Annotated in this window: 103 protein-coding genes (1 of these 103 only partly in view); 58 read left to right on the top strand and 45 right to left on the bottom strand. The window is 66.2% G+C overall.

What is annotated here, in order from left to right; translation table 11 throughout:
• Together ACSFCA_RS00515 and ACSFCA_RS00510 are read right to left on the bottom strand one after the other, a co-directional pair.
• Window positions 1-540, bottom strand: the start of a protein-coding gene (locus ACSFCA_RS00515; RefSeq protein WP_435458280.1) for a serine hydrolase domain-containing protein. The gene continues 990 nt to the left of window position 1, outside the view; only the first 540 of its 1,530 coding nucleotides appear in the window; the start codon lies at window positions 538-540; the stop codon falls past the left edge of the window.
• Window positions 541-674: 134 nt separating this feature from the next.
• A complete protein-coding gene (locus tag ACSFCA_RS00510) occupies window positions 675-1,601 on the bottom strand; it encodes a LysR substrate-binding domain-containing protein (RefSeq protein WP_435458279.1) in 927 nt (308 codons plus the stop codon).
• 108 nt (window positions 1,602-1,709) lie between these two features.
• On the opposite strand from ACSFCA_RS00510, the gene ACSFCA_RS00505 reads away from it, so the two are divergent.
• Both ACSFCA_RS00505 and ACSFCA_RS00500 read left to right on the top strand, forming a co-directional pair.
• Window positions 1,710-2,411 carry an FMN-dependent NADH-azoreductase gene (locus tag ACSFCA_RS00505; RefSeq protein ID WP_435458278.1) on the top strand — a complete coding sequence of 234 codons (702 nt, stop codon included), beginning with the start codon at window positions 1,710-1,712 and terminating at the stop codon, window positions 2,409-2,411.
• A 29-nt stretch (window positions 2,412-2,440) separates the two neighbouring features.
• Window positions 2,441-2,848, top strand: a complete 408-nt coding sequence (locus ACSFCA_RS00500) for a PaaI family thioesterase (RefSeq protein WP_258354608.1) — start codon at window positions 2,441-2,443, stop codon at window positions 2,846-2,848.
• Window positions 2,849-2,852: 4 nt separating this feature from the next.
• Here ACSFCA_RS00500 and ubiG read toward each other — a convergent pair whose 3' ends face one another.
• Together ubiG and ACSFCA_RS00490 are read right to left on the bottom strand one after the other, a co-directional pair.
• Entirely contained in the window at window positions 2,853-3,560 is a 708-nt protein-coding gene (gene ubiG, locus ACSFCA_RS00495) for a bifunctional 2-polyprenyl-6-hydroxyphenol methylase/3-demethylubiquinol 3-O-methyltransferase UbiG (protein ID WP_435458277.1), read from the bottom strand.
• Between the two features lie 16 nt (window positions 3,561-3,576).
• Window positions 3,577-3,993, bottom strand: a complete 417-nt coding sequence (locus ACSFCA_RS00490) for a thiol-disulfide oxidoreductase DCC family protein (protein WP_435458276.1) — start codon at window positions 3,991-3,993, stop codon at window positions 3,577-3,579.
• Window positions 3,994-4,057: 64 nt separating this feature from the next.
• Here ACSFCA_RS00490 and ACSFCA_RS00485 point away from each other — a divergent pair, with 64 nt between their 5' ends.
• Together ACSFCA_RS00485 and ACSFCA_RS00480 are read left to right on the top strand one after the other, a co-directional pair.
• Window positions 4,058-4,384: a metalloregulator ArsR/SmtB family transcription factor gene (locus ACSFCA_RS00485; RefSeq protein WP_435458275.1), complete on the top strand. Its 327-nt coding sequence runs from the start codon at window positions 4,058-4,060 to the stop codon at window positions 4,382-4,384.
• Between the two features lie 182 nt (window positions 4,385-4,566).
• Window positions 4,567-7,344: a sensor domain-containing diguanylate cyclase gene (locus tag ACSFCA_RS00480; protein ID WP_435458274.1), complete on the top strand. Its 2,778-nt coding sequence runs from the start codon at window positions 4,567-4,569 to the stop codon at window positions 7,342-7,344.
• 16 nt (window positions 7,345-7,360) lie between these two features.
• Here ACSFCA_RS00480 and ACSFCA_RS00475 read toward each other — a convergent pair whose 3' ends face one another.
• Entirely contained in the window at window positions 7,361-7,882 is a 522-nt protein-coding gene (locus ACSFCA_RS00475) for a GNAT family N-acetyltransferase (protein WP_435458273.1), read from the bottom strand.
• A 37-nt stretch (window positions 7,883-7,919) separates the two neighbouring features.
• Window positions 7,920-9,110 carry an MFS transporter gene (locus ACSFCA_RS00470; protein ID WP_258354614.1) on the bottom strand — a complete coding sequence of 397 codons (1,191 nt, stop codon included), beginning with the start codon at window positions 9,108-9,110 and terminating at the stop codon, window positions 7,920-7,922.
• A 94-nt stretch (window positions 9,111-9,204) separates the two neighbouring features.
• Here ACSFCA_RS00470 and ACSFCA_RS00465 point away from each other — a divergent pair, with 94 nt between their 5' ends.
• Window positions 9,205-10,167 (top strand): LysR family transcriptional regulator, encoded by a 963-nt coding sequence (locus ACSFCA_RS00465; protein ID WP_093056862.1) that lies wholly within the window; start codon window positions 9,205-9,207, stop codon window positions 10,165-10,167.
• On the opposite strand, the gene ACSFCA_RS00460 is transcribed toward ACSFCA_RS00465, so the two are convergent.
• From ACSFCA_RS00460 to ACSFCA_RS00450, 3 genes are read right to left on the bottom strand one after another with little or no spacing between them, the layout of a single operon-like run.
• Entirely contained in the window at window positions 10,116-10,886 is a 771-nt protein-coding gene (locus ACSFCA_RS00460) for a fumarylacetoacetate hydrolase family protein (protein ID WP_435458272.1), read from the bottom strand. The genes ACSFCA_RS00465 and ACSFCA_RS00460 overlap by 52 nt on opposite strands.
• 55 nt (window positions 10,887-10,941) lie before the next feature.
• Window positions 10,942-11,919 (bottom strand): Bug family tripartite tricarboxylate transporter substrate binding protein, encoded by a 978-nt coding sequence (locus ACSFCA_RS00455; protein WP_093056860.1) that lies wholly within the window; start codon window positions 11,917-11,919, stop codon window positions 10,942-10,944.
• Window positions 11,920-11,979: 60 nt separating this feature from the next.
• The gene (locus ACSFCA_RS00450; RefSeq protein ID WP_435458271.1) at window positions 11,980-13,221 is read right to left on the bottom strand and encodes a pyridoxal-phosphate-dependent aminotransferase family protein; all 1,242 of its coding nucleotides are present in this window, start codon (window positions 13,219-13,221) and stop codon (window positions 11,980-11,982) included.
• Window positions 13,222-13,342: 121 nt separating this feature from the next.
• Between ACSFCA_RS00450 and ACSFCA_RS00445 the strand changes: the two genes are divergently transcribed.
• The 5 genes from ACSFCA_RS00445 to ACSFCA_RS00425 all read left to right on the top strand — a co-directional run bounded on the left by ACSFCA_RS00445 (window position 13,343) and on the right by ACSFCA_RS00425 (window position 21,279).
• Entirely contained in the window at window positions 13,343-14,035 is a 693-nt protein-coding gene (locus ACSFCA_RS00445) for a GntR family transcriptional regulator (RefSeq protein WP_435458270.1), read from the top strand.
• A 34-nt stretch (window positions 14,036-14,069) separates the two neighbouring features.
• Complete coding sequence (locus ACSFCA_RS00440) at window positions 14,070-17,147, top strand: FAD-binding and (Fe-S)-binding domain-containing protein (RefSeq protein WP_435458269.1); 3,078 nt, start codon at window positions 14,070-14,072, stop codon at window positions 17,145-17,147.
• 59 nt (window positions 17,148-17,206) lie between these two features.
• A complete protein-coding gene (locus ACSFCA_RS00435) occupies window positions 17,207-18,436 on the top strand; it encodes a YbfB/YjiJ family MFS transporter (RefSeq protein ID WP_435458268.1) in 1,230 nt (409 codons plus the stop codon).
• Window positions 18,433-18,969: a methylated-DNA--[protein]-cysteine S-methyltransferase gene (locus ACSFCA_RS00430; RefSeq protein WP_435458267.1), complete on the top strand. Its 537-nt coding sequence runs from the start codon at window positions 18,433-18,435 to the stop codon at window positions 18,967-18,969. The genes ACSFCA_RS00435 and ACSFCA_RS00430 overlap by 4 nt, the downstream gene beginning before the upstream one ends.
• A gap of 84 nt (window positions 18,970-19,053) precedes the next feature.
• Window positions 19,054-21,279 (top strand): DNA/RNA non-specific endonuclease, encoded by a 2,226-nt coding sequence (locus ACSFCA_RS00425; RefSeq protein WP_435458266.1) that lies wholly within the window; start codon window positions 19,054-19,056, stop codon window positions 21,277-21,279.
• 19 nt (window positions 21,280-21,298) lie between these two features.
• Here the strand turns inward: ACSFCA_RS00425 and ACSFCA_RS00420 are convergent, their stop codons facing one another.
• Complete coding sequence (locus tag ACSFCA_RS00420; protein WP_435458265.1) at window positions 21,299-22,534, bottom strand: MFS transporter; 1,236 nt, start codon at window positions 22,532-22,534, stop codon at window positions 21,299-21,301.
• 57 nt (window positions 22,535-22,591) lie between these two features.
• The gene (locus ACSFCA_RS00415) at window positions 22,592-23,530 is read right to left on the bottom strand and encodes a LysR family transcriptional regulator (protein WP_435458264.1); all 939 of its coding nucleotides are present in this window, start codon (window positions 23,528-23,530) and stop codon (window positions 22,592-22,594) included.
• A gap of 112 nt (window positions 23,531-23,642) precedes the next feature.
• Between ACSFCA_RS00415 and ACSFCA_RS00410 the strand changes: the two genes are divergently transcribed.
• The gene (locus ACSFCA_RS00410) at window positions 23,643-24,500 is read left to right on the top strand and encodes an NmrA family NAD(P)-binding protein (protein ID WP_435458263.1); all 858 of its coding nucleotides are present in this window, start codon (window positions 23,643-23,645) and stop codon (window positions 24,498-24,500) included.
• Window positions 24,501-24,504: 4 nt separating this feature from the next.
• On the opposite strand, the gene ACSFCA_RS00405 is transcribed toward ACSFCA_RS00410, so the two are convergent.
• Window positions 24,505-25,392, bottom strand: coding sequence for a LysR substrate-binding domain-containing protein (locus ACSFCA_RS00405; protein WP_435458650.1), 888 nt, complete (start codon window positions 25,390-25,392; stop codon window positions 24,505-24,507).
• Window positions 25,393-25,470: 78 nt separating this feature from the next.
• Here ACSFCA_RS00405 and ACSFCA_RS00400 point away from each other — a divergent pair, with 78 nt between their 5' ends.
• Both ACSFCA_RS00400 and ACSFCA_RS00395 read left to right on the top strand, forming a co-directional pair.
• Window positions 25,471-26,640, top strand: a complete 1,170-nt coding sequence (locus ACSFCA_RS00400) for an MFS transporter (RefSeq protein ID WP_435458262.1) — start codon at window positions 25,471-25,473, stop codon at window positions 26,638-26,640.
• A 32-nt stretch (window positions 26,641-26,672) separates the two neighbouring features.
• Window positions 26,673-27,296, top strand: coding sequence for a pyridoxamine 5'-phosphate oxidase family protein (locus ACSFCA_RS00395; RefSeq protein WP_435458261.1), 624 nt, complete (start codon window positions 26,673-26,675; stop codon window positions 27,294-27,296).
• A gap of 76 nt (window positions 27,297-27,372) precedes the next feature.
• Here the strand turns inward: ACSFCA_RS00395 and ACSFCA_RS00390 are convergent, their stop codons facing one another.
• The 3 genes from ACSFCA_RS00390 to ACSFCA_RS00380 form a co-directional block, all read right to left on the bottom strand.
• On the bottom strand, window positions 27,373-27,534 hold the full coding sequence (locus ACSFCA_RS00390) for an HHHH-motif protein (RefSeq protein WP_165403270.1): 162 nt from the start codon (window positions 27,532-27,534) through the stop codon (window positions 27,373-27,375).
• A gap of 159 nt (window positions 27,535-27,693) precedes the next feature.
• The gene (locus tag ACSFCA_RS00385) at window positions 27,694-28,989 is read right to left on the bottom strand and encodes an MFS transporter (RefSeq protein ID WP_258354627.1); all 1,296 of its coding nucleotides are present in this window, start codon (window positions 28,987-28,989) and stop codon (window positions 27,694-27,696) included.
• A 75-nt stretch (window positions 28,990-29,064) separates the two neighbouring features.
• Window positions 29,065-30,927, bottom strand: coding sequence for a M48 family metallopeptidase (locus ACSFCA_RS00380; protein WP_435458260.1), 1,863 nt, complete (start codon window positions 30,925-30,927; stop codon window positions 29,065-29,067).
• A 197-nt stretch (window positions 30,928-31,124) separates the two neighbouring features.
• On the opposite strand from ACSFCA_RS00380, the gene ACSFCA_RS00375 reads away from it, so the two are divergent.
• The 11 genes from ACSFCA_RS00375 to ACSFCA_RS00325 all read left to right on the top strand — a co-directional run bounded on the left by ACSFCA_RS00375 (window position 31,125) and on the right by ACSFCA_RS00325 (window position 43,275).
• On the top strand, window positions 31,125-31,922 hold the full coding sequence (locus tag ACSFCA_RS00375) for an SDR family NAD(P)-dependent oxidoreductase (RefSeq protein WP_435458259.1): 798 nt from the start codon (window positions 31,125-31,127) through the stop codon (window positions 31,920-31,922).
• Window positions 31,923-31,935: 13 nt separating this feature from the next.
• Entirely contained in the window at window positions 31,936-32,796 is an 861-nt protein-coding gene (locus ACSFCA_RS00370; protein WP_435458258.1) for a CmcJ/NvfI family oxidoreductase, read from the top strand.
• A 128-nt stretch (window positions 32,797-32,924) separates the two neighbouring features.
• Window positions 32,925-34,148, top strand: coding sequence for a multidrug effflux MFS transporter (locus ACSFCA_RS00365; RefSeq protein WP_258354631.1), 1,224 nt, complete (start codon window positions 32,925-32,927; stop codon window positions 34,146-34,148).
• Complete coding sequence (locus ACSFCA_RS00360; protein ID WP_435458257.1) at window positions 34,148-35,608, top strand: MFS transporter; 1,461 nt, start codon at window positions 34,148-34,150, stop codon at window positions 35,606-35,608. The genes ACSFCA_RS00365 and ACSFCA_RS00360 overlap by 1 nt, the downstream gene beginning before the upstream one ends.
• Before the next feature lie 20 nt (window positions 35,609-35,628).
• On the top strand, window positions 35,629-36,273 hold the full coding sequence (locus tag ACSFCA_RS00355; RefSeq protein WP_258354633.1) for a paraquat-inducible protein A: 645 nt from the start codon (window positions 35,629-35,631) through the stop codon (window positions 36,271-36,273).
• Window positions 36,270-36,992 (top strand): paraquat-inducible protein A, encoded by a 723-nt coding sequence (locus ACSFCA_RS00350; protein WP_435458256.1) that lies wholly within the window; start codon window positions 36,270-36,272, stop codon window positions 36,990-36,992. The genes ACSFCA_RS00355 and ACSFCA_RS00350 overlap by 4 nt, the downstream gene beginning before the upstream one ends.
• Window positions 36,989-38,638, top strand: a complete 1,650-nt coding sequence (locus ACSFCA_RS00345) for a PqiB family protein (protein WP_435458255.1) — start codon at window positions 36,989-36,991, stop codon at window positions 38,636-38,638. The genes ACSFCA_RS00350 and ACSFCA_RS00345 overlap by 4 nt, the downstream gene beginning before the upstream one ends.
• Window positions 38,635-39,267: a PqiC family protein gene (locus ACSFCA_RS00340; RefSeq protein WP_435458254.1), complete on the top strand. Its 633-nt coding sequence runs from the start codon at window positions 38,635-38,637 to the stop codon at window positions 39,265-39,267. The genes ACSFCA_RS00345 and ACSFCA_RS00340 overlap by 4 nt, the downstream gene beginning before the upstream one ends.
• Before the next feature lie 65 nt (window positions 39,268-39,332).
• Window positions 39,333-40,937: an MFS transporter gene (locus tag ACSFCA_RS00335; protein WP_435458253.1), complete on the top strand. Its 1,605-nt coding sequence runs from the start codon at window positions 39,333-39,335 to the stop codon at window positions 40,935-40,937.
• A gap of 12 nt (window positions 40,938-40,949) precedes the next feature.
• Window positions 40,950-42,434, top strand: coding sequence for a flavin-containing monooxygenase (locus ACSFCA_RS00330; RefSeq protein WP_435458252.1), 1,485 nt, complete (start codon window positions 40,950-40,952; stop codon window positions 42,432-42,434).
• Between the two features lie 91 nt (window positions 42,435-42,525).
• Complete coding sequence (locus ACSFCA_RS00325; RefSeq protein ID WP_435458251.1) at window positions 42,526-43,275, top strand: hypothetical protein; 750 nt, start codon at window positions 42,526-42,528, stop codon at window positions 43,273-43,275.
• 33 nt (window positions 43,276-43,308) lie between these two features.
• On the opposite strand, the gene ACSFCA_RS00320 is transcribed toward ACSFCA_RS00325, so the two are convergent.
• Window positions 43,309-43,830: an HD domain-containing protein gene (locus ACSFCA_RS00320; RefSeq protein ID WP_435458250.1), complete on the bottom strand. Its 522-nt coding sequence runs from the start codon at window positions 43,828-43,830 to the stop codon at window positions 43,309-43,311.
• 176 nt (window positions 43,831-44,006) lie between these two features.
• Between ACSFCA_RS00320 and ACSFCA_RS00315 the strand changes: the two genes are divergently transcribed.
• The 5 genes from ACSFCA_RS00315 to ACSFCA_RS00295 are packed head-to-tail and all read left to right on the top strand — an operon-like array spanning window position 44,007 to window position 49,914.
• Entirely contained in the window at window positions 44,007-45,041 is a 1,035-nt protein-coding gene (locus ACSFCA_RS00315; protein WP_258354641.1) for a TRAP transporter substrate-binding protein, read from the top strand.
• A gap of 15 nt (window positions 45,042-45,056) precedes the next feature.
• Entirely contained in the window at window positions 45,057-46,928 is a 1,872-nt protein-coding gene (locus tag ACSFCA_RS00310; RefSeq protein WP_435458249.1) for a TRAP transporter large permease, read from the top strand.
• A 45-nt stretch (window positions 46,929-46,973) separates the two neighbouring features.
• Window positions 46,974-48,023 (top strand): LacI family DNA-binding transcriptional regulator, encoded by a 1,050-nt coding sequence (locus ACSFCA_RS00305; RefSeq protein ID WP_435458248.1) that lies wholly within the window; start codon window positions 46,974-46,976, stop codon window positions 48,021-48,023.
• Between the two features lie 33 nt (window positions 48,024-48,056).
• The gene (locus ACSFCA_RS00300; protein ID WP_435458247.1) at window positions 48,057-49,058 is read left to right on the top strand and encodes an NAD(P)-dependent oxidoreductase; all 1,002 of its coding nucleotides are present in this window, start codon (window positions 48,057-48,059) and stop codon (window positions 49,056-49,058) included.
• A 34-nt stretch (window positions 49,059-49,092) separates the two neighbouring features.
• Window positions 49,093-49,914: an amidohydrolase family protein gene (locus tag ACSFCA_RS00295; RefSeq protein WP_435458246.1), complete on the top strand. Its 822-nt coding sequence runs from the start codon at window positions 49,093-49,095 to the stop codon at window positions 49,912-49,914.
• Here ACSFCA_RS00295 and soxR read toward each other — a convergent pair.
• Window positions 49,911-50,384 carry a redox-sensitive transcriptional activator SoxR gene (gene soxR / locus ACSFCA_RS00290; RefSeq protein ID WP_435458245.1) on the bottom strand — a complete coding sequence of 158 codons (474 nt, stop codon included), beginning with the start codon at window positions 50,382-50,384 and terminating at the stop codon, window positions 49,911-49,913. The genes ACSFCA_RS00295 and soxR overlap by 4 nt on opposite strands.
• Window positions 50,385-50,483: 99 nt before the next feature.
• Here soxR and ACSFCA_RS00285 point away from each other — a divergent pair, with 99 nt between their 5' ends.
• The 5 genes from ACSFCA_RS00285 to ACSFCA_RS00265 all read left to right on the top strand — a co-directional run bounded on the left by ACSFCA_RS00285 (window position 50,484) and on the right by ACSFCA_RS00265 (window position 55,673).
• Entirely contained in the window at window positions 50,484-50,822 is a 339-nt protein-coding gene (locus ACSFCA_RS00285; protein ID WP_435458244.1) for an antibiotic biosynthesis monooxygenase, read from the top strand.
• Window positions 50,823-50,967: 145 nt separating this feature from the next.
• The gene (locus ACSFCA_RS00280) at window positions 50,968-51,477 is read left to right on the top strand and encodes a sigma-70 family RNA polymerase sigma factor (protein ID WP_435458243.1); all 510 of its coding nucleotides are present in this window, start codon (window positions 50,968-50,970) and stop codon (window positions 51,475-51,477) included.
• Window positions 51,478-51,561: 84 nt separating this feature from the next.
• Window positions 51,562-52,578, top strand: coding sequence for a FecR family protein (locus ACSFCA_RS00275; RefSeq protein WP_435458242.1), 1,017 nt, complete (start codon window positions 51,562-51,564; stop codon window positions 52,576-52,578).
• Between the two features lie 101 nt (window positions 52,579-52,679).
• Window positions 52,680-55,085 carry a TonB-dependent siderophore receptor gene (locus tag ACSFCA_RS00270; RefSeq protein WP_435458241.1) on the top strand — a complete coding sequence of 802 codons (2,406 nt, stop codon included), beginning with the start codon at window positions 52,680-52,682 and terminating at the stop codon, window positions 55,083-55,085.
• A gap of 111 nt (window positions 55,086-55,196) precedes the next feature.
• Window positions 55,197-55,673, top strand: a complete 477-nt coding sequence (locus ACSFCA_RS00265) for a VOC family protein (RefSeq protein ID WP_093056827.1) — start codon at window positions 55,197-55,199, stop codon at window positions 55,671-55,673.
• A gap of 30 nt (window positions 55,674-55,703) precedes the next feature.
• Here ACSFCA_RS00265 and ACSFCA_RS00260 read toward each other — a convergent pair whose 3' ends face one another.
• The 7 genes from ACSFCA_RS00260 to ACSFCA_RS00230 form a co-directional block, all read right to left on the bottom strand.
• Complete coding sequence (locus tag ACSFCA_RS00260; RefSeq protein WP_258354646.1) at window positions 55,704-57,131, bottom strand: MATE family efflux transporter; 1,428 nt, start codon at window positions 57,129-57,131, stop codon at window positions 55,704-55,706.
• Window positions 57,128-57,697 (bottom strand): DUF2239 family protein, encoded by a 570-nt coding sequence (locus ACSFCA_RS00255; protein WP_093056825.1) that lies wholly within the window; start codon window positions 57,695-57,697, stop codon window positions 57,128-57,130. Before ACSFCA_RS00255 ends, ACSFCA_RS00260 begins: the two co-directional genes overlap by 4 nt.
• Window positions 57,698-57,801: 104 nt before the next feature.
• On the bottom strand, window positions 57,802-58,164 hold the full coding sequence (locus tag ACSFCA_RS00250; RefSeq protein WP_258354648.1) for a GIY-YIG nuclease family protein: 363 nt from the start codon (window positions 58,162-58,164) through the stop codon (window positions 57,802-57,804).
• Window positions 58,165-58,225: 61 nt separating this feature from the next.
• Window positions 58,226-58,741: a hypothetical protein gene (locus tag ACSFCA_RS00245; RefSeq protein ID WP_258354649.1), complete on the bottom strand. Its 516-nt coding sequence runs from the start codon at window positions 58,739-58,741 to the stop codon at window positions 58,226-58,228.
• A 61-nt stretch (window positions 58,742-58,802) separates the two neighbouring features.
• Complete coding sequence (locus tag ACSFCA_RS00240) at window positions 58,803-59,132, bottom strand: hypothetical protein (protein WP_093056822.1); 330 nt, start codon at window positions 59,130-59,132, stop codon at window positions 58,803-58,805.
• Between the two features lie 16 nt (window positions 59,133-59,148).
• Window positions 59,149-59,970, bottom strand: coding sequence for a hypothetical protein (locus ACSFCA_RS00235; protein ID WP_258354650.1), 822 nt, complete (start codon window positions 59,968-59,970; stop codon window positions 59,149-59,151).
• A 77-nt stretch (window positions 59,971-60,047) separates the two neighbouring features.
• Window positions 60,048-60,737, bottom strand: coding sequence for a hypothetical protein (locus ACSFCA_RS00230; RefSeq protein ID WP_258354651.1), 690 nt, complete (start codon window positions 60,735-60,737; stop codon window positions 60,048-60,050).
• A gap of 381 nt (window positions 60,738-61,118) precedes the next feature.
• Here ACSFCA_RS00230 and ACSFCA_RS00225 point away from each other — a divergent pair, with 381 nt between their 5' ends.
• From ACSFCA_RS00225 to ACSFCA_RS00210, 4 genes are all read left to right on the top strand, one after another.
• Window positions 61,119-61,913 carry a LuxR C-terminal-related transcriptional regulator gene (locus tag ACSFCA_RS00225; RefSeq protein ID WP_258354652.1) on the top strand — a complete coding sequence of 265 codons (795 nt, stop codon included), beginning with the start codon at window positions 61,119-61,121 and terminating at the stop codon, window positions 61,911-61,913.
• An 8-nt stretch (window positions 61,914-61,921) separates the two neighbouring features.
• Entirely contained in the window at window positions 61,922-62,896 is a 975-nt protein-coding gene (locus ACSFCA_RS00220; protein WP_435458240.1) for a sensor histidine kinase, read from the top strand.
• Between the two features lie 80 nt (window positions 62,897-62,976).
• Window positions 62,977-65,352 (top strand): Tex family protein, encoded by a 2,376-nt coding sequence (locus ACSFCA_RS00215; RefSeq protein ID WP_435458239.1) that lies wholly within the window; start codon window positions 62,977-62,979, stop codon window positions 65,350-65,352.
• 40 nt (window positions 65,353-65,392) lie between these two features.
• Window positions 65,393-66,466: a patatin-like phospholipase domain-containing protein gene (locus ACSFCA_RS00210; protein WP_435458649.1), complete on the top strand. Its 1,074-nt coding sequence runs from the start codon at window positions 65,393-65,395 to the stop codon at window positions 66,464-66,466.
• Here the strand turns inward: ACSFCA_RS00210 and ACSFCA_RS00205 are convergent.
• The 5 genes from ACSFCA_RS00205 to ACSFCA_RS00185 are packed head-to-tail and all read right to left on the bottom strand — an operon-like array spanning window position 66,430 to window position 72,934.
• The gene (locus ACSFCA_RS00205; protein ID WP_435458238.1) at window positions 66,430-66,780 is read right to left on the bottom strand and encodes a hypothetical protein; all 351 of its coding nucleotides are present in this window, start codon (window positions 66,778-66,780) and stop codon (window positions 66,430-66,432) included. The genes ACSFCA_RS00210 and ACSFCA_RS00205 overlap by 37 nt on opposite strands.
• A gap of 14 nt (window positions 66,781-66,794) precedes the next feature.
• Window positions 66,795-67,166: a RidA family protein gene (locus ACSFCA_RS00200; RefSeq protein WP_258354656.1), complete on the bottom strand. Its 372-nt coding sequence runs from the start codon at window positions 67,164-67,166 to the stop codon at window positions 66,795-66,797.
• The gene (locus ACSFCA_RS00195) at window positions 67,163-68,671 is read right to left on the bottom strand and encodes an efflux transporter outer membrane subunit (RefSeq protein WP_435458237.1); all 1,509 of its coding nucleotides are present in this window, start codon (window positions 68,669-68,671) and stop codon (window positions 67,163-67,165) included. The genes ACSFCA_RS00200 and ACSFCA_RS00195 overlap by 4 nt, the downstream gene beginning before the upstream one ends.
• 20 nt (window positions 68,672-68,691) lie before the next feature.
• Window positions 68,692-71,787 (bottom strand): efflux RND transporter permease subunit, encoded by a 3,096-nt coding sequence (locus tag ACSFCA_RS00190; RefSeq protein WP_435458236.1) that lies wholly within the window; start codon window positions 71,785-71,787, stop codon window positions 68,692-68,694.
• Window positions 71,780-72,934, bottom strand: a complete 1,155-nt coding sequence (locus ACSFCA_RS00185; RefSeq protein WP_435458235.1) for an efflux RND transporter periplasmic adaptor subunit — start codon at window positions 72,932-72,934, stop codon at window positions 71,780-71,782. The genes ACSFCA_RS00190 and ACSFCA_RS00185 overlap by 8 nt, the downstream gene beginning before the upstream one ends.
• A gap of 208 nt (window positions 72,935-73,142) precedes the next feature.
• Here ACSFCA_RS00185 and ACSFCA_RS00180 point away from each other — a divergent pair, with 208 nt between their 5' ends.
• Window positions 73,143-73,847, top strand: coding sequence for a response regulator transcription factor (locus ACSFCA_RS00180; RefSeq protein WP_258354660.1), 705 nt, complete (start codon window positions 73,143-73,145; stop codon window positions 73,845-73,847).
• Window positions 73,840-75,252 (top strand): sensor histidine kinase, encoded by a 1,413-nt coding sequence (locus ACSFCA_RS00175; protein WP_435458234.1) that lies wholly within the window; start codon window positions 73,840-73,842, stop codon window positions 75,250-75,252. The genes ACSFCA_RS00180 and ACSFCA_RS00175 overlap by 8 nt, the downstream gene beginning before the upstream one ends.
• A gap of 22 nt (window positions 75,253-75,274) precedes the next feature.
• Here the strand turns inward: ACSFCA_RS00175 and ACSFCA_RS00170 are convergent, their stop codons facing one another.
• From ACSFCA_RS00170 to ACSFCA_RS00160, 3 genes are read right to left on the bottom strand one after another with little or no spacing between them, the layout of a single operon-like run.
• On the bottom strand, window positions 75,275-76,858 hold the full coding sequence (locus tag ACSFCA_RS00170) for a J domain-containing protein (RefSeq protein WP_435458233.1): 1,584 nt from the start codon (window positions 76,856-76,858) through the stop codon (window positions 75,275-75,277).
• Window positions 76,855-78,156, bottom strand: a complete 1,302-nt coding sequence (locus ACSFCA_RS00165) for an energy transducer TonB (RefSeq protein ID WP_435458232.1) — start codon at window positions 78,154-78,156, stop codon at window positions 76,855-76,857. The genes ACSFCA_RS00170 and ACSFCA_RS00165 overlap by 4 nt, the downstream gene beginning before the upstream one ends.
• Window positions 78,157-78,180: 24 nt before the next feature.
• On the bottom strand, window positions 78,181-79,893 hold the full coding sequence (locus ACSFCA_RS00160) for an Hsp70 family protein (protein ID WP_258354664.1): 1,713 nt from the start codon (window positions 79,891-79,893) through the stop codon (window positions 78,181-78,183).
• A gap of 169 nt (window positions 79,894-80,062) precedes the next feature.
• Between ACSFCA_RS00160 and ACSFCA_RS00155 the strand changes: the two genes are divergently transcribed.
• Window positions 80,063-80,743, top strand: a complete 681-nt coding sequence (locus tag ACSFCA_RS00155; protein ID WP_435458231.1) for a site-2 protease family protein — start codon at window positions 80,063-80,065, stop codon at window positions 80,741-80,743.
• Window positions 80,744-80,830: 87 nt separating this feature from the next.
• Window positions 80,831-81,811, top strand: a complete 981-nt coding sequence (locus ACSFCA_RS00150; RefSeq protein ID WP_435458230.1) for a tripartite tricarboxylate transporter substrate binding protein — start codon at window positions 80,831-80,833, stop codon at window positions 81,809-81,811.
• A gap of 9 nt (window positions 81,812-81,820) precedes the next feature.
• Here ACSFCA_RS00150 and ACSFCA_RS00145 read toward each other — a convergent pair whose 3' ends face one another.
• The 7 genes from ACSFCA_RS00145 to ACSFCA_RS00115 form a co-directional block, all read right to left on the bottom strand.
• Complete coding sequence (locus tag ACSFCA_RS00145) at window positions 81,821-82,207, bottom strand: DUF4150 domain-containing protein (protein ID WP_093056806.1); 387 nt, start codon at window positions 82,205-82,207, stop codon at window positions 81,821-81,823.
• A 26-nt stretch (window positions 82,208-82,233) separates the two neighbouring features.
• Window positions 82,234-82,902, bottom strand: a complete 669-nt coding sequence (locus ACSFCA_RS00140) for a DUF3540 domain-containing protein (protein WP_435458229.1) — start codon at window positions 82,900-82,902, stop codon at window positions 82,234-82,236.
• The gene (locus ACSFCA_RS00135) at window positions 82,899-83,900 is read right to left on the bottom strand and encodes a pentapeptide repeat-containing protein (protein ID WP_435458228.1); all 1,002 of its coding nucleotides are present in this window, start codon (window positions 83,898-83,900) and stop codon (window positions 82,899-82,901) included. Before ACSFCA_RS00135 ends, ACSFCA_RS00140 begins: the two co-directional genes overlap by 4 nt.
• A gap of 80 nt (window positions 83,901-83,980) precedes the next feature.
• Window positions 83,981-86,644, bottom strand: coding sequence for a DUF2169 family type VI secretion system accessory protein (locus ACSFCA_RS00130; protein ID WP_435458227.1), 2,664 nt, complete (start codon window positions 86,642-86,644; stop codon window positions 83,981-83,983).
• 22 nt (window positions 86,645-86,666) lie between these two features.
• Window positions 86,667-87,056, bottom strand: coding sequence for a hypothetical protein (locus ACSFCA_RS00125; RefSeq protein ID WP_258354670.1), 390 nt, complete (start codon window positions 87,054-87,056; stop codon window positions 86,667-86,669).
• A gap of 5 nt (window positions 87,057-87,061) precedes the next feature.
• Window positions 87,062-89,398, bottom strand: coding sequence for a type VI secretion system Vgr family protein (locus ACSFCA_RS00120; RefSeq protein ID WP_435458226.1), 2,337 nt, complete (start codon window positions 89,396-89,398; stop codon window positions 87,062-87,064).
• A gap of 139 nt (window positions 89,399-89,537) precedes the next feature.
• On the bottom strand, window positions 89,538-90,674 hold the full coding sequence (locus ACSFCA_RS00115; RefSeq protein ID WP_258354672.1) for an iron-containing alcohol dehydrogenase: 1,137 nt from the start codon (window positions 90,672-90,674) through the stop codon (window positions 89,538-89,540).
• A gap of 133 nt (window positions 90,675-90,807) precedes the next feature.
• On the opposite strand from ACSFCA_RS00115, the gene ACSFCA_RS00110 reads away from it, so the two are divergent.
• Genes ACSFCA_RS00110 through ACSFCA_RS00095 form a run of 4 tightly spaced genes read left to right on the top strand, consistent with a single transcriptional unit; the run spans window position 90,808 to window position 96,796 of the window.
• Entirely contained in the window at window positions 90,808-91,722 is a 915-nt protein-coding gene (locus ACSFCA_RS00110) for an alpha/beta hydrolase (RefSeq protein ID WP_435458225.1), read from the top strand.
• A complete protein-coding gene (locus ACSFCA_RS00105; protein WP_435458224.1) occupies window positions 91,719-93,098 on the top strand; it encodes an SWIM zinc finger family protein in 1,380 nt (459 codons plus the stop codon). The genes ACSFCA_RS00110 and ACSFCA_RS00105 overlap by 4 nt, the downstream gene beginning before the upstream one ends.
• A complete protein-coding gene (locus ACSFCA_RS00100) occupies window positions 93,095-95,872 on the top strand; it encodes a DUF6493 family protein (protein ID WP_435458223.1) in 2,778 nt (925 codons plus the stop codon). The genes ACSFCA_RS00105 and ACSFCA_RS00100 overlap by 4 nt, the downstream gene beginning before the upstream one ends.
• Before the next feature lie 45 nt (window positions 95,873-95,917).
• The gene (locus ACSFCA_RS00095; RefSeq protein ID WP_435458222.1) at window positions 95,918-96,796 is read left to right on the top strand and encodes a YbgC/FadM family acyl-CoA thioesterase; all 879 of its coding nucleotides are present in this window, start codon (window positions 95,918-95,920) and stop codon (window positions 96,794-96,796) included.
• A gap of 2 nt (window positions 96,797-96,798) precedes the next feature.
• Here ACSFCA_RS00095 and ACSFCA_RS00090 read toward each other — a convergent pair whose 3' ends face one another.
• Together ACSFCA_RS00090 and ygfZ are read right to left on the bottom strand one after the other, a co-directional pair.
• Window positions 96,799-97,725: a hypothetical protein gene (locus ACSFCA_RS00090; RefSeq protein WP_435458221.1), complete on the bottom strand. Its 927-nt coding sequence runs from the start codon at window positions 97,723-97,725 to the stop codon at window positions 96,799-96,801.
• Between the two features lie 149 nt (window positions 97,726-97,874).
• Window positions 97,875-98,801 (bottom strand): CAF17-like 4Fe-4S cluster assembly/insertion protein YgfZ, encoded by a 927-nt coding sequence (gene ygfZ / locus ACSFCA_RS00085; protein ID WP_258354676.1) that lies wholly within the window; start codon window positions 98,799-98,801, stop codon window positions 97,875-97,877.
• Between the two features lie 125 nt (window positions 98,802-98,926).
• Between ygfZ and mltG the strand changes: the two genes are divergently transcribed.
• The 7 genes from mltG (at window position 98,927) to ACSFCA_RS00050 (ending at window position 103,755) form a co-directional block, all read left to right on the top strand.
• Complete coding sequence (gene mltG / locus ACSFCA_RS00080; RefSeq protein ID WP_435458220.1) at window positions 98,927-99,952, top strand: endolytic transglycosylase MltG; 1,026 nt, start codon at window positions 98,927-98,929, stop codon at window positions 99,950-99,952.
• Window positions 99,949-100,605, top strand: a complete 657-nt coding sequence (gene tmk, locus ACSFCA_RS00075; protein WP_258354678.1) for a dTMP kinase — start codon at window positions 99,949-99,951, stop codon at window positions 100,603-100,605. The genes mltG and tmk overlap by 4 nt, the downstream gene beginning before the upstream one ends.
• The gene (locus tag ACSFCA_RS00070) at window positions 100,602-101,615 is read left to right on the top strand and encodes a DNA polymerase III subunit delta' (protein ID WP_093056793.1); all 1,014 of its coding nucleotides are present in this window, start codon (window positions 100,602-100,604) and stop codon (window positions 101,613-101,615) included. The genes tmk and ACSFCA_RS00070 overlap by 4 nt, the downstream gene beginning before the upstream one ends.
• Complete coding sequence (locus ACSFCA_RS00065; protein ID WP_093056792.1) at window positions 101,612-101,989, top strand: PilZ domain-containing protein; 378 nt, start codon at window positions 101,612-101,614, stop codon at window positions 101,987-101,989. Before ACSFCA_RS00070 ends, ACSFCA_RS00065 begins: the two co-directional genes overlap by 4 nt.
• 73 nt (window positions 101,990-102,062) lie before the next feature.
• Complete coding sequence (locus ACSFCA_RS00060) at window positions 102,063-102,869, top strand: TatD family hydrolase (RefSeq protein ID WP_258354679.1); 807 nt, start codon at window positions 102,063-102,065, stop codon at window positions 102,867-102,869.
• On the top strand, window positions 102,866-103,546 hold the full coding sequence (locus ACSFCA_RS00055; RefSeq protein ID WP_435458219.1) for an ankyrin repeat domain-containing protein: 681 nt from the start codon (window positions 102,866-102,868) through the stop codon (window positions 103,544-103,546). Before ACSFCA_RS00060 ends, ACSFCA_RS00055 begins: the two co-directional genes overlap by 4 nt.
• Window positions 103,540-103,755, top strand: coding sequence for a DUF4124 domain-containing protein (locus tag ACSFCA_RS00050; protein ID WP_435458218.1), 216 nt, complete (start codon window positions 103,540-103,542; stop codon window positions 103,753-103,755). Before ACSFCA_RS00055 ends, ACSFCA_RS00050 begins: the two co-directional genes overlap by 7 nt.
• 208 nt (window positions 103,756-103,963) lie before the next feature.
• On the opposite strand, the gene ACSFCA_RS00045 is transcribed toward ACSFCA_RS00050, so the two are convergent.
• Together ACSFCA_RS00045 and ACSFCA_RS00040 are read right to left on the bottom strand one after the other, a co-directional pair.
• Window positions 103,964-104,353, bottom strand: coding sequence for a DUF2513 domain-containing protein (locus tag ACSFCA_RS00045; protein ID WP_435458217.1), 390 nt, complete (start codon window positions 104,351-104,353; stop codon window positions 103,964-103,966).
• 32 nt (window positions 104,354-104,385) lie between these two features.
• The gene (locus ACSFCA_RS00040; protein WP_435458216.1) at window positions 104,386-104,640 is read right to left on the bottom strand and encodes an antitoxin VbhA family protein; all 255 of its coding nucleotides are present in this window, start codon (window positions 104,638-104,640) and stop codon (window positions 104,386-104,388) included.
• A 148-nt stretch (window positions 104,641-104,788) separates the two neighbouring features.
• Between ACSFCA_RS00040 and ACSFCA_RS00035 the strand changes: the two genes are divergently transcribed.
• The gene (locus tag ACSFCA_RS00035; RefSeq protein ID WP_435458215.1) at window positions 104,789-105,034 is read left to right on the top strand and encodes a helix-turn-helix domain-containing protein; all 246 of its coding nucleotides are present in this window, start codon (window positions 104,789-104,791) and stop codon (window positions 105,032-105,034) included.
• Between the two features lie 187 nt (window positions 105,035-105,221).
• Here ACSFCA_RS00035 and ACSFCA_RS00030 read toward each other — a convergent pair whose 3' ends face one another.
• A complete protein-coding gene (locus ACSFCA_RS00030) occupies window positions 105,222-106,175 on the bottom strand; it encodes a DUF2971 domain-containing protein (RefSeq protein WP_435458214.1) in 954 nt (317 codons plus the stop codon).
• Window positions 106,176-106,468: 293 nt separating this feature from the next.
• Entirely contained in the window at window positions 106,469-110,236 is a 3,768-nt protein-coding gene (locus ACSFCA_RS00025; RefSeq protein ID WP_435458213.1) for a hypothetical protein, read from the bottom strand.
• Between the two features lie 280 nt (window positions 110,237-110,516).
• Between ACSFCA_RS00025 and ACSFCA_RS00020 the strand changes: the two genes are divergently transcribed.
• The 4 genes from ACSFCA_RS00020 to ACSFCA_RS00005 all read left to right on the top strand — a co-directional run.
• Window positions 110,517-110,840 carry an ArsR/SmtB family transcription factor gene (locus ACSFCA_RS00020; RefSeq protein ID WP_435458648.1) on the top strand — a complete coding sequence of 108 codons (324 nt, stop codon included), beginning with the start codon at window positions 110,517-110,519 and terminating at the stop codon, window positions 110,838-110,840.
• Window positions 110,841-110,851: 11 nt separating this feature from the next.
• Window positions 110,852-111,331, top strand: coding sequence for an ArsI/CadI family heavy metal resistance metalloenzyme (locus ACSFCA_RS00015; RefSeq protein WP_435458212.1), 480 nt, complete (start codon window positions 110,852-110,854; stop codon window positions 111,329-111,331).
• 10 nt (window positions 111,332-111,341) lie between these two features.
• Entirely contained in the window at window positions 111,342-111,845 is a 504-nt protein-coding gene (gene arsN2 / locus ACSFCA_RS00010) for an arsenic resistance N-acetyltransferase ArsN2 (RefSeq protein ID WP_435458211.1), read from the top strand.
• Window positions 111,838-111,978: arsenate reductase/protein-tyrosine-phosphatase family protein (locus ACSFCA_RS00005; RefSeq protein ID WP_475541946.1), on the top strand; the 141-nt coding region annotated here is incomplete at its 3' end. The genes arsN2 and ACSFCA_RS00005, both read left to right, overlap by 8 nt.

The raw sequence follows: 111,978 nt of genomic DNA, 5'->3' as shown, positions 1-111,978 counted from the left end.
GATGCCGGGCGCGGGGCCGGCGGGCATCACGTCGCCCATGGGCCATGCCTGTGTCGAGGGATCGGGGAGTGCGCTCGTCACCGCCACCGGCGTGAAGAACACGTCGTCCCTGTCAGGTGGAAGCGTGATGCAGCCCTGCGAGCCGTAGTAGCGCGCCACCAGTGTCGGACCGTTCGGGATGGCGATGCGGATTTCCTTCTTGACGCGGTCGACCACCGGCTTGCCCACTTTCTTGCGCTGGTCGTAAGGGCCGGTGAAGTAGCCGACGCTCTCGGCGGCGACGTCGGGGTCAAGGCCGGTGATGAACGCGGCGGAGCACATCGTCTTGGCGTAGCCCGAGGTGTTGTGTTCCAGGGGATCGCCGGGCGGCGGGACGTAGGGCGTGTTGAGTTCGTAGCTTCTGGCGCGGGCGATGAGGGCTTCGCGTGCCGGCAGCTCTGGGGTGCTTGTGGTCGGTGTGGTTCCGCCCGCGGCGGGGAGTATGCCGATGCCCCCGCCTCCACCACCTCCACCGCCGCCTCCACATGAAGTCAAAGCCACTACAAGAAGCGCGCCTGTTGCAATGGCAAGAGGGACGCGGGCAAACCTCGTCATGAACTCTCCTCACTTTATTGTTGGTGCCGGAGTCTCCATGAGAAACGTAACGACCTGCAAGCCTGGCGTTCAGCTTTTTCTCAGCCTGTGGTGGCCTGCGACGCGATCCACTCCCACACGGCGCGGATGGCCGGCTCGTTCTCCCTCCCGTTCGCAACCGAAAGAAAGTAGCTGCCGGTTTCGAGCGCGGGCCCGAAGGGCTGCACCAGCGCGCCGCTGCGAAGCTCTTCAGCCGACAGCGTGAGGCTCAGCAACGCCACGCCATGGCCGGCGAGGGCGGCCAGCATCGCGTGCGTCTCGTCGGAAAACGACAGGCCCGAGGCTTTCATCGCGCGCCCCCTCGGCGGTGCGATGCCGGCTTCGCGAAACCAGCGCGGCCACACGGCGGGTGCGAGCGCCTGTGGCTGCCAGTCGCAGTGGATCAGTTGGTGCCTCGGCAGGTCTGCTGCGCGCTTCAAGCCCAGCATCGGGCTGCACAGCGGCGCATAGCGCTCGGGCATCAGCTCGCGCGACACCAGCCCCGGCCAGTTGCCGCGGCCCGAGCGCACCGCGATGTCGGCATCGCCGCGCGCCAGATCGACCACGGTATCGCTCGCATGCAGCCGCAGCTCCACCCCGGGGCTGGCCTTGCGGAACGCCTCCATGCGCGGCAGCACCCAGCGCGCGGCGAACGCGGTGTTGGTGGTGAGAGTGACGGCCTGCGATGCGGCGGGGCGGCGCAGCTTGTCGACGCCGGCTTCGAGCATGTCGAAGCCCATGCGCAGGTCGTCGAACAGTCGCTGGCCCGCGGGCGTCAGCGCGAGCTGCCGCGTGAGCCGGCGAAACAGCGGCTGGCCCAGCGTGTCTTCGAGCGCACGCACCTGGTGGCTGATGGCCGATGGCGTAACCGAGAGTTCGAGCGCCGCGCGCTGAAAGCTCAGGTGTGCGGCCGCGGCCTCGAAAGCGCGCAGCGACAGCAGCGGAGGCAGCCGGCGGGGAGGGCGAATAGATGAGCCAATCTCGTTCATAGGCGGAGAAATCGTCGTTTGTGATGGCAGGACTGCATCCGTAGATTCAAGGTCTGCGCGCCATTCTGGCAGCGCGGAACGAAAGACATCCATTCATCCATCAAAACCATGACCATGAACCTTCTTCACATCGACGCCAGCGCCCGTCCGGGCCGTTCCGATACCGATCTGCACGGCTCGCACACGCGCCGCCTCTCCGCGCGTTTTGTCGAGCGCTGGCGCAAGGCGCGCTCCGACGACCGCATCGACTACCTCGACGTGGGCCGGCAGCCGCCCGCGCACGTCGACGGCCGCTGGATCCATGCGGCCTTCACACCACCGGCCGCGCGCGAGCCGTGGATGGCCGAAACGCTTGCCGAGAGCGACCGGCTGGTCGACCAGCTCATTGCAGCCGACGTCGTCGTGATCGGCCTGCCCATGTACAACTTCAGCGTGCCCGCGCAGTTCAAGGCCTGGATCGACAACATCGTGCGCGTGGGCCGCACCTTCGGCTTCGACCGTTCGCGCGGTGCGGTGCCGTACTGGCCGCTGTTGGCGGACGCGGGCAAGCGCGTGGTGCTGCTCGGCGCGCGCGGCGACCACGGCTACGACGCCGGCGGGCGCATCGCGCATCTCAACCACACCGAGGGCAGCGTGCGTTCGGTGCTCGGCTACATCGGTATCACCGATGTGTTCGAGACTGCGGTGGAGTCCGATGAGTTCGGCGGCGAGCAGCTCGCGCAGTCGATGCGGCGTGCGGAGCAGCGCGTGGACGAGCTCGTCGATGTGTTGACAGCTACTGACACCACGCTGTCAGCAGCGGCGGCATAGGATTTTTCGCTCTACTTCTGGAGCAAAAAATGACGACCGACCCTTTGCCAGAGCGCCTTCCCCGCCCGCCCACCGCCGAGCTCTTCGGCCAGCGCGTGCTCGGATTCGACAAGGAAAAGGGAACGATCCGCTTGAGCTTCGTGGCCACCGATGCATTCCTCAACCCTGCGGGCGCGGTGCAGGGCGGCATCCTCGTCGCGATGCTCGACGACACGATGGGGCCGGCGTTGTGGGTCATGAATGGCGAAGAGACTTACTCCGTCACCATCGACCTCAGCGTGTCTTTTCTGGCGGCCGCGAAGCCCGGCCTGCTGTATGGCGAAGGCAGGGTCGTGCAGCGCGGCAAGACCATCGCTTTTCTCGAGGCGCAACTGAGCGACCCGGACGGCCGCATCGTGGCGCGCTCCACGGCCAGCGCGCGCGTGGTGAAGGCCTGATGGCTCAATCCTTCTTCTGCATGGCAAGCAGGTAGCCCACGCGCAGCGAACGGTGTAGCCTGAAGTTGCGGGTGAACAGGTTGTAGCCCAGGCCGCGCTGGTCCCGCAGCACGAGGCCGGCGCTGGCGGCCGCGCTCTTGAGTTCGTCCGGGCGGATGAGCTTGCGGTAGTCGTGCGTGCGGCGCGGCAGGATGCGCAGCACCTGCTCCGCGCCGAAGATCGCGATCAGCCATGCCCACGGCGTGCGGTTGATGGTGGAGAAAAAGACCCAGCCTCCGGGCTTCGCCATGCGGGCGCAGGCGTCGATTACGGCCACTGGCGAAGGCACGTGTTCGAGCATCTCCATGCAGGTGACGACGTCGAACTTCGCCTCGTTGCCGATGGCCAGGTCTTCGGCGGAAATGGCCTGGTAGGTCACGTTCGCCGCGCTGCTGCGTGCATGAAGTGTTGCGACCTTCAGCGGCTTGTCGGCCAGGTCGATGCCGAGTACGTCTGCGCCGCGGTGCGCCATCGATTCGGCCAGGATGCCGCCGCCGCAACCGACGTCGAGCACCTTGCGGCCGTTCAGCGGGCTGAGCTTGTCGATCCAGTCCAGCCGCAGCGGATTGATCTCGTGCAGGGGGCGGAATTCAGACTGCGGGTCCCACCAGCGGTCGGCCAGGGCCTGGAATCTGGCCAGTTCGGCGGGGTCGAAGTTGGATGCTGCGCTCATGGTTCTTCTCCTTGGTTTACCAATGACCCCGCGACCGGTTCCAGCGGTAGAGCTGGTGCGCGAAGAGGTTGTAGAGCCAGGCGCCGAGCGTTCGCAGCCCGGGCCACTGAAGCGGCCTTGCCAGCCAGCGCCATCGCGGAGCAAGGGCCAGCACGCCGGCGATGGCGTCGGCACCGATGCGCGTGGCGCCCGAGGTGTCGACGAGGTGCAAGCGTTCGCGCACGTCCTCCAGCTGCAGGCCCAGCGGTTCGAGTACTTCGGGCCGGGTGTGCACGTCGATCCACTCGACGCTTGCGTCCGGTGTTTTCTCGCGCATGGCGCAAACGCCGGCATCACAGACGGGACAGGCACTGTTGTAGTAGACAACCGTGCGCGGGGGGGGGGGCGGTGGGTGCTTGCATGTCGTCGGCTCCTGTTCGGGCCATTCTGCCATCTATTTAGCTAAATGGCTAAATAACTAATTAGAGAATTGCCTACTCGCGAGCTAAACTGAACCAATGGAAAAAGTTTTCGAAGCGCTTGCCTCCACGCCGCGGCGCAAGATTCTGGCGTACCTGTCGGAGACCGAACTGTCGGCCGGCGACATTGCCTCGCGCTTCGATATGACCAAGCCTTCGCTTTCCAAGCACCTGAAGATCCTCGAAGGCGCGGGGCTGGTAAAGGCTGAGAAGCGCGGCCAGTTCGTGTTCTACAGCCTGCAGCGAGAGAGCCTGGCCAACACGCTGACCGGCTTCGTACAGGCGGTCTGCCCGGTGTCGAAGGCGCTGAAGAAAGAAAGCCGCGCCCTAGCCAGCAAGCGCTCGGCGGATTCCTCGGGCTCCTGACGCCAGCGCCCCTCGCTGTTTCCTTCCTGGAAGGCGAAAAGTACTGCAAAGGAATTCATTTTTCTGCCGCGCCACGCGGTTCACCGGAGCCTGTGTCCCGGAGTCTTTCTCCGCGCGCGGAACGCACCGATACTCTGCCCGGAAACTCCCCGCCGGCAACGTACCGGCTCCGAACAAGTTCAATGACTCCAACAGGCTTCTCGAAAATCCGCTTCGGTTTGCACACGCGCCTGAGCCTCGGCGTGGCAGCAGTGGTTCTGCTGACCACTTTCGCCATCGCCACCTTCGCCCTGCACCTGGTCAAGAGCAACATGCGCGCCTCGATCGCGACCGAGGAGGTCGCCCGCGTGGGTGCCATCGCGGATGCGATCGACCAGAAATTCGGCAGCCGCCGGATCCTGCTGCAAACCTTTGGCGGCAGCGTGGAAGCGCAGGACCTCCAGGGCGCTGCGCTACAGGCCTTTCTTGAGAAGCACGGCTCGCTGCGCAAGGCTTTCGACAACGTTGCGTTCCTCGACACGGACGGCAACCTGGTAGCCAACCTGAACGGCGTGCAGGCAATCGGCAAGGTGAACGTGAAGGACCGCCCCTACTTCCAGCAGACGGTCGCTTCCAAGGCCGGCCTCGTGTCCGAGCCCTACCGCAATCGCCTCAACGGACTGGCGCAGGTAGCCATTACCGAGCCGGTGCTCGACAACACGGGGCAGGTGAGGTTCGTGATCTCCGGCGCCATCAACCTGAAGGACCGGAACATCCTGGGCGCGCTCGGCGATGTCAGGTTCGGCAAGACCGGCTATCTGTTCGTGATGACCGTGGACGGCATCGTCGTCGACCATCCGCAGACTTCGCGCATCCTGAACCAGGTCCAGGCGGATGGCCGCGGCAATGCCGAGATCCTGCGCGCGATGGCCGGTTTCCAGGGCTCGAGCGAGGGCATCAACGATGCCGGCGTGCCCGCCCTCTATGCCTTCGACCGCACCGAGCAGACCAACTGGATCGTCGGCGCCATGTATCCGCGCAGCGAGGCCTTCGCGAGCATCGACGCCATCGAGCGCGGTGCATTGTTCGGGGCGATGGTGCTCGCGCTGTTCGCGGGCGCGCTGGCCCTGGGCGTGGCGCGCCGGCAGCTGAAGCCGCTGTCGGAGCTGCATCGGCACATGCAGTCCACGAAGGAGGCACCCGCAGCCGCCGCCGAGCCGCGCAGCAGTTACGCCCCCGACGAGATCGGCGATCTCGCGCGCACCTTCGACGAGCTGATGGCGCAGCGGCGCGCCATCGAGCTCAGCCTCGCGCGCAGCGAGGCGCAGGTGCGCACCATTGCCGACAACATCCCGGCGATGGTTTCTCATGTAGACGCATCGCTGCGCTACACCTTCGTCAACGCGCACGTGCGGGCCCTGCACAACAACGCAGCGCTGGTGGGGCGCCTGATGCCCGAGGTGCGCGGCGCCGCGGACTTTGCGCTCGTGGAGCCGCACTTCATGCGCGCGCTGGCCGGCGAGACGGTGATCCTCGAAAAATCGGGCGACCCGGCCCTGGGCATCGGCAACCGCACCTTCAAGGCTCACTACATTCCCGACGTCGATGCCGACGGCGTGGTGTGCGGCGTGTTCTCGATGACCTTCGACATCACCGAAGAAGTGAACATCCGCCGGGCCCTGACCGAGCAGGAAAAGCTGCTGCGCGACGTGACCGACAGCATTCCGGCGCTGGTCGGCTATTTCGACCGCGAGCAGAACTGCCTGTTCGCCAACATCCGGGCGCGGCAGATGGCGGGCCTGAGCGAAGGCGCGCCGCTGCAGGGCACGACCATGCGTTCTGCCCTCGGCAGGGCGGTGTACGCGCAGCACAAGCCCTACCTTCCCGTGCTGTTCTCCGGCAAGAAAGTGCGCTTTCCGGTGCGTGCACCCATCCACGGCAGGGAGGGGTACTTCCAGGTCAACCTGATACCTGACAAGAACCTGCGCGGCGAGGTCGTGGGCTTCTACCTGATGTCCTTCAACATCACGGCGCTGAAGGAAGCGGAGCTGCGCCAGGCCGAGAGCGAGCTGCGCCTGCGCGCCATCACCGACAACATGCCGGCGCTGATCACCTACATCGACCGCGAGGAGAAGATCACCTTCGCCAACGCCACCAGCCGCGAATGGCTCGGGCTCGATCCGGTCCAGGTGCTGGGGCGCCACGTGCAGGAGGTGTCGGGCCGAGATGTGTACCTGTCGCGCCAGCCGATGCTCGCCCGGGCGCTGTCCGGCGAGCGGGTGGAGTTCGAAACCAGCACTCAACGCGCGGGGTTCGACCGCATCACGCAGGTGATCTATGTGCCCGACGTGCGCGCCGATGGGGCGACGCACGGCATCTTCTCGCTGGCGCTCGACATCACGGCGCTGAAGGTGGTGGAGCACAAGCTCATCGAACTGGCGCGGCTCGACACGCTCACCGGCTTGCCCAACCGGCTGGCTTTCAACGAGTACCTGCCTGAAGCGGTGCTGCGTGGGCAGCTCACCGGCCATGCAATGGCGCTGATGTTCCTCGACATCGACCACTTCAAGGCCATCAACGACACGATGGGCCACGCGGTGGGCGATGCGGTGCTGGCGGAATACGCACGGCGCTTGCTGGGCTGCGTGCGCGGCACCGACATGGTGGCCCGGCTGGCCGGTGACGAGTTCGTGCTGGTGCTTGAGGGCCTGAATGCGCCGGGCACCGTGGCCACCGTGGCGGCCAAGGTGGTGGAAAGCATCCGGATGCCGTCTTTCGTGGTGGACGGGCAGCGCATCGAGGCGACGACCAGCATCGGCATCGCGTACCACCGCGCGGCCGATTCCTCCGTTACCGCCGAAGAACTGCTGGCGCGGGCCGATGTCGCGCTCTACAACGCCAAGGCGGCGGGGCGCAACCGGTTCGAGTTCTTCATGCCGATGGAAGAGGCGCGCAGCGATTCGCCTACGCGGCAGCACTGATGATTCCGGCGGCCGCTCATGGTCGGCCCAGCACGTGGTTCTCGTGGCGGCCTTCGCCCAGTGCGAACCAGGTCGTGCCCTTTCTGGCGAATCCGTGCTTCTCGTAGAAGCGGCACGCCCGCTGGTTCCGGACGTTGACCGTCAGCCATAGGGCGTCGCTGCCCGTCCGGTCGTGGACCGTGGCGCCTGCCTTGTCGAGCAATGCGGAGCCCACGCCCGAGCGGGTGAACGGCTCCTGCACGTAGAGCGTGCAGAGTTCGGTGCTGGCTGGGGGAGCGAGGGCCTGCCGCGCACCGAAGCGCAGGCGCGCATAGCCGACGAGATGGGCATCGGCCTCGGCGACGATCAAGGCGGTGTCTGCGTCGTTCGTCCACGCGATGAACGCGGCCGGCGTGAACTGGTCAAGCACATAGCGCGCGAGCAGGTCGTTCACGCCATCGGTCGCGTAGGTGGTGAGCCAGACCTGGATCGACAACGCTGCCAGCGCAGGAGCGTCGGCGGCGATGGCGGGGCGGGTGATGAGGGGAGCGTTGCGCATGCGGGATTCTGCAATCCCTTCACCGCCCCGGAGAGGATCAGACCCGCGCCGAAGCGCAATCCCCCAGCTCGTTGCGTGGTTCGCGCCGGTCGAGCGATCGGCTCCACAGCGCGATGGCCAGGCCCACCAGCGTGAGCAGCGCCGCCACCCAGCCCAGCGCGCGCAGCCCCGGGCCGTGGTCGATCACCACGCCGCCAACCCAGGCGCCGAGCGCGTTGCCAAGGTTGAAGGCTGCGATGTTCAGGCTCGACGCGAGGTTCTGACCCGCGCCCGAGGCCTTCTCCAGCACCCGCAGCTGCATCGGCGCTACGGTGGCGAACGAGGCCACGCCGAGCAGGCCGACGAACACCACCGCGGTGAACGGCGTGCCGATGGTGAACTGCATCGCGCCGAGTACCACCGCCAGCGTCACCAGCGTGCCAAGCACGGCTGCCATCGGCGCACGGTCGGCCAGCTTGCCGCCGAGGATGTTGCCGACCGCAAGGCCGCCGCCGAACACCAGCAGGATCGGCGACACAGCCGACTCCGAAAGCCCGGTGACCTGCGTGAGCAGCGGCTGGATATACGTGAACACCACGAACACGCCGGCAAAGCCGAGCACCGTCATCGCCAGGCCAAGCAGCACCTGCGGGCGCGCCAGCACGGCGAGCTCTTCGCGCAGCGGCGCAGGCTTTGCCTCGCCCTTGACGCGCGGCACGAACACCGCGAGCACCGTGAAGGCCAGCACGCCGATCAGCGTGACGGCCCAGAAGGCCGAGCGCCAGCCGAACTGCAGGCCCAGCCACGCGCCGGCCGGCACGCCGAGCAGCGTGGCGGCGGTCAGGCCGGTGAACATGATCGCGATGGCCGAGGCGCGGCGTTCGGGTGCCACCAGGCCGGTGGCCACCACCGAGCCGACGCCGAAGAAAGTGCCGTGCGCCAGCGAGGTGATGACGCGCGCGGCCATCAGCATTTCGTAGTTGGGCGCTACGGCGCAGGCGAGATTGCCGAGCGTGAAGATCGCCATGAGCGCCAGCAGCACGGTCTTGCGCGGCAGCTTGCGGGTGGCAATGGTGAGCACCGGCGCGCCGACCGCGACCCCGAGCGCGTAGCCCGAGATCAGCAGGCCGGCGGCCGTGATGGAGACATGAAGATCCGTCGATACCTGCAACAGCAGGCCCATGATGACGAACTCGGTGGTGCCTATACCGAAGGCACCGGCGGTGAGGGCGAGTAGAGCGATTGGCATGATGCCCTGTACTGTGCGGACGAAAGCCTTCGATGACTAGAATGCCGCTGGTACACATACTTGTGATTTGAAGTCACAAATTGGAGAAGCAGCCATGCCGCGCATCGACGTCAACCGCTCCGGCGAGATGGAAGCCTTCGTGCAGGTGGTCGAGTCAGGCGGCTTCTCGGCGGCGGCGCGCCTGCTGGGCATGACGCCCTCGGCCGTGAGCAAGCTGGTGGCGCGGCTCGAACTGCGCCTGGGCATCCAGCTGGTGCACCGCTCCACGCGCAAGCTGCAGCTCACGCCCGAAGGTACGGAGTTCTACGAACGCAGTCTGCGCGTGCTGGCCGACATGGACGAGGCCGAGCGCTGCGCCGCGGCCGGCGCGGCGCCACGTGGGCGGGTGAGCATCAACGCCAGCGTCTCGTTCGGCCACCACAAGCTGGTGCCTCTGGTGCCGCGCCTGCTCGAACTGCATCCGCAGATCACGCTCGACATTGCGCTGACCGACCGCATCGTCGACCTGATGGACGAACGCGCCGACATCGCGATTCGCTGGGGCCAGCTGCCGTCGTCCGACCTCGTGGCGCGGCGGCTTGGCGAAACCAGCCAGGCTATCGTCGCCGCGCCGGACTACCTTGCGAAATACGGCACGCCGCGCACTCCGCAGGAACTGGAGGCACACAACCGTCTTGGCTGGAGTTACCGGCGCAATTCGCCCGACTGGCCGCTGCGTGTCGATGGCCGCATGGTGTGGCTGCCCGTGGCCGGCCCGGTGCGCGCGGGCGATGGTGAAACGCTGCGCCAGCTGGCTATTGCGGGGGCGGGTGTGGCGCGGCTGTCGCTGTATCACATACAGCACGACATCGACGCTGGCCGGCTGGTACCTCTGCTCGATGAATTCAATGCCGGCGAGATCGAGCCGATTCACGCGGTGTACATCGGCAAGGCCGGCACGCTGCCCGCGCGGGTGCGGGCGGTGCTCGACTTTCTGGTGGCTTGCTCGGGCGTGGGGGGCGGGCGCTACACGCTCAAGCGGACAGCGCCGATGCCGGGGAATTCCGCCGTCACCTGATCGCCGCGCCGGCAGGGCAGGATGCCGACCCACGAACCGGTGGTGACCACCGTGCCGGCGGGCACGGTCTGCCCGTGGCGCGTGAGGTGACGCAGCCAGATCGGCAGTAGCCAGGTGGGGTCGGCCAGCGGATGAGTGCCTTCGCGCACCACCGTCTCGGTGTCGCCGACCTTGGCTTCGCAATGCTGCGAGGCCCAGTCGACGGCGGCATAGGGCTTCCACTCGCCGAGCACGAGAGCACCATGCACTTGCGAATCGGCGAGGCGGAGCAGGGCGGGTGTCGAGGCGAGGTCTTGCCAACGCGTGTCGACTACCTCGACGGAGACGGTCATGGCATCGACGAGCGACACGGCGTTCGCGTGATCGAGCTTCGCCGCCTGCGCGGGTGTCACGTCCTGGCCGAGACGCAAGGCGATTTCGGCCTCGATGCCGGGCGTGTTGAACACGAGGTCGCTGAAGTTTGCGGGGCTTTGCCGCACACCGGAAGGCGGCAGCGGCGCATGCGTGAGCGTCGCGCTGCGGGAGCCGCCACCGGATTTCCAGGTGCCCGGTACTGGGCGACCGTCGAACCAGCCGAGTGCGGCCGCGACGGCGTCCTGCACTTCATAGGCTTGCGTGTCGGTTTCGAGCGTGCCGAGCCAGGGCGTGGCGTCGAGGGTGCGGTTGCCGCGGCGTGCGGCAACGAGTGCGTCGGTGAGGGCGGTCTGGGATGGGGTCATTTGCTGGATCTTCTCAGTTTCTGCCGGGGGCATTCGCGTCCCCAACAACGCATGTTCAGCTCTCAACGTGAACGTTGCCGTCCTTAACAACCTTCGCCCACTTCGCAATCTCCGTACTGATGAACTGCCTGAACTTGTCCTGCGAACCACCGCCGTCTTCCGCGCCATAGGTGTCCATTCGCTCCTGCACATCAGGCATCGCCAGCACCGTGTTCACGTCGCGATTCACCTTCTGAGCAATGGAAGCGGGCAGCTTGCCCGGCCCGGCGAGTCCGTACCACGTGGTCGCCTCGAAGCCGGCAAAGCCCTGCTCCTGCATCGTCGGCACGTTCGGATGGCCTTTGGCTCGCTTGGTGCGCGTCTGCGCCACGGCGATGACGCGGCCGTTCTTCACGTGCGGCGTGGCGGCCGTCATGGTCTCGAAGCTGTACTGGATCTGTCCGCCCATCAGGTCCGCCAATAGCGGGCCGCTGCCCTTGTAGGGCACGTGCAGCGCATCGACGCCGCCCTGCAGCTTGAACATCTCCAGCGCCAGGTGCTGCGCCGAGCCCGCGCCGGCCGAGCCGAAGCTGATGGTGCCGGGAGCGGCCTTGCAGGCGGACACGATGTCTTTCACCGTCAGCGCCTTCTGCCCCGGGTTGGCGATCAACAGGTTGGGCGTGACGCCCACCAGTACGATCGGCACGAAGTCGCGCTCCACGTTGTAGCGCAGCTTGGGCTGCAGGCTGGGTGCGAGCGCGTGGCTGTTGATGTGGGCCATCAGCAGCGTGCTGCCGTCGCTCGGCTGCTGCGCCACGTAGTCGGCCGCGAGCACACCGGCCACGCCGCCCTTGTTCTCGACGATGACCTGCTGGCCCCACATGATGGTGAGCTTCTGCGCGACCACGCGGGCCAGCGCATCGGTGCCGCCGCCCGGCGGAAAGCCGACCACGATGCGCACCGGCCCCGAAGGCCATTCCTGCGCGAAGAGCCGGGGCACGCCCAGTGTGGCGGCCGCGGCGCCCGCGGCCTGGATCAACGAACGTCTCTGCATCTTCTTGGTCTCCGTCGTGGGTGGGAATGGTCCGATGCGCGCCGGGGCGGCCCCGCGTGCCTATGCGGCTTTTTGCAGCGCGGCCGGTGCCGTGTGGTTCGCGAAATGGCCCATCGCCGCGTGCACGCCACTGCCGGCCAGCTTGATGCCCGAGAGCTTCATGCCCATCTCGACGCCAGCGACCATCGCTACCAGCGTCAGGTCGTTGCTGTCGCCCAGATGGCCCATACGGAACATGCGGCCCTTGAGCTTGCCCAGGCCGGTGCCCAGCGAAAGATCGAAGCGCTGGTGGATCAGGCGGCGCAGCGCGTCGGCATCGATGCCTTCGGGCGTGATCACGCCGGTGAGTACGGGCGAGTACACAGCCGGGTCGGCGCACTGGATCGGCAGGCCCCACGCATTGACGGCCGCGCGCACGCCGGCGGCCCAACGCTGGTGGCGCGCGAACACGTTGTCGAGCCCTTCGCCGAGGATCATGTCCAGCGATTCAGAAAGGCCGTAGAGCAGGTTGGTGTTGGGCGTGTAGGGCCAGTAGCCGTCCTTGTTCATCTCGACGATCTCGTCCCAGGCCCAGAAGGCGCGCGGCAGCTTCGCGCTCTTTGCGGCCTCGAGCGCTCGCGGCGAAAGCGCGTTGAAGCTGATGCCCGGCGGCAGCATCAGGCCCTTCTGCGAGCCACTGATGGTCACGTCCACGCCCCATTCGTCATGACGGAAATCGGCGCTGGCCAGGCCCGAGATGCTGTCGACCATCAGCAGGGCGGGGTGGCCTGCAGCGTCGATGGCCTTGCGCACCGAGGCGATGTCGGAGGTGACGCCGGTGGAGGTCTCGTTGTGCACCACGCACACGGCCTTGATCTTCTTTTCGGTGTCCTTGCGCAGGCGCGCCTCGATGAGCTCGGCCTGCACACCGCGGCGCCAGCTGGGCGCGTTGGGCAGCTGCGCGTCGGTGCCCGACCACGAGAGGAACTCGGTCGAGAGGCCCAGGCGCGTGGCCATCTTCTGCCACAGCGAGGCGAAGTGGCCGGTCTCGTACATGAGCACGTGGTCGCCGGGGCTCAGCGTGTTGGCGAGCGCGGCCTCCCAGGCGCCAGTGCCCGAGGCGGGGTAGATAGCGACCGGGTGCTTCGTCTTGAACACCTGCTTGATGCCGCCGAGCACCTTCAGGCCCAGCGTGCCGAACTCGGGCCCGCGGTGGTCGATGGTGGGCAGGCTCATGGCCCGCAGGATGCGGTCGGGCACCGGGCTGGGGCCGGGGATCTGGAGGAAGTGGCGGCCGGTGGGATGGATGTCGAGTTGCAGCATGGACTGTCCTTTCGCATTCAGTTTTGCATTCAAAATGCTTTTTTGTTTGATGGTTTACCCTTATTCGCTTGGGTTGTGAGCCTTCTTTTTTGCATTCAAAATGCAATCAAGAGGCAAAGCCATGACAGCCGACATCATCGAAATCTCCAGACTCTCCCTGCACGACCAGGTGGCCGCGCGCCTGCGCACCATGCTGGTCGAAGGGCTCATCGCCCCCGGCGCCAAGCTCAATGAGCGCGAGCTGTGCTTGCAACTGCGCGTGTCGCGCACGCCGCTGCGCGAGGCCATCAAGCTGCTCGCGGCCGAAGGGCTGGTCGACCTGTTGCCCAACCGAGGCGCGGTGGCGGTGAAGCTCACCGAGGCCGACGTGCTCGACACCTTCGAGGTGCTGGCGATGCTCGAAGGCATGTCGGGCGAGCTGGCCGCCAAGCGCATCACCGACGAAGAGCTGGCCGAAGTGCGCGCGCTGCACTACGAAATGCTGGCCTGCTTCTCGCGGCGCGATCTCTCGGGCTACTACCGCCTGAATGCGCGCATCCACACCGCCATCAACGAGGCGGCGGCGAACCCGGTGCTGTCGAACACCTATCGCTCCATCAACGCCCGCGTGCAGTCGCTGCGCTTTCGCACCAACCAGAACGAGACGAAGTGGAAGCACGCCGTCGAAGAGCACGAACAGATGATCGATGCGCTGGTCAAACGCGACGCTGCGGCCATGCGCAAGGTGCTCGTGGCGCACGTGCTGCGCAAGCGCGACACCGTGCTGGAGCTGCTGCGCGCCGGCGAAATCTATCCCTCGGCCAAGTCGAGCTGAGCTTCCCGACCTGCCAAAAGAAAAACACCCCACCATGCGCATCGATCCCGCCAGCCACATGCAGCCAGCCGGAACCGTTCTTCCGCCCAACGACACCTGCGAGCTGCTCGCGCGCCGCCTTCGCTCCGACACACAGGGCGAGGTGCTGTTCGACGACGGTTCGCGCGGGCGCTACGCCACCGATGCGTCGATCTACCAGATCACGCCCGTCGGCGCCTTCGTGCCGACGAACGAGAGCGACATCGCAACCGCCATCGACATCGCCCGCGACCTGAAGGTGCCGGTGCTCGCGCGCGGCGGCGGCACCAGCCAGTGCGGGCAGACGACCGGCGCGGCGCTGGTGATCGACAACAGCAAGCACTTTCGCCGCGTGCTCGACGTGAACGTGGAAGAGGGCACGGCCACGGTCGAGCCCGGCCTCGTGCTCGACCATCTGAACGCGCAACTCAAGCCGCATGGCCTCTGGTATCCGGTGGACGTGTCGACCAGCGCGCAGGCCACGCTGGGCGGCATGGCGGGCAACAACTCCTGCGGCTCGCGCTCCATCGCCTACGGCAACATGGTGCACAACGTGCTGGGTGCGAGTGCATGGTTGTCGAGTGGCGAACTGGTGGAGTTCGGAACGGTCGGCACGATGGGCGTGCGCGCGGCCGGCATCGCGCAGTTCTTGCGTGGGCTGGCGCGCCAGCACCGCGAGCAGATCGCCGAGCACTGGCCCAAGGTGATGCGCCGCGTGGCGGGCTACAACCTCGACATCTTCGACAACCAGAGCGAGCGCCCGTACACGGCAGACGGCAGCGTGAACCTCGCGCACCTGCTGATCGGCTCTGAAGGCACGCTGGCCTACACGAAGAGCCTGAAGCTCAAGCTCGCGCCGCTGCCGCGCGCCAAGGTGCTGGGCATCGTCAACTTCCCGACCTTCCATGCCGCGATGGATGCGGCGCAGCACATCGTGAAGCTGGGGCCGACGGCGGTGGAGCTGGTCGACCGCACGATGATCGAGCTGAGCCTTGCCAACCCGGCCTTCAAGCCGACGGTCGAGACTGCGTTGATCGGCAAGCCGGCGGCCATCCTGCTGGTGGAGTTTTCCGGTTCCGACAAGGCCGCGCTGTTGCCGCAGCTCAAGCAGCTCGTCGAACTGATGGGCGACCTGGGCCTGCCCGGCAGCGTGGTCGAGATGCCCGACGACGCTCGGCAGAAGAACCTGTGGGAAGTGCGCAAGGCCGGCCTCAACATCATGATGAGCCTGAAGGGCGACGGTAAACCCGTGAGCTTCATCGAAGACTGCGCCGTGCCGCTCGAACATCTGGCCGAATACACCGACGCGCTGACCGAAGTGTTCGCCAGGCATGGCAGCCGCGGCACCTGGTACGCGCATGCCTCGGTCGGTACGCTGCACGTGCGGCCGATTCTCGACATGCGCGCGGATGGCGCCGCCAAGATGCGCTCCATTGCCGAAGAGGCGGGCGCGCTGGTGCGCAAGTACAAGGGCGCGTTCAGCGGAGAGCACGGCGACGGCCTGTGCCGCGGCGAGTGGATCGAATGGCAGTTCGGCCCGGCCATCAACGAGGCATTCCGCTCCATCAAGCGCAAGCTCGACCCGATCGGCCTGTTCAACCCCGGCAAGATCATCGACCCGCCGCGCATGGACGATGGCGCGCTGTTCCGCTTCGCGCCGCCGACCGCGCCCAAGCCCTACCGCCGCATCGAGCTCAAGCCCGTGCTCGACTGGTCGGGTTGGAACGTCAACGCCGACCCGGTCACCGAAGTGACGACCGCGCCCGGCACCGGCGGCGACAGCACCGGCGGCCTCGCCAAGGCCGTGGAGATGTGCAACAACAACGGCCACTGCAGAAAGTTCGATGCCGGCACCATGTGCCCCAGCTACCGCGTGACGCGTGACGAGCAGCATCTGACACGCGGCCGCGCCAATACGCTGCGCCTGGCGCTGTCGGGCCAGTTGGGTCCCGACGCCTTCACCAGCGAGGCCATGCACGACACCATGGACCTGTGCGTCGGCTGCAAGGGCTGCAAGCGCGATTGCCCCACCGGCGTGGACATGGCGAAGATGAAGGTCGAGTTTCTCGACCACTACAAGAAGCGCCACGGCCACACGCTGAAAGACAGGCTCGTGGCGAACCTGCCCGACTACGCCCACAAGGCCAGCCGTATGCCGTGGCTGCTGAACCTGCGCAACAGCGTGCCCGGCGCCGCATGGCTCGGCGAGAAGCTGCTGGGCTTTTCAGCCAAGCGCTCGCTGCCCGAATGGCGCAGCGACACCTTCTGGCGCGGCAAGGCCAACGAGCCCGGCCCGTTCGTCGAGCGCGACGTGGTGCTGTCGATTGCGCGGCGCGGCGGCAAGGCGGCAGTGCTGTTCGTCGACACCTTCAACGGCACCTTCGAGAGCGAGAACGCCTTTGCGGCAGCGCGCGTGCTGCAGGCTGCGGGCTATGTGCTGCATACGGTCGAGAAGCGCGGCGGGCACCACTGCTGCGGACGCACCTTCCTGGCGAGCGGCATGGTCGACGAGGCCAAGAAGAAGGCCGAGGCGCTGATCGACGCGCTGGTACCGCTGGCGCGGGCCGGCGTACCCATCGTCGGGCTGGAACCCTCGTGCCTGCTCACGCTGCGCGACGAAACGCTGGTGATGGGCTTCGGCGAAAAGGCCGAGATGGTGGCGAAGCACGCGCTGCTGTTCGAGGAGTTCATCGCGCGAGAGATCAAGCTGGGCCGCTTCGAGCTGGCGCTGAAGCCGGCCGCGGCACCGATCCTGCTGCACGGACACTGCCACCAGAAGGCCTTCGGCGCGGTGAGCCCGGTGATGGAAGTGCTGAAGCTCATTCCCGGCGCGCAGCCCGAACTCATCGAAAGCTCGTGCTGCGGCATGGCCGGCAGCTTCGGCTACGAGGCCAGCCATTTCGAGGTGTCGATGAAGATGGCCGAAGCCAGCCTGCTGCCGGCCATCCGCGCGAAGCCCGGCGCCATCGTGGTGGCCGACGGCACCAGTTGCCGCCACCAGATCGAGGATGGTGCGCAGCGCGAAGCGGTGCATGTGGCGGTGCTGCTGGAGCGGCATCTGCTGCACGCCGACCCGATGCCTGACGCGGGTTGACCGGGCGGGCGCGGGCAGGGCGGCGGCGCCTGCCGCAAAATGGCCAGCCGCCCGCACCCATGTCGACAACGCTCACTTCTTCTGCCGCCCCTGCGCAGCCCACGCTGCGCCTTGCATTCGCGCTGTCGATGGGCGCGGCGGTTTCGCTCGGCATCACCCGCTTTGCATATGCGCTGCTGCTGCCGCCCATGCGTGCGGACCTGGGCTGGAGCTATGCGCTGGCCGGCGGCATGAACACGGCCAACGCAGTCGGCTACCTGGTCGGTGCGCTGATCACGCCGATGCTGATGCGGCGCTTCGGCACGACGCGGCTGCTGGTGGTCGGCGCGGTGCTGGCCAGTGTGTTCATGGCGGGCAGCGGCTTTGTGACCGATGCGCCGGCCTTGCTGCTGCAGCGCCTGCTGGCCGGGGTGGCCAGCGCATGGGTGTTCGTGGCGGGCGGGTTGCTCGCAGCGCGACTCGGCGAGGCGGGGTCTTCGCGCGGCGGACTGCTGCTCGGCATCTACTACGGCGGCACCGGCTTCGGCATCCTGCTGTCCGCGCTGCTCGTGCCGCAGGTGTTGCGTGCAGCATCGGGCGTGCCGCACGGATGGGCCTGGGCGTGGTGGGCGCTGGCGTTGGCGAGTGCAGCGGCCACCTGCCTGCTGGCGTGGGCTGGCCGCGCGATACCTGACAGGCCGGCGCCAACGGCAGCTGCCGCTTCGACGGACCCTGCGCCGCCGGTCGCACTGCATCGCTTCGGCTGGGCCCTCGCGGGCTATGCCTTGTTCGGCATGGGCTACATCGGCTACATGACTTTCGTGATCGCGCTGCTGCGCGAGCAGGGCGCGAGCGCTTCTTTCGTCACGCTGTTCTATTCCTTGCTGGGCATTGCCTGCGTGGCGTCGTCGCAGCTGTGGGCCGGGTTGCTCGACCGCTACCGCGGCGGGCAGCCACAGGCGCTGCTGAACGGGCTGCTCGGAGTGGCCACGCTGCTGCCGGTGCTGAGCGCGTCGGCGCCGGTGGCGCTGGTTTCAGGCGTGCTGTTCGGCGGGGTGTTCCTGTCGGTGGTGGCTTCGACCACTGCGCTGGTGCGCCACAACCTGCCGCCTTCGCGCTGGGCCCAGGGCATCAGCATGTTCACCATCATTTTTGCGCTGGGGCAGATCGTCGGGCCGACTGTCACCGGCTGGATTTCCGACGGCCCCGGTGGGCTTGCGCGCGGGCTGGTGGCTTCGGCGATGGCCCTCTGGCTCGGCGCTGTGCTGGCGTCGCGCCAGCATTCGCTGGCACAGGAGACTTCGTCATGACGGGCTTTGCCTTGTTCGAAACTTCCATTGGCATGTGCGCCCTGGCATGGGGACCGCGCGGATTGGTAGGCGTGCAACTGCCCGCCGACAATGGCGAGGCGGCCACTCGGGCGCGCATGAAGCAACGCTTTCCAGACCTGAGCGAAAGCCCGCCGAGCGAGGCGGCGCAACGTGCCATCACCGCTATCCAGGGCCTGCTGCAGGGCGTGCGCGACGACCTGAGCCACATCGAACTCGACATGCGCGACGTGTCGGAGTTTCACCAGCGCATCTATGCGATCGCCCGGCGCATCCCGCCAGGACTGACGCGCACCTACGGCGAGATCGCCGAAGAACTGGGCGACAAGAGCCTGTCGCGCGCCGTGGGCCAAGCCATGGGCCACAACCCGTTCGCGCCCGTGGTGCCGTGCCACCGCGTGCTGGCCGCGGGCAACAAGCCAGGCGGCTTCTCGGCCGGCGGCGGCGCGCTGACCAAGCTGCGCATGCTCGACATCGAAGACGCGCGGCCCAACGGAATGGCGTCGCTTTTCTAGTACGTACGGCATCCCTCGAATGGGGGATGTAGAAGCGCCAGCAAACACGCACAGTTGCAACCCTCACGGGACGAGGGGGCGCACGTGCAACTTTGGCTTGAGCAAATCGAGAAGGCGCGGGAGCGAAGCGAAGGCATCGACCTGCGATCTCTTGCCGACTATGCGAGAGACAAGACCCCGCGCGAACTGAGCACGCCGAAGCAGCTCGATGACCGCAGGAGCTTCTTGCGTGAAAGCCTGGGCGACGAAGAGAAGTCTGCCGTCGCGTATGAGCGCATCATCTCCGGCAGCGAGATACAGGACGTCAACTACCTGGCACGCGGCGCGCGAGCCGCAAAGGCGGTCAGCCGCATCCTGATCAGGGACACGGCAGGGCGGCTCGTGGCCTATGGCACCGGATTCCTGATAGCGCCGAACGTGCTCATCACGAACAACCACGTTCTGCCATCCATCGAGTCCTGTCGCCGCTCGGAAGCCCAGTTCGAATTCGAACTCGACATCGACGGCGCCGCACTCAACCCCACCACTTACAGCCTTCAGGCGCAGGAACTCTTCTTCACTTCGAAGGACCTCGACTTCACCGTCGTGGCTGTCACCTCCAGCTCGACAGTGGGAGATGGGCAGCTCGAACACTATGGGTTCCTGCCGCTCGTAGGCGCCACCGGCAAGGCATCGGACGGTGAGTGGCTCACCATCATCCAGCACCCCAACGGCGACCGCAAACAGGTGTGCGTGCGCGAGAACAAGCTTCTCAAACGCACGGACGACGTGCTCTGGTACTCGACCGACACGCTCGGGGGATCTTCAGGCTCCCCCGTTTTCAGCAACGACTGGTATGTCGTCGCGCTCCACCACAGCGGCGTACCGGAAGAAAGAGACGGCCGTACGCAAACCATCTCAGGCCGCGACTACGACCCCGCAAAAGACGGCGAGCAGGACATCAAGTGGATTGCCAACGAGGGCATCCGTATTTCCCGCATCGTCGAAACGCTTCATGCAGCCCTGCCCGCGCATTCATTGCTCCAGCCAGTCTTCGGTGCCACGCCGGAGAACTCGCGGCTGATGCTTCCTTCCGTTGACCTGCTGCAGTCAACGGCGACCCATGCTGCCGGGAGCTTGCCGCTTCCCGGTCCGCTCATTCAACAAACCTCAACCCGGAAGACGACCATGAACGACATGCAATCTGGTGGAAGAAGGACCCTCACGGTGACGCTCGGCATCGAATCGGATGGAAGCGTCTCCGTCCTCCGATCCGGTCCCGCCGCCCGTGAGTCGCAAAGCGTTTTCGAAGAAGCCGCACGTGCCAAGGCGAAGAAACCAGCCCCCGCCATCGACGTGCCCTTCAATGCGAAGTACGACGATCGCAAAGGCTTCGAAGCCGGGTTCCTCGCGCCGGGCAAGCCCGAGATGTCGGTGCATCTGCCGCTGCTTGGCAAGGCTCTTGCGAAGGAGACGGTAGAACTGGTCGACGGCCCCCCGGGCGAGAACGTGCTGAACTATCACGGCTACAGCCTCGTGATGCACAAGGCGAGGCGGCTGGCGCTCTACTCGGCAGCCAACGTCGACTTCAGCGGCCGGTTCGAGCTGGCCCGGCCGGCGGACGTGTGGAGGCAGGATCCACGGATTCCCGCAAGCGCACAGCTGACCAACTTCTACTACGAGAACAACCAGTTCGACCGGGGCCATCTGACGCGCCGCGAGGACATGGAATACGGAGCAACCCGGCTGGCCGCGCTCACCACTGCGGCAGATACCTGCCATTGGAGCAACTGCACGCCACAGCATTCCAAGTTCAATCAGAACAAGGAGCTCTGGCAGGGCATCGAACGCCACATCTTCGAGGACGCGATCAAGCTCGACAAGTTCAGGGCGCAGGTCATCACGGGCCCCATCCTCGAAGAAAGCGACCCGGTCTGGGACAAGTACCCGAAGATCCAGTACCCGGTTCGCTTCTGGAAAGTCGTCGCGGCGATCACGGCAAGCGGCAAGCTGTTTGCCACGGCCTACATCCTCGATCAGTCCGGCGTGATCGAAGAATTTGGCATCGAGGCTGCACGCGAGATTCCTTTCGATGCCTACAAGACCTTCCAGGTCCAGATCAATGAAGTCGAGCGGCTCACCGGACTCAGCTTCACGGGCGGTCCGGTCAAGAGGGTGTTCTCGCTTTCCACTGTCGATCCGCTCGCCAAGAAGCCTGTAAGGAAGCCCACCAGAGTTCGTGCGCAGGAGTCCGCTCTGGTTGACGCACCGGATGGCTGGCTGCCGCTCGACTCTCTGGAGTCGATGGTGCTTCCCGACCTTCAGGAGTAGACGAAGCTTCAGCGGCGGCTCAGATGGCCGGCACCGGCAACCGGTGCAGCCCCGCGATGCGCGACGCGAAGATGATCGCGGCCTGCAAAACGAACCCGGCCAGCGCCAGCAGCAGGCACGCCGGCTCACCCCAGGCCGCACCGACCAGGCCGCCGAGTGCCGCGCCGATGGGCCGTGCTCCCGCATTGATCGTGAGGAACACGGCCGACACCCGGCCCAGCATGGTCGAAGCCGTCACGCTCTGACGCAGCGTGGTCGAGGTGATGACCCAGACCATCGGCCCCGCGCCGAACAGGAAGAACGAGAGCGCGGCCAACGCGGCGGTCGGCACCAGGAGCGTGGCTGCCATCGTCGCCGCTGCCACAACCGCGACCGCGGGGCCGACCTGAATCGCGCGGCCGAATGGCAAGCGCGCCACAACGCGTGGCGTGAGCAGCGCACCAACGACCATGCCCGCGCCGTACATCGCCAGCGTGAAGCCGACCGCCTGCGCGCCCAGGCCGAGCACTCGCACCGCATAGGGCACGTACCCGGCCTGCAGCACGAACCACGAGATGTTGAAGACGGCGCCGGTCATCAGCATCGGGCGCAGCATGTCGTGTTGCCAGACGAAGCGCGCGCCGTCGCGCACTTCGAGCAGCGGATGCCTCCCGGAGGCGGGTGCGCGCGGTGCTTCGGTCAAGCGCAGCAGCAGGCCCACGGCCGCCACCGACAGCACTGCTGCCAGCACGAACGCAGCAGGAGCGCCGGCCCATGCCACCAGTGCACCCGCGAGCGCGGGGCCGGCGGTGAACGCAGCGCTGCGCGCCAGTTCGAGCCGCCCGTTGGCCAGTGCCAGTGCCTCGCGTGGCACGAGCGCCGGCACCAGCGCGGGCGCTGCAACGCTGAAGCCAACGGTGCCGACAGCACCCAGGAAACCGAGCACAGCCAGCCAGCCGATGCTGAGCTTCGACGCGAACAGCATCGCCAGCAGCACCAGCAGCGAGACTGCTCGCAGCCCCTCGGCCCACACCATCAAACGCCGCCGCGACATGCGATCCGCGAGCAGGCCCATGGGCATCGAGACCAGCAGGAAGGGCAGCGTCTGCACTGCCGCGAGAAAACCGATTTCGCCCGGCCCTGCGCCGAGTGCCAGCACGGCGACCAGCGGCACGGCCGCAAGGCTCAGTTGTTCGGCGGACTGCGCGGCGAGGTTGGACCACGCGAGGTTCAGGAAGGAACGGGGGAGCGGTGTTGTGAGTGTTGTATGGGGCATGCCCTCATCGTGCGATCGGAGGACCCATGTCGCTGGCCGTTTCCGGACGCGCGAGCATCAGCGCCGAGGCTTCGGCTTCGATGCAGGCGAAGGCGCGGGCGAGACGACCTCCATCACGAAATCGATGAACGCGCGCACCTTCGCAGCCGGCAGGTGGCGCGACGGATAGAGCGCATAGAGCGGAAGCCGCTCATCGGGCCAATCAGGAAACAGATCGACAAGCTCGCCGCCGTCGAGTTGCTGTTGAATGCCCACGGCCTTGATCTGCGCCACGCAGATACCGGCGAGGACCGTCTCCAGCACGGTGCCCGGGTCGGTAAGCAGCAGGCGTCCGGTGGCTGGCACCTTCACGAGCTTGCGTCCGCGCTGGAACTCCCACGAATAGGGCTGCCCCGTGGCCGGGTTGCGCACCTGCAGACAGGCATGGCCGACGAGATCTGCCGGCTTGGCAGGGTGGCCGTGCCGCGCCAGGTAGGCCGGCGTGGCCACTGTGACTACGCGCGAGTCCATCAGCTTGCGGGCCACCAGCGACGACGACGGCGGCTCGCCGAAGCGCACGGCGATGTCGAAGCCCTCGGCCACCAGGTCGCCGAGCTGGTCGCGCGCGATCAGCTCCAACGTGAGCTCGGGGTACAGCGCAAGAAAGCGCGGCAGGTGCCGTGCCAGCAGCAGGCGCGAGGTGAAGGCATCGGTGTTGACGCGCAGGCGCCCGCGCACCGCGCCGGATGCGCCTGAAGCGATGGTCACTGCGTCCTCGATGCCGAGCACCAGCGGATTGATGTTGGCGTAGAGCAGCCGGCCCTCGTCGGTGAGGTTCAGCGAGCGGGTCGTGCGGTCGAACAGCCGCACGCCGATGCGCCCCTCGAGCCGGGCGATGGCGCGGCTCACACCGGAGGGCGTGAGGCCGAGTGCGTTGGCGGCGCTGGCGAAGCTGCCGCCTTCGACCACGGCGGCCAGCACGCTGACGTTGGAGAGAAGGCGTCCGTCGAGAGTCATTTTCTTATTCGTGATCAGTTGTCATGAATGATATGCCTTGAGGTCGCTTTACTCAAAGATGAAGCGTTTCTACGATTCGCTCCATCGCAATCAAGTGAAGAAAGAAAGTCTCATGTACGCAATCACCGGAATCACGGGCCAGGTCGGCGGCGCTGTCGCGCGCGCCTTGCTGGCCCAGGGCAAACCCGTTCGCGCGGTCGTTCGTGACGAAGCGAAGGGCCGTGCCTGGGCCGAGCTCGGCTGCGAGGTCGCCATCGCCGCAATGGATGATGCCGCGGCGCTGTCGCGCGCCTTCGCGGGCACGGCCGGCGTCTTCGTGCTGCCGCCGCCGAACTTCGATCCCGAGCCAGGGTTTCCCGAAGCCAGGGCCGAGAACGCCGCGGTGCGCCAGGCGCTCGACACCGCCCGGCCGCCGCGCGTGGTGTGCCTGTCGACCGTCGGCGCGCAGGCCGCGCAGCCCAATCTGCTGAGCCAGCGCACGCTGATGGAAGAAGCGCTGCGCACGCTGCCGTTCCCGGTCACCTTCCTGCGGCCCGCATGGTTCCTGGAAAACCTGCGCTGGGACATTGCTCAGGCCCGCGAGCAGGGTGTGCTGTCGAGCTACCTGCAGCCGCTGGAGCGGGCCGTGCCGATGGTGGCCACGGCGGATGTGGGCAGCGTTGCCGCCGAACTCCTGCTGCAGGACGGCGAGGCGCCGCGCATCGTCGAGCTCGAAGGCCCCGAGCGGCTGACGCAGCACGCAATTGCAGCGGCGCTCTCGCAGGTGCTGGGCCGCCCGGTGCACGCGGAGGTGGTGCCGCGCGAGATCTGGGGTGCCATCTTCCGCGCGCAGGGCATGCGCGACCCGGTGCCGCGCATCCAGATGCTCGACGGCTTCAACGAAGGATGGATTCGCTTCGAGGGAACCGATGCGAGCGTGCGCAAGGGCAAGGTGGGCGTGGCGGAGGTGATCCGCTCGCTGATCGGCTGATCGGCTAGGCGCCCCCGGCCTGCATCTCCTCGAACCACTCGGCCACGTACGCCGCCTCTGGTGTGGCGTCGGGCGCCAGGCCGTAGTAGTAGCGCTCCAGCGTCATGCGCAACGCGGGCAGCGGCGATTGCAGGCGGCCTGAAGCCAGGTCGTGCGACACCAGCGAGGTCGGCGCCAGTGCAACGCCCAGTCCGTCGACCGCGGCCTGGAGCACGAAATGCAGGTGGTCGAACTGCAGTCGACCCGCCGGACGGGTGCGCGGCGCACCGACCTGCTTCTTCCAGTCGTCCCAGTCGTCCTTGCGCGTCTTGGCCGACAGCAGCACGTGCGAGGCGAGTGCGCGCAGATCGGGCAACGGATGCGCCTCGAACAACGCTGGCGCGCCGACCACCAGTACCTCATCTTCGAGAAAGGGCTGCACTTCGATTGAAGGCGGCCAGCCGTCGAGCCCGCGGCGCACAGCGATGTCGAAACTGTCGATGGCCTGCTCGGGCATGACGGTGCTGGTGACGACCTGCGGCTCGATGTCGGGGTAGCGTTCGACGAAGGAGGGCAGGCGCGGAATGAGCCAGCGAACCGCGAAAGAAGGGCGCACGTTGATCCGCACCGCGCGGGCCGGCCCCTGCAACTGCAGCGAGCGCGCCGCTGCGCCGATCTGCGCGAGCGCCGGCTCAACCTCCGCGAAGAACTGCTGCCCCTCGGCGGTCAGCGCGACCTGGCGGATGCGCCGCTCGAACAGTGCGACGCCAAGGAACTCTTCCAGGCTCTTGATCTGCCGGCTCACGGCGCTGTGCGTGACGTGCAGTTCGAGCGCCGCGCGCGTGAAGCTGAGATGGCGAGCCGCCGCGGCAAAGGCGCGCACGGCGTTGAGGGGAGGCTCTCGAAGCGGCATGCGTGCAATTTTCTCACGCATGGCGGGCGTTTATGTCGTTTGTCGGCGCGGCATGTGGCGGCGCACCATCAGGGCTCGATGTCACGCACCCAACCCGCTCCCAACCCCACCCCCACCGACCTGAATTCCCGCCATGCGGCGATGGCGCTCGGTCTTTCGCTGCCGGCCGACGTCGTGCTCTATCTGCTGTTGCCGATGTACGCCGGCCAGTTCGGCGTGACGCTGGCCGAGGCTGGCATGCTGCTCGCGGCCAACCGACTGGTGCGCATCGCCGGCTATGGATTCGTTGCGCGCTTCTATGCCCGCAACGGCGACCGGCTGACCTGCACCATCGCCGTCCTGGCAGCGGCAGTGTGCGGGCTGGGCTATGCCACGCTCTCGGGCTTCTGGGCGCTGCTGCCGCTGCGGCTGATGTGGGGCCTGTGCTTTGCGGCGCTGAATTTGTCGACCCAGGCGCTGGCCACGGCCGACCCGTTGGGCGCGGCTCGGCGCAACGGGCGTTCGCGGGCGTTCATCGCGGTGGGGCCTGTGCTGGCGCTGCCGCTGGGGGCGCTGCTGGCGCACTGGACCGGGCCGCGCACGATCTTCGGCATCCTTGCGGTGTTCTCGCTGCTTGCGTGGTTCGTTGCGCGGCGGCTGCCGATGGCGCCGCACCCTGTGGCTAAGCCGAAGCGGCGCTTCAGCCGGCCCAACAGCCTGGACAGCTGGTCGTTCATGGAAGGGTTGACGCTCGACGGGCTCTTCATCATCGGCCTCTCGTACCTCGGCAAGGACCTGCTGCCGGGCGGCGCGGTGATCGTGGCCGGCGTGCTGATGGCGCTGCGCTACCTTGCGGAGATTCTGCTGAGCCCGGTCGGCGGCCACATGGCTGAGCGCTTCGGCGCCGAGCGTTTGCTGGTGAGTCTGTCGCTCGTCACGGCCATCGCGCTTGTCGGCTTCGGCCTTGGCTGGCTATGGAGCTGCGCGGCGCTGATCGTGGTGCTGCGTGCCCTGCAATTGCCCCTGCTGCCGCCCATCGTGGCCCGGCGTACGCCCGGCCCGGAGCGTGTGCAGGCGCTGGCCGCGCGTTCGGTGTGGCGCGACATCGGCGCAGGCACGGGCCCCCTGATCGCAGGCCTGCTGTTGCCGGTTGCGTCACCGCCGTGGATCTACGGCGTGGCCGCGACGCTCCTTGCGCTGGCGGCGCTGGCCTGCGGCTGGAACAGCGCATCGCTGCCTGAAGCCGATACTGCGCGCACGGCAGGTTGAACCATCACATTCTTCAATCAGAAACCATCGCCATGACCACGACACCGCACGCCATCGACACCGTGACGAAGCTCGAAGCACTGTTCGGCCAGGCCGGCGAGGCCTCGCTCAAGAAAGAGGTTGCGTACCTGCACCCGGCCTACCAAGCGCTGATTGCCGCGTCACCCTTTGCCGTGCTTGCCACCACCGGCCCCGGCGGCCTCGACGCCTCGCCGCGTGGCGACCCGCCGGGCTTTGTCGCGGTGCAGGACGAGAAGACGCTGCTCATGCCCGAGCGCCGCGGCAACAACCGCATCGACAGCCTGCGCAACATCGTGGCCGACCCGCGCGTGGCGCTGCTGTTCCTCATTCCCGGGGTGGGCGAGACGCTGCGGGTGAACGGCAGGGCGCACATCACGGTCGAGCCGGCGCTGCTCGAACGCCTGGCAATGGACGGCAAGCCGCCGCAATGCGTGATCCGGATCACCGTCGATACGGTGTTCTTCCAGTGCGCCCGGGCGATCCAGCGGTCGAAGCTGTGGGCGCCGGTGCCGGCGGATACGAAGCGCGAAGTGCCGACGCCGGGGGCGATACTTTCGGCGCTGACCGCGTCGGAGTTCGATGGGGAAACGTATGACCGGGAGCTGCCGGCGAGGCAGCGGGCGACGCTGTATTGACTTGAAAACCTGTTTCGGTCGCCCATGAAAAAAGCCCGCATCAGCGGGCTTTCTCAAGCGGTTTGCACCGAGGGAATCAACGCACCCAGTGGCAAACACGGTGGTGATGACGCGCGTCCCACTTGCACACCTTGTGCTTCTTGGGATGGTACGGCGCGGCCGAGGCGATGCTCGGTGCCAGCATGGCAAGGCCGGCGAACGCGAGGATGCTGGAGAGGATGAGCTGCTTGGTCTTCATGGGGTTCTTTCTAAGCAAAGACATCGATCAAAGGGATGCGTCGTTCAACGGGCGCCCTTGCAGAACGCCCTGGAGTCACATTTAGATGACATTTGGTAGCGGTTGTGGCGTGAAAAATTGCACGGGGCACAGGGCCAGGGGCGTTAGGGCTAACCCGCATCAGGTCCGCCCAGGCGCAGCCTGCTCGGTGCGCGAGTCGTGCCCGATGATCAGCACCAGTCCGAATGCCACCGCCGACAGCAGCGCCAGGAAGATCACGGCGTAGATGTCATTGCCCATCCGGTCCTTCAGCGCGCCGAAGATCGTCGGGCCGATGTAGCCGCCCAGGTTGCCGATGGAGTTGATCCACGCAATACCTGCCGCGGCCGCGGTGCCGCTCAGGATGGCGGTGGGCAGGGTCCAGAAGGTGGGCAGTGCGCTGAAGATGCCGAAGGCGGCCAGCGTCACGGCGGCCATCTTCGGAATGGGCGCGCTGGTCTGGGCGGCCAGCACCAGGCCGACGAAGATGCAGGCCAGCGGAATCAGCAGGAACCACTTGCGCTCCTTGCGCGCATCAGAGGCCCGCGTCCAGAACAGCATCGCGATGGCGCCCACCAGGTACGGGAAGGCGTTGATGAAGCCGATCTCCACGTTGCTCAGCCCGCCGAAGCCCTTGATGATCTGCGGCAGGAAGAAGCTCAGGCCGTACAGCGGCACGGTGATGCCCATGTAGACAAAGCCCAGCCCGATCACGCGCGGGTTCAGCAGCGACTGCTTCCACGAGATCTTGTTGATCGACTCGCGGTTGCGGCGCTCCGAGTCGAGCGTCTGCTCCAGCCAGCTGCGCTCTTCGGTAGTGAGCCACTTGGCGTCCTTCGGGCCGTCGGGCAGGTACATCAGCACGAAGAAGGTCAGGATCAGCGAGGGAATCGCCTCGAGGATGAACAGCCACTGCCAGCCGTGCATGCCGCCGACGCCGTCCATGTTGAGGATGTAGCCAGAGATCGGCGAGCCGATCACGGTCGAGATCGGAATGGCGAACATGAACCAGCCCACGATGCGCGCGCGGTACGCAGCCGGAAACCACAGCGTGATGTAGAAGATCACGCCCGGGAAGAACCCGGCCTCGGCAATGCCCAAGAGGAACCGCACTATGTTGAAGCTGGTCGAGCCGCCCACCCAGGCCTGGGCTGCCGAGAGGATGCCCCAGCTGAACATGATGCGGGCGATCCAGCGGCGCGCGCCGAAGCGCTCCAGCGCCATGTTGCTCGGCACTTCGAACAGGAAGTAGGCAAGAAAGAAGATGCCGGCCGCGCTGCCGAACACGGCGGCAGTGAAGCCCAGGTCCTTGGACATGGCCGCGCCGGCAAAGCCGAGGTTCACGCGGTCGAGGTAGGCGATGAAGTAGCTGATCATCAGCAGCGGCAGTAGCCGCCAGCTGATCTTGGAGATGGTTCTTTGTTCGACGGGGTTCACGGTTGGTTGTCTCCGGTGTTGGATGGTTTTATGGAGCTTGTCGGGAAGGGGAAGGGCGGGCGTTGCCGCCGGGTGTCATGACTGCTGTTGTTGCCGTTGTTGTTGCGCCCTCATGATCTGGTGCCGTTGCCAGTGGCGTCCGGCGATGGCCTTGAAAGTCTCTTTCTGCTTGCGGAAGCCCGCGAGCTTTATCTTGGTTGTGCGCGCGCCCAGCAAGCCCTTGTCGTGATGGGTGACGACGAGGATGTCGCCGAAGGCGTTGTCCTGGTAGGTCAGGCCCTTGACTTCGTCCCACGAAATCGTCGAGCCGCCATCGGCAGTACGGTGCAGGCCGGTGTAAGTCACGTCGATGCGGTCACCGTTCTTCAGCGTGAAGCTGACAGGCGGAAAGTGGCGCAGCACCACCGCGCGCTCTTCCTCGGTCGCGGGCTCGTAGCGGTAGGCCAGGCTCAGCTCGTGGTTCTGCACGAAGCGCTGCTCGTACTCGCTCCACAGGCGCTGCTCGATGGCGGGGGCGGTTTCGATGTCGTCGGCCCACGAGGCCTCTGGCGCGGTCGCGACGATGGCGCCGTAGGCTGCTTCGGGCACGTGATGGCCGACGTTGCGCATGCGCTCCAGCAGCGGCGGATGGCTGTCGTAGGGGTGCGGCACGTCAGCGGTCTTCATCGCCTCGATGAACGCGTCCGAGCTTGCATAGGGTGGCAGGCCGTCCGCGACGAAACGGGCGATGCCCAGCGCGCCGTCATGCTCGCGGTTCTGCGCGAACAGCTTGCGCTCGACGTCGTTGCGGTAGCTCGCGTAGGCCGAGATCTTGATGAGCGACTGCACGATGGCATGCGGCGCCGTGAGGCCGGCGGCCACGCGGTCGGCCTTGTATTCGCGCTCGCGGCTGTCGCGCGCCAGGGCGAACGAGAAGATCATGCGGTACAGCCGCAGCAGGTAGTGCGCCACGATGGTGAGGCCGCCGCTGCGCATCTTCCAGGTGTATTGGTCGAACTGCAGCAGCTTGGGGCCGAGCGCCGCGCTGCTGCGGGTGTCGCCGCCGCCCAGGTGGGCCAGTTCGTGCGCGAGCACGGCATCAGCTTCGGTCTGGTCGAGCACGCGCAGCAGCGGAAGGCTGACGAACAACGTGCGGCCTTGAAAGGTGCGGCCCTTGACCTCGCACGGCGCCTCGGTCACGAAGAAGTTGGTGTCGATGCCGGCCACGATCTGGTCGGGGGGCGTGGTCTTCACGCGACCAGCCAGCTGCCGGATGCGCTCCCAAAGGCGCGGTGCGTCGGCCTGTGAGATCAGCTCGCCCTCGATCTCGTTGCCCCAGGGCAGCTTCTTGAACAGCGTGTAGATCGCATAGAACACCGCCGCGCCGGCCGCGATGCCCGCCAGCGCGATCAGCTTGACGTAGTAGCTCTGCCAGAAGTACGCGGTGAGCCAGAACGACAGCCACACCAGCATCGCGCTTTGCAGGACGACCTCGACCGCGCTCGACACCGTCATGAGCCGCCAGCCGGCGACGAAGCTGGCATAGCGCAGGCCTCTATTGGCAAAGGCCAGCGCGCCCAGCACCAGTGCTGCCGCGAGCAGCGCGGCGCCGAGCACGATGGTCCAGATGGCGGCGCGGTCGGCCCAGTGGAACTGCCACTGCATCGAATAGGGGCTGCACACCTTGTCGTGGAAATTCTTGTCTTCCGGCGCTGTGGCGTCGCAGGCCTTGGAGAGTGGATGGCTGCGGTAGAACTCGGTGGCTTCGGTCTTGTCCGCGGCCGACAGGCGGGCATCGCCGGCGATGCGCTTTTCTATGGCCTGCAGGAATTCCGCATCCTGCGAACGCAATGCGTATTCAGTGAAGACCAGCGTTGCCGCCGGAATGGCGAACAGCGACACGAGCGTGAGAAGAAACACGCGCAAGAGATCGGCATGGATCGTGCGTGCGAGGGCCATGGGTGCTGCTCCTGGATAGCGATTGCTGTGAGTTGTTGTAGACGGTCCGGGAAGGCGATAGGGTAGCGGGCGCGGCGCGTGCAGTGAAGCCCGGTGCAACGTCAAGCAGCGCCGCGCACCGACCTGCCGCCGAATAAGGTTATCCCTTTTGCATCGTTCCGAGGCCCGGGGTGCAGGTATAGCCTTCGTGCTCATTCATGACTGTCACCTCCGTCACTCCATCTCCGTCGTCGTCTGGTTCAGGGCCGTCGCCCGTTGCATGGATCGCCGGTGTCGGCGCCAGCGCGGGCTTGGGTGCGGCACTTGCGCGGCGTTTCGCGGCCGAAGGTTTCATCGTTGCGCTGACCGGCCGAACGCAGGCCCAGCTCGATGCGGTGGCCGGTGAAATCGTTGCGGCCGGCGGCCGGGCCCATGCCTTCACGGGCGACGTGGCGAGCGAGGCCGAGATGCACGGCATCGCGCAGAAGGCGAGGGCGCTGGGCCCGCTCACCGTGGCCATCTTCAATGCCGCGAGCGGAGTGCGTGCGCCGACGCTGGAGCTGTCGGTCGACCAGTTCACGCAGGCCTGGCGCACCAGCGCGCTGGGCGGGTTCATCTTCGGGCACGAGGCGCTGCGCGGGCTGCTGGCCAATTCCTTCGAGGCGGCTGGAGCACACGCACGCGGCACCTTGCTGTTCACCGGCGCCACCGCGGCGCTGCGCGGCAAACCGCCGTTCGCGGCCTTCGCCGCAGCCAAGGCTGCGTTGCGTTCTTTGAGCCAGAGCCTGGCGCGCGAATTCGGCCCGCAGGGCATTCACGTGGCGCATGTGGTGATCGATGGCGGCATCGACGGCGAGCGCCTGCGCAACAACGCGCCGCAGCGCGTGGAACAAGCCGGCGACGACGGCCTGTTGCAGCTCGAAGCCATCGCCGAAAGTTACTGGCAGCTGCATGTGCAGCACCGCAGCGCATGGACGCAGGAACTCGACCTGCGGCCGTTCAAGGAACCGTTTTGAGGAGTCACGCCACATGAGCGTCGGATCGAATGGACAGATGCTTGCCGCCACGCTGCCCTCGGTGGAGGCAGAGCTCAACTACCTGAAGGCGGGCCAGGGCCGGCCCGTGAGCTACACCTTCGAGCCGCCGCCCGGCACGCCCTGGGTAACGGGCGAACTGGAGCCGCGCCGCGTGACGATTCGCGACGGCCGCCCGCTGGTGGCGCTGAACGAGCTGACGCTCGACCGCAGCGGCTTCACGCAGATTTCGCATCGCAGCGTGCTCGCCGACTTCTCGCAGGACGCCACGATCCGCGACATCTACTACCGCGAAGCCGAGGCCCTGTTGCGCGACGTGACGGGCGCCGAGAAGATCGTGGTGTTCGACCACACGCTGCGCGACAGCGCACAAGGCTCGCGCCGCACGGCCGAGTTGCGCGAGCCGGTGCGCCGCGTGCACAACGACCAGACTTTCGTCTCCGCGCCGCGCCGGGTGCATGCCCATCTGCCGGCCGAAGAGGCCGAGGAGCGCCTGAAGCACCGCTTCGCGATCATCAACCTGTGGCGCCCGCTGGCTACCGTGGAGCGCCTGCCGCTCGCGCTGTGCGATGCGCGTTCCATCTCGCCCAATGACTTGGTGCCCAGCGATCTGGTCTACCCCGACAAGGTGGGCGAGACCTATTCGTTCACCTGGAATCCGGAGCACCGCTGGTACTGGTTCCCGCGGATGCGACCCGACGAGGCCCTGCTGCTGAAGATCTACGACTCGCGCGAAGACGGTGTGGCGCGTTACACCGCGCACACCGCGTTCGAAGACCCGACCGGTTCGCGCGAGGCACCGCCACGGCGCAGCATCGAGCTGCGCGCGCTGGTGTTCTGGCCGGCTGGCAAATAAGTTGAAACTGTTCTTCCGAACAAAGTTCTACAACCTCTTGCCCACCCGATTCTTTGCCCTGAATTAGCACCACCCGGGCGCTGACCCCACGCCTGCACCGATCGCCGCCCTTGGCGACAATCGGTTCAATGCGTTCTTCCCCTTTCTTCAAGATGGCCCTGCTGCTGGGCCTGCTCTCGGCCATCGGGCCTTTCGCCATCGACATGTACCTGCCGGCGCTGCCGGCCATCGGACAGAGCCTGCACGCCGACATTGGCGCGGTGCAGATGAGCCTCACGGCGTTCTTCCTGTCGCTCGGCGCGGGCCAGTTGTTGTACGGCCCGATCTCCGACATGGTGGGCCGCAAGCCGCCGCTGTATGCGGGGCTGCTGCTGTTCGCGCTCGCCAGCGTGGGCTGCGCGATGGCGACCGACATCCAGACGCTGATCGTGCTGCGCTTCGTCCAGGGCCTGGGCGCCGCGGCCGGCATGGCGATTCCGCGCGCCGTGGTGCGCGACCTGCACACCGGCACCGATGCCGCGCGGCTGATGTCGCTGCTGATGCTGGTGTTCAGCGTGTCGCCGATCCTTGCGCCGCTTGCGGGCAGTGCTGTGATCGCGGTGGCTGGCTGGCGCGGCGTGTTCTGGGCCGTGACCATCGCGGCCGTGGCGGGCCTGGCGATGATGGTCAAGCTGCTCGATGAAACGCGCCCGGCCTCGGAGCGCGTCGAAAGCAGCCTCGGCAGCGCGCTGTCGGCCTACTGGCTGCTGCTGCGCGACAAGCATTACCTCGGGCTGGTGTTCATCGGCAGCTTCGCGATGGCGGGCTTCTTCACCTACCTGGCGAATTCGTCGTTCGTGATGATCGACCACTACGGCCTGTCGCCCGCGCTCTACAGCGTGGCCTTCGGCGTGAACGCTGCGGCCTTCATTGCGGCCTCGCAGTTCACCGGCTCGCTGGGCGAGCGCTACGGGCTGGTCAACCTCGTCAAGTTCGGCGTGGTGTGCTGCGGCGTGGCAATGGTCGCGATGTTCGTCTACTTCGCGATGGGCGGCGACAACATCTGGGTGCTCATCGTCCTGTACTTCATCGCCTCGGGCTTCATGGGCCTGGTGATTCCGACCACAGGTGTGCTCGCGCTCGAGATGCACGGCGCCATCGCCGGCACGGCCTCGGCGCTGCTGGGCACGCTGCAGATGCTGACGGGCGCACTGGCAATGGCGGTGGTGGGCCTCTTCACCGACGGCCGGCCGCTGCCGATGGTGGCTGGCATGGCCGGCGGTGCACTCATCGCGCTGGTGCTGACCTGGCTCACGCTGGGCGGCGTGCGCTCCGAGCCCACTGAAAAGACAGGAAGGGCGCAGCAAGCCTGATGAACACGGTACACGCTGGCGCCGGGCTCCCGGTGACCGAAGACAACAACACAGTCCACAAACCCATCGACGGGCTGGCCCAGCCGGAGCGCGGCTGGGCGATGCTGGTCATCATCCTCGGGCTGATCGTGGCGGTGCTCGACGGCACCATCGTCAACCTGGCGCTGCCGGGCATCGCCCGTGAGCTGCAGGCCAGCCCGTCGCAGGCGATCTGGGTGGTCAATGCGTACCAGATCGCCACGCTGGTGATGCTGCTGCCGCTGGCTTCGCTGGGCGATCTCGTGGGCTACCGGCGCGTGTACCTGGTGGGGATGGCGGTGTTCACGCTGTCGTCGCTGGCAGCCACCTTTGCCAATTCGCTCGGCACACTGATCGCGGCGCGCGCCTTCCAGGGGCTGGGTGCCGCCGGCATCATGAGCGTGAACGCGGCACTGGTGCGGCTGACGTATCCGTCGGCGCAACTGGGCAAGGGCATGGCCATCAACTCGCTGGTGGTCGCGACTTCTTCGGTAGCCGGGCCTTCGGTTGCAGCGGCCATCCTGTCGGTGGCCTCGTGGCCTTGGCTCTTTGCCATCAACGTGCCGCTGGGCCTTGTCACCTTCGCGCTGGGCATGAAGGCGCTGCCGTTCAATCGCGTGGCGCCGGCGGCAGGCCTGCGCTTCTCGCCGATCGACGTGGCGCTCAACGTGCTGATGTTCTCGCTGGTGTTCCTGGGTGTCGACCGGCTCGGCGTGCGCGAAGGATCGGTGCAGGGCGCCACGGGTTCGCACGCTTCGGCGTGGGGCATCCTGCTGGCGGGTGTGGTCGTCGGCTTCATCTATCTGCAACGCCAGCGCAAGCAGGCGGTGCCGCTGTTTCCCATCGACCTGCTGCGCATTCCGGTGTTCGCACTGTCGATGGGCACTTCGGTCGCCGCGTTCTGCGCGCAGATGCTGGCCTACATCGCGCTGCCGTTCCTGTTGCTCGACGTGTATGGGCGCAGCCACATCGAGGCCGGGCTGCTGATCACGGCGTGGCCGCTGGCCATCGTGGTGATGGCGCCCATCGCCGGCCGGCTGATCGGCCGCTACCCCGACGGGCTGCTGGGCGGCATTGGACTGGGCCTGCTGGCAACGGGGCTGGCGCTGCTGGCGGCGCTGCCGGCAAACCCGGGCGATGCCGACATCGCCTGGCGCATGGCGCTGTGCGGGCTGGGCTTCGGGCTGTTCCAGTCGCCCAACAACCACACCATCGTGACTTCGCCGCCGGCGCACCGCAGCGGTGCGGCCAGCGGCATGCTCGGCACGGCGCGGCTGACCGGGCAGACGCTGGGGGCGGTGGTGCTGGCGGGCGTCTTCAGCGTCTGGAGCCCGCACGGAGGCCACGGCCCCGTGGTGGCGCTGGTGCTGGCGGCCAGCTGTGCCGCGGTGGCGGCGGTTTTCAGCACGCTGCGGCTCAAGACGACAAGTCCTGGCGGCTGAATGAGTTAGGGTACTCACCTATGAAGGAAGTACCTGACACCGTGGTCTGCCCGGGGTGCGATGCGGTCTACAGCCGTGCGCCCCTGCATCCGCGCGACGTGGCGCACTGTCCGCGCTGCGGCACAGAGCTCGGCCGGCACCCCGGCCAGCAGGAGCGCCGCATCCTTCCGCTGACGGTGGCCTGCCTGATCATGTTCGCCATCGCGAACCTGTTTCCCATCGTCGAGATCGAGCTCCAGGGCCTGCGCAGCCAGACCACGCTGGCCGGTGCGGTGGTGGCGCTTGGCGCCGAGGGCATGTCGCTGGTGGCGCTGCTGGTGCTGGCCACGACCATTCTTTTTCCCTTTCTGCAGCTGTGCATCCTGGCTTACCTGCTGATTCCGCTGAGCCGCGAGCACCGGCCCGTGGGTTTCGCGCTGCTGGTGCGGGCCATGCAGTCGCTGCGGCCCTGGGGAATGATCGAAGTGTTCCTGCTCGGGGTGCTGGTGGCCATCGTCAAGCTGTCGAGCATGGCGAGCGTGGTGCCGGGGCCGGCGCTGTGGGCCTTCATGGCGCTGACGGTCATGCTGACGGCGGTGCTGTCGTTCAACCCGGGCGCGTTCTGGGAAATGACTTTCCGCCCGAAGGGCGAACCCAAGGCTGAAGAAGACGGGGCGTCGGCATGAAGCTGCCTGCCTTCCTCGAGCGGCACGAACACCACGACGAAGACGCGCCGGTTCTCACCGCCGCCTCGCTAGGCCTCATGGCCTGCCCGCATTGCGCCGCCGTCTGGAAAGACGCCGAGGAGGGCGACGCCTGCGGCCGCTGCGGCACGCACCTGCACACGCGCAAGCGGCAGAGCCTGAACCGCACATGGGCCTTCCTGATAGCGGCCTGCATGATGTATATACCGGCCAACCTGCTGCCGGTGATGATCACGCGCACGCTGTTCGGCGCGCAGTACGACACCATCCTGAGCGGGGTGATCTATTTCTGGGTGTCGGGCGCCTACGGGCTGGCGGCCATCGTCTTCATTGCGAGCTTCCTGGTGCCGCTGTTCAAGCTGGCGGTGCTTTTTTTGCTCGTGGTGCTGGCGCAGCGCGGCAGCACCTGGCGCCGGCGGGAGCGGGCCAAGCTGTATCACATCATCGAAGTGATCGGCCGCTGGTCGATGCTCGACGTGTTCGTTGTGTCGCTGCTGACCGGGCTGGTGCAGATCCAGGGCTTCGCGGTCATCACCGCGGGCGTGGGCATCGCGGCCTTCGGGTCGGTGGTGGTGCTGACCATGCTGGCCTCGCTGAGCTTCGACCCGAAGCTCACGTGGGACAGCAAGGAGGCGCAGGCCACCCTGCAGGAGAACGAAGTTGCGCAGGGACATGAAAACAGGGACGAGAAACCAGCATGAGTGAAGAAGACCAACCCCAGGACAAACCGGCGCCGTCTGCCCAGCCCCCGCTGCCAAAGCCGCGCGTGGTGCGCCGGCGCGAATGGTTGCCCTCGCTGATCTGGCTGATTCCCATCGTGGCCGCGCTGGTCGGCGTCACGCTGGTGGCCCGCATCCTGCTGGAGCGCGGCCCCGAAGTGGTGCTGACCTTCAAGACCGCCGAGGGCCTGGAGGCCGGCAAGACCGCCGTCAAGTACAAGGACGTGCAGATCGGTCTCGTCACTCACCTGCGGCTGGCGCGCGACCGCTCGCACGTGCGCGTGCTGGTGCAGTTCAACAAGGAGGCAGAGAGCTTCACCGCCTCGGACTCGCGCTTCTGGGTGGTTCGGCCACGGCTCGACACCTCGGGCATCTCGGGCCTCAACACCTTGCTGTCGGGCGCCTACATCGGCGCCGACGCGGGCGTGTCGAAGGACACCGCGGGCGAGTTCACCGGGCTCGAGACCCCGCCCATCGTCACGCGCGACGACTCGGGCAAGCAGTTTCTGCTGCGCGCCAACGACGTGGGCTCGCTCGACGTTGGCTCGCCGGTGTACTTCCGGCGCGTCAAGGTCGGGCAGGTGGCCGCCTACGAACTCGACGGCGACGGGCGCGGCGTGACCATGCGCGTCTTCGTCAACTCGCCCTACGACAAGTTCGTGGGCATGAACACGCGCTTCTGGCAGGCCAGCGGCATTGACGCGCAGCTGAGCGCCAGCGGCTTCACGCTGCGCACGCAGTCGCTGGCAACCATCCTGCTCGGCGGCATCGCGTTCCAGGCGCCCGACGACGCGATGGGCCCGGTCGCCAAGGAGAACGCCGCCTTCACGCTGGCGCAGGACGAAGCCGCCGCCATGAAGGAGCCCGATGGGCCTTCGCAAACCCTGCTGATGTACTTCAACCAGTCGCTGCGCGGGCTTACGCCGGGTGCTCCGGTGGACTTCCGCGGCGTGGTGATCGGCGAGGTCAAGTCGATCGGCGTGGAGTTCGACCGCGCCGAGCGCGAGTTCCGCATGCCGGTGCTGGTGCAGGTCTACCCTGATCGCTTGCGCCGCCGCGCCGGCGAGAGCGGCGTTGAATCTCGCGCTACCCAGCAGGAGCGGCTGCGCTTCCTGACCGAGAAGGGCTTGCGCGCCCAGTTGCGCAGCGGCAACCTGCTGACCGGCCAGGTTTACGTGGCGCTCGACTTCTTCCCGAAGGCGCCGCCAGCAAAGATCGACCTGAGCAAGAACCCGATCGAGCTGCCCACCGTGGCCAACAGCCTCGACGAGATCCAGTCGCAGGTGCAGGAGATCGCGACCAAGCTCAACAAGGTGCCGTACGAGCAGATCGCGGGCGACCTGCGCACCACGCTCGCCACGCTCAACAAGACGCTGACGGCCACCGAGCAGACGGTGACCCGCATCAACAACGACGTCACGCCCGAGCTGGCCGCGGCCATGAAGGACGTGCGCAAGACCGTGAACAGTGCCGAGCGCACGCTGGCCGACGATTCGCCGCTGCAGCAGGACATGCGCCAGACGCTGCAGGAGCTGACGCGCGCCGCTGGCTCTGTGCGCGTGTTGACCGATTACCTCGAACGCCACCCCGAGTCGCTGCTGCGCGGCAAACCGGACGACAAGAAATGAAGAAGAACCACCACCTCGCATTCGTGGCGGCGGCAGCGCTGGCCGTGCTTGCAGCAGGCTGCGCAAGCAAGCCCGACAACTACTACACGCTGGCGAGCCCGGTGGCCGCCGCCGAAGCCGCGCCTTCAACGCTCGGCAGTGCCGCGCCGCTCTACATCGAACTCGCGCCCGTGGCCGTGCCTGAGCGCTTCGCGCGGCCGCAGATGGTGGTGCGCCAGCCCAACGGCAGCGTGCAGGTCGAGGTGCTGGAACAGCACCGCTGGGCCGCGTCGTTCGAGAACGAACTGCGCGATGCGCTGGCCAGCGGCATCGCCGGGCGGCTCGGCGCGCTCGACGTGACCAAGGGCGGCCGGCAGAGCTCGCAGCCAGTGTGGCGCATCGCGGTGCAGCTGCAGCAGTTCGACGCGGTCGACGGCGGGCGTGTCGATGCGAGCTTCAACTGGACGCTGCGGCGCTCGGACCAGGCGCGCACGGTGGTGTGCCAGCTGAACCTCGGCGAGGCCGTGGGCAGCGGAATGGACGCGGTGGCGCAAGGGGCGCAGCGCGTGACCTCGGCGGCTGCCGCGGCGATGGCGCGCAGCGTGAGTGCGGCGCGTGCGAATCCGTCGGCGACCGCCTGCGTGACCTGATTCTTTCTCCCCGCCTCGGAGAAGAAAAAAGAGGCAAGACCGGAATCCCATAAGAAGGAGACCCCATGGCTCAGATCGGCAAGGCTCCATGCGACCACACGCTGATCCTGCATGGCGCCCGTGCGGAAGAGGGGGCCTGTCCCGAAGCCTCCAAGCCATGGGTGCTGGCCGCGGCCGTCGTGGGTTCGAGCATGGCTTTCATCGACGGCACGGTGGTCAACGTGGCGCTGCCGGCCATCCAGGCCGACCTGCTCGCCACGGCCTTCCAGGCGCAATGGGTGGTCGAGTCTTATGCCTTGCTGCTGGCGGCGCTGCTGCTGGTGGGTGGCGCGCTCGGCGATCACTATGGACGGCGGCGCATCTTCGCGATCGGCGTCGGCATCTTCGCCTTGTCGTCCGTAGCCTGCGGGCTCGCGGCCAATGTGCAACAGCTCATTGCCGCGCGCGCGGTGCAGGGCGTCGGCGGTGCGCTGCTGGTGCCGGGCAGCCTCGCGCTCATCAGCGCGGCCTTTCCCGAGAAAGAGCGCGGCAAGGCCATCGGCACGTGGTCGGGCTTCAGCGGCATCACTGCGGCCGTGGGGCCGGTGCTGGGCGGCTTCCTGGTCGATCACTTCTCGTGGACCTGGGCTTTTCTCATCAACGTGCCGATGGCGCTGCTGGTGCTGTGGATCGTCTGGCGCCACGTACCCGAGAGCCGAGGTGCATCGGCCAGCGGCGGGCTCGACGTGTGGGGCGCGCTGCTGGCGACGGCCGGGCTTGGCGGCATCGTCTATGCCTTCATCGAGGCGCCGACGCAAGGTTGGGGTTCGCCGGCCGTGCTCGCGGCGCTGGTCATCGGCGTGCTGGGCAGCGTGGGCTTCATCGCAGTCGAGCGCAAGGTGCGCACACCGATGCTGCCGCTGGGGCTGCTGCGCATCGGCAACTTCAGCGGGGCCAATCTGCTGACGCTGCTGCTCTATGCGGCGCTGGGCGGCGGACTGTATTTCTTTCCGCTCAACCTGATCCAGGTGCAGGGCTACTCGGCCACGGTGGCGGGCGCGGCGCTGCTGCCGTTCATCTTCATCATGTTCGCGCTCTCGGGCTGGGCCGGGCAACTGGTCGACCGTTTCGGGCCGCGCATGCCGCTGGTCATCGGGCCGTCGATTGCGGCGGTGGGCTTTGCGCTGTTCGCGCTACCGGGCGTGGGGGCGAGTTACTGGAGCGGCTTTCTGCCGGCCGCGGTGGTGCTGGGCTTCGGCATGACGGTGACGGTGGCGCCGCTGACGACCACGGTCATGAATGCGGTTGGGCCCGACCTGGCGGGCGTGGCCTCGGGCGTGAACAACGCCGTGTCGCGCGCGGCGGCGGTGTTGGCGATTGCCGTGTTCGGCGCGATCATGGCCTGGGCCTTCGACGCGGCGTTGGCGAACAACCTGCGCGAGATGGGCGCCTCGGCGCAGGTGTCGGCTTTTCTAGAAGGCGAGCGCAGCAAGCTGGCCGGCGCGGCGCTGCCGCCGGGCGTGGATGCCGCCACGGCGGTGGCCGTCAAGCGGGCCGTGGCCGAATCCTTCGTCGCGGGCTTTCGCTGGGTGATGCTGCTGAGCGCCGGGCTGGCCGTGCTGAGTGCGGCGAGCGCGTGGCTGATGATCCGGGGCACTCCCGCCGCAGGAGGGCCCGACAGCAAGAGCTAAGGAGACAAGTCGATGCAGGAAGAAGTGCGACAGCAGGTGCAGCACGTCGATGTCCTGATCGTCGGCGCCGGCCTCTCGGGCATTGGCGCCGGCTACCACCTGCAGGCGAACTGCCCGGGTCGCAGCTACGCGATTCTCGAAGGGCGCGAGCGCAGCGGCGGCACGTGGGACCTGTTCCGCTATCCGGGCGTGCGTTCGGATTCCGACATGTACACGCTGGGCTATTCGTTCCGGCCGTGGACGAACGCGAAGTCGATTGCCGATGGGCCCACGATCCTGAACTACCTGCGCGAGACGGCGGCGCAGCATGGCATCGACCGAAAGATCCGCTTCAACCATCGCGTGGTGCACGCTTCTTGGTCGACGCCCGATGCGTGCTGGAGCGTTGATGTCGAGCATGGCCCCGAGCGTCTTCCGCTGCGCATGCGCTGCAGCTTTCTCTTCTTGTGCAGCGGCTACTACAGTTACGAAGCCGGCTACACGCCCGAGTTTGCGGGCATCGGCGACTACACGGGCCGCGTCGTCCATCCGCAGCACTGGCCCGAAGACCTCGACTGCAGCGGCAAGCGGGTGGTTGTGATCGGCAGCGGCGCGACCGCGATGACGCTGGTGCCGGCCTTGGCAAAGATGGCCGCGCATGTCGTACTGCTGCAGCGCTCGCCCACCTACGTTGTCGCGCGGCCGGCGCAAGACCCCATCGCGCACGGGCTGCGGCGCTTTCTACCGGACAAGCTGGCCTATGGCCTCACGCGCTGGAAGAACGTGCTGCTGGCCATGTACTTCTTCCGCCTCGCGCGGCGCAAGCCGGACCGCGCGAAGCGGATGATTCTTGGCGGCGTGCGGCAGGCTCTCGGCCCCGACTACGACATCGCCACGCACTTCACGCCGCGCTACAACCCGTGGGACCAGCGCATCTGCCTCGTGCCCGACGGCGACCTGTTCGCGGCCCTCAACGCAGGGTGTGCCTCGATGGTCACGGACCAGATCGACACCTTCACGCCGGGCGGCATCCGGCTGAAGTCGGGCGCTGAGTTGGAGGCCGACGTGGTCGTCACCGCCACCGGCCTCGAACTGCAGGTGCTCGGCGGCGTGCAGCTCGACGTGGACGGCCGCCGCGTGGACCCGGCCGCGACCTTCAACTACAAGGGAATGATGTTCAGCGACATGCCCAACCTGGCCTCGTCGTTCGGCTACACGAACGCCTCGTGGACGCTCAAGAGCGACCTGACCTGCGCGTATGTCTGCCGGGTGCTCAATCACATGGAGAGGCACGGCTGGACCCAATGTACGCCGCGCAACTCCGACCCCACGCTGGCGCCCGAACCCTGGCTCGATTTCTCGTCGGGCTATGTGCAGCGCGCGGTGGGCAGGTTTCCGAAGCAGGGTTCGCGCGCACCGTGGCGGGTGTATCAGAACTACGCGCGCGACCTTGTCAGCCTGCGCTTCGGGGCGGTGGACGATGGGGTGATGGAGTTCTCGAACCCTCGCCGCGCCTAGACGATTGCGTGCGCAAGCAATCCTCTTTCCAGGGGATGCGGCGGAAAGACCTGCTTCCTAGAATGAAGCACACCAAGGAGAGGGAACCGTCATGAAGCAACGAACCGGATGGGTCATGGTGCTGGCGTGCGGCATCGGCGTCTTTGCATCGGGCGCGGCAGCAGCGCAGGCGGAGTATGCGATTCGCTGGGATCCATCTCAGGGCGGCCCCAAGACCGCGGCAGAGGCACTCGCTCGGTTGGCGCCGGGCGACAACGACATCGAAACGGACCTCTTCAGGGTGCGCTACGCCAGCGAGGTGAAGGCGCCCACGGGCGTTGTCGGTGCAAGGGCCATCCTTCGCGAGCGGGAGCGCACGAGCAAGGCGCGCCACGAGCTGACTTACAAGCTGCGCAGCAACTCGCCGCTGCCTTCGGCTCCCAGCTTTGCAGGCGCCCAGTGCCCGGTGGGTCCGCTGGTCGGTCCGAAGGACGAGACGAAAGACGAAGTCGATGTGTCGTTCACCAGCGCGGCAGATCCGGTGCGCGTGTTTTCGCGCAGTTGCACCGTGCAATCGACGAGCGCGCCGCCGCCGGTTCCCCAAGCGCTGCAAGCCCGCTTCGCGGCTTGCGAAAGCACGACGACACGACTCGAGCTCAAGAAGAGGGGGAATCTCAGGGTCGAGGAATGGCGCCTGCCGGGAGGGCGCGTTGCCATCGAGGCCTCGCGCACGGACCCCGACACCCCGAAGGCGCTGAAAGCGTTCCGCCGAGAGGTGGTCGAGCCCTTGACCACTGGGAGCAATGCCATCCGGCCGCTGTCGCGCAGCAAGACGGACCTGGGCAGCGATTGCGGCGCCTGATGAGCGCGCCGCGCGAGCCTGGTGCGAACCCGGCTAGGGCGCGTGCACGGGCGAGAGCAGGCTGTCGAGCTCCGTCCACAGCGGATCGCATTGCCCAGCCCTGAACGCGGCGGCCCTGAAGGTCGGGTGCTCGCCTTGGTACGTGTCCCAGAGCGTGCGATGCCCGTCCGCCACGCATGCCCGCACATTGGCCAGCCGGTCGGCGGCCTTCACCACCAGCGCAAGTTCTTCGTCGCCCGTCACCTTCGCCAGCGCCGCATAGGTCTTGGCCTTGCGCTCCTTGCGGTTGGCGCCGGGCGCGTCGGTCAGCAGCGCGACGCAGGCGGCCACCAGTTCGCCGAAGCGTGATCGCACGTCGGCCACCGTGGCCTCGGTGTCCTCGACCACGTCGTGCAGGTAGCCGATGACGCGTGCCTTGTCGCCGTAAGGCCGGAGCAGGGCGACCACGGCGTCCAGGTGGTGCACGTACGGATGAGGGCCGTATCTCTGCTCGCCATGCATTTCGACGGCATAGGCGCGGGCGGCGTCGGGTGTCGATGAAGTGATGGTGGTCATGCGGCGTCCTGTGGTTTTTCCATTCTGCCTTTTGCTTTGCAGCGCGCGGTCTTTACCTCGTTTACGAAGGAAAACACCTATCGGAAGAGCGTTGCCGGCATTCTTGTGTATCGATACAGTAAATCGTTCCACCAAAAACGGGCGCACGACCCGACAACCCTCCAGGAGACAAGAAAATGACCTCGCTTTCACGCCGCCGGTTCGTCCAGTCATCGTCCGCCTTGTCGCTTGCTGCGGCGACGGCGGGTTTCTCGCAGCACGCCTTCGCACAGGAAAAAACCGTGGCGCTACGGCTGTCGTCTTCCCACGTGGCCGACCTCAATTCCTCGCACTTCGCGTGGGTGCAGCTGATGCAGGCCAACCTGAAGAAGGCGGTGGGCGAGCAGATCCGCATCGACTACTTTCCGAACAACCAGCTCGGCAAGGAAAGCGACGTGGTGCAGCAGGTGAAGGTGGGCTCCATCGACATGATGCTCACGGGCTCTTCGATCTGGGCCACGGTAACGCCGCAGCTGGGCATGCTCGACCTGGGCTACCTGTTCGACAGCTACGAGCACGTGGCGCGTGCGGTGGAGGCGGGCGTGGGGCCGAAGCTCAACGACATGCTGGTGAAGAGCACGGGCTGCCAGATCATCACCTGGGGAGCGCATTACGGCGCGCGCAACGTCTACACCAAGCAGCCGGTGAAGGGGCTGGCCGACATCAAGAACGTGAAGCTGCGGGTGCTGCCCACGCCAGCCTTCATCGAGACTTTCAAGATCATGGGCGCGATCCCCACGCCGATTTCCTTCGGCGAGCTCTACATGGCGGCGCAAACCGGCGTGGTCGACGGCTTCGAGCACGACGCGGGCACGGTGCTGGCCAACAAGCTCAACGAGGTGGTCAAGCACTGCTGGATGACCGAGCACCTGTTCAGCCCGATGGTCTGCGTGGCCGGCAAGCGCGCGATGGACCGCGTGCCAGCCGCGTTGCGCCCGGCCTTCCTGAAGGCCGCGGCCGACTCCACGCTGCAGCAGCGCCAGATTGGCAACGAGCGCACGCAGCAGGTGATGGAAGAGCTGAAAAAGCTCGGCATCACCTTCACGCCCATGGCAAAGAACGAGCGCGACCAGGTCCGCAAGGAAATGGAAACGAAGCTCTGGGCCGGCTTCGCCAAGCAGTACCCGGAGACGGGGCCGCTGTTTGCCGCCATCAACGGCGCTCGGGCCTGAAGCTCCATGTCGAGCATGTCGCTTCCGTTGCAACCCGCGCTTGGCTTCGATGCCAGCCACGCCGCAGGCCGCTGGCTCGCCTGGCTGATGCGCATGACCGAGTACGTGGCCGGCGTGGTGCTGGCCATCGACGTGGTGGTCGTCTTCGTCTCGGTCATCTTCCGGTACTTTCTGCACGACCCCTTCGACTGGGCGGAGGAGGTGGCGCGCGCGCTGATGGTGATCCAGGTGTTCTTTGGCGCGGCCACAGTGCTGGCGCGCAGCCAGCACGTGGGCGTGGACCTGTTCCGCGGCATGCTGCCGGTGCGCTGGCAGCCGGCGCTGATCCAGCTCGGCAGCTGGATCATCGTGGGCGTGTCGGCGAGCCTCTTCGCCTCGTCGTGCGAGCTGCTGCTCGATTCGTACAACATGACGACTTCCATCGGCCTGCCGCAGTGGATCTACGTGTACCCGGTGGCTATCGGCAGCCTTTTCATGACGCTGTTCGGGCTGGCCAATGCGGTGAACGGGCCTTCGCGCGTGGTGTGGTCCACGCTGGGCGTGGGGCTGGCGCTGACGGCGGCGGTGGTGGGCTGGAACACGCTGATGAGCGAGCATGCGATTCCACCCTGGGCGCTGCTCGTGGCGGGCTTTCTCGGCGGCATGGCGCTGGGCATGCCCATTGCCTTTGTGCTTGCGCTGTCGTCGCTGGTGTTCTTCATGGCCGATCCGTCGCTGCCCATGCTGGTGTATTCGCAGCAGGTGATGGCGGGCACCGACCACTACGTGCTGCTGGCCATTCCGTTCTTCGTGCTGGCGGGCCTGCTGATGGAGGCCAACGGCATGTCGTCGCGGCTCATCGAACTGCTGCTGCGCATGTTCGGGCGGCTGCGCGGCGGGCTGGGGCTCATCACCATCACGGCCACGGCCTTCTTCTCGGGCGTGTCGGGCTCCAAGCTGGCCGACATCGCGGCGGTGGGCGGCATCATCATGCCGGCCGTGCGCAAGACCCGGCAGGACCCGAACGAGACCGCCGGCCTGCTGGCCTGCACCGCGGTGATGGCCGAGACCATTCCGCCCTGCATCAACATGATCATCATGGGCTTCGTGGCCAACATCTCGATCGCCGGGCTGTTCATGGCGGGGCTGGTGCCGGCGGTGGTGATGGCGGTGTCGCTGGCTGCGGTGACCATCTACGTGGGCACGAAGATCAACCCCGACGAGGCCTTCGACGTGCGCACGCCCATGTTTCGCCTGCTGGGCGGCGCGCTGGTGGCACTGGTGATGGTGGCGATGATCGGCAAGGGCGTGACCTCGGGCATCGCCACCTCGACCGAGGTGTCTTCGTTCGCGGTGGTCTATGCGCTGGTGGTGGGCTGGCTGGCCTTTCGCGAGCTCACGGTGAAATCGGTGGCGCGGCTGTTCGTGCGCTCGGCGTCGATGGCGGGCGGCATTCTCTTCATCGTGGCGGCGGCGTCGAGCCTGTCGTTCGCGCTCACGATCCAGCAGATTCCGCAGTACCTGTCGGAGTTCATGATCGGCTTTGCGCATTCCTACGGCAGCACGATGTTCGTGATGTTGTCGGTGCTCATCATGATCGTGTTCGGCGCCATTCTCGAGGGCGCGCCGGCGCTCATCATCTTCGGGCCGCTGCTCACGCCCATTGCCTCGCAGCTGGGCGTGAACCCATTGCACTTCGGCACGGTGATGGTCATTGCCATGGGCTTCGGGCTGTTCGCGCCGCCGGTCGGGCTGGGCCTGTTCGCCACCTGCGCGATCACCGGCACGCAGGTGAAGGACGTGGCGCGGCCGATGATGAAATACCTGGCCGTCTTGTTCGTTACCCTCGTGGTGCTGGTGTTGGTGCCGGCCTTCTCCACGTGGCTGCCGCTGCGCATGGGGATGTGAACGGACCGCGACAAGACAAAGACCAGAGACAACAGGAAGGATGCCGTGAGCAGAATCAGCGATGTCGCCCAGCGGGCGGGGGTGTCGACCAGCACCGTGTCGAACGTGTTGAACGGGCGCAGCGACCGCATGGCCAAGGAGACGCTGGCGCGCGTCGAGACCGCCATCCGCGAGCTCAAGTACCGGCCCAACACCTCGGCGCGGCAACTCAAGACGGGGTACACGCCGCTGATCGGGCTGCTGGTGCCGTCGATGGCCAACCCGATGTACGGCTTCATCGCCCGCGAGGTGGAAACGCTGGCGCAGGAGCGCTACGGCTTTCGCATCATGATCGGCAACACCTACCGCGACGCCGCCAAGGAAGCGCATTTCTTCGAGGACCTGATGGCGCATGGCGTGCGCGGCGTGATCATCATCTCGTCGCTGGTCGACGAGCAGCACGTGGAAGCGGCCGCCGAGCGCGGGCTGGTGGTGGTCAGCTACGACCGGCGCGCCACGCCCGCTGCATCGGGTGGGGCCTCGGTGATCGACCACGTGACGGTCGACAGCTTCGAGTCGTCGCGCATCGCCACGCAGCACCTGATCGAGCAGGGGCACCGCCGGCTGGCCTTCGTCACCCCGTCGGGCCGCACCATGAGCCGCAGCGAGAAGATCAATGGCTTCCTGGCAGCTGCGAAGAGCGCGGGCCTCGAGGGCAGCGCGCAGGTCATCGAGGGCATGCCGGTCGACGAATACGGAGATTCGATGATGAGCGAGCTGGGTCGCATGCAGGCTGGGCTCATCGCGAAGTCGAAGGATCGCCCGACCGGCGTGATCGGCGTGAACGACCTGCTGGCCTTCGGCCTGATGGCGGGTTTTCGCGATGCGGGCCTGGCGGTGCCGCAGGACGTGTCGGTCATCGGCATCGACAACGTGTTTCTCTCGACGCTGATGCACCCCGCGATGACCTCGGTGCGCGTGCCGGTGCCCGAGATGGCGCAGGTGATGGTCGAGCGGGTGATGAGCCGGCTGTCGGACCCGTCGATCTCGACGCAGGAGTTCGTTTTCGCGCCCACGCTGGTGGCGCGCGAATCGGTGGCGCCGCCGCGCGGCTAGTTCTTTTCTTTCCCTGAGCAGAAGTCTTTTTTCATGACCACGGTTTTCGTCAGCCATCCGCAAAGCAAGCTCGCTCACTACTTCGGCGACCGCGCCACGGCCGCCTTGCGGGCCATCGCGCAGGTGCGCTTCAACCCCACGGACACCGGTCTCTCGTCGCGCGAACTGGCCGAACTGGCGCGGGACTGCGACGCCATCATTTCCTATCGCCAGACGGTGGGCGACGAGGCGCTGTTCGCCGCGCTGCCGCAGCTCAAGGCCTTCGTGCGCTGCGCCATCGACATCCGCAACATCGACGTGGCTTCGGCCAGCCGGCACGGCGTGCTGGTGACGCAGGCGAGCGCGGGGTTCATCCCCTCGGTGTCGGAGTGGATCGTGGGCGTGATGATCGACCTGGGTCGGCACATCAGCGCCTCGGCCGAGGGCTATCACGCAGTCCGGCCCGTGGTGCCGGCGATGGGGCGCGAGTTGCGCGGCAGCACGCTGGGCGTGATCGGCTACGGGCAGATCAGCCGTTACCTGTGCGATGTCGCGCTGGCGTTGGGCATGCGCATCGTTGTGCACGATCCGTACACCGCGACAGGCAGGGCCGAGTTCGCGCAGGTGGAGCTCGACGCGCTGCTGGCGCAGTCGGACTTCGTGGTCTGCCTCGCGGCGGCCACCGAGGCGACCGAAAACATGATGAATGCCACGACCTTCGCCGCGATGCAGCCGCACGCCTTCTTCATCAATGCATCGCGCGGCAATCTGGTGGATGAAGACGCGCTGCTTGCCGCGCTCGATGCCGGCACGATCGCGGGATGCGCTGTGGACGTGGGCCGCGCGCCCGACCAGATGCCGTCGACGCGCGTGGCGACTCACCCGCGTGTGATTGCCACGCCGCATATCGGTGGACTCACGCCGGCGGCCGTCGAGCACCAGGCGATGGAAACCGTGTCGCAGCTGGCCGAAATCTTCCAGGGCAGGGCGCCAAAGGGCGCAGTGAACGCGGCCGAGGCTTATCGCTGGCAGCAGGCCTTTGGTGCGCGCGCCTGAACGTCCGACTCACACATCCCGCAAAGAGAGCCCCATGGAACCGACCCGGAATGCGCGCTACGCCGACGCATGCGACTGCCACGTCCACATCTACGAAGACCGCTTCCCGCTGATTCCGAACGTCGCATGGGTGCCGCCCCATTCGCCCGTGTCGGCTTACCGCGAACAGGTGCAGCAGCTGTTGGGCATCGACCGCGCCGTGGTCGTGCAGCCCACGGGCTACGGCTTCGACAACAGTTGCACGCTCGATGCGCTGGCCCAGTTCGGCAATGCAGCGCGCGGCATTGCGCTGGTAGCGCCCGACGTGGCCGATGCCGAGATCGCGCGCCTGCACGCAGGCGGCATGCGCGGCGTGCGCTACATGATGATCGGCGGCGTGCTGAGCTGGGCGTCGCTCGAACCGATGGCCGCACGGCTGGCCAATGCCGACTGGATGGTCAACCTGCAGCTTGACGGCCGCACGATGCCCGAGCACGAAGCAGTGCTCAAGCGCCTGCCGTGCCGGCTGGTGCTGGACCACAACGGCAAGTTCCTGGAGCCGGTGGCGCCGGACCATCCGTCGTTCCAGTCGCTGCTGCGCGTGCTCGATTCGGGGCGCGTGTGGATCAAGCTTTCGGCGCCCTACGAGACCTCGAAGACCGGCGCGCCCGGCTACGACGACGTGAGCCTGCTGGCCCGCACGCTGGCCGAGAAGTTTCCCGAGCGCTGCCTCTGGGCCAGCAACTGGCCGCACCCGGGGCGCAACCCCAGGCCCGAAAGCGCGCCGCTGTACGACCTGCTGTTTTCCTGGGCAACCAGCGACGACACGCGGCGGCGCATTCTGGTGGACAACCCGGCGGCGCTCTACGGTTTCTAGGCGCTGCGCCTCACCAGCAAGCGTTGCGGCCCTTGGCCCTCGGCGCCCAGCCGGTCCAGCGGATTGCGCAGCTTGCACCGGTCGATCGACAGGCAGCCGCAGCCGATGCAGTCGTCGAGCGTGTCGCGCAGTTTCTGCAGCTGCGCCATGCGCTCATCCAGCTCGGCGCGCCACGAGGCCGACAGGCGGGCCCAGTCTTCGCGGCTGGGCGCGGCGGACGCGGGGAGGGTAGCCAGCGCCCTGCCAATGTCGGCAAGCGAAATGCCTACCCTTTGCGCTACCCGCACGAAGGCCACGCGCCGCAGCACCGTGCGCGGATAGCGCCGCTGGTTGCCCGCAGTACGGGTGCTGTCGATCAGGCCCTGCGCCTCGTAGAAATGCAGGGTGGACACCGTGACGCCGCTGCGGCGCGCGACCTCGCCGACGGTGAGCGTGGGGGAGATGCCGGCCTTTTGCAGTGCGTCGTTCATGTGGAGAAAAACCTCTTGACCTCAACTTTACTTGAGGTTTGAGAATAACTTTCAGCGCGCAGGTCCTGTGCGCATTTTTCTCACCAAGGAACCCGCTTCATGCCGAACGATGCCATCGCCCTCCAATCCGGTCCCGTATTTCGCATCGACAAGTTTGTCGTGCCCGCCGAAGCTCGCCACGAGTTCATCGCCCAGATGCAGCGCATCCAGCAGACGCTGCGCACCTGGCCGGGCTGCCAGCGCACCTACGTGCTGGACCAGACCGGCGGCAGCGGCGAGTTCAACGTGGTGACGCTGGTCGAGTGGGCAAGCGAGCAGGCCGTGGCCTCGGCCGCCGAATTCGTGAAGAGGAAGTTCGCCGAGGAAGGCTTCGATCCGGTCGCGTTCACGAAGAATGCGGGCGTGCGCTCCGACCAGGGCTTCTACCGCATCGCCTGACGCCTTTTGCGCCCTTTGGCTGGGCAGCCGGGAAGCCGCAGATAATCGCCGCTTCCCGTTTTCTGATCGCATCAGGTAAGCCACGCCGTGTCGAAGCCAACCTGCTCCTGGACTTCGACCTCCCTTTTCCGGCTGTGGTGCGCCTGTGTTCGAACGCTATTACCGCGAGCTGCTGAGCTTTCTTTCCCGCAAGGTGTCCGACCGCGCCACCGCGGCCGACCTGGCGCAGGAGAGTTACGCGCGGGTGTACGAGGCGCAGCGCACGGGCAGCGTGGTGCGCGATCCGCGTGCGCTGCTCTACCGCACGGCCCGCAACCTGGTGACCGATCACCACCGCCGCACCAGCGTGCGCGCGGGCGGCGACACGGCGGCGCCGGACGAAGAGCCGGTCGAACTCGACGACTGCATCGGACCGGAAACCTTCGAGCCCGACACCATCCTGTCTTCCGGCCAGGGCCTGGCGGCCATGGTCGAGACCATCGACCGGCTACCCCCGCGCTGCAGGGAGGCCTTCGTGCTCTACAAGTTCGACGGCCTCTCGTATGCCGAAGTGGCCGAGCGCATGGGCATTTCGGTGCGCACAGTCGAGATGCAATTGCGCATCGCGATGGAGGCGTGCTGGGCGTGCCTGGAGCGCACCAGTGGCCATGAATAAGAAGAGAGAACGCGCGGCAAGCACCACGACTACGGGGTTTGGCCCCGCTCGCGCGTCTACATCCATAGGAACGCTCGCCGAGCCATGACCCAACCACTGCCAACGCCAGAAGACGCAACGCGCCTGCGACAGGACGTGCTGGAATGGTTCGTCCGCCGCAATCATGAGGAATGGCGCGCGTCGGACGAGCGCGAGTTCCAGGCCTGGCTCGACGCAGACGCGCGGCATGGTGAGGCCTACCGCCAATGGGAATCGCGCTGGCAGGCCTTCGACGCGATATCGCCGGAGACGGTCGCGGCCTGGCGCAGCGGCTTCGAGGGCAACCGGTCGGCCCCTACGCGTCGCGGTTTCCTGCGGCCGGCTTTCGCGCTGGCCGCCACGGGCATGGCGGTCGGCGCCGGTTACCTCGGGTGGAGCCACATCCAGGCCCAACCCGTGTTCGAGCAGGCCTTTGCCACACGGCGCGGGCAGCAGCTCGAAGCGCCTTTGCCCGACGGCTCCCGGCTGCGGCTGGACACCGCGACCCGGCTGGAGGTACGCCTTTTCCGCGACCGCCGCGAGGTGACGCTGATCGACGGGCAGGCGGTCTTCGCGGTGCAGTCCGATGCGAGCCGCCCCTTCGATGTGCTGGCCGGGCCGCTGCAGGTGCGGGTGGTCGGCACGCGCTTCGCGGTGCGACACACGCCCGGCATGCAGGGCGCCGATGGGGCGAGGGTGTCGGTGGAAGAGGGCAAGGTGCGAGTCACGCGCAGGCCACCGGGCGCGCAGGGCGGCGAGCTCTTTCTCACCGCGGGCCAGCAGGTGGAGAGCGACGCACGGGGCGTGCTGTCGGCCGTGGCGGTCGTTCCGAGTGAAGGCATCGCGCCGTGGCGGGAGCATCGCCTGAGCTTTGTCGACACACCGCTGTCGCGCGCGCTGGCCGAACTGGAGCGCTACGGCAGCACCGGCCTGGTGGTGAACGAGCCGGCCGTGGCGGCGCTACGCCTGAGCGGCACCTTCGATCCGCGGGACGCGCGCACGCTGCGGCGCGCCCTGGCGAGTGCCTTGCCCGTGCGCCTGAAAGAGACCGGCCCGGTCGCGGAAATCCTGCCTGCCCCCTAGAAGAAAGAGAAAGATTTTTTTGCCGGCACTACGGTAATTCCGGCGGTTCGTGCGTCAGCCCAGATAGGAACCATTTGTATTCACTACCTGGAAGATTTCGGATGACGAACCGCTTGAAGATGACGCCGGCGCCGCTGGCCCTGGCCATTGCGCTCGCACTGGCGCACTCGCCGCTGCTGGCCCAGACACAGGGGGCGCCGCAGCAGATCAGCATCGCGGCGCAGCCTTTGGCCGAGGCGCTGAACGACTGGGCGCGGCAGACCCGCATCCAACTGGTCGTGCAGCAGAGCCTGGTGGCCGGCAAGACTGCGCCCGCCGTCGCGGGCAGCCTGACGCCGCGGCAGGCGCTAGACCGGCTGCTGGCCGGCAGCGGCCTGGCGGTGACGATGGAAGGCAACGCCGCGGTGATCAAGACCGCGCCCGCGTCGAGTTCTTCCACGCTGCCGGCGGTGACGGTGGTGGCTGACAGCGAAGAGAGCGCCACAAGCCGCGTGCAAGGCTACGTGGCCAAGCGCAGTGCCACCGGCACGAAGACCGACACGCCGATCATCGAGACGCCGCAGTCGATCTCGGTGGTAACGGCCGACCGCATCGAGGCCATCGGCGCCACCAACCTGAAGGACGCGCTGGGCTACACGCCGGGCGTGTCGACCACCACCTACGGCGCCGACTCGCGCTATGACTGGATCTCGCTGCGCGGCTTCGACGCCTATTCGCCGGGCTTCTACCTCGACGGCCTGCCGTTGCGCAACAACAGCACCTGGGGCGTGTGGCGCACCGAAAACTATGGCGCCGAGCGCATCGAACTGCTGCGCGGTCCTTCGTCGGTGCTGTACGGCATGAGCGGCCCCGGCGGGGTGGTGAATGTGGTCAGCAAGCGCCCGACGGCGGAGCCCGTGCGCGAGTTGCAACTGCAGGTCGGCGACCACGCGCGCCGCCAGGTCGCGGGCGATTTTTCGGGCGCGCTGGACGCCGACGGCAAGGTGCTCTACCGCATCACCGGTTTGCTGCGCGACGCCCAACTGCCGGCGGCGAAAGAGGCCGACGACCGCACCTACATCGCGCCGTCGCTCACATGGAAGCCGTCGAGCGACACTACGCTGACCTTGCTGTCTCAGTTCAGCCGGACGCGCAGCGGTGTCTACACCCGTGCGCGGCCACAGATCGGCTCGCTCGACCCGACCGCGATCGGCACCTACATTCCCTCGAAGCTCTTCGTGGGCGAGCCCGGCTTCGACCGCTTCAACCAGGACCAGGAGATGGTCGGCTACCAGTTCGAGCACCGTATCAACGACACCTGGACGGTGCGGCAGAACGCGCGCTACGCGCACCAGAAGCTCGACTACAAGGGCACGCAGCTGTCCGGCTTTAGCACGCTGAACCCTGATGTCCCGACCGACCCGGCCAACTTTCAGCTGATGTCGCGCAGCGTGTTCGGCAGCAGCGAGAACATCGGCGCGGTGGCGCTCGACAACCAGGCGCAGGCTGACTTCCGAGTGGGCGAGACGCAGCACAAGGTGCTGGTCGGGCTGGACTACCAGCGCACCCGCATCGACCAGGTCACCTTCAGCGGCGGCAGCGCCTCGCCGCTGAACATCTACGCGCCGGTGTACGGCGGGCCGATCGAATTGCCAGCCCCGTACTTCAACGGCATCACCCGGCTCACGCAAACCGGCGTCTACCTGCAGGACCAGATCAAGTGGGGCGACCGCTGGACGCTGACGCTGGGCGGGCGCTACGACCGCGCCGACAGCACCGTGGACAGCCGCATCGACGGCTCGCGCCAGCGCATCCGCGACCACAAGTTCACCAGCCGGGCTGGCCTGGTCTACCTGCATCCGAGCGGCTGGGCGCCGTACGTGAGCTATTCGGAGTCGTTCGCGCCGACCGCCACCATCGACCCCGTGTCGGGCGACCCGTTCAAGCCGGAAAGCGGCAAGCAGGTTGAGGCGGGCGTGCGCTACCAGCCGGTGGGCAGCAAGGCGATGTACAGCGCGGCAGTCTTCGATCTGCGGCGCAAGAACTACATCAGCTACGACGGCAATTTCATGCCCAAGCAGACGGGCGAGATCTCGGTGCGCGGCCTGGAGCTCGAAGCCACGGCCGAGATCGCATCGCGCATGAACCTCACGGCCTCGTACAGCTACACGCCCAGGGCCATCGTCACGGCCAGCAGCAACCCGAGCGAGATCGGCAAGCAGGCCACGGCCGTGCCGCGCCACCGGCTGTCGGTGTGGGCGGACTACCGCTTCGCCAACGGCGTGAAGGTCGGGCTGGGTGCGCGCTACACCGGCTCGAACTACGGCGACGGCGAAGCCACTTGGCCGAGCAAGGTGCCCGCGTCCACGGTGTTCGACGCCATGGTCGGCTACGACATCGACCGCTGGAGCCTGGCGCTGAACCTGCGCAACCTCACCAACAAGACCTACATCGCCAACTGTGGTTATGGCAATTGCTATTACGGCTATCCGCGTACGGCGGTGGCGACGGCTACCTACCGCTGGTAGGTGCGCGGCGCATGGGGACTTCCTGCTGACGGGCGCTGCGCCGATTGACAAGGGCCGTCTGCCGCTTTGATACTGAACCCTCCGGTTCATCATTCAAGCAAAGGAGATCCCATGCAGAAGATCGTTCCCTGCCTCTGGTTCGACGGCAACGGCGAAGACGCGTTGAAGTTCTACACTTCCATCTTCCCGAACTCACGCGTGACCGACAAACTGCTCTGGGGCGACGTCAACCCAGCCAAGAAGGGCTCGCTGCTCACCGCGACCTTCGAGCTCGAAGGGCAGGAGTTCATGGTGCTCAACGGCGGGCCTCAGTACAAGTTCAACCCGGCCATCTCGATGTTCGTGAAGTGCGAGACGCAGGCCGAGGTCGACAACTACTGGGACAAGCTGCTCGAAGGTGGCGGCGAGCCGGTGCAGTGCGGCTGGCTCACCGACCGCTACGGCGTGTCGTGGCAGATTGCGCCCACGGCCATGATCCGCATGTTCCAGGACAAGGACCCGGCCAAGGCCGCCCGCGCGATGGAGGCGATGATGAAGATGGTCAAGCTCGATCTCGCCGCGGCGCAGAAGGCCTTCGACGGGGAGTGATCCGCCGTCGCCCCGGCCAAGGTGTGGCGGCTACACCAGCCGGTGGATTGCCTTCTTGCGCCACACCAGCTGGTAGTACGCGGTCTGCAGCAGCAGCATCGCGCCGAAGGTCACGGGGTAGGCGATCCAGATCCCGTCGAGCCCGATGCGGTGGCTCATGACCCAGGCCACCGGCACTTCCACGCCGAGGATGCAGACGATGGAAATCAGCGTGGGCACCAGCACCGAGCCGCTGGCCCGCATGATCCCCGACAGCGCAGCGGCCATGCCGAAGATCACCAGGCTCCACAGCATGATGTGCAGCAGCGTCTGGGCAATCTCGATGACTGGCGCGCTGGTGATGAAAAAGCCCATCAGCGGCCGCGAGAACAGGTAGCCCAGCAGCACCAGCCCGCCGGTCAGCACCAGGTTCATCAGCAGCGCCGTCTTCGCGATTGCGCCGAGCCGGTTGGCGCGACCCGCACCGATGGCCTGCGCGCCGAGGATCGACGCGGTGATGGCAATGGAGATTGCAGGGAACTGCACGTACGCCACCACCTGGTTCACCGCGCCGTAGGCCGCCGTGGCTTTCGAGCCGTAGCCGTTGACCATCGAGAGCAGCACCACTTCGGCCAGCGCCACGACGATCATCTGCACGCCCGTGGGCACGCCGATGCGCAGCACGGCCTTCAGCAATTGCGGCTGGATGCGCAGGTTGCGCATGAACGCCGCGTCAGGCGCGAGCGGACTCTTTTTCTGGCGCAGCCGAAAGCCGAGCCAGGTGGTCGCCACGATGAAAGACAGCACCGACGCCCATGCGCCGCTCGCCACGCCGAGTTGCGGCAGGCCGCCCCAGCCGCGAATGAGCGCGGGCGTGACCACCAGCCCGATGAGCGTTGAGATCACCAGCGTGAGCAGCGGTGTGACGGTGTCGCCCACGCCGCGCAGCATTGCGGTGGCCAGCAGGAACACGAACACGCCAGGCATCGCGATCAGCATGATGCGGGCGTAGCGCGTGGAGTCGGCCAGCACGTCGGGCGGCGTACCCAGCGCGGCCAGCATCGGCGTGGTGAACGCGCCGCCGAACACCGCGATCACCAGGCCCATCAGCACGCCGACGGTGAGCGTGGTGCCGGCCACGGCCTTGGCCTTGGCAACATCGCGCGCGCCCCATGCCTGCCCGATCAGCACCGAAGCGCCGGCGCCCAGGCCGATGATGAAGGCGATGAAGAAGAACATCACGGGAAAGAAGCTCGACACGGCGGCCAGTGCGCCCACGCCGAGCATCTGCCCCACATACACGTTGTTGAGCGTGCCGGAGAGCGATTGAAGGATGTTGCTGAGCAACATCGGCGCCAGGAAGAAAAGAAAGACCTTCCAAAGCGGACGCGGTGCGTTGACTGGCGCCACTGGCACGCCTTGCAGGCCGCTGGGGTCGGCGCCGCTGCCGGCGCCGGTTGTCTCGGGTGTTGTTCTCATTGGGGAGGCCAGCCTGCGGCCGACAGTTTCTGCAAATGGGCGCGCACGTCGGCGGGCCAGGGCTCGATCAGGTTGCCGAAGCGTTGCTCCTCGCCGGCGAACAGTGCGCGGGTGGCTTCCTCGAAGCCGGGCAGGTTGCCCGCGATGGCGGTCATGAAGCGGTAGGTGGCCTCGTGCGCGGCGCGCACGGTGTCGCGCTCGGCGTTCACGCGGCGGGCGTCGTCGACCAGCTTGCGCAGCGCGACCGAGGCGCCGCCGGGCTGGCGTCCGAGCCAGTCCCAGTGGCGCGGCAGCAGCGTGACTTCGCGTGCGACCACGCCGAGCTTGGGCCGGCCGACGCCGCGCGGGGCGTCGTCGCGGTGCTCTGCTTCGTGATCGCGCAATTCTGGCAGCAACTCGCGCAGATCGAGGTCGAGTTGCGTGCCGGTCTGGTCGTCGAAAACAAGGTACGGCCCGGGGTCGTCGCGGCGGCGCAGCTGGTCGAGCACTTCGGCCTTGCTGCCCTGTGCGATGCGCTGGAAGCCGAAGAACACGGTCAGGGTGGTGGGTGGGGTGTCAGATGACATTCGGGTGTTTTGTTCCTGGGGGTGCCAAGCGAAACGAGGTGCGTAATCTACTCGCTGATGCGCTCCGGCGTGCGGCATCTCGCCGCCGTACGTTGCGTGGGCGCTCATGGTGTGTTGTAGCCGTTCGGGCCGAAGCATTGAAGCTCTTCTTGCCAGAGCGGCAGGAGCTTGTCGAGTTCGGCCTTGCGATCGAAATCGGGGTCTTCGCGCTCCTTGATCCGGTCGATCACTTCGAAGGTGAAATGGCCGGCGCCGTGGGCGTTCCAGTCCTGCTGGAGCGCCTTGTTCCGATGAGCGGGCATGTTCAGCTCGAAGCGCGCGCGGTTCATCGCGCCTTCGACGTCGAGGCTGCCCGCCACGTAGACGCGACCGCTCAGCGTGTTTCTGATGACGAAGACGCCGGCCGGGCGCGGGGTTTCCTTGTAATGGCGGGTGAGGGCGCGCCGGGTTTCTTCAGAGAGGTTCATGCATCAAATATTACCCGGGTTAAATTAAAATAACAATATACCCGGGTAAAAATGAGCAAAATCAACCTTCCCTGAACCGCCGCCAGCCCCGCGAAATGCGCCGGTTCAGCGCCCGCACCACGCGCCACGGACGGCTCTGGCGAACGATGGTAAGCACGTGGTCCTTCCAGGCCTTCCATCGCGGATACCAGCGGGCGAACCATGGAATGCGCATCAGCGGCCCTTCGACCAGTTGGAAGATCCGCGCGACGATGGCCGTGCCCGCCAGCTTGGCCAGCACGAGCACGGTGAGGCCCGTGGCTGCATGGCCGCGGCTGAAGAGAAAGAGAGCCAGCACCTTCACCGGAAGCAGCAGCAACACGGGCACGAAGAAGGCCAGCACTGCGCCCCAGGGCGGCAGCCGGCGCAGCCGTTCTTCGAGCGCGGCCCAGAAGGGAAGGCGGGACAGCCGCGCCGCCAGCGCGGCCAGTGGCTCCCAGCCCCACTCCTCGAAGAGCAGCAGGGGAACGATGAGCGCGGTGCCAACGGCGCGGAGCAGGGCACGCAAGACGCGCAGGACGCGCGCGAGGAATGTCATCCGCGAAGGGTAAGGCAACGCGGGCCCGCGGCCGTCCGGCGCGCGGGCCAACGCCGCCTGTTTACTTCTTCTCCGGCACGAAGAAGAGGTATTCGCCGCGTCCCATCTCCGGAGTGATCTCGTAGCCGGAGCACAGGTCGCTGGCGCACTGCAGGATGATCACGCGCGGCCAGATCGTCGCGGCCGTCGGAAAGCCCGGCAGGTACTGCGGCACGTGCCACACGCCCAGGGTGCCGACCGGTTCGGCGTTTTCGGTGCCCCGTGCGTTCTGCAAGCCGCTGCCCATGTTCATCCGCTCGATGCGCAGCACCGGAGGCGAGGGCGCGGCCGCCGCAGCCGCGACTGTCGCCGTGCAGCAGGCCGCCAGCCAGAGGATTACGGTCCTGGTCATGTCAGGCTCCACGCGGTCATTGCCGGACTGCCATCGATGCGGACGCAACGTCGCCGGCCGGCCGTGCCGCGCGAATGGCCGCCGCTTCGCCCGGGTCCATTGCCGTCACCGTGGCGCTGGCAACGGGCATCGACACCGCTGCCGGAGGCTCGTCCTGGGCCGTGGCCACCGGCTGCGCGGCGGGTGCGACCTCGGCGACGGGTGCTGGCGGCGCCGCCGCCGGTACCACTGCGACGGGGGCCGCTGGCGCAGCCGCAGCCACCGGGCGCGGCGGTGCCGCAGGTGCACCGATTGCCGACGCCTGCGGCCCGTAGGCGGTCACGCGTTCGTCCGCAGTCATCGACTGCGGGCATTTCGTGCCCGTCATCTCCAGCGCCGCCAGGGCCGCCGGGTCCATGCAGTCCATGGCGAGCGAGGCTGCCTTCATGCCCTTGTTCCAGAGCTCGCGGCTCATCTTCAGGCGCTTGCAGTGCTCGTCCGTCCAGGTGGTGCCGAAGCTGAGTCCGACGCCCGGTCCGTTCGCGCTGGCGCTCGTGCTGCCCATGCAGGTGTCGTTGCTCGTCGTCAGGTTGGGGCCGTTGACCGATGGCACGTTCTTGATCGTGTAGCTGCCCCGGTAGTCGACGGTGCTCGTCGTGGCGCCCGTGTTGTTGACGTTCTGGTTCAGCGTCGCCCGGGTGTCCGCGGGGGTGTTGGTGTTGAAGTTCACGGCCTGGGTGTTGCCCTGGGCCGAGGTGGTGGCTGAACTCGATGACTGGTTGTTGGCACCGCCCGCCGTGGTCTGCGCCATGGCGCCCGCGGACAAGCCCAGCAAGGTCAGGACAATAAGTTTTTTCATGTTCTCAACTCCTTTGGAAGCCGGGGAGGGGCTAGCCCCTCCCCATTTCTGAGTGCAACAACCTGTGCGAGAAGGGCTCAGGGAGCCGATGCAGTTGCGCCGGAGCCAGCCAGGCCGCCGGTGCCGCCACCGTTGCTGAAGCCGGCGGCATTGCCGAAGCTGAGGTTGGTCACGCCGAAGGAGCCGCCGGTCGAGCCAGCCGTTGCCGAGGTGGTCGTGCCGTTGACGAAGCCGTTGATGGCGCCCGACGAGGCATTGAAACTCGACGTCGTGCCGGAGGTGCGCGTTACCACAGCCAGGCCACCGCCAGGACCCGCGGCCGTTGCGGCCGTGTTGTTGGTCGTGGAGCCAGCGGTTCCGCCTGCGCTGCCGCTCACGGAGTTGGGGCCGCCCGCGCTGTAGTTGGCATTGGCGGTCGCGCCTGCATTGGCCGAGGCATTGGCAGCGCCCGCTGCGGCGCCATTGCCTGTCGTTGCAGCCACGCTGGTCACGCGGCCTTGCGTGGTCGCCGAGCCACCTGCCGTTGCGCCACCGATGCGCAGACCCGGAAAGCTGACCGCGCCGCCTGCAGCGTTGGCGTTGGCCGACGAGCTGGAGTTGGCTGCGTTGTAGCTCAGGGCACTGCCCGTGCCCGAGCTGGCGGCCACAGATCCGGCGGAACTGGAAGAGCCGGTCGTCGTACTGGTGGCGGCGAGGGCCGTGGTGCTGGTTGCCGAGGCAACGCTTCCAACCAGAACCACTGCGATCGCGATGAGTGTCTTCTTCATGATGCTTCCTCGAAAGTTGTTGAAACGAACCCGATTGCCGGATCAATCCGGCCATCAGCTAACGGTCAGCGGCACTGCTTGAAATGCTTCCGTCACGACCGAGGTGCAGTTTCTGCGTCGAGGAACCGGGGAAAAATGCCCAGTGCTGGGTAGAGCAAGGCTATGGCGAAAGGTGTGTTTTGCACCATTTCGGGGGGCCGCGGGGAGGGACCCCTCGATGCGGCGGCCGAGGGAAAAACTACAACTTTCGATGGACATTGTTGACTAGTCGAAACAAAATGCAACCAAAGTAATCAAAAAAACTGAAACTCAAAATCTGAGTAGAAATGAATTAACTTTTGGTCACGAACAAGATGTGCTATTTGTCACAAAGGGGCTGGAATGGAAAGCGATCTCGACATTTCATTGACAGATGTGGGCAGCGGGGGTAGGCAATACGCCAATCCCGGCCAGTTCGGCGGGCTTCTCTCGCCGTCCGCCGACACTCTCCCGTGGCCTGATTTCCTAACCGGGCAACAGACCAAACCCGTGCGCGTCCTGCTGGTGGACGACGACCCCTTCGTGCGTCGCGTCATCGCCCAGGAATTGCTGGGCGACCTGCGCATTCAACTCGAAGGGCAAGCCGGCACGCTGCGCGAAGGCCGACGATTGCTGCTGCAGCATGAGTTCGACGTGCTCATGGTCGACATCCGTCTGGGCGACGGCAGCGGATTCGAGCTCATCGAAGAGGCCAAGCGGCATCGCAGCGCGGCGGAAATCATCGTCATCTCGGCGCTCGAGGACGAACCCCAGGTGCTGCATGCCTTCGAACTCGGCGCTTCCGGCTACCTGGTCAAGAACGCGTGGTTCCAGAGCTATGCCCAGGCCGTGCTGCAGGTGGTGAACGGTGGGGCCGCCATCACCCCGCGGCTGGCGCGCCGGCTGCTCGTGCACCTCGATCACAAGCGCTCCAACGTCAATCCGGTGCGTCCGCCGGACACAAAGGCGACGTTATCCGCGCGGGAGCGCGAAGTGTTACGACTTGTAGCAACGGGCTACGTTACCGAGGAAATCGCGCTGCAGCTCACCATCAGCGCTCAGACGGTTAACGCGCACGTCAAGAACATCTACCGCAAGCTGCACGCCCACACCCGCGCGCAGGCCGTGAGCTTTGCCTCCCACCGGGGGCTGCTGTAGCCCATGCCATGCTGGCGCCGCAGGTCTTTTCTTTACCGCACTTCCTGGAAGACCAGTTCGTGTGGCTGTCGATCGGCTCGTGGTGCGTGCTGTTGACGTGGCTGCGCTCGCGCGTCTCGCGCCGGCGGCTCCTGATGTGGGCCGGCCTGGTGGGGGCGCTGCACCTGACGCCCGTGACCGCGCAGGTCATCCGGGCCACTTCGGCCATCGGCGTGACGGCGGATGACATGCCGTTCGCCTTCTGGGCGCTGCAAGCGCTGAACGTGGCGGTGCTTGCCGCGCTCCTCGCCAGCGTCTGTTTTCTGGTCTTCCGGCGCCGCGCCGCAGACCATCGGCCGTCGCAGGCGGTGGTCGCCGAGCGACGGCGCATTGCCAACGACCTGCACGACGGCGTGGGCTCCCGGCTGGTGGCGCTGCTGGCCAGCCAGGACCCCCGGTCTGCCGGGCCCGGTAGCCTGTCGATGGCCCTGCAGGACTGCCTGCTCGAACTCCAGATGACGGTGGACGACCTTGACGACCAGACGTCCGCCAGCGTCGTCGAGCGACTGGCCCACGTGCGCTACCGGCTGCAGCCCGCGTTCGACCGGCTCGGCATCGCGCTCGAATGGCACATCGCCAGCGAGGCCAACACCCGCTGGGTGCCGCCGGAAACCGCGATGCAGATCTGCCGGGTGGCGCAGGAAGCCATGTCCAATGCGCTGCGGCATGCGCAGGCGACCCGTGTCGAACTGCGCTTCGGCCTTCGCGACCGGGGATTGCTGATGCTGGAGGTGCGCGACGACGGCCGCGGACTGGGTTCGCGAAGCGTGTCTTCCTCCGATACGGGCAAGGGCCTGCGCAGCATGCGCTCCCGGGCCGACGCCATAGGCGGCGAGCTGACAATCGAAAATGCCGCGCCGCGCGGGCTGAGCGTGCTACTGGTGGTTCCGAGCCAAGCGCAGGCGCCGACCGGCACCCGGGCCGAAGCGGAAAGCATGCTGTAACACGCCCGCCGGGCCGCCCGGACGGACGCCGTCCGCGCCTATGGCAAACTCCCGCGCTTTGCCAGGGACGCGCTCAAGACATGCAGAAAATCATTCGCCAGCTCGCCGCCGAAATCAAGGTCGGCGAGAACCAGGTGAAGGCCGCCGTCGAACTGCTCGACGGAGGCGCCACGGTTCCATTCATCGCCCGCTACCGCAAGGAAGCCACCGACGGCCTCGACGACACCCAGCTGCGTGAACTGGAAGCGCGTCTTTCCTACCTGCGCGAACTCGAAGACCGCCGCGTGGCGGTGCTCAAGGCCATCGACGAGCAAGGCAAACTGACCCCCGAGCTGCGCGCCGCAATCGAATTCGCGCCGACCAAGCAGGAACTCGAAGACTTGTACCTGCCGTTCAAGCAAAAGCGCCGCACCAAGGGCCAGATTGCCCGCGAATTCGGCATCGAACCGCTGGCCGACAAGCTGCTGGCCGACCCCACGCTGGACCCGGCCGTTGAAGCCAAGGCCTTCCTGCAGCCCGCCACCACGCTGGACGACGGCAAGCCGGGCCCCGATTTCTCCACCGTGCCGCTCGTGCTCGATGGTGTGCGCGACATTCTTTCCGAGCGCTGGGCCGAAGACGCCGCCTTGGTGCAGGGCCTGCGCGAATGGCTCTGGGCTGAGGGCCTGCTCAAGTCCAGCCTGATGGCCGGCAAGGACGAGAACAACGCCGACGTTTCCAAGTTCCGCGACTACTTCGAGTACGACGAACCCATCGGCCGCGTGCCCTCGCACCGTGCGCTGGCCGTGTTCCGCGGCCGCGCGCTCGACATCCTCGACGCCAAGCTGGTGCTGCCCGTGGAGCCCGAACCGGGCAAGCCCAGCATCGCCGAAGGCCGCATCGCGCTGCACCTGGGCTGGAGCCATGCGGCTCGCCCGTCGGACGACCTGATCCGCAAGTGCGTGGCCTGGACCTGGCGCGTCAAGCTGGCGCTATCGACCGAGCGCGACCTGTTCACCCGCCTGCGCGAAGATGCCGAGAAGGTCGCCATCAAGGTGTTTGCTGACAATCTGCGCGACCTGCTGCTGGCGGCGCCCGCCGGCCCGCGCGTCGTGATGGGCCTGGACCCGGGCATCCGCACCGGCGTGAAGGTGGCCGTGGTCGACTCCACCGGCAAGCTGGTCGAAACCGCCACCGTGTTCCCCCACGAGCCGCGCAAGGACTGGGAGGGCTCGCTGCACACGCTGGGCAAGCTGTGCGCCAAGCACGGCGTGAACCTCATCGCCATCGGCAACGGCACCGCCAGCCGCGAAACCGACAAGCTGGCCGCCGACCTCATCAAGCTGCTGGCCAAGATGGCCGCCCAAGCCGGCGCGCCCGAAGTGAAGGTCGACAAGGTCGTCGTCAGCGAAGCCGGCGCCTCCGTGTACTCGGCCAGCGAATTCGCCTCGCAGGAAATGCCCGACGTGGACGTGAGCCTGCGCGGCGCTGCCTCCATCGCGCGCCGCCTGCAAGACCCGTTGGCCGAACTCGTGAAGATCGACCCCAAGAGCATCGGCGTGGGCCAGTACCAGCACGACGTGAACCAGAGCGAACTGGCGCGCACCCTGCAGGCCGTGGTCGAAGACTGCGTGAACTCGGTGGGCGTCGATCTGAATACCGCGAGCGTTCCGCTGCTCAGCCGCGTCTCGGGCCTGTCCGCCAGCGTGGCCAAGGCGGTGGTGCGCTGGCGCGAAGCCAACGGCGCGTTTTCCACCCGCAAGCAGCTGCTTGACGTGACTGGCTTCGGCCCCAAGGCCTTTGAGCAGAGCGCGGGCTTCCTGCGCATCCGCGACGGCGCCGACCCGCTGGACATCACCGGCGTGCACCCCGAAACCTATCCGCTGGTCGAGCAGATCATCGTGAAGACCGGCAAGCCCATCGCCGAGCTGATGGGGCGCGCCGACATGCTCAAGACGCTGAAGCCCGAGCTGTTCGCCAACGAGAAGTTCGGCGTCATCACGGTCAAGGACATCCTGGGCGAACTCGAAAAACCTGGCCGCGACCCGCGCCCCGACTTCAAGGTGGCGCGCTTCAACGACGGCGTGGACGACATCAAGGACCTGGTCGAGGGCATGATCCTCGAGGGCACCGTGAGCAACGTGGCCCAGTTCGGCGCCTTCGTCGACCTCGGCGTGCACCAGGACGGCCTGGTCCACGTGAGCCAGCTGAGCCACAAGTTCGTCAACGACGCGCGAGAAGTCGTCAAGACCGGCGACATCGTCAAGGTCAAGGTGATGGAAGTGGACGTGGCACGCAAGCGCATCGGCCTGTCGATGAAGCTCGATGCGGCGCCCGCGCGCCGCGACGGTCCGCGCGACAACCGCTTCGAAGGAGCGGGGCGTGGCCAGCAGCAACAAGGCCGGCGCGACAACTCGCCGCAGCCGGCGGGGCAGATGGCGAGTGCGTTTGCCAAGCTGCAGGGGTTGCGCAAGTAGCAAGCGGCGATGCACGTTTCTTGCTGACGCGTCCGGCATGATGAAAGCCCTGCGCATCTACGCCGGCCCCGCGGCCCGCAAGCACATCGAACAACACGGCCTGCGCCCGCAGGACGTGCGCACCATCCCCGGCGCGGCCGGCGGGCCCAAAGGCCTGATCCTCGGTGCGCTCGATCGCTTCATCTTCGGTCGCTGGCTCACGCAGTCGAGCCAGCAGGTGCATCTGGTGGGCGCGTCCATCGGCGCATGGCGGCTGTCGACGGCCTGCCTGGCCGACCCCGATGCCGCCTTCGCGCGCTTCGAGCACGACTACGTGCACCAGCAGTTCGAAGTGCCGCCGGGGCAGAAGCGGCTCAGTCCGAGCCAACTGAGCGAGCGTTTTGCAGAAAGCCTCGAATCCTTCTACGGCGGGCGCATCGGCGAGGTGCTGAGCCATCCGCGCTATCGGCTGCATGTGGTGACATCGCGCGGGCGCCACATCCTCGGGCGCGAGGGCAGGGCGCGCACGCCGGTCGGCTACCTGGGCGCCTTTGCCACCAACAGCCTGCACCGCAAGAGCCTGGGCGCGTGGCTGGAGCGCTGCGTGTTTTCCACGCCCGGCGCGGCCTTGCCCTTCGGCACGCGCGACTTTCGCACGCGCCAGCATGCGCTGAGCGAGGCCAACTTCAACATGGTGCTGCAGGCCTCGTGCTCCATCCCGTTCCTGCTGGCGGCGGTGCACGACATTCCGGGCGCACCGCGTGGCGCCTACTGGGACGGCGGTATCACCGACTACCACCTGCACCTCGACTACCAGCCGGCCGACGAGGGCATCGTGCTGTACCCGCATTTCCAGCAGGCGGTGGTGCCGGGCTGGCTCGACAAGGGCCTGCGCTGGCGCCACAAGGCCAGCGGCTTCCTCGACCGCATGGTGGTGCTCGCGCCCGACCCCGAATGGGTGCGGTCGCTGCCCAACGGCAAGCTGCCCGACCGCAAGGACTTCATCCACTTCGCCAACGACGCGCAGGCGCGCATCTCAGCCTGGGGCCGGGCTACGCGCGAGGCGCAGCGGCTGTCGGACGAATTCGAAGGCTGGCTTCAGCGCGACGGCGTGCCCGAGACGCTGCCCCTCTGACCTAGAAGCGCCAGCGGCGCGGCGCAGTCGAGGATGTTCACTTCCACCTCATCGCCGACCTTGAGCGAGGCGCCAGCGGGCCAGCGCCCTGTGCCGATCGAGCGCGTGTGCACGCCGCCGTTGCGATAGCGCACGATGGCGTAGGGCGCCGCTGCGTCGTCCTCGACGCCGCAATCATGGTCGGCCGCCTTGGCCAGATCGCCCGCGCGGCCGACGCTGACGACCTGCGCGGCCCGCCAGCCGGCCGAGTGATCGAACGAGTGCGCATCGAAGGCGGTGCAGCCGCCGAGCGTCAACGCCCATAAGGCGATCATGCGACGCACACCTTTCATGGCACTGGCCCGACCGCCGCCGTGGCCTGGATCTCGACGCGGTATTCGGAGTCGATCAGCTTCGCCCCAACCGTGGCGCGTGCCGGCGTGTGGCCGGCGGGCACCCATTCGTCCCACACCGAGTTCATCGCGGCGTAGTCGCCCACGGTGCGCAGGTAGATCGTCACGCTGACCAGGTCTTTCTTCGTCGCGCCCTGCGTGGCGAGCATCTCGTCGATGTGATGCAGGATCTCGCGCATCTGCCCGGTGATGTCGAGCGACGGGTTCTCGGCCACCTGGCCGGAGAGATAGAGCAGGCGCGCGGCACCCAGGTCGACGGTCACCATCTCGCTGAAGCGGGGGCCCATCTCGTGGCGGATGATGTTCATGGCGATGCGGGGGAATGGGAAGAAGACGAGGCAGCTAACTGCGCCGGTGGAGCAGCAGTATTCCACCAGCCGCCGCCGAGCGCCTGGAAGAGGGCCGCCGCGTCGGTCAGCCGCAGCGCGCGGGCCTGCACGAGGTTGAGCAGAGCCTGCTGCTGGGCCTGCTGCGCAATGCGCAGCGACAGTGCGCTGGCATCGCCAAGCCTCACCTGCGCCCGCGTACGCGCCAGGCTCTGCGAGGCCGTGCGCTCGGCCTTCAGGGCCGCCTGCAGCGTGCGAGTGTCGGCATCGATGGCTTCGAGCGTGTTGGCCACGTCCTGGAAGGCGGCGAGCACCGTCGCGCGGTACTGCGCGGCCGCCTGGTCGAACGAGGCCCGTGCCGCGGCTTCGCGGTGCTTCAGCGCGCCGCCGTCGAAGATTGGCTGGGTCACGCTGGCGGCCACGGTCCAGAACAGCGATGACGACTTGAACAGCTCCGACAGCGTATAGGCCGACGAACCGTACGAGTTCACGCCCAGCATCACGTTCGGCAGCCGCGCGGCGACTGCCACGCCGATGGCGGCGCTGGCAGCCTGCAACTGCGCCTCGGCCGCGCGCACGTCGGGACGGTGCTCGACCAGGCTGGATGGCAATGTCAGCGGCAACTCCCCCGGCAGTTGCAACGCATCGAGATCGAAATGCGCCGCCACACCTTCGCTCGGGTAGCGGCCTGCCAGCGTGGCCAGCAGGTTGCGCTGCTGCGCAAGCTGCTTGTCGAGCGGCGGCAGCGTGGCCTCGGTGGCGGCCAGCGATGCTTCCTGCGCATCGACATCGGCCAGCGCTACCTGGCCCAGCGCCTGCTGCTTGCGATAGGCCTGAAGCACTTCTCTCTGTCCCGAGACGATTTCCAGCGTGGCGCTTTGCTGCGCGCGCAGCGAGGCCTCGGTGATCGCTGCGGCCACCACGTTGCTGCTCAGAGTGAGCTTCGCGGCCAGACTCTGGAAGCGCTGCAGCTCGGTCTGCGCCTGCGAGCCCTCGACCTGCCGGCGCGTGGCACCAAACACGTCCGGCGTGTACGACACCGTTACCTGCGCCGTGTGCAGCGTGTAGAGGTTCGCATTCGACGACACCGGGCTCGCGACCGCGCTGGCAACACGCTGACGCGTGGGCGAGTAGCCAAGCGCCACGCTGGGCCAGAACGCGGCGCGGTCGGCGGCTTCGTTCTCCTGCGCCGTGCGCAGGGCGGCATCTGCGGCCTCGATGGTCGGGTTGCCCGCCAGGCTCTGCGTTACCAGCGCATTCAGCGGCTCGGAACGAAAGGCCTGCCACCACTGCGCCGGCACGTCGAGCTCAGGCGACAGGCGTGCCAATGGCACGCCTTCGGCCTCTGTGCTGCTGGGCGGAGAGGCCGTGTACTGCGCGGGCAGGTTCAGCGGTGGCCGCACATAGTCTGGCCCGACCGCGCAGCCACCCAGCAGCAGCACGATGCCGGCCGCCACGGGCGCCGCAAGGCTTGTTGTCTTCTTCATGTGTTGTGTCTCCAGCCTTCCTAACGGTCGCGGCGCGAGCGCGTGCCCCAGCCCTTGCGTTCGAACACGCGCTCCATCGCGAAATACAGCGTCGGCAGGATGAACAGCGTGAGCAGCGTCGACACCACCAGCCCGCCGACCACCACCGTCGCCAGCCCGCGCTGCACGTCGGTGCCCACGCCGGTGGCCAGCGCTGCCGGCAGCATGCCGACCGATGCCACCGTGGCCGTCATCAGCACCGGGCGTAGCCGCTCGGCAGCGCCTTCGAGCACCGAGGCCTGCAGGGCAAGCCCTTCGCCGCGCACGCGCCGGAAGTTCGCGACCATGATGATCCCGTTCTGTATGGACACGCCGAACAGCGCGATGAAGCCCACGGCAGTGGCCACGTTGAGCGTTTCGCCCGCCACGTGCACCGCGATCAGCCCGCCCAACGTGGCCATGGGCACCACACCGAGGATGAGCGCCACCTGCCGGATCTTGCCGAACTGGAAGAACAGCAGCACCGCCATGATGCAGACCACGATGGCCAGCGACACGCCCAGGCGGGCCTGCGCGCGCTGCTGGTTCTCGAACTGGCCGGCCCATTGCAGCCTGAACTTGGTCGGGTCGAACTTCACTTCCTTCGCGATGCGCGCCCGCGCTTCATCGAGGTACGAGGCCAGGTCGCGGTCGCGGTTGTCCACGCGCACGGTGATCTGGCGTTCGTTCATCTCGTGCGAGATCGTGCTTTCGCCGGTCTGCAGCCGGATGTCGGCCACCTGCGACAGCGGCACCTTCGCGCCGCTGGAGCTGTTCAGCAGCAGCGCGCCGATGGCTTCGGTGTTGCCCTTGGCGCTCTTGGGCATCTTCACTGCCACGTTGTAGGTGCGGTTCTCCGCGTACACCGTGATCACCGGCGCGCCGCCGATGCCGGTCTGGATCAGGCTGGCAACGTCGTTCGCGTTGACGCCGAAGCGCGCAGCCGCCTCGCGGTTCAGCTCGATCACCACCTGCGGAATCGGCGGCTCCTGGAACAGCGAGGCCGAGGCCGTGCCGCGCACCGTTTCCAGCAGATCGACGATCTGGTTGCCGATGCGCCGGCTTTCCTTCAGGTCGTCGCCGTAGATGCGCAGCACCAGCGGACTGTGCGCGCCGCCCACCGAATCGTTCACGCCGTCGATGATCGGCTGGCTGATGCCCACGTCGAAGCCCGGCATGCGTGCGAAGCGCTCGGTCAGCGTGCGCACGAAGGCCGCCTTGTTCACTCCGGCCGGCCATTCGCTGTAGGGCTTGAGGCCCACGGGCACTTCCATGTGCGAAGGCGTCCACGGATCGGTGCCGTCGTCGTTGCGGCCCAGCTGCGTCACCACGTACGACACCTCCGGGTATTCGAGCAGCACGTGCCGCAGTTCGGTGGCCATCTCGCTGGCCTTGTCGAGCGACAGGCCAGAAGGCAGCTGCACCTGCAGCCACAGCGCGCCTTCGTCGATGTCGGGCAAGAACTCGCGCCCGGCCGTGGCGCCCAGCACCAGCACCGCTGCCAGCGCCAGCGCGCTCAGGCCGTAGGCGATGGCGGGCACGTCGAGCAGCTTTGCCAGCACGCGGCGGTATGCGCGCGTGAGCCACTCCAGCGGCTTGTTGACGAAGGGCTTGCTCGGCTTGCGCAGCGCCACGTAGGCCAGGCTTGGAATGAGTGTGAGCGCGCAGAGCAGGGCGCCCACCAGCGCGTAACCTACTGTGAAGGCCATCGGCTTGAACAGCTTGCCTTCGGCCCGCTCGAAGGCGAACAGCGGAAAGTACGCGGTGATGATGATCAGCGTGGCGAAGAAGATCGGCCCCGACACGTGGCTCACGGTTTCGAGGATGTTGCCCTCGGTGAGCGTGGCCTCGGGTTCTTCCTCGCGCCGCCGCAAGATGGCTTCCATTACCACGATGGCACCGTCCACGATGATGCCGAAGTCGATCGCGCCCAGCGAGAACAGGTTGGCCGGCATGCGGGTGAAGTGCATCACGATGAACACCGTCACCAGCGACATCGGAATGGCCACGGCAGCCACCACCGCACTGCGCGGGCTGCCCAGGAAAAGAATGAGCACGAAGCACACCAGCGCCATGCCTTCGAGCACCGTGTGCGTCACCTTGTCGACGGTGAGCTTCACCAGGTCGTCGCGGTCGATGTAGGGCACGATCTTCACGCCCATGGACGCGAGCTCGGCCTGCAGTTCGTCGATCTTCTTGTGCACGCCTTCGAGCACGCGCGACGGGTTCTCGTACTTGAGCATCAGCACGATGCCCTCGATGGTGTCGGGGTTGGTGTCCTTGCCGAGGATGCCGCCGCGCTCCTGGTGGCCGAACTGCAGCCGCCCCAGGTCGCGCACTAGCACCGGCGAGCCACCGTTCTGCGCCACAACCACGGTGCCCAGGTCGTCCAGCGTGTGGATCTGGCCGATGCCGCGCACCACATAGCTCTGGTCGCCGCGCGCGATGCGCCCGCCGCCCGCGTTGGCGCTGTTGTTGTTGATGGCCGTGACCACATCGTTCAGCACCAGCCCGTATTTCTGCATGCGTGCCGGGTCGAGTTCGAGCTGGAATTCGCGCGTGAAACCGCCGAAGTTGTTGATGTCTACCACGCCCGCCACCTGCTTGAGTGCGGGAATCACCTTCCAGCGCTGCAGCTCCGACAGCTCCATCAGGTTCTTCGTGTCCGATTCGAGCGTGTAGCGGTAGATCTCACCGGCCGGCCCTGCAACGGGCCCCAGGCCTGGCTGCGCCCCGGAAGGCAAGCTGACCTGCCCGATGCGCTCGGTGACGCGCTGGCGCGCGAAGTAGTCGTCGGTGCCGTCCTTGAAGCTCAGGTTGATGAGCGACAGCCCGAAGGTGCTGCTCGAGCGGATCGAGGCCAGCCCCGGCGTGTTGCTCAGCGCGCGTTCCAGCGGCGTGGTGATCTGCTGCTCGATTTCCTCGGCGGCCAGGCCGTTGACCTGCGTTGTTACCTGCACGGTCACGTCGCCGAGGTCGGGGTAGGCCTCGACCGTCATCTGCGTCCACGACCAGGCGCCGAACAGCACCAGCGCCACCGACATCGCCCAGGCCAGGTGCCTGCGGCGAAAGAACTGGGTGATGATGAGATTAATCATTCAGCAACACACCGCCACGCACCACCACGCGCTCGCCCGCGGACAGGCCGCTGCGGATGCGGACCTTGTCGCCATCTTCGCGGCCCAGCTCGACCATGCGCCGCACGAAGGTCCAGGGCTCGGCCTCGACGAACACGCTCACGCTGTCGTTGTTCATCAGCAGGGCAGAGGCCGGCACCTGCGGCTGTGCGCCCTGCGGCACGCCCAGCACGGCCGTTGCGTACATGTTGGGCTTGAAGATGCCCTCGGGGTTGGCGAACACGATGCGCGCGCGGGCGCGGCGCGTGTCCGCGTCGAGCACCGCGCTCACGAAGCCGACCTTGCCGCTGAAGCTGCGGCCCGGGTAAGCGGCCAGCGTAACGACCGCGTTCTGCCCCGGGGTGACCGCACCCACGACGTTCTCGGGCACGTTGACCGTGACCCACACCGAGTCGAGGTTCGACACCGTCATCAGCGCCGCATTGGCGTCGTTCAGGTTGGCGCCCGCGGCTGCGTTCAGCGCAGTGACCGTGCCGGCCATGGGCGCGACGATCTTCAGCACCTGGCCCGCCTGCCCACCGCTGCCTTCAGCGCCCAGGCTGCGCAGGCGCGTTTCGCTGCGGTGCAGTTCGGCCGTCTGCTGCGCGACGCTGCTCTGGGACGCCTCCACGTCTTTCGCGGCGTTGGAACCGGCCTCGTTCACGCCGCGTGCCCGCACCAGCGCGCGCTGCGCCAGGTCGAGTGCGTCGCGTGCCTTCTGCGCGTCGGCCACGGCCTGCGCGAGATCGGGCGAGGCCATCGTGGCGAGCACCTGGCCGCGCTTGACCGTGTCGCCCAGGCGCACCTTCAGTTCGAGCAGCTTGCCGGTCAGCGGTGGGAGGATGTTGACGGTGCCAGCCGGGTTGGCCTCCACCGTGGCGGGCAGGCTCACCTCGTGCGGCAGGGCGTCCTGGCTGACCGTGGCGACCAGCAGCCGGTCGCGCAGCGGCGAGCCGGCGGGCACGCTCAGGCGGTTGCCCTGGCGCACGAGCATCGGCGCGGGCGCGGCGGCCACGGCGGTGGCGGCATGGGCGGTGTTGTCGAAGGAGTCGACGCACAGCGCCGCGCAGGTCAGCACGCCGAACACGATGCGTGCCGGCGTCATCTGGTACAGGGATTTCTTTTTCATCTTCATCGTCGCAATGCGTCCGTTGCGAGGACGGGCGCGCTGCGCACGGAGTGCCTTCCCCATGCCCTCGATCCGCTCCCGTCTCCTCTCGGCGAGGGTACGAAAGGGCGGCTTAAGAAGTTCTCAAGAAATCCTGAAGATGTCTTAAGGATTGGCTCTTGCGCACCCTGGCGGCCTGAAGTCAGGAAGCCGGGGCATGATTCGCGCCATGAGAATTCTGTTGATCGAAGACGACCGCAAGGCCGCCCGGCTGCTGGCCCGGGGCCTGCAGGAAGAGGGCTTTGTCGTCGACGTCGTGCACACGGCGGAGGAGGGCGACGAAGAAGCATTCGTCGTCGCCTACGACCTGATCGTGCTCGACTGGATGCTGCCCGGCAAAGACGGCCTCACCCTGTGCCGCGACCTGCGCCAGCGCGGCTGCAAGACGCCCGTGCTCATGCTCACCGCTCGCGACGCGCTGAGCGACCGCGTGGCCGGCCTCAACACCGGCGCCGACGACTACCTGACCAAGCCCTTTGCCTTCGACGAACTGCTGGCCCGCGTGCGCGCCTTGCTGCGCCGCTCCGAGATCATGCGGCCCGTGGTGCTCGCGCTGGCCGACCTGAGCCTCGACCCGCAGAGCCAGCGCGTGCTGCGCGGCGGCATGGTGCTCGACCTGACGCACAAAGAGTTCGCGATCCTGCAGATACTGCTGCGCCATGCCGGTGAGGTGGTGAGCCGATCGCGCCTGGCCGAGCAGGTGTGGAAGGACGACCTGATCGCCATCGACAACCTGATCGACGTGCACATCAGCAACCTGCGGCGCAAGGTCGACGCGCCGCCGGCCGCGCCGCTGATCCAGACCGTGCGCGGGCGCGGCTTCAGGCTGGCACTGGCCGACGACGGCGCGAGCAATGGCAGCGCGCATGCTTAGCTTCCGCAAGCGGCTGGCGCTGGCGCACGTCAGCGTGATCGTGGTGGTGATGGCGATCGCCGCCTTCGGCTCGTATCTCGTGTTCTCGCGCAACGTGCACCGCGAGCTCGATGCCGCGCTGCTCGCGCTGGCCGAAACCGAAATGGGCATGCTGCTGTCCGCCGGCGAGGGCGACAACGTGATCGTGCACGAGGCCCCGCCCGGCCCTGGCGCGCCTTCGTTCGTGCGGCTGGACCGGCTGGTGCAGATCGTCGACGCCGAGGGCCGCGTGCTGGCGCGCAGCAGCAACCTCGGCGAGGCGCAGCTGCCCATTCCGCTCGCGCTGCGCCAGCGGCTCGCGGCGGGCGAGACCGTGTTCGAGACGCTCGACGGCTTCGGCGAGGAGCCGACGCGCATGGTCTCGGTGCCCGTGCCGGGGCGAGGCTCTTCCTTGTTGGCAGTGCAGGTAGCCGGCTCGCTGGACGACGTGAACCGCACGGTGGCGATGGCCAGCGTGCTGTTCCTGATCCTCGGCGGCGCGCTGCTGCTGGCGCTTGGTGCGGCGGGCGCATTGATCACCCGGCGCGCCTTCGGTGCCATCAACGACGTGGTGCAGCAGGCCCATCGCATCGGCGACGCGAACCTGGGCGAGAGGCTGCCGCACCCCGGAACGAACGACGAGATCGGCCGGCTGGTCGACACGCTCAACGCCATGCTGGCGCGCATTGAGCAGGGCATGGAGGCGCAACGGCGGTTCACGGCCGACGCGTCGCACGAGCTGCGCTCGCCGCTGTCGCGGCTGCGCACCGAGCTAGAACTGGCCTTGCGCAGGCCGCGCGAACCGGCGGCCTATGTGGAGACGCTGCATTCCTCGCTCGAAGAAGTCGAATCGCTCACGCTGTTGGTCGAAGAGCTGCTGGTGCTTGCCCGGCTCGACGCGGGGCAGGAACGCGACGCGGCCGAGACGGTGTCGCTGAATGTGCTGGCGGAAGAGGCCGTGCGCCGACTGGAGCCGATGGCGCGCGAGCGGCGGCTGGAGATTTCATTGGCACCCGCACCGCCCGTGGCTGCGCGGGTGGCGCGCGGCGCGGCGAGCCTCGCGCTGGCCAATCTGCTCGACAACGCGCTCAAGTTCTCGCCGGCCGGCACCACGGTGCGCGTGAGCCTGCGCGCGGACGTAGATGCGAACGAGGCCGTCCTCAGCGTGGCGGACAGCGGGCCGGGCATTCGCGGAGACGAACTGCCGCATCTGTTCGAGCGCTTCTACCGCGGTGCCACGGCGCGGTCGGACGAGAAGACACCTGGGCTCGGGCTGGGGCTGGCCTTGTCGCAGGCTGTGGTGCATGCGCATGGCGGGCGGATCGAGGCGGCGAATGAAAGCGGCGGCGGAGCACGGTTCGATATGCGGTTGCCGCTGGCGCGGTGAGCCGACGGCTTTCCGATGCCGCCTAAGGCTGCCTGGACGGCGAACCGTTCGACAGCGGCGAGCCCGGTGTCAGCCAGACGCTGGTGTCGTCCACCACGCGCGGAGCCGGCGGTACGGGCTTGGGCTGCGGCGGGGGCGGCGGAGGAGGTGGTGGTGCGTCCGCCCGCCATGCAATCGCCGGCGAGACCCAGGCGCTGCCCCGTGCTGCTGCAAGTTCCTTGTCAATGAGCGCCTTGGTCCGTTGCTGATTGCGCTTGAGCGAAACGTCCACAGCCGCAAGCGGCACGGGTGGCCGCCACAGTTGCTTGACGAGGCAGTCCAGCACCAGCCGGTCGAAGGCTGGGCCGAAGCTGCCTTTGTCGTGTTCCCGGCCGTGATAGCCGAGGATCTCCGCTGTGTCCGCGCATTTCTTCGCATCGACCTTTCCCTTGGTCAAGCTGGCCACCGTCTTCTTCGCCACGTCGAACTGCGCTACGGCGGGTGCGGGCACCGCTGGAGGAGGCGGCCTTTGCGCGGTGAGCGGCGTAGCCGGGGTGATCGAAGGCACATGCAAGGGAGCCGGCTGGCTGTAGCCCGAGCCGGCCAGACGCGGAAAACTCGCAGCGGGCGGTATGTAGGGATCGTTGCTCGACGACAGCATCCTGCCCAGGCTTCCGAGCACAAGGAACGCGAGAAACAGGAAGCCGGCGACATTGTTGGAGCCCTTGTCGCCGGACGGCTTTGGCCGGGCCTTTGCCACCGTGCCATGCGGCTTGCCGGTAACGGCCCGGCGCCACTTGGGCACCTCGGCATCCCACTCCCGCCATTTCACGAGGTTCTGCGTGTTGGTGACCACGTGCAGCCAGTTCGGCCAGGTGGCGTTCAACTGCTCGGCCAGCGGCAGGTCCTGGATCAGCACGCGGTCGCTCGGGCGGCGGGCGTGGCGCAGGCGGCGGATCAGGTCACGCTGCGGCGTGCGCTGCGTGTCGAGCTGGCGGTCATACATCTCCAGCTCGCGGATGGCCACGTCGATGAACTGCCCCGCGGGCCCCAGTCGCAGCAGTCGGCTGCCGTCCTCGCGCCACTTGAAGCACGTCATGGCCGGGCCGAACAGAAACTCGTGGCCGGGCTTCCAGCCTCGCGCGAGGATCGTTGCCAGTCCCCATTCGAAGAGGAACTGCGCGTCGAGGTCGAGCAAGCGCGGATCGTCGAGCATGCGTTCGAGAAGCTGGCGGCCTTCGGCGAGGTCGGTGGGCGGGCGGACTTCCAGACGCTTCTGCAGCTCGCCCAGCACTGCGCGGGCGAGCGTTTCGGAGTCGGCGAGCCGGGCGCGGGAGGCTGCTTCGTCGTCCGTGCGGTCGGGTGGCGCCTCCGGCGCGGGGCCTTGCTGCGACTGCGGCGCCACCGCCTCCGGTGCTTCCTGCGCGGCGGCCTGCGCACGCTGCTGCATGTAGTTCGCCCAGCCCATCGCGGTCTCGTAGGCTTCGCGCAGTGCCTGGAAGGCCTCGGGGTCGGCCTCCTGGTCGATCTGCTTCAGGCGCTGGGCGTAGGCCCGGCGTATGGCGCGCTCGTCCGCCTTGTCATCGAGCCCGAGGTGCTGCAGGAAGGGAAACGACTGGGTGTTCATGAGCCGAGCCGGAAATTGATCGGGGCGTTGAACCAGGCATCGACGTACTGGCTGTCGACCCTGGCCGGATAGAAGCTGGCGTTGCGGATCGCACGCACGGCGGCCTCGTCGAGCAGCGCATGGCCCGATCCCTGCATGACGCGCACTTCGCCGATCTCGCCGTTCTTGCGAATCAGCACGCCGACGATCACCCGTCCCTGGAGCCCGTCGCGCTTGGCCTGCGAGGGGTAGGAAATGGATGGCGGCGTGCGGTAGCGCGCCGGTGCATCGACGGTCTCGGCTTCGAGTTGCCGCACGGCTTCCTCCCGCGCCTCTGGTGTGGCCAGAGCCAATGCGGGGCTGACACCCGCCGTCGCCTTGTCGGCCGGCGCGCTCCACCACAGCAGCACACCAAGCACGACGAAGAGCAAGACCACCAGCGCCAGCGTGCGAGCCAGCGAAGGAGGCTTGCTGGCCATGTGCGGCGGGTCGTCAGTGGCTTGCGCGCTTGTCAGCTCGCGCTCCCATGCCCGCCATTGCGCGACGTTCTTCGAGTTAGTGACGATGTGAAGCCAGTGCGGGTACAGCGACACCATGTGCTCGACGGCGGATGTGCACATGATCAGCACCTGGCTCTCCGGCCGTTCGTTCTTGCGTAGCAGCTGAATCAGCTGTTCACGAGACGCACCGTTATAGATCGGTGCACCCCGGCTGCTGAAGGCTTCGAATTCGACGATTGCGCTGTCCACGATCTGTCCCTCGCGGCCCAGCGACAGCAGCCGCGCCCTGTCGTGACGCCAGTCGAAGGTCTCGACGGCCACTTCGAACAGCAGTTCGTGCCCCGGTTGCCAGCCCGACGCGAGGATGGCCGTGACGCCCCACTCGAAGAAAAAGCGCGCGTCCATGTCGATGAGGCGCGGATCGTCCAGCGCCTGCTGCAGGCACTCGCGCACTGGTGCGGCCTTGGTGAAGTGCCGCTCGTGCAGGGCCTGCGCCAGTTCCGCGCGCAAGACCTCGGCAATCGCGCGCGGGTCGTGTGGCGTCGCGATGGGCTCGGCTGCCGCGACCGCCTCGGGCTCCGGTGCGGGCAAGGGTGCGGGGGCGGGTTCAGGCTGCTCGTGGTCTTCCGCCTGCTGTTGCAAGCGCCATTGCAGCCACCGCATCGAGGTCTCGTAGGCCTCGCGCAGGGCCTGGAAACCCGCGGGGTCGGCTTCCTGGTCGACGGTCTTCAGGCGCTGCGCATAGGCGCGGCGCACGGCGCGCTCGTCCGCGCTCTCGTCGAGATCCAGGTACCGGAGAAACGGCACGGAACTGGTCATGGGGCCTCGGCCAGCAGGCGTGCGTCAGTCGTCGCCGAGGATGAAGCCCTCGCGCTCGATGTGATTGAGCTGTGTCTCCAACTGGCGCTGCGCAGGCGCGATGACGCGCTTGTCCTGCGAAGCCAGCACGCGTTCGAACTCGCGGATCTGCGCGCCAAGCCAGGCGCGCACGTCGCCGCGCAGCTGCTGGTAGAGCCGTTCGGCACGCGCCAGCAGCGTGCGGTTTTCGAGCGTGTCGCGCGGGTGGATCTTCAGCTCGTCGAGCGCTTTCAGGCGTTCGGCGATTTCGCTTTCCGACAGCAGGCCCGGGTTGCCCTCGATGAGCACGCTTGACTTGTGCTGCGTCTTCTGCACCGTCGCCTCGACCTGCAGCAGGCCGTTGACGTCGTAGGTGAAGCGCACGTCCACGCCCGACTCTTCGGCAGCGATGCCCGGCAGCTCGACGCGCAGCTGCCCAAGGTGGATGTTGTCGCGCACCATGCGCGCCTCGCCCTGGAAGATGTTCAGGTCGACCAGCATCTGGCCCTTGCTGGTCGGAAAGTAGGTCTTGACGCGGCTGATGGGCACCGGGCTATTGCGCTCGATGATCGGATCGAAGTGCCCCGGCGAAGAGGTGGTCTCGGAGATCCGCATGCTGACCTCGACGCCGAGCGAGTACGGCGACACGTCGGTCATCACCACTTCCTTCAGCGCCGCGTCCTTGGCTTTCAGCCCGGCCTGCACGGCGGCGCCGAGCGCCACCACTTCGTCGGGGTTGAAGTCGATCGAAGGGAAGCGGCCGAACATCGTGGTGACCAGCCGGCGCACGATCGGCATGCGCGTGGCGCCGCCCGCGAGCACGATGTTGTCGAGCTGGCCGCTGCGCAGGTTGGCGTCGCGCAGCGCGCGTTCGACCGGCGTGCGCAGCCGCTTGAGCAGCGTGGCGCAGGCCTGTTCGAGCGTGCTCTCGTCGAGTTCGAGCGTGTGCTGCGTGCCGCCTTGCCACACCGACAGGGTGGCCTTGGGCTGCGTGCTCAGCGCGCGCTTGGCGGCCTCGGCCGCGCCCGTGAGCTGTTGCATGAAATGCGCGTCCTTGCGCAGCGAGGATGAGAGCTTGCGCCGTTCGAAGAACAGGTCGATCAGCACCAGGACGAAGTCTTCGCCGCCCAGGAAGTTGTCGCCGGCCGATGCGCGCACCTCCATCACGCCCTCGAACATTTCGAGGATCGACACGTCGAAGGTGCCGCCGCCGAGGTCGAACACCAGGAAGCGGGTTTCCGCGCCCATGTGATGCATGCCGTAGGCAAGCGCAGCCGCAGTGGGCTCGTTCAGCAGGCGGTCGACGCGCAGGCCGGCCATCTGGCCTGCAGTGCGCGTGGCCTTGCGCTGGGCGTCGGAGAAGTACGCCGGCACGGTGATGACGGCTTCGGTGACCGTCTCGCCCAATGCCGCTTCGGCGTCGGCCTTCAGCGCCTTCAGCACCAGCGCCGACAGCTCCTCGGGGCGGAAGTCGCGTTGGCCGAGCCGCAGGGTCTTGTCGCTGCCCATGTAGCGCTTGAAGACGGCGGCCGTGCGGTCGGGGTGGGTCTGCAACCGGTCGCGTGCGGCGCGGCCGACCAGCACCGTGCCGTCTTCATCGAGGCTCACGCACGAAGGCGTCAGCGTGTCGCCCAACCCGTTGGGGATCAGCACCGATTGCCCGTCCCGCCATGCCGCGACCAGGCTGTTGGTGGTGCCCAGATCAATGCCAACGATCATGTCTTCGCTCCCGTGAACTGTTTTGCTACTTTTTGATGGGCCGCTCTTGGGCGGTATCTGCATTTCGGACGCAGACACGGCTCCCGGGCAACGGCTCGAAATAGTTTAACAATCGGATACGAATTGATTCCTCACGCCGCCGGCTGCGACGGCCGATATCCGGAAAAAAATGCTCACCTTTCTCAAGTTCATCGCCGCCATCGCACTGCTGGTCTGTATTCATCTCTTCGCGATGGCGGCGTTGGGGCGCTGGTGGGGCATCGCCGTGCGCAAGGTGTCGCTGGGTTTCGGCCCGCGGCTGTGGTCGCTCGGCATCTTTCATCTGCATGCGCTGCCCTTGGGCGGCAGCGTCCAGTTCAAGGACACACGGCAGGAGGGCGTGCCGTTCGACAAGCCACCGGGCTATTTCGACGATGCCTTCGATCACAAGCCACGCGCGGTGCAGGTGCTGATTCCGCTGGCGGGTGTGGCTGCGCTCGTCGTTGTCGCGCTGCTGCTGCGCCAGGGAGCCGCAGTACCCAGTCTGGTCCATGGCTTCGCGCAGTTCCTGGAGGGTGCGCTTGATCCGCTGTCCACGGGGCGGCAACTGGTGGAAGGCGCCGATGCCTTTGCCGAGCGACACGCATTCCTGCCTCTGCTCGGAATGCTCGCCGCGAAGATGGCGGCGGTGAACCTGCTGCCGTTGCCGGCGCTGAACGGCGGCCATGCGTTGCTCATGCTGGTGACGCGCGACCTGCGCGCGCCGCCCGCCGCATGGCATCACAAGCTCGCGGTGGCGGGCGTATTGATCTGGGTGGTGATGATCGCATCGTGGCTGTCCGCGATCCTCGCGTACGTCGAAGGGCGCTGACCCGCTCGCCGGGCAAACCCTGACCGTGGCAGCGTGCGGCGCTTCGAGAATGGCCCGGTCCATTCATTCCAAAGCAACGCCGCCACCATGCCCCATGCCACGCTGTCTCGCCGCCGGTTCGCACTCGCCACTGCCGCCGCAAGCCTCGCCTTGCCATCGTTCGCGCAGAGCGCATGGCCGACCAAGCCGATCCGCATCATCGTGCCCTACACGCCCGGCGGATTCACCGACCAGATGGCTCGGCTGGTGCAGATCGGCCTGCAGACCAAGCTCGGCCAGCCGGTGCTGATCGACAACAAGCCCGGTGCCAACAGCCTGATCGGCGTCGATGCCATCGCCAAGGCCGCGCCCGATGGCACGACCTTCGGCGTCGTCATCGCCGCCTACGCGGCCAACACCACGCTGTACCCCAAGCTGCCCTACGACCCGCGCAAGGATTTGACGGGCGTGTCGCTGATGGGCGTGTCGCCGCTGCTGGCCGCGGTGAATGTCGACGCGCCTTTCAAGACCGCGCGCGAGCTCATCGACTATGCGCGGGCCAACCCGGGCAAGGTGAGCTTTGGCTCTTCGGGCAACGGCTCGGCCGCGCACCTCACCACCGAGCTGTGGAAGTCGCTGACGCAGACTTTCATGATCCACATCCCGTACCGGGGCGCGGTGCCGGCGCTGACCGACCTGATGGGCGGGCAGATCCAGCTTTTCTTCGACGCGCCCACGGGGCTCATCAATCAGGCCAAGGCAGGTAAGGTGCGGCTGATTGGTGTAGCGGGCGACAAGCGACTGGCGGCGGCGCCCGAGGTGCCCACCTTCATCGAGCAAGGCTTCGCGGGCTTCACCGGCAGCACCTGGGCCGGCATGTTGGCGCCAGCGGCTACGCCCCGCGATGTCGTCAAGCGCATGTCGGAAGAGGTGGCGCGCATCATCAGGAGCGACGAGACGCGCGCGAAGCTCGACGCGATGGGCACCATTCCGGCGGGCAGCACGCCTGAGGAATTCGACGCCTTCATCACCGCGGAAACCGCCAAGTGGGGCAAGGTCATCCGCACTGCGGGGGTGAAGGCGGAGTAACGAACGGCCTCAGGCCGCGAGCATCAACACCTTGCACTGGCTCGGCACGATGCGCATGCCCAGCGCATTGCTACGGTTCTGCACCGAGAGGCTCGTCATGCGAGTGGCCGGGCTGCCCTTCAGCAGCACGGTGAACGAGCCGGTGATGTGGCGCGAAGGCCCCATCACCGAAGGCGAAATCACCCCCAGCGTCACGCCGGGGTTGTCGCCGTTGGTGAGCGGCGTGACGGTCGCCAGGTTGTGCGCCGGCGCGAACATGAAGAGGATGTTCCACGCATTGGGAATCGCGGTCGGGCCGAGCGCGAAATTGGGGTAGGGGATGGGAATGGCCGGCGGCGTCTTGCACACGTCGGGAAAGGCCAGGTCCATGCCCATCATCTGGCAGTTGGCAAACATGCTGTCGGCTCCTTGTGTTTCCGGGCTCAGCCCATGTGGATCTGCTTGGCGTCGACCTTCACGACCGCCTGCGCCGTGACCACCGTCTGCGTTGCGTGAATGCGGGCGAGGTCGGTGGCTTCGTAGTCGAGTTGGCCGCAACGCACCTGCTCTGTCTGCTCGGTCATGCGAAAGGCTGTGCGGCTGATGTGCACCAGGCGGTCCATCACGGTCTCGCACAGACGGCCGACCACATGGATGCTTGCGGCCAAGGCCTTGACGGCGTTGCCGACGTAGTTCAGCCGATCCACCTTGCAATCGGCTTCGGTCGCCGTCAGGGCGAAACGCTCGCCGCTGACTTCCACCGCCTTGCTGGATTGCAGCCGGATGGCTTCGCTGCTCTCGATGTGCACACCGCCAGCAGGAGTAGCCAGCGTGAGATGGCCCTTCGTCTCGATGTGCGCGGTGGTTTCGTCGGCCTGATCGATCACGGCGATCAGGTACACGTGGTAGCGGTCGGGCCCGGCAATCAGCACCGTGTCGCCGAGTTCGGGGCGCAGGAGGCAGCTGGCGGCGCGGCGGCATTGCCAGGCACCATCGTCGCATTCCACGCGGTACAGCGATCCTTCGGACAGGTGCTCGACCACCTTGCCCAGGCGCTGCACGGGCGCGTCGTCCGTGCCGGCCTGGGGACTGCGCAATGCTGCGATGTTCATGGGGTTTCGCCTTTCGTGAATGGGATGGAAGATGCATTCCGCTGCGCGGACCAGCGCTCCGCCTCAAACAGGTCGGGGTCGTTGGGCAGCACGCCGGCATGGCCGCGCAGGGCAGCGGGAACGTCGCGGGCGCCATGCAACTGGGTGCGGAAGAGCCGGGCATCGAAGTTCGCGCCTTCCAGTGCGGCACCGGAAAAATCCGCGTAGGTGAGGTCTGCGCCGGCAAAGCTGGTGCCGGTGCAATCGGCCCGATGGAAGATGCACTGCTGCATGCTGGCCTCGCCGAAATCGGCGGCCGCGAGCTTCGCGTCGATCCACAGGCTCTGGTCGAAATGCGCGCCGCGTGCGTCGACCCGGCTCAGGTCGGCTTCGGGAAACAGCGCCTGCGGTGCATGAACGTTGCGCAGCACCGCATCGCGCAGCACGGCGCCCTTGAAGTTGCACTGCGCCATGTGTGCGCCCTCGAAGTTGCAGCCTTCGAGGTCCGCATCGGTGAACTGGCACAGCATGAAGTGGTGGCTCGAAAAGTCGTGGCCGGCAAGGCGTGACTCGACGAAAACGACGCGCTCGAAGCGTGCCCCCGCCAGCGCGGTCTTGCGCAGGTCGACCTGATAGAACACGGCCCGGTCGAGCTGTGCGCGCGACAGGTCGGCGCCATCCAGCGGCGACTTGAAGAACAAAGTCCTGTCGAGCAGGCCGGCCGCAAAGCGGCTGCGCGAGAGGGCGCTTTCCATGAACTTGGTGTCTGCCACGCTGGCTTGCGAAAAGTCGCTGCCGGGCAACTGGCAGCGATGGAACACCGCATCGTCCAGCACGGCGCCCGTCAGGTTCGCCGATGGAAGCGCGCATTGCGAGAAGGCGGCTTTCTTGAGCTGCGCGTCGTTCAGCTGCACGCCGTTGAGCGTGCAGCGGTCGAATTGGGCTTCTTCGAAGTGCGTGCCGATGCAGCTCACGCCGTCGAAGTCGACTTCCAGGAACACGCCTCCGGAGAGGTCCATTCCATCGAGGCGCCAGCCTCTGCAGCTTCGCTCCCTGATCGGTTCGCCGCGCTGCACCATGGATTGCATTCGGTGCGGCGTCATGCGGCCGCGGCTTCCTGGCGCGCAGGGTAGACCTTGGCCAGGTGCGTGTAGGCGCCGTCGAGCAGCGTGGTGTCGTCCATGAGGCTCTGGGATACGTCGGCGCGAAAGAGGTTGGCGCCGCGCAGGTCGGTGCCGCGCAAGTCGGCCTTCTGGAAGCTCGCGTCGATCAGGTCGGCATTCCGCAGGCTGGCATGCCGCAGGTCGGTGCGCACGAAGCGTGAGTCGCGTGCATTGGTGCGCGAGAGGTCGGCTCGGGACAGGTCGCATGCCGAGAAGTCGCTGTTCTCCAGCCGCGCATCGCTGAAATCGGCTTGCGACAGCGCGACCTCGCGCAGGCTGCATTCGCGCAGGTGCGCGCCCCGGAACTTCGCCTGGCGAAAACTGCTGGTGCCGACGACGCAGGTGGTGCGCAGGCTCGCACGCGTGAAATCCATCTGCCCATCGGCCTGCACATCGACGAACACGCTGCTCTCGAGTCGGGCTGCCACGAAGCTGATTGCGCCGGGCTTGCAGCGCACGAAGTGCAGCTTGAACAGCACGGCCTCTTCGAAATCAAGCCCCTCCAGCCGTACCTTCTCGAGAAACATGACCACTTTGAGGCTGGCTCCGTGAAAGCGGCAGCGCACAAACGCGGCCTCGATCACCGTGTTGTCTTCCCATTGCGAAGCGCTGAAGTCGCAGTCTTCGCAGAGGATGTTTTCCAGCACCGTGTTGCGCAGATGGGCGCCCGTGAACACGGTCTGCCTGCACTGTGCGAAGCCCAGATTTGCGTTGTCCAGCCGCGTGCCGCGCAGCGAAGCACCGTCGAGGCAGGCACGCGCGAGCACGGCACGGGAGAAGTCGGCGTTGTCGAGTTGTGCGCCGCGCAGGTTGGCGCTCTCAAGCTGTGCCCCGCAGAAGCGGGCGCCGCGCAGGTCCATGCCCGAGAGGTCGGCGCCGGTCAGGTCCATGTCCGAAAAATCGCAGCTACCGGCGAGCAGCGCCGTCACCTGCTCGCGCACTTCGGCGGCGCGTGCCGGTGTCATCGGGTCGGCGGCGTCCTGGTGGTGGGCGCTGCTCAGGTACATCTTGCGTTGCGCCGCGGCAATCAACTCGCCGCGGCCCAGGAGGTCGGCGACGGGGGCCATGTCCGCCGCACGCGAGCCCGGCATCTCCGACATGGTCGCGGCCATGCTTTGGAGATGCGGCGCCATCGCCGCTGCGGGAGGTCCCTTGAGCCCGGAGCGCTCGCGGCCTTCGGCCATCGCCAGCAATGGGCTCAGGTCCGGCTCCGTCGGGCCGGCTTCGGCGGCGCGCGTGCGAAGTGTTTCGCTCAGCTCCTGCTGCTGCGCGTGCAGCTTCTGCCTGGCTTCTTCCTGCATGCGCTTGGTGCGCGCGACGAACTCGGGCAGGGCGTCCAGCGTGGGCAGGTCGTCGGCGGGGTCCTGGGGCGGAAAGTAGCGCGCGGGGTCCTGGCCGTCGCCGATCATCTGCTGGCGCATCTGCTCGCGCATCCACTCGCCGTGCTTGTGCGCATTGCGGGCCAATGGGCCGAGTGGCCGGTCTTTCAGCGATACGGTGTCGAGCCAGGGGGCAATGGCCGCGGCGGGAACCAGTTCCCGATCGCGAAAGCTGTAGAGCGCGCCGCTTTCCGGGTCCAGCCGCCGATGCAGGATGCCCTGGTAGTAGCTGGCCGGCAGGGCCTCGGTGCCGGCCTCTTCGAGCGCGGGCATCAGGTGAATGACGTCGGCCGCGTCGTCTTCGCGGATGTCCGCCACGCCGTGGTAGATCAGCACGATGCGCTCACGGTGCGGGAAGAACCAGGCGGTCGTCATCCGCATCGGCACGTCGGTGAAGGTGGTCTCGCCGGTTTCGGAAGCCAGCGTCAGGAAGCAGCGCGCACGCCAGTCCGGCAGGCGGCCTGCCTGATAGGGCTTGTGCGGGTGCATGTTCCAGATTTCGTAAGGCGCGGCATCGGGAATGCGATCGGCATCGCGCCACCACTGGTCTTCGGGCGCCGCGTTGAAGAGGTGCCAGTCCATGTCGCCGGAGAAGGCCGGAAAGTCTTCCTTGGCCCATTGGGCGTCGTATTCCTTGCCGATGCGGGCAAAGCGCCGGGGCCACATCACATCGATGGAGCCGAAGCCGGCGGAGGAGGACTGCTGGTCGACACGCTGGATGGGTGCATCTGCAGACTCGACGTTCGGCAACCGGCGCGTGCGCACGCCATTCACCATTTCTTCCGCGGCGCCGATGCCGAGCGGGTTGTCAGCAAAAGAGGCGCCGCCATAGGCGTGTTGCCAGTCGAGCGGCATGCGCTCGAAGTCTTGCGGTGGCGTGGCACGCTTGTCGAGCCAGTAGCGGTCGCCCGAGACGCGCAGGGTTTTTTCGAGCGTGCCGACGCGCATCTTCACCAGGCACTGGTTGCGGATCTGCTGGTGCGCGGTGTATGCGTGGCCGGTGGCCAGGAACTCGGCGCTGCGCTTGGGCATGCCGAGATCGAGCACACCCTGCTCGCCGATTTCTTCGGCCACCAGGGGCCAGAGTTCGGCGTCCGGGTAGAGCATGGGCACGCCATCCATGCCCGTCATGGCGACCACGGTCAGACCCAGGCGCTGGCGTCGTTGCCATGGAAACGGGCGGCTCAATACGCTGAGCCGTAGCGGCTTGATGACTTTCATGAAACAGGGAATGCGCGCGGGATCAGCGGGGAATGGTCGTGGTCGACTGGCGGCGGTCGATGGCCACGGCCGTCGAATCGGCCGGGTCGATCAGCACGTGGATCGTCTGGCCGGGCATGAAATTGACCACCAGCTCGCGCGCGATGCGGGTCTTGAACATCTGCTCCAGCGGCGGACGGCCGGCCAACTCGGTGGTGCGCACGCGCAGTTCGACGTCGTTGTCGTAGGTGCCCTGTGCAAGCTCCCGCAGGGCAAGCACCTGGGCGCTGGCGGGCTGGCCTTGCTTCACCAGGCGCTCATAGCGCTGCGCTTCCTCGCGGTATGGCCTGTTGTTGCGCACCGTGTGCACGACCACGAACACCAGGAAGACAACGATCAGAACACCAGAAATCAGGGGCAACCAGAATTGCATGGGCGCTAGCTGAAGATGCTCATGACCTTGGCCTGGATCGCGAGCCCGCCGCTGCGGATCTTGGCGCCAGCGGCCTTCACGTTGGCGCCCGAGGCTTCGAGGCTGAGCCCGTTGTCCTTGTTCTTGAAGGCCGAGATGTCGATCTTCACGGTTGCCAGCTGCAGGTTGAGGGCAGCGTAGATCTGCGCTCTTGCGCCCCAGACGTCGAAGGAGGTCGCCACCGCGCCGAAGCGGAAGACGCAGCCGCTGGCGCGCCCCACCCGCCAGTTGTTCTCCTGGGAGGAGCTGATGGTGTGCTGAGGCACGTTGAAGGTGACCTTCGGCGCGTTCACGATGATCTCGACGCTGACGTTCTCGGTCACCGTGCCGGTGATGTTGCGTGTCTCGCCTGCTGTGATGTTCTCCGTGCGTGGCCCCTTGGTGGTGAGCATCTCCGCGCCGTCCACCGTGGCCGTGAGGCCGCCGGAGATGGTCCACGTTGCGCCGCCGGTGGTGGTGCGGGTTTCGCCGCCCGCGATGGTTTCACTCTGGCCGCCGGTGATGTTGCGGGTTTCTCCGCCGGAAATCGTCTCGGTGCGGCCGCCCGTCACGGTGCGCGTCTCGCCGCTGTGAATGGTCTCGTTTTCGCCGCCGTTGACCGTGCGGGTCTGCCCGCCGTTGATCGTCTCGACACCGCCGCTATTCACGAGCCGTTCTTCGCCGCCGTTGTAGGTGGCGGTTTCCTTGTCGGTGATGGTGGTGGTGCGTGTGCCGATGACGTCGAGCTTTTCGTTGACGTGGATAACGGAGGTGCGGTTGCCGCCCACGTCGCGCGTTTCGTCGGCTTCTACTTCCACGTCGAGATTGCGCTCGGCGTGCAGCAGGATCTGCTCGGCGCCCGTGCGGTCTTCGAAGCGCAGCATGTTGGCCTGGTTGGCCGCGCCGCCGGTGCTGGAGCGCGTGAGGATGCCGCTGGCCGTGGCGTTGGCGGGCAGCTCCCAGGGCGGCATCTGGTCGCTGTTGTAGACGCGGCCGGTGATGATGGGGCGGTCGGGCTCGCCACCGATGAAATCGACGATCACTTCCTGGCCCACGCGCGGCATGTGCATGGTGCCGAAGTTGGCCCCGGCCCAGCTGCTCGACACCCGCACCCAGCAGGAGCTGTTTTCGTCGGACTGGCCATAGCGGTCCCAGCGGAACTGCAGCTTCACGCGGCCGAAGCGGTCGGTCCAGATTTCTTCGGGGCCGACCACGGTGGCGGTCTGCGGGCCGTTGGTGCGCGGGCGCGGCGTGTTGCGCGCTGGGCGGTAGGCCACGGTCGAGGGCAGCACGGTGAAGTCGAACTCGCATACCGATTCAGTGCTGCCGCCCGAGGAGTACTCGGGCTCCTGCAGGTCGTAGCGGGTTTCGGTGACGAGGTATTCGCGGTTGTCCGATTCGCGCGGGCAGTGCGTCATCTCGAACAGGTAGCCCGGCGCCATGCCGACCACATTGGTATGGCCCGAGGCCAGCTCGTGCGCGCACTGCAGCTCCTGCAGGCGGATCTTGGCGTAGGCGTCGCCCTGCTGGTGCTCGCTGTAGCCGCCGAGCCATTCGTAGACCTCGTAGGTCGAATGCTCGTGGGCCTTCGGGTCCTGCTGCACGCTTTGCAGCGAGGCTCGCGACTTCTTGAAGTCGAAGTCGTCGAGCATCACGCGGCCCGAGGTGATCTGCTCGGACACGCGCCACTGGTCGATGCAGGGCTCCATCGCATTGAGCACGCGGTCGCGCGGGCGGTAAGTGATGCTGGCGTGGCCGGGCAACGGCTTGTAGCTGCCTGCGTCGTCGGCCAGCACCAGCAGGTGCGATCCGTTGCTGTGCTCGAAGTGGTAGGCAATGCCTTCGTGCTCCATGAGGCGGCTCACGAAGGCGAAGTCGCTTTCCTGGTACTGCACGCAGTACTCCTGGGCGGAGTAGCTGCCTGTAAGACGCTTCTCGAACTGGAAGCCGTACTTGCCCAGCACCTCGTCAAGCACCTCGGGCACGCTCTTGTTCTGGAAGATGCGGCAATCGGTGGTGCGCGTGAGGTACCACAGCCAGGGCTGCACCAGTGCGCGGTAGACGTAGTGGCGGCCGGTTTCGTTGGCGCGGCCCACCAGCCCGAAACGCACCACGGTTCCGTTGAGAAAGCGCGGTGCGCCTTCGTCGGCGAGTTCCAGCGTGAGCGAAGTGCCGAGCAGTTGCTTCAGGTCGAGGCTGAAGCTGGTGCTGACCATGTCCACTTCGAACTCGAAGAGTTGCGAGAGGCCCTCCTGTCCCCGCATGGAGCGGAACTTGAGCTGCTCGGCGCTCAGGACGGTGTGGACTTGGACGGTACGCGGCATTCGGAACTTCCCTGACCCTTGGGTTTCTGCGGCTGAGAAACCTTCGGTGACAGTCTAGAAATTCCTTATGTCACATAAATGACGCGAGGGCGCGCAGAAGGGAGCCTTTCTCCTCTGAAACAACGCGTAGAAGAAGCCCTTACATCGAGGCTTCGAGCATGGCCTTGTAGTCGTCGCGCGTGGCCAGCCGCGGGTTGGTCTTGTGGCAATGGTCGGCCATTGCGCCGTCGATGATCTTCTCGAACAGCGCGGGCGTCACGCCCACTTCAGCCAAACCCTTGGGCAAGCCGAGACGCGCGTTCATGTCGCGGATCGCGTCGCCGAGGTCGCCAGCCGAATCGAGGTGCATGGCCTGCGCCATGCGTTGCAGGCGCTGCTCTTTTTGCACCGATTCCGCGCCCGAATTGAAGTGGATCACCGCGGGCAGGAAGAGGGCGTTGAGCGTGCCATGGTGCAGGCGCGGATCGACGCCGCCCAGGCTGTGGCTGAGCGAATGCACGCAGCCCAGGCCTTTCTGGAAGGCCATGGCGCCCTGCATCGAGGCGCTCATCAGGTTCAGGCGCGCCTCGCGGTCGCTGCCGTCTTTTGTTGCGCGCTCGATGTGGCCCCAGGCGCGCTCGAGCCCGTCGAGGCCGATGCCGTCAGCCGGCGGGTTGAACGCGGCCGACATGAAGGTTTCCATGCAGTGCGCGATGGCGTCCATGCCGGTGGCGGCTGTGAGCCTGGGCGGCAGGCCCAGCGTGAGCTCGGGGTCGCAGATGGCGGCCTTGGGCATCAGGAACCAGCTGTGAAAGCCGAGCTTGCGATGGTCGTCGACGATGACGATCGCACCGCGCGCCACTTCACTGCCGGTGCCGCTGGTGGTGGGCACCGCAATCAGCGGCACCGCACGATCGGTGATCCTGGGCGAGCCGCCCTCAATGGTGGCGTAGGTCTTGAGCGGGCCTTCATGCGTGGCCGCGATGGCGACGCCCTTGGCACAGTCGATGGCGGAGCCGCCGCCCACGGCGATCAGGCCGTCGCAGCGGCCGCTGCGATACAGCTCGACGGCCGCACGCACCGCGGCTTCGGTGGGGTTGGAAGGCGTCTGGTCGAAAACCGAAACCTCGAGATCAGCGATGGCGTCGAGCGCCTTCTGCAGCACGCCGGCCGCGCGTACGCCGGCGTCGGTCACGATCAGCGGGCGGTTGATGCCGATGCGCGCGCATTCGCTGGACAACAGCTTGATCGCGCCGAACTCGAACTGGATCTGGGTGAGGTATTGGATGAGTGCCATGGATGTGAAATGTCTCGGGGCAGTACGATTGCCGACCAGCCAAATCTAACAAGAGCGATCAGTCTTGCACACGAAAGAAACCCTTGCCGCTGTCACGCCGGGAACACCTCCCGCCATACGACTTACCCCGAAGATGGCCAGCGTTGTCGAGCGCATGGCGCGCGCCGGCCACCCCACGCTCGATCAGCTCACGCCCGAGGAGGCCAAGGCTTCTTACGAAAAGGGCGCGGGCGTGCTCGAAGTGCCCAAGCCCGAGCTGGCGCGGGTTGAAGACTTCACCATTCCCGCGCGCGATGACTTCGCGATCCCGGCACGGTTGTATGCGCCGTCCACCGATGCGCTGCCCGCGCTGATGTACTTTCATGGCGGCGGCTTCACCGTCGGCAATATCCGCACGCATGACACGCTGTGCCGCGTGCTGAGTGCCAAGAGCGGCTGCGCGGTGGTGTCGGTGGACTACCGCCTCGCGCCCGTGCACAAGTTTCCGACGGCGTCGAACGATGCGTGGGACGCCTTCGCCTTCCTGGCCCACGAGGGTAGACGCGTCGGTGTCGACACGCGGCGCCTGGCGGTGGGCGGCGACAGCGCTGGCGGCACGCTCGCGGCCGTGTGCGCGATCCTGGCGCGCGACGCGGGCCTGCCGCTCGCGCTGCAGATGCTGATCTACCCCGGTATGACAGCCCATCAGGACACGGCCTCGCACCAGCGCCACGTCAACGGCCCGCTGTTGACCAAGGCGATGATCGATTTCTTCTTTGCGCAGTACGTTCGCACGCCCGCTGATCGCGACGACTGGCGCTTTGCACCGCTGCTGGCCGACGACGTCGACGGAGTGGCACCGGCCTGGATCGGCCTGGCTGAATGCGATCCGGTGGTTGATGAGGGTATTGCCTATGCCGACAAGTTGCGCGCCGCGGGCGTGCCGGTCGACCTGGAGATCTACCGGGGCGTGATCCACGAATTCATCAAGATGGGCCGGGCGATACCGGAGGCGCTGCAGGCGCAGGACGATGCGGCCCGGGCACTGCGCGAGGCCTTGCAGCCTTGAGCGCCGTTGCGCACGCCTACCGCTACGCGCATGCTTCGGCCACGGTGACCAAGCCGGCGGGGCCCCGGCTCAGCCTTGCCACATCAAGCCCGCAGACCGACGGCAGCGCGGCGCATCCGCATTTCTTCGAAGGACGTTTGCTGCAGCCCCGGCTGTGCGCTGAATTGCTCAGCGCAGTGCATCTGGTCGTCGGCTCGCGCTTCTTCACACCTGCCAACAGCGTGGCGCGTGCGATTGCGCTGGCCGACCCGGTGGTCACGGCTGGCGGCGAGCTTCTGCGCTTCGAGGGTTTTTCGGCATGCTGCAGTTGCTATGTGCGCGTCGACCTGCTGCCGGAGTCCTATGACGGGCAAGTCGTGGGCAAGGGCACGACCAATGTCGACTTCAATGCCCCGATGCGCGCTGCGCTGGCCCGTTTGCGCGACGCCGATGGGCTGTCGTTGTCAGTCGGCCGAGATGCATTGACGCTGGAGTCGGGTGGCAGCGAAGTGGTCGAGCGCAAGGTAGCGCTGCCCCTTCGCTGGCTGCGCGGCATGGTCGAGGTTCAGTCCTATCTGGCCGGCATGCGGCGTCGCTTCGAGCTCAAGGGGCTGGAGGCGCTGCGCTTCTTTCGAACGCTGCCCAAGGCCTCGACCAGCCGCACGCCACTGTGGGTGGTGCCGTCGCCCAAGGGGCCTTTCACCACGACGCGGCCGCATCCACAAGGCGTGCGCGTGACAGACACAGGCCGGCTGCGCGTGCTCGAAGCATTGCTGCCCAAGGCCCAGAGCCTCGTAGTGCATGCCGACGAAGCACAACAGGCCAGCGCCTGGGTGCTCGGTTTTCCGGGCGCACGGCTTACGCTGGCGCTCAGTGCCGAACCCTGGCGCGGCTTCTCGGGTGAAGGGCAGGCGCTGCGCGCGCTGATGCGCATGGACGACGAGCGTGCAGTGGCGCAGGTGCGTGCGCACCTGAACTGGCAACCGTTGATCGACACGCCGGCGCTGGCCCAGATGCTGGGTGTGGCCGTATCGAGCGTGGACGATAGCCTGCGCATCCTCGGCGCTTCGGGCTTGGTCGGCTTCGATGTGGCCGAAGGCCGCTACTTTCACCGCGTACTGCCCTTCGACCTGTCATCGGTCGAAGACATGCACCCGCGTCTGGCCGATGCGCGCGAGCTGATGGCCCGTGGCGCCGTGAGCATCGCCAAGTCCAGCCCCCTGGAGGCGCAGGTGGCCAGCGGCGGCACGGTGCACAGCGTGCGGGAGATCGACGGTGAATTGCGGTGCACTTGTCCTTGGTACGCCAAGCACCAGGGCGAACGCGGCCCTTGCAAACATGTGTTGGCGGTGGAAGCCACAGCCGCATCCATCGTCCCGACAGAAGGCGCTAGATGAGAAATGAAGAAGAGCTGCCGGTGTTCATGCCGGCCGACGCGCTGGAGCATGCAGTGCACCAGGGCGACTTCGAGGCGACGCTCGCCAGCTTGCAGGCTATGTCGACGGCTGAACGCAAGGCCTGCGCCGAATCGCTCGAGAAGATGGGGCAAATGGCGACCTGCAGCCACTGGCCGGCCAGCCCCTATGCGCGGCAGTGGGGCGGCGAGGCGCAGACGGCGCAATACCGCGCCCTGCAAGCTGCCATCGTCGTGTGCATGGCGCCAAAAGCCTTGCTCGACCACGCCAATCCGCAGGTAGTACTCGACCCGGAGACCGTCGCGGCGCTGTGCACGCAGTTCGGCATCGATGCGGCCGGCTGGCGCGCCGCACTACAGCAAGTGGCTGAAGCGGAACTCCGCGCCTTCGCCTGGCGCATCCTTCCGGTGCAGAACCTGGTGGCTGCGCGGTTGATCGACCGGCCACAAAGCGATGACTACACCATCGGACTGATAGCCCTGCCGCGCGCCTTGCATCGCTCGACCATGGACGAGAGGTTCGACCGTGATCCCGGCCTGTACCAAGCTGTGCTCCGCCTGTTCGATCTGGAGGGAACGAGTGAGCACAACCTGTCGGCGGTCGATAAATACAACCATTCGCCCAAGAACTACTGGTCGTACATCTTCATGGAGGGTGTCGCCAGAGGCGAATTCACTCGCCCCCAGTTGCTCGACAAGACGCTGGGCACGCTGGAGCGCGACTGGCCGCAGTTTCGCGCGGGCTGGTTCTCGCGCTTCCATGAGACGCTGGCGCCCACCGCGGACGAGATGGCGCCCTTTGCTCCGCGCTATCTCGGCCTGTGCCAGAGTCGCATTCCGCCGACAGTCACGCTGGCGCTCGGTGCGTTGAAGACGCTTCACGCGACGGGGCATGTCGACGGCGCATCGCTGTTGGTCGCGGTGCAGCCGGTTTTCTATGCCAGCGTCAAATCGCAGGTTGATGCGGCGCTGAAGCTGGCCGAAGCCGCAGTCAAGCGCGAACCCGCATTGGCGCACGATGCCTCTGCGGTGGCGCTGCACGGGTTGACACACGAAGCGGCCGACTTGCAGAAGAAGCTCATCGAGCGGCTCAAGGCCTGGGGCATGGACGACGCGGCACGCGCAGAACTGGAGGCGCATGCGCAGGGTGTGGCCACCGTCAACAGGCCAGCGCTGCTGGCCCTGCTTGGGAACGTCGGGGCGGAAGCGGCTGTCGACATTTCGGCCGCCGAACAACTGCCGGTAGGGCGTGGACCGCTCGACCCGCTCGATGCGAGCCGGGCGCTCGCACCGATCGTCGATGTGGCCGAACTGGTCGATTGCATCGCCTTTGTGCTGGAGAACCCCAAGGATATCGACGCGCTGGAGCGCGTGCTCGAGGCACTGGTACGCATGGCTCCGCTGCCGCAGCCGCTTCTGAAGCAGTTCGCACCAGTGATGAAGCGTGCGCGCAAGTTGATGCAAAGCGAGGTGCAGAGCCGGCTCGCTTACCTGCTGGCCTTCGTTGTGGGCGGCGAGCGTCTGAAGGAGCATCGCGAGAAGCCAGAGAAACCGGAGGCAGACGAATTCCTGGCGTTGCGGCTGGAAGACCTGATCGACCAAGCCGCGCAGGGCTGGGGTCTGGCTCCCCTGGGGGCGGGCACACATGCGCGCGGCTTCATCGATGCGGCTGTCTTCATCGAGCGCATCGCGGCGTACCAGGCGCGTGGTGTCCAGGCGCCTTCGGGAGAGCAGGTGCGCGGCCTTTTGCGGCTCGCCCCCGCGGGCGATCGCTCGGCGGCGTTGCGCAACCAGGCACGGCAACTGGCCGATGCACCGCTGGTGCGTGCGCTGCGCCACGCGCTTGGTGAAGACGGCATTCCGATCACTGCCAAAACCGATGAAGAGCAGGCGCTTTTCGCTGCGGCTGCTCGCATTCGCCACCCAGGCGGTGACGATCCTCTCGTGCTGGACGCCTTCGGTGACTCCGGACCAGACGGCGCGAACGCCGCCCGCTACGCGTGGTCTGTGGATGCCAGGAGCTCGACCTATGCAGGCAAGACCTACGTGCATCACCACCTGTCGCTGAGCGCGGCGGAGGTGCCCACGAGCACACCGCATGCGCTGATGGCCGTGCGCCGTGCCGGTGTCAATGACACCCATGACGAGGCCCTGCTGCGCTACATGGCCGCAGTGGTGCCGTCCTCTCTTGAATCTTTCTTTGTCGACGGCTGCCGGCAGATCGGCAACAACCTCGACTTGTGGGAGGCGCGATGGCAAGACCGCGCGTACCTGACGCTGCTGCTCGACCCCACGGTACCCCTGACAGCCGCGCAGCCAATGGCCGTGCTGCTGTTGGCGTTGGCGCTGGCCGGCAAGGAGCCCGGCCAGACCGCGCTCGCGGTCGACGCGCTGGTGCAGTCCTTCATTGACGGGCGACTTGAGGTCTCCGCGCTCGGGGCGCAGTTGCGCGCGCTGCTGGCGTCGCCGATTGTCATGGCCAAGCGCTACGCCAAGAGCCTGCAGGCTGCGGTGCGCGCCGATGGGCGGCTGGCCGCACCGATCTTCGACATGCTCTGCGAGATGCTGGCAGCTGATGTCGACAGCCCACCCAAGGATCTGGCCGCGTTGATGGAGCTTCTGCTCGAGATTGCACTGAGTTCGCAACGCACGCTGCCCGCGCCGACGCTGGAAGTTCTGGCCCGCCTGTCTCTGGGCGGCAAAGGGCGCGCGGTACAGAAGAGCCTGCTGGGCTTGCGCGCGGGCACGCCAGCCTGAAGCCTCGCGCCATTCCTACAATTTCAACCCTTTCCGGAGACATGAATGCAACGCAGCGATTTCCGTTTCTTCCACCGCCTGCGCGTGCGCTGGGCCGAAGTCGACATGCAGAAGATCGTCTTCAACGCGCACTACCTGATGTACTTCGACACCGCCGTCGCCGACTACTGGCGCGCGCTGGCGCTGCCGTACGAAGAGGCGATGCACGCGCTCGGCGGCGACCTCTACGTGCGCAAGGCCACGATCGACTTTCGGGCCTCGGCCCGCATGGACGACGTGCTCGACGTGGGCATGCGCTGCACGCGCATCGGCAATTCGTCGATGGTGTTCGAGGGCGGGCTGTTCCGGCAGGACCAGTTCCTGGTGGGCTGCGAGCTGGTCTACGTGTTCGCCGACCCGGCCACGCAGACCTCGAAGCCGGTGCCGGCGCTGCTGCGCGAGGTGCTTACCGGCTATGAAGCCGGCGAGCGCATGAGCACCGTCGAGACGGGCGACTGGGCCACGCTGGGCGAAGGCGCGAGCGCCCTGCGGCGCGCGGTGTTCATCGAGGAACAGAACATTCCCGAAGCGATGGAGTGGGACGAGCACGATGCCGTGGTGCTGCACGCGGTAGCGCGCAACCGCATCGGGCAGGTCATTGCCACGGGCCGGTTGCTGCCGGCCGAGAACGGCGTTTCGCACATCGGACGCATGGCGGTGCATCGCAACCTGCGCAGCGGCGGGCACGGCGCTGCGGTGATGCAGGCGCTCGAAGAAGCCGCCAGGGCGCGCGGCGACAGCGTGGTGGCGCTGAACGCGCAGCGCAGCGCCGAGCGCTTCTATGCGCGGCTGGGCTACGTGCCGCACGGTGATGGCTTCGAGGAGGCCGGCATCCCGCACATCGAGATGCGCCGGTCTCTTCTTTCTTCTTCCTCTTCTCAATAGCTTCAATAGCGGCTGGGCGGGTCCGGCACGTAGCCCGGGTCTGAACCCGGGAACGGCGACGGACCAGCCGGACGCGGCCAGCGCGGCGGAGGCGGCACTGGAATCACGCCTGCAGCAACGAGGTTCTCGCGGCTGTCGTAGCGGATGCGGACCACCTCGTCGGGCGAGGACTGCGCGCGCTCGAAGGTGGTCTTGCCGACGTATGAGGTCTCGCGGCGGCCATGGGCTGTGCCCAGGCTCGGGCTGGGCGCAGACTGGCGGGCCATGCTGCCCGCGGAGGACTCGGCTGCCGGGGCTGCGCTGTCGGCAGAACCGGCCTTGGCGCGCGCATCGCCTTGGTATGACGATGACTCGCTGCGGCGCTCGCGTTCGCCGCCGTACCCACCATATTCGTCGCGGCGCGGGTATGGCGTGATGGGCGACGGGAGCGGCTCGGGCATGCGCTCGCGGAACATCGCGACGCCGATCACGCCCACGTCGTCCGGGCGGCCGGTGCGGCTCGCGTAGGAATTGCCGGCCGCGGCGAATTCGAAGGCCGCGATCTGCGAGTCGCTCTTGCGCCAGCCTGTGATGTCGCTGCGCTCGCTCGCGCTGAACACATAGCCGTTCTGCCCGACGCCCGCGGTTTCGCCGGTGACGACGTTGACGCCGTCCACCGACATCACGGCCATGATGCGTTCGCCCATCGCGTTGCGCGCCCGGATGGCGTAGCGCGAGCCGGGACGGCCGGCAACCCAGTATTCGCCGCGGTGACGGTAGATCGGCAGCTCCGCGCCGGTGCCGCGGTCGACCACGCTGATCTGCATCAGCGAGCCGATGCGGCTGGACGGCGTGGGCAGAGCGTAAGACCGCTCGGGGCTCTGCGCGCAGGCCGAGAACGAGGCCACGGCGCTCAGGGCCAGGGCGGTGGAGAAGAATCTGCGCTTCATGGTGTGTCTTCCTTGCCAGGAGTTGATCGGTGCAGGCTTCTACGGCGCAGCATCGGCGGCAGGGTTAAACAACGCGCAAAAAAATGGCGCTATCTGTTCGATAGCGCCGAGCGCCCCTTTTCTTCAAGGGCGTTTGGGGGGTAAGGGGCTCAGATGTCTTCGAGCAAGGGATAGGGCAGCGGCTCGACGGTGAGCGCTGCGCCATCGGCCGATCCGACGCGCAGACCACCGGCTTCGAGCGCGGCGATCTGCATGGAGATCAGTGCTGACCAGCCGCCATCGGGAGCCGGTGCGGCTTGCGCCACGGTGCCCACAGGCTGCTCGGCATCGCCGGCGGCGAACACTTCCTGCCCGGCGGACACGGGGGCATCGGCCTGCACGAGGTAGGTGCGGCGCTTCAGCGTGCCGCGGAACTGGCTGCGCGCGACCACTTCCTGGCCGGGGTAGCAGCCCTTCTTGAAGTTCACGCCGCCGACCGATTCGTAGTTGATCATCTGCGGCACGAAGGCTTCGATGACCGGCGTGGTAAGCGTCACGATGCCGCTGCGCACTTCGCTCCATTGCCACAGGCTCGCATCGACTGCCGGGCCCACGGGGGCGGCATGGCCAGCCGGCGCGATCCAGAGCGCGCGCGGAACGCCGTCGGCCGGGTACAGCGACACGGCGCTGACTTCGTCGCTAACGGCCGTGCGCTTGCCGGGCAGCGCGGCGGCGTCGAGGCCGTTGCCGGTCAATGCCGTGCCGGCCAGGCCGTACAGCACAAATTGTTCGGTGGCGTCCGTCAGCTTGGCCTTGGCGCGCAGCACGAACATCGACAGGCGCTTGAGCGTGGCGGCCAGGATGTCGCGGCTGCACACCAGCAAGATCAACTCAGGTTGCGGCTTGATGCCGATGAAACTTGCGATCACACGGCCCTTGGCGGTGCACAGCGCGGCCAGGCGGGCGTCTGAGGCGCCGAGCAGCGAGAAGTCTTGTGTCAGCTGGCCATGCAGGAAGCTGGCGGCATCGGGGCCCTCTGCACGGATCACACCAAGGTGGGAGAGGGCGGTCACGCCATTGAGAACGACAGTGGTCATCGCTGAATTATCATGGCCGTGCCTGTTCCTTCGGGTCGGCAGGGGCTCCCGCCCTGCAACCTGCAAGGCCACCGGTTTTTTCATCTCCTCCTCCGGCTTTTTCCCGTCATCCCCACATCGGATCCGTGCGTAGCTTCTTCCTCACGCTTTTCCTGCTCGCCGCCCTGATTGCGCTTGCGCTCGGCGGTGCTGGTCTCTGGTGGGTACACCAGCCGCTCAAGCTGCCGGCGCCCAGCGTCGACTTGTCGGTCGAGCCCGGCACCACGCCGCGCGGCATTGCGCAAGCCGTGGCCGACACGGGCGTCGACGTGCAGCCGCAGCTGCTTTACCTGTGGTTCCGTGTCTCGGGACAAGACCGCCAGATGCGCGCCGGCAGCTACGAGCTGGAGCGCGGTATTACGCCCAAGCTGCTGCTCAACATCCTGGTGCGCGGCGAGGAAGCCACGCGCAGCCTGGTGCTGGTCGAGGGCTGGAACATCCGCCAGGTGCGCGCCGCGCTTGCCAAGGCCGACCAGCTCAAGCCCGACAGCGTGGGCCTGACCGACGAGGCGCTGATGACCAAGCTCGGCAAGCCGGGCCTGCACCCGGAAGGGCGCTTCTTCCCGGACACGTACACCTACTCGAAGGGTTCGACCGACATCGCCCTGCTGCAGCGCGCGATGCGGGCCATGGACAAGAAGCTCGAAGCCGCCTGGGCCGCCCGCGCCTCTGATCTGCCGCTGAAATCGGCCGATGAGGCGCTTATTCTGGCCAGTATTGTCGAAAAGGAGACAGGCAAGGCCAACGACCGCGCGGAAATCGCGGCCGTCTTCACCAACCGCTTGCGCATTGGCATGCCGCTGCAGACCGACCCGACGGTGATCTATGGCATGGGCACGGCCTTCGAAGGCAATCTGCGCAAGAAAGACCTGCAGACCGACACGCCCTGGAACACCTACACCCGCGGCGGGCTGCCGCCCACGCCGATCGCCATGCCCGGCAAGGCCGCGCTGCTCGCGGCGGTGCAGCCGGCGCAAAGCAAGTCGCTGTACTTCGTGTCGCGCGGCGACGGCACCAGCCAGTTCAGCAGCTCGCTCGACGACCACAACCGCGCAGTCAACCAATATCAGCGCGGCGGCGGCAGTCCCAACAAACCGAAGGCGACCCAATGAGTGACAACGGTCTGTTTCTGACGCTGGAAGGCATCGACGGCGCCGGCAAGTCGAGCCATCTCGATGCGCTGGAGGCGCTGTTCAGGGCGCAGGGGCGCGAAGTCGTGCGTACGCGCGAGCCCGGCGGCACGCCGCTGGCCGAGACGCTGCGTGGCCTGATCCTCGAAAAGCCGATGGACCCGCTGACCGAATCGCTGCTGGTGTTCGCGGCGCGTCGCGATCACATCGTGCAGGTCATCGAGCCGGCATTGGCCCGCGGTGACGTGGTGCTGTGCGACCGGTTCACCGATGCGACCTTTGCTTATCAGGGCGCGGGACGTGGCTTCGATGAAGCCGTGCTGTCGACGCTCGAGCAATGGGTGCAGGCGGAGGCGGGCAGGGCGACATTGCTCCAGCCGCACATCACGCTGTGGTTCGACCTTGCGCCCGAGATCGCGGCGCAACGATTGGCCGGTGCCCGCGTGCCCGACAAGTTCGAAGCCCAGCCTGTCGAGTTTTTTCGCCGCGTCGCGCAGGGCTACGCGGCCCGTGTGGCCGCCGATGCGAAGCGCTTCGTACGCATCGACGCCAGCCAGTCCCGCGACCAGGTCTGGCAGCAGGTTGAAACTGCGTTGGTGGCGCGTGGCGTGCTGAGCGGTGGTGTCACTCGATGAGCGCTCCGGCACTGACTCCCTGGCTGCGCCGGCCACTCGCGGAACTGCTGCGCCAGCGCGGTCATGCCTGGCTGCTGCAAGGCCCCTCCGGCATCGGCCAGTACGAACTGGCGCTGGCGCTCGCGTCCGCATGGCTGTGCGAGCAGCCGACGGAGGAGGGCACCGCCTGCGGCCACTGTGCCAGCTGCCATGCCATCGAGGTTCGCACCCACGCTGACCTGTGCGTGCTGATGCCCGAAGTCGCCATGCAGGAACTGAACTGGCCGCTCGACGAGAAGGCACAGGCTGACATCGACGACAAGAAGCGCAAGGCCAGCCGCGAGATCCGCGTCGAGGCGATGCGTGATGCGGTTGGCTTCGCCCAGCGCACCAGCGCACGTGGCCGTGGCAAGGTGGTGCTGGTGTATCCGGCTGAGCGCATGAACACGATCACCGCGAATGCGCTGCTGAAGACGCTCGAGGAGCCGGTCGGCGACGTGCGCTTCGTGCTCGCCAGCGAGGCGGCGTGGCAATTGCTGCCGACCATCCGCAGCCGCTGCCTGGGTTTCACGCTCCCGTGGCCCGAAACAGCCGAGGCCGAAGCCTGGCTGGCCGCGCAAGACGTGCCCGCTGCCGATGCGGCCGCCCTGCTGCGCGCTGCCGGTGGCCGGCCGAGTGACGCCTTGCGGCTTGCGCGCTCGGGCCAGTCGCCCAAGGCATGGGCCTTGCTTCCCAAGGCGATGACGCGCGGCGACGTGGGTGCACTGGCCGATCACGCGCCAGCGCAAGCCGTCGGCGCGCTGCAGAAGCTTTGCCACGACCTGATGGCTGTCGGCAACGGCGCCGAACCCCGGTTTTTCGATGCTGCCGACTTGCCTGCGGCACCGTCCCGGCTGGCGCTGGCGCGCTGGTCGAAGTCGCTTGCAAGCGCCGCGAGAACCGCGGAACACCCGTTCAATGCGGGCCTCATGCTGGAAGCGCTTGTGAGCGAAGCGCGAACCACCCTAAACTCTGCCGCTCGTCGCCCATGAATCAACCCACAGCCCCCGCCGCCAACGCCACGCCCGCCCGGCCGAGCGTCATCCAGCTCGCCATCAAGGAAAAGGGTGCGCTGTACGCGGCCTACATCCCGCTGTTCGCCGAGGGCGGCATCTTCATTCCGACCACGCGCGAATACCGGCTCGGCGACGACGTCTACGTGCTTTTGACACTGCCGGAAGACCCGCAGCGCTATCCGGTGGCTGGCAAGGTCGCCTGGATCACGCCGTCGCGCGCGGCTGGCAACCGGGCACCTGGCGTGGGCATCCGTTTTCCGTCCGACGAAAAGTCGCGCCAACTGAAAGCGCGCATCGAGGCGGCATTGGGTGGCTCGATGGCGTCCGACCGCCCCACGCAAACTATCTGATCGGCTTCCCCCATTGCGACCCGGCAAAGCCGGTGTTCGCGGTATTTCTGGCATGGGCCCGACAATCAGCGCCATGTTTACAGACTCTCACTGCCACCTCACGTTTCCCGAATTCGCGGGCCAGATGCCGCAGATCCGCGCCGCCATGGCCGCTGCGCAGGTCGACCGGGCGCTCTGCATCTGCACCAAGCTCGAAGAGTTCGACGAAGTGCAGGCCCTTGCAGCCAGCTACGACAACTTCTGGGCCAGCGTGGGCGTGCACCCCGACAACGAGGACATCGCCGAACCCAGCGTCGAAGACCTAGTGCGGCTTTCAGCCCGGCCGCGCGTGGTCGCCATCGGCGAGACAGGCCTGGACTACTACCAGATGGAGGAGCGCAAGGGCGGCCGCAGCATTGCCGACATGGAATGGCAGCGCGACCGTTTTCGTGTGCACATCCGCGCCGCACAGCAGACCCGCAAGCCCTTGGTGATCCACACCCGCGAGGCCTCGGCCGACACGGTGGCGATCCTGAAGGAGGAGGGCGAAGACGGCGCTGGCAACGCGGCTGGCGGCGTGTTCCATTGCTTCACCGAAACCGCTGAGGTGGCACGCGCCGCGCTCGACCTGGGTTTCTACATCTCGTTCTCCGGCATCCTGACCTTCAAGAAGGCCCAGGATTTGCGCGATGTGGCCGCTTTCGTACCGCTGGATCGCATGCTGATCGAGACGGACAGCCCTTATCTCGCGCCGGTGCCGTACCGGGGCAAAACCAACAATCCGTCGTATGTGCCATTCGTGGCGCAACAGATCGCCGAGCTGCGAAAAATGCCCGTAGAGGCCATCGCCAAGGCGACGAGCGACAACTTCGAAACATTGTTCAGGGACGTCAAATCATGAAAAACTACATTAAGAAATCAATCTATCTTATTGTCATTGCTGCATCTTTTGCAGCACATGCAGGCTCGTTCGAAGATTTCTTCCGGGCCGTGCGCGGCGACAACGCCAGCAGCGTGCGCAGCCTACTGCAGCGCGGGTTCGATCCGAACACGCGTGACGAACACGGCCAGACCGGCTTGCTGATCGCACTGCGCGAGCCGTCGCCGAAAGTCATCCAAGTGCTGATCGAGTCGCCGCAGACCAACGTGGACCTGGCCAACGCCAAGGATGAAACCCCGTTGATGCTGGCCGCGATCAAGGGCCAGCAGGACCTGGTCACGCAACTGCTGAAGCGCGACGCTGCGGTCAACAAGACGGGCTGGACGCCACTGCATTACGCAGCCACCAGCGGCCAGCTGACCATCATGAAGGTGCTACTCGACAACTACGCGTTCATCGACGCGCAATCGCCCAATGGCACCACGCCGCTGATGATGGCTGCGATGTACGGTTCGAGCGAAGCGGTGAAGCTGCTGCTGGCCGAGGGCGCCGATACGACGATGAAGAACCAACTGGGCATGACGGCCGTCGACTTCGCGAACAAGGTGAACCGGTCGGATACCGCGGCGATGATCACCGCGGCTGCAGCGGCACGGGCCAATGCGCCCAAGGCGATACCCAAGGACGGCAAATGGTGAGGCAGGCAGGCGCCTCGTTGGCGTTCGGCTTGACGATGATGGGCTTTGCATCCGGCGCGATGGCACAGCACGCGATCTACAAGTGCGTTCAGGGCGGCAAGGTCGTTTACTCGAATGAGCCGTGTCTGGATGCAAAGAAGATCGAGATCAAGCAGACGAAGGGTGTGAATTACGAAGGCAGAGGCTCTGGGGGTGCGCCGAAGCGCTGAGTGTTCTGAAATAAAGTAGGAACCAGCGGTCGCTGTTGCGATTGCCCAGATGCCGCCGTTTTTTCGCCATGTTTCGCTGGGAAAGACGTATCGTTCAGCGTGACGACACCCAGCTCTCAAGCCGTTCATATAGGCAATGGCGTTGCCAAATGGATTCACCAGGCAACGTTGCTCTATTTCTTCGGTCGCCGTTGTGCAGATGAAACGCTCAGGCGAGCGGACGGCGATCTACCTGTCTGGATTTCCGGGCTGCGCGTTTTAGCAAGCGCAGCCCTTGAGCTTGGATCAGTTCAAAGGGCAGGGCGCCGACTTCTTCTGCACAGCCGCGGATCCTGGCCCAAATTTCTTCGGACCGAATCGCGTCTAGGAATTCATGCCCGCTCCAGGTCAGACCAAACACATGGACCCTTGCAATCCGACCCGAGTCCACCACTTCAGGTTCGAAATCCACGAGGCCAGCCTGCGCTAAAAGAAGGAGCTGGTACCGAATCAGAATTCGATCGCAGCCATCGATGTGAAGGTCCAAGCTCGCCTTGTGTTCTGGTCGATGCTCAAGAGCAAAGAGAATCTGCCGAATCACATGCATATCGCGTTTCATGGGCGCTTCACCGACACCGCGAGCCCGTCGCGCTAGAACACCTCTTTGCCCACTGGAAATGTTCGCATCACCTCACCACCGTGGAGTTCTGGGTCAAACTTCTCGAGCAAAGAGTCTAGGCGCCGCGCCCGAGTCACGCTCGCGGCCAAGGCCTCTTCGTGAGTGATCTGTCCCGCGACGACGGCCTCGCAGTCTGAAAGAAATTCAGCTTTTGGCTTATGACCGGCGAGCCGTGTGTTCGCAAGAGCCTGCTGCATCGCGTACTGGCGTTGAGCCTTGGTGGACATGGTGCGCTCCTATACAGAATCTGGCGTTGGCCGAACACATGTTGATCTCGTGCGATGGGTTTTGACCACCAGTCGCCACGCTTGGCATTTTATGAAATGTGGAAGATCATCCGTGGTGTGATTGGCATCATATGGCAACCATCGCTGGATGCCAATTTCATCACCTCGGCACGCGCAGAATCCCGCGCTGGTTGCTCTTGGTGCTGCGATTCGAAGTGCCCGGCTCGAGCGGGGAATTTCCCAGGAAGAACTTGCGCATCGAAGCTCCATTGATCGCTCCTACATGAGCAGCATTGAGCGTGGAAGTCAGAACCCTGGCATTGTCTCGATCTTGCGCATTGCAGGCGCCCTGGAATTGACGGCAGCGGAACTCTTTACGAAAGCTCTGCTGTAGGCGTGCTTGACTCTGCGCTGAGTGGCCTGCGGCTCGCTACTAGAGCTCGTCTAGGTGGTCGAATATCGACCTTGAACGTGTTTCTCAAGGCTCGTAGACGCATAACCGTACGGGCAAGCAGTTGCGGTAGCCGCAACAGAATTGCATATGTGGCACCGGCAAATCGAACTACACACTGCCCTTCGTATCAGCCTGAGCTAGGCGGGCTAATGAAGTTGATCCGGAAGTGTTCGAGATCGACCTGAGCCTGCTCTAGAACGATGTGTTCGGTCGTCGGGTCAACCTTCAAACCCCTGAGAGCACTGATCACCGCCGGCGAGGCGCGCGCACCGGCTACCACTCGACGGACGGCGGACTTGGGCAAGGGCCACAGCCAGACCGGATGAGGGATGACCAACGGGCCGTGATGTGCTGCGGGGCTATAGCTGAGTGGCATGAACATTCGCCACTCTTGCTCGTAAGACCAGCATGTCCCCTTTGTTAGAAAGACATCGAAGCTCATGGCCGTCAGCACGATTGCGGGCCGCTGATCCGCATAAATCACCTGCCGAAGATGCCCGTACTCGGCGGCGAACTGAGCAGTCTCGGCCGCATCGGCATTGACATGCGCGGGAGGCGTGGTCGAGGTGAAAAATGGATCGCTCGTATCGAACTCGACGAGAAAGCCAGTGTGACTCTCTGAATAGTGCGCCCACATCAGCAGGTTGTCGGGGTTCTCCGTCAGGCACAAGACACCGATGCCAGCGTTGGCCATTTCGGTAACCCCTGCAGCCATCTGTGGGTATGCCACGCTCCGAACACGCTCGAGTTCCTCCAGAACTTCTGCCGCCTTGAACCGGCGTCGACTGGCCAGAAAAGCGTCGCGTGGAACTCTGCTCCGAAACCCGGGCTGCTGAAGGCCATAGGCCTCCAGCATACGCTGCTCCCAGACGTCGCCGGCTTGAGCCGCTTCTTCCTCTGGCGTCCCCCACGAGCGCACATGTGGGCTGAATTCGAACGGGTCATTCAAGGCTGCGGGCTGGCTGAATCGAACCATCCAATTGGCAAAAAGGCGGGTTCCCCCTGACCCAAAGTACTTGAACAGGCGCGTCGGAGGCACTGCCACCGTCTGCGACTTCGCAAACTTAGTTTTATCAGTCATGAGCGTCCTTGGCGGAAGATCCGATGCGCCAGACCCGGCCCCTCGAGGCCTATTTCTAGAACAGTCCGGACGGCTCGGCTCGGTGGTCCCAACTCTAGATGATCAGCGCGCGGCGCTCCGCCCGGTTTCTGCGATTTACGGCATGTCATTGGAAATGGACGTACGAACAAGAAAGAGGAGGGCAGACTTCCGCTCGAGCAAACCCACGAGGTGAACGAACTCCCCGGGATGCATGGCATGCTCCGACCAACTCGCTATGACGGCGCGGTCAGTGAGCACCAAGCGTTCCATGTCTAGTGTCTCAGCGCATCCTTTTGCGCCTGGATATCCGCTCTTTCTGCGTGGTGGTCCCAGCTCTCTGCCAGCTTGAACAACATCGCAGATGTCCTTGGAAATGCAGGAGCCGCCGCGGCCCAGGCGCGAGCCTGGTCTGCTAGCACGCGTTCTTGGACGCCCCCCTCGCCAATCGCCCTCGTGTGCACCCCGCGGAGATTGAACCTCTCGACCAGAATCCCATCCTCCACCGCCTCCGATTGGAGATGCTCTATGAGTATCCGCACGGAAGTGTGGGGCCAGCACTGGTCATTAGGATCGGCAGGTGCATGCGCGAGGAGGTGACCGATATATAGATCTGCAATTTCTGCACGGTCATCATTCGCCGACAGCACGCGCACGTCGTCGCACCATTTTCGAAGCTCATCGGCATCGACCCGATCGTCTTGCTGACCGGGTAACGTTCGAAGTCCCGAGAGAAGGTCGTAAGCCGCAGTAGCGAAGCGCTGCTGCTCGGGTGAGAGTTCAGGAGTCTCCCCACTAGAGGCCTTAAAGACCTTGCAGAGAATAGCCACGTAGGTCGCAGGATCACGAAGAAGAAGCTTATGCAGCGACAGTGGCGTTTTGCGATGGTGAAGCAATGGAAGGTACGCGAATTCCCTTGCGGCAACTTTTTCCAATGCCGCATCCGATCGACCTTCGAGAGAATCAAACGCCTTCTCAATGTAGTAGGACGTCATCGTCGAATCGGCGCCGTCGGATGCGTTGATCTCTGCGACCGCTGCGTCAAGCAATTTAAGCAGTAACTCGGTGGGCATGTCATTCAATCGACGCTGAGCAGCACGAATTGCTGCCATTGGTCGATCGGATCGTAGGTACTTCTCCGCAGCAAATACGAGATCTTCTATGGCCCCCTCGACAAAGAATGAGTGCTTTACTTTCCAATAGAAGTCCTCAACCTTATCTCCAAAGCTTTGAGCCAAGTTCCAAGTGCTTCGCTCATCTCTGGTCATCATTAGCAAGTTTGCGATGGCCTCTGGCTCTAGTGCATGTCTGTCGACGAGATGTCGAAGCCGTTTCACCCATTCCTCTCCGAAGCGTTGGATGCCATCAGCTGTCAGCGCAGTTGCCAGTGCGATGGAGTTCGCGCCAGACGTCAACGCTGCGTTGACGATTTGCTCCACATCGTCGACAGGCAATTCAAGATGCCTCAGGGTTTCCAAAACCAAATGTGGCTGTTTTACCTGCGAGATGAATGCGATGAGGCCAGTTATCCCCCCCTCCGAAAGTACGGTGGTCACGGCCTGCAATCGGGCTCGAAGGGCCCCGTCCAACGTTGAATTTGGAGTCTCCGCATCAGGCTCAATATCGGGCATGTAGTCATCGAACAACCACGCATGAGCGTGTGAGGCTTTGGAGGGCTGGTATTTCGTCGCCATCGCTTCCATCCGAAGCAAGGCGTCTCCTTTGATCGCCCAGTCGGCACTGCCGTACTTCCGATGCCTCTTGCTCTCTTTCAGGAGGGCATCCCATACTGCGAGACCATCTTCCGATTCTGCTGACGACAGAAACTCCTCGATTCGATCAAGAGTACGCGAAAGATCGCTGAGTTGAAATTGGCCCATAGCCTCAATCAAAACAATAAGCCTTGCTGCATCTGAATGCGCATGCTCTAGAGCCATGTCGATGATGGTTCCTTGCGCCTCCCAAACTACGTTGTATGTAAGAGTTTCGACGTTCGATGCACCTGCTTCGCGAAACCTCGATACCGAGGTGATGCTCGTGTGGTCGTGATGCCTTGGGAGGAGCTTGACGAGCAAAGGCCATGCAATGGATGGTGCTATGACTACAACGTGCTTTAGCGCACCCATCCGTTGCTTCAAATTCGCGTTGGTGTTCGGAGACCAAGGCAAGAAAATCGATCGGAGGCTGCTGAGGGGACTATTCCCCTTGGAGACACCGGGGTCGATTGCGGCTAGACGAGCAAGGCAGGTCGCCACTCGCATGAGAAGTACTGGGTCCCAAGCCAAAACCTCTAGGGCCCAAAGAAGGCCGATGTGTGGGCTCCTCGGCGCGAGGAAACTCTCATCTTGTGAAAATATGGGGAGAATTGCCGAGGAGTCGCCCTCGAGCAACTGCTCGAGGGCTTCAAGGAAAGGGTCAGGAGCGGCCTCCGCTAACAGCGCTAGATTCTCGTCAAGGCTAGCGAGCAATCGATAGTCGGAGGAGAGCCCGGGCAGCGTTCGAACAATCTTGTCGACGAAGTTTTGCGGCGTCGTTCCTGGGATGCTCAAGTGAGCTTGATCATGAAGCGTTGCAATATGCAGCAGCGTGGTCATCATTCCCTCTCTGAGCCAGTTGCTGTGCGAGTCATCACGCGCGGCCGATAGCTTGAAGACATCGTGAGGGTTGGGAGGCGGAATAATCCTGCCAAATACCTTGATGGCAGCTGCCTCGAACCTTTGCAGATGTTCGGCACCAATGAGATGGCCGAGGTGCATAAAGGCATCGACCGACGAACGCATCTTCCACACGTCCTCGACCCTATCGATGGGCGGATCTTTAAGCACAACCAACGGTCGCAATGGCCCTTCGATTTGCTCATAGCTCGTTTTTCCGCCGAGCTCACACATGACAGCCATATCGCTTGGCGTTGATGCGCTCCAGCCGCCTGCGAGCAGCGCAGGCATGACGGCCTCCGCGGCTGGCAACCATTCGGCAAGTTCAACTGGGCCATTGGGAATTTGACGGGCGAGCACCGTGAGGCTGCGTCCACAAGCTCGTGCTCGTTGATACCCTTCGGATTCAGAGTGGCCCATCGCCATTAACGCTTTTCCTAGTGCCGCGCTGCTTGGACGCACGAGTCGCTCATGCTTGTGGAGTTGAAGTATTTCGTCCGCACCGGCACTAAACACGGTGAGCCCGTGGCGAGAGAGAAATGCGGCTTGGTTGCGGGCCTGGCGTCTTGGCAGATAGATGAGATCCGATTTTCGAGCCAGAAGATGCGCTGCTTCTTCGCTGTCGATGATGATCGTCCTTGCCTCCAGGAATGCGCGAACCGCGGGCTCCGAAGTCCTGATTGCAGCAACGACGAATGCGATTACTTCATCGGGAGAATCCGCAGCAAATGACAACGCATTGCCGCCGGCAGTGAGGTTTCTCAACAAGCTCTGCACTTGAGCTTCCCGACCGCAAAGGAGGACCTCCTCAACTAGCCCTCCTTCGAATCGAGCAGAGAACTTCTCCCAAAACTCATCTGTACTAAACGCCCCTGAGGGTGGAAAGGCACTTATTCCGCTTTTCGCGTGGAAGGAGGAAACCGCCGGATGGGCGTCCAACCAACTTTCCAGTACAGGCCCATCATGAAACTCAACTTCTTTCCAGAGATTCAGGTCTCGCTTTTCTTTCAGCCAATCTTCACGTTTTTTCCTCTTCCAACGATCCCACGTCCGGGGCGTTGCGAACACAAATGTTGTCTGCATGCGTTGCGCATGCTCGATCTCTTTTGTTCGCTTTTCGAAGTCTTGATTCGCCTTGGTGACGACATCATCAGTCACGCCAAACTCCCAGATGGAGTGTCCATCCGGGACGAAAGGCGGAGCGCCGCCACTCGCTTGGAGGATGCCGTCGAACCCTCGCACTTGCCCCTTGTCTCCCATTGGGAATCGCATCGAGGTGATTTTCGGTGCAGACGCCCAAATCAAATCCGCAATGAGGCCCGGAAATGCTGATCTTGCGGGCAGGGTGGCGGCCCATTGCTCCAACTGCGTTGCCGTAATCCACTTCATCCTGAGGTCCTCCATCTGGTTTTGGCATTGTCACGGGCAGGGTACTCAAGATCACAAGAAGCGAAGGGCTTTTTCCAGTGAGACGCGGAGGAGGGCATTGCAACCAACCACTCGCTACGCGCTCGACCGACATAGCGGCTGGTGGGCCGGCTTAGAGGTAGAACATACCGCTGCTGTTTGTTCGGCTCGCACCGGCCTGGCCGGAGTCTCGGCCGGCGACCTTGTCGTAGCTTGCGTCAAGTCGGTTGCATTTATTCTATTATTCAATAATAATGGAAGTATGGAAGAGAAAACTGTCATTCAAGCCTTAGCCGCGCTGGCTCAGCCTGTGCGTCTTCAGGTTTTCCGCGCATTGGTCGTCGCTGGCCGTACCGGACTCACGCCCGGTGTGCTCGTCGAGCAGCTTGGCGTGCCCGCGACCAGCCTCTCGTTCCACCTCAAAGAGTTGATGCACGCCAATCTGGTCAGCCAGGAGCGTGACGGTCGAAACCTGATCTATCGCGCGGTGTTCGAGCAGATGAATGCGCTGCTCGGCTACCTCACGGAGAACTGCTGTCAGGGCGAGGCATGTCTCGTCGACAGCTCCACTGCTTGCGAATGCTGAAGGAGAAACACATGAAGCGCTTCCATGTCCATCTGCACGTCGACGACCTCGCCAAGAGCATCGCCTTCTACTCCAACCTGTTTGCGTCACCGCCGGCACGTGTTGAGGCCGACTATGCGAAATGGATGCTCGAGGATCCACGCGTCAACTTCGCAATCTCCACGGTCGGGCAGGGCAGGGGCATCGACCATCTCGGCATTCAGGCTGAGGACGAAGCAGAACTGGCCGAGCTGAAGGCTCGCGGCCAGGCTGCTGACCGAACCCTGCTCGACGAGGGAGAGACAGTGTGCTGCTACGCGCGCAGCGAGAAGCACTGGGTCACCGATCCGCAGGGGATTGCGTGGGAGCACTTTCAGACCTTGGACGGCACCGTGCCGGTCTACGGTCAGTCCAAGCCCGTCGCCAAGGCCGAGTCCGCCTGCTGCACGCCCGTTGCTGCCCGAGGCATTCCGGTCAACGTGTCCGTCAAGAGCACGGGCGGCTGCTGCTGAGGGCTGCTCCATGCCCCAAGAACCATCCGAATCACTGGTCAGATTGCTGTTCGTCCGCGCAGAGGCTGCGTCTCTGCCGCCCGTGCGATCCCTTCTTCGGGACGCCGGCCTTCCTGAATCCGACCTTCGGGAAGAGCACATGGAGGCCTTCTTCGTGAGCCGCGCCGGCGACGAAGGGATTCTTGCCTGTGTCGGTCTGGAACGCTTCGGCGACACCGCGTTGCTCCGCTCCCTTGCGGTTCGCGCCGATGCACGTGGCAATGGTGTGGGCGACCAGGCCCTGCAGACCATGGAGGCCTTCGCCGCGTCGAAAGGCGTGAATCGCCTCTGCATCCTGACCACCACGGCAGAGCCATTCTTCGAGGCCCGAGGCTTTGAGCGCTGCGACCGCACGGCGCTACCGGCATCAGTGCAGGCGAGCAGCGAATTTAGGAGCCTGTGCCCGGCCTCGGCTGTCTGCATGTTCAAAGAGATCAACCCCACTTCCTCCACCGAGAAACATCGTCATGGCTGAGAAAACCTACAACGTGCTGTTCATCTGCACGGGCAACTCTGCGCGCTCCATCCTGGCCGAGGGCCTGCTCAACTACTTGGGCAAAGGGCGATTCAAGGCCTACTCCGCTGGCAGCCACCCTGCTGGCAAGGTC

The sequence above is a fragment of the Variovorax multivorans genome (genome assembly GCF_051216835.1).
In the GTDB taxonomy this organism is placed as follows: Bacteria; Pseudomonadota; Gammaproteobacteria; order Burkholderiales; family Burkholderiaceae_C; genus Variovorax.
Note: the sequence above shows the minus strand (reverse complement) of the source record. Positions and strands in the feature narration are given on the sequence as shown.

Coding starts and splice junctions, on each gene's coding strand:
- ACSFCA_RS00095 (WP_435458222.1), top strand. CDS start 95,918: ATGCAACGCAGCGATTTCCGTTTCTTCCACCGCCTGCGCGTGCGCTGG.
- ACSFCA_RS00300 (WP_435458247.1), top strand. CDS start 48,057: ATGACCACGGTTTTCGTCAGCCATCCGCAAAGCAAGCTCGCTCACTAC.
- ACSFCA_RS00195 (WP_435458237.1), bottom strand. CDS start 68,671: ATGAAGAAGACAACAAGCCTTGCGGCGCCCGTGGCGGCCGGCATCGTG.
- ACSFCA_RS00375 (WP_435458259.1), top strand. CDS start 31,125: ATGACTGTCACCTCCGTCACTCCATCTCCGTCGTCGTCTGGTTCAGGG.
- ACSFCA_RS00490 (WP_435458276.1), bottom strand. CDS start 3,993: ATGGCAGAATGGCCCGAACAGGAGCCGACGACATGCAAGCACCCACCG.
- ACSFCA_RS00150 (WP_435458230.1), top strand. CDS start 80,831: ATGCCCCATGCCACGCTGTCTCGCCGCCGGTTCGCACTCGCCACTGCC.
- ACSFCA_RS00355 (WP_258354633.1), top strand. CDS start 35,629: ATGAAGGAAGTACCTGACACCGTGGTCTGCCCGGGGTGCGATGCGGTC.
- ACSFCA_RS00310 (WP_435458249.1), top strand. CDS start 45,057: ATGTCGCTTCCGTTGCAACCCGCGCTTGGCTTCGATGCCAGCCACGCC.
- ACSFCA_RS00350 (WP_435458256.1), top strand. CDS start 36,270: ATGAAGCTGCCTGCCTTCCTCGAGCGGCACGAACACCACGACGAAGAC.
- ygfZ (WP_258354676.1), bottom strand. CDS start 98,801: ATGACCACTGTCGTTCTCAATGGCGTGACCGCCCTCTCCCACCTTGGT.
- ACSFCA_RS00185 (WP_435458235.1), bottom strand. CDS start 72,934: ATGAAAAAGAAATCCCTGTACCAGATGACGCCGGCACGCATCGTGTTC.
- ACSFCA_RS00160 (WP_258354664.1), bottom strand. CDS start 79,893: ATGATCGTTGGCATTGATCTGGGCACCACCAACAGCCTGGTCGCGGCA.
- ACSFCA_RS00245 (WP_258354649.1), bottom strand. CDS start 58,741: ATGACATTCCTCGCGCGCGTCCTGCGCGTCTTGCGTGCCCTGCTCCGC.
- ACSFCA_RS00250 (WP_258354648.1), bottom strand. CDS start 58,164: ATGAACCTCTCTGAAGAAACCCGGCGCGCCCTCACCCGCCATTACAAG.
- ACSFCA_RS00035 (WP_435458215.1), top strand. CDS start 104,789: ATGCCAATTTCATCACCTCGGCACGCGCAGAATCCCGCGCTGGTTGCT.
- ACSFCA_RS00220 (WP_435458240.1), top strand. CDS start 61,922: ATGCTGGCGCCGCAGGTCTTTTCTTTACCGCACTTCCTGGAAGACCAG.
- tmk (WP_258354678.1), top strand. CDS start 99,949: ATGAGTGACAACGGTCTGTTTCTGACGCTGGAAGGCATCGACGGCGCC.
- ACSFCA_RS00215 (WP_435458239.1), top strand. CDS start 62,977: ATGCAGAAAATCATTCGCCAGCTCGCCGCCGAAATCAAGGTCGGCGAG.
- ACSFCA_RS00315 (WP_258354641.1), top strand. CDS start 44,007: ATGACCTCGCTTTCACGCCGCCGGTTCGTCCAGTCATCGTCCGCCTTG.
- ACSFCA_RS00455 (WP_093056860.1), bottom strand. CDS start 11,919: ATGCAGAGACGTTCGTTGATCCAGGCCGCGGGCGCCGCGGCCGCCACA.
- ACSFCA_RS00265 (WP_093056827.1), top strand. CDS start 55,197: ATGCAGAAGATCGTTCCCTGCCTCTGGTTCGACGGCAACGGCGAAGAC.
- ACSFCA_RS00020 (WP_435458648.1), top strand. CDS start 110,517: ATGGAAGAGAAAACTGTCATTCAAGCCTTAGCCGCGCTGGCTCAGCCT.
- ACSFCA_RS00225 (WP_258354652.1), top strand. CDS start 61,119: ATGGAAAGCGATCTCGACATTTCATTGACAGATGTGGGCAGCGGGGGT.
- arsN2 (WP_435458211.1), top strand. CDS start 111,342: ATGCCCCAAGAACCATCCGAATCACTGGTCAGATTGCTGTTCGTCCGC.
- ACSFCA_RS00135 (WP_435458228.1), bottom strand. CDS start 83,900: ATGGACCTCTCCGGAGGCGTGTTCCTGGAAGTCGACTTCGACGGCGTG.
- ACSFCA_RS00165 (WP_435458232.1), bottom strand. CDS start 78,156: ATGACCAGTTCCGTGCCGTTTCTCCGGTACCTGGATCTCGACGAGAGC.
- ACSFCA_RS00435 (WP_435458268.1), top strand. CDS start 17,207: ATGTCGACAACGCTCACTTCTTCTGCCGCCCCTGCGCAGCCCACGCTG.
- ACSFCA_RS00050 (WP_435458218.1), top strand. CDS start 103,540: ATGGTGAGGCAGGCAGGCGCCTCGTTGGCGTTCGGCTTGACGATGATG.
- ACSFCA_RS00175 (WP_435458234.1), top strand. CDS start 73,840: ATGCTTAGCTTCCGCAAGCGGCTGGCGCTGGCGCACGTCAGCGTGATC.
- ACSFCA_RS00155 (WP_435458231.1), top strand. CDS start 80,063: ATGCTCACCTTTCTCAAGTTCATCGCCGCCATCGCACTGCTGGTCTGT.
- ACSFCA_RS00230 (WP_258354651.1), bottom strand. CDS start 60,737: ATGAAGAAGACACTCATCGCGATCGCAGTGGTTCTGGTTGGAAGCGTT.
- ACSFCA_RS00400 (WP_435458262.1), top strand. CDS start 25,471: ATGTCACGCACCCAACCCGCTCCCAACCCCACCCCCACCGACCTGAAT.
- ACSFCA_RS00485 (WP_435458275.1), top strand. CDS start 4,058: ATGGAAAAAGTTTTCGAAGCGCTTGCCTCCACGCCGCGGCGCAAGATT.
- ACSFCA_RS00390 (WP_165403270.1), bottom strand. CDS start 27,534: ATGAAGACCAAGCAGCTCATCCTCTCCAGCATCCTCGCGTTCGCCGGC.
- ACSFCA_RS00365 (WP_258354631.1), top strand. CDS start 32,925: ATGCGTTCTTCCCCTTTCTTCAAGATGGCCCTGCTGCTGGGCCTGCTC.
- ACSFCA_RS00110 (WP_435458225.1), top strand. CDS start 90,808: ATGGCCAGCGTTGTCGAGCGCATGGCGCGCGCCGGCCACCCCACGCTC.
- ACSFCA_RS00190 (WP_435458236.1), bottom strand. CDS start 71,787: ATGATTAATCTCATCATCACCCAGTTCTTTCGCCGCAGGCACCTGGCC.
- ACSFCA_RS00170 (WP_435458233.1), bottom strand. CDS start 76,858: ATGAACACCCAGTCGTTTCCCTTCCTGCAGCACCTCGGGCTCGATGAC.
- ACSFCA_RS00090 (WP_435458221.1), bottom strand. CDS start 97,725: ATGAAGCGCAGATTCTTCTCCACCGCCCTGGCCCTGAGCGCCGTGGCC.
- ACSFCA_RS00380 (WP_435458260.1), bottom strand. CDS start 30,927: ATGGCCCTCGCACGCACGATCCATGCCGATCTCTTGCGCGTGTTTCTT.
- ACSFCA_RS00295 (WP_435458246.1), top strand. CDS start 49,093: ATGGAACCGACCCGGAATGCGCGCTACGCCGACGCATGCGACTGCCAC.
- ACSFCA_RS00330 (WP_435458252.1), top strand. CDS start 40,950: ATGCAGGAAGAAGTGCGACAGCAGGTGCAGCACGTCGATGTCCTGATC.
- ACSFCA_RS00130 (WP_435458227.1), bottom strand. CDS start 86,644: ATGAAAGTCATCAAGCCGCTACGGCTCAGCGTATTGAGCCGCCCGTTT.
- ACSFCA_RS00065 (WP_093056792.1), top strand. CDS start 101,612: ATGAATCAACCCACAGCCCCCGCCGCCAACGCCACGCCCGCCCGGCCG.
- ACSFCA_RS00120 (WP_435458226.1), bottom strand. CDS start 89,398: ATGCCGCGTACCGTCCAAGTCCACACCGTCCTGAGCGCCGAGCAGCTC.
- ACSFCA_RS00510 (WP_435458279.1), bottom strand. CDS start 1,601: ATGAACGAGATTGGCTCATCTATTCGCCCTCCCCGCCGGCTGCCTCCG.
- ACSFCA_RS00505 (WP_435458278.1), top strand. CDS start 1,710: ATGACCATGAACCTTCTTCACATCGACGCCAGCGCCCGTCCGGGCCGT.
- ACSFCA_RS00275 (WP_435458242.1), top strand. CDS start 51,562: ATGACCCAACCACTGCCAACGCCAGAAGACGCAACGCGCCTGCGACAG.
- ACSFCA_RS00345 (WP_435458255.1), top strand. CDS start 36,989: ATGAGTGAAGAAGACCAACCCCAGGACAAACCGGCGCCGTCTGCCCAG.
- ACSFCA_RS00405 (WP_435458650.1), bottom strand. CDS start 25,392: ATGCCGCTTCGAGAGCCTCCCCTCAACGCCGTGCGCGCCTTTGCCGCG.
- ACSFCA_RS00440 (WP_435458269.1), top strand. CDS start 14,070: ATGCGCATCGATCCCGCCAGCCACATGCAGCCAGCCGGAACCGTTCTT.
- ACSFCA_RS00145 (WP_093056806.1), bottom strand. CDS start 82,207: ATGTTTGCCAACTGCCAGATGATGGGCATGGACCTGGCCTTTCCCGAC.
- ACSFCA_RS00030 (WP_435458214.1), bottom strand. CDS start 106,175: ATGACTGATAAAACTAAGTTTGCGAAGTCGCAGACGGTGGCAGTGCCT.
- ACSFCA_RS00465 (WP_093056862.1), top strand. CDS start 9,205: ATGCCGCGCATCGACGTCAACCGCTCCGGCGAGATGGAAGCCTTCGTG.
- ACSFCA_RS00210 (WP_435458649.1), top strand. CDS start 65,393: ATGAAAGCCCTGCGCATCTACGCCGGCCCCGCGGCCCGCAAGCACATC.
- ACSFCA_RS00270 (WP_435458241.1), top strand. CDS start 52,680: ATGACGAACCGCTTGAAGATGACGCCGGCGCCGCTGGCCCTGGCCATT.
- ACSFCA_RS00500 (WP_258354608.1), top strand. CDS start 2,441: ATGACGACCGACCCTTTGCCAGAGCGCCTTCCCCGCCCGCCCACCGCC.
- soxR (WP_435458245.1), bottom strand. CDS start 50,384: ATGAACGACGCACTGCAAAAGGCCGGCATCTCCCCCACGCTCACCGTC.
- ACSFCA_RS00445 (WP_435458270.1), top strand. CDS start 13,343: ATGACAGCCGACATCATCGAAATCTCCAGACTCTCCCTGCACGACCAG.
- ACSFCA_RS00235 (WP_258354650.1), bottom strand. CDS start 59,970: ATGAAAAAACTTATTGTCCTGACCTTGCTGGGCTTGTCCGCGGGCGCC.
- ACSFCA_RS00260 (WP_258354646.1), bottom strand. CDS start 57,131: ATGAGAACAACACCCGAGACAACCGGCGCCGGCAGCGGCGCCGACCCC.
- ACSFCA_RS00040 (WP_435458216.1), bottom strand. CDS start 104,640: ATGTCCACCAAGGCTCAACGCCAGTACGCGATGCAGCAGGCTCTTGCG.
- ACSFCA_RS00070 (WP_093056793.1), top strand. CDS start 100,602: ATGAGCGCTCCGGCACTGACTCCCTGGCTGCGCCGGCCACTCGCGGAA.
- ACSFCA_RS00285 (WP_435458244.1), top strand. CDS start 50,484: ATGCCGAACGATGCCATCGCCCTCCAATCCGGTCCCGTATTTCGCATC.
- ACSFCA_RS00125 (WP_258354670.1), bottom strand. CDS start 87,056: ATGCAATTCTGGTTGCCCCTGATTTCTGGTGTTCTGATCGTTGTCTTC.
- ACSFCA_RS00015 (WP_435458212.1), top strand. CDS start 110,852: ATGAAGCGCTTCCATGTCCATCTGCACGTCGACGACCTCGCCAAGAGC.
- ACSFCA_RS00320 (WP_435458250.1), bottom strand. CDS start 43,830: ATGACCACCATCACTTCATCGACACCCGACGCCGCCCGCGCCTATGCC.
- ACSFCA_RS00335 (WP_435458253.1), top strand. CDS start 39,333: ATGGCTCAGATCGGCAAGGCTCCATGCGACCACACGCTGATCCTGCAT.
- ACSFCA_RS00180 (WP_258354660.1), top strand. CDS start 73,143: ATGAGAATTCTGTTGATCGAAGACGACCGCAAGGCCGCCCGGCTGCTG.
- ACSFCA_RS00370 (WP_435458258.1), top strand. CDS start 31,936: ATGAGCGTCGGATCGAATGGACAGATGCTTGCCGCCACGCTGCCCTCG.
- ACSFCA_RS00450 (WP_435458271.1), bottom strand. CDS start 13,221: ATGCTGCAACTCGACATCCATCCCACCGGCCGCCACTTCCTCCAGATC.
- ACSFCA_RS00470 (WP_258354614.1), bottom strand. CDS start 9,110: ATGCCAATCGCTCTACTCGCCCTCACCGCCGGTGCCTTCGGTATAGGC.
- ACSFCA_RS00055 (WP_435458219.1), top strand. CDS start 102,866: ATGAAAAACTACATTAAGAAATCAATCTATCTTATTGTCATTGCTGCA.
- ACSFCA_RS00360 (WP_435458257.1), top strand. CDS start 34,148: ATGAACACGGTACACGCTGGCGCCGGGCTCCCGGTGACCGAAGACAAC.
- ACSFCA_RS00140 (WP_435458229.1), bottom strand. CDS start 82,902: ATGAACATCGCAGCATTGCGCAGTCCCCAGGCCGGCACGGACGACGCG.
- ACSFCA_RS00255 (WP_093056825.1), bottom strand. CDS start 57,697: ATGTCATCTGACACCCCACCCACCACCCTGACCGTGTTCTTCGGCTTC.
- ACSFCA_RS00200 (WP_258354656.1), bottom strand. CDS start 67,166: ATGAACATCATCCGCCACGAGATGGGCCCCCGCTTCAGCGAGATGGTG.
- ACSFCA_RS00430 (WP_435458267.1), top strand. CDS start 18,433: ATGACGGGCTTTGCCTTGTTCGAAACTTCCATTGGCATGTGCGCCCTG.
- ACSFCA_RS00025 (WP_435458213.1), bottom strand. CDS start 110,236: ATGAAGTGGATTACGGCAACGCAGTTGGAGCAATGGGCCGCCACCCTG.
- ACSFCA_RS00205 (WP_435458238.1), bottom strand. CDS start 66,780: ATGATCGCCTTATGGGCGTTGACGCTCGGCGGCTGCACCGCCTTCGAT.
- ACSFCA_RS00325 (WP_435458251.1), top strand. CDS start 42,526: ATGAAGCAACGAACCGGATGGGTCATGGTGCTGGCGTGCGGCATCGGC.
- ACSFCA_RS00395 (WP_435458261.1), top strand. CDS start 26,673: ATGACCACGACACCGCACGCCATCGACACCGTGACGAAGCTCGAAGCA.
- ACSFCA_RS00415 (WP_435458264.1), bottom strand. CDS start 23,530: ATGACTCTCGACGGACGCCTTCTCTCCAACGTCAGCGTGCTGGCCGCC.
- ACSFCA_RS00240 (WP_093056822.1), bottom strand. CDS start 59,132: ATGACCAGGACCGTAATCCTCTGGCTGGCGGCCTGCTGCACGGCGACA.
- ACSFCA_RS00115 (WP_258354672.1), bottom strand. CDS start 90,674: ATGGCACTCATCCAATACCTCACCCAGATCCAGTTCGAGTTCGGCGCG.
- ACSFCA_RS00045 (WP_435458217.1), bottom strand. CDS start 104,353: ATGAAACGCGATATGCATGTGATTCGGCAGATTCTCTTTGCTCTTGAG.
- ubiG (WP_435458277.1), bottom strand. CDS start 3,560: ATGAGCGCAGCATCCAACTTCGACCCCGCCGAACTGGCCAGATTCCAG.
- ACSFCA_RS00475 (WP_435458273.1), bottom strand. CDS start 7,882: ATGCGCAACGCTCCCCTCATCACCCGCCCCGCCATCGCCGCCGACGCT.
- ACSFCA_RS00100 (WP_435458223.1), top strand. CDS start 93,095: ATGAGAAATGAAGAAGAGCTGCCGGTGTTCATGCCGGCCGACGCGCTG.
- ACSFCA_RS00410 (WP_435458263.1), top strand. CDS start 23,643: ATGTACGCAATCACCGGAATCACGGGCCAGGTCGGCGGCGCTGTCGCG.
- ACSFCA_RS00060 (WP_258354679.1), top strand. CDS start 102,063: ATGTTTACAGACTCTCACTGCCACCTCACGTTTCCCGAATTCGCGGGC.
- ACSFCA_RS00480 (WP_435458274.1), top strand. CDS start 4,567: ATGACTCCAACAGGCTTCTCGAAAATCCGCTTCGGTTTGCACACGCGC.
- ACSFCA_RS00420 (WP_435458265.1), bottom strand. CDS start 22,534: ATGCCCCATACAACACTCACAACACCGCTCCCCCGTTCCTTCCTGAAC.
- ACSFCA_RS00340 (WP_435458254.1), top strand. CDS start 38,635: ATGAAGAAGAACCACCACCTCGCATTCGTGGCGGCGGCAGCGCTGGCC.
- ACSFCA_RS00460 (WP_435458272.1), bottom strand. CDS start 10,886: ATGACCCCATCCCAGACCGCCCTCACCGACGCACTCGTTGCCGCACGC.